At 73.7% G+C, this 111890-nt stretch carries 105 protein-coding genes, 1 tRNA gene, 2 pseudogenes and 1 riboswitch (1 of these 109 running past the window's edge); of the genes and pseudogenes, 71 read left to right on the plus strand and 37 right to left on the minus strand.

From position 1 onward, the window contains the following. The 3 genes from ACGIF2_RS06570 to ACGIF2_RS06580 all read left to right on the plus strand — a co-directional run. A partial coding sequence (locus ACGIF2_RS06570; RefSeq protein ID WP_396044777.1) for a substrate-binding domain-containing protein occupies positions 1–1101 on the plus strand: 1101 nt, incomplete at its 5' end. A gap of 341 nt (positions 1102–1442) precedes the next feature. After that, entirely contained in the window at positions 1443–2207 is a 765-nt protein-coding gene (locus ACGIF2_RS06575; protein ID WP_396045678.1) for a phosphate ABC transporter ATP-binding protein, read from the plus strand. 131 nt (positions 2208–2338) lie between these two features. Continuing rightward, positions 2339–3769, plus strand: a complete 1431-nt coding sequence (locus ACGIF2_RS06580) for an NlpC/P60 family protein (RefSeq protein WP_396044779.1) — start codon at positions 2339–2341, stop codon at positions 3767–3769. A 105-nt stretch (positions 3770–3874) separates the two neighbouring features. Here ACGIF2_RS06580 and ACGIF2_RS06585 read toward each other — a convergent pair whose 3' ends face one another. Next, entirely contained in the window at positions 3875–4369 is a 495-nt protein-coding gene (locus ACGIF2_RS06585; RefSeq protein ID WP_396044781.1) for an inorganic diphosphatase, read from the minus strand. A gap of 231 nt (positions 4370–4600) precedes the next feature. Between ACGIF2_RS06585 and dacB the strand changes: the two genes are divergently transcribed. From dacB to ACGIF2_RS06660, 15 genes are all read left to right on the plus strand, one after another. After that, positions 4601–6010 (plus strand): D-alanyl-D-alanine carboxypeptidase/D-alanyl-D-alanine-endopeptidase, encoded by a 1410-nt coding sequence (gene dacB / locus ACGIF2_RS06590; RefSeq protein WP_396044783.1) that lies wholly within the window; start codon positions 4601–4603, stop codon positions 6008–6010. 43 nt (positions 6011–6053) lie between these two features. After that, positions 6054–7181, plus strand: coding sequence for a zinc-dependent metalloprotease (locus ACGIF2_RS06595; RefSeq protein WP_396044785.1), 1128 nt, complete (start codon positions 6054–6056; stop codon positions 7179–7181). Continuing rightward, positions 7178–8335, plus strand: coding sequence for a tRNA lysidine(34) synthetase TilS (gene tilS / locus ACGIF2_RS06600; RefSeq protein WP_396044787.1), 1158 nt, complete (start codon positions 7178–7180; stop codon positions 8333–8335). The genes ACGIF2_RS06595 and tilS overlap by 4 nt, the downstream gene beginning before the upstream one ends. Beyond that, on the plus strand, positions 8332–8886 hold the full coding sequence (hpt, locus tag ACGIF2_RS06605) for a hypoxanthine phosphoribosyltransferase (RefSeq protein WP_396044789.1): 555 nt from the start codon (positions 8332–8334) through the stop codon (positions 8884–8886). Before tilS ends, hpt begins: the two co-directional genes overlap by 4 nt. Positions 8887–9002: 116 nt before the next feature. Further along, positions 9003–11045 (plus strand): ATP-dependent zinc metalloprotease FtsH, encoded by a 2043-nt coding sequence (gene ftsH, locus ACGIF2_RS06610; RefSeq protein ID WP_396044791.1) that lies wholly within the window; start codon positions 9003–9005, stop codon positions 11043–11045. A gap of 3 nt (positions 11046–11048) precedes the next feature. After that, positions 11049–11621, plus strand: coding sequence for a GTP cyclohydrolase I FolE (folE, locus tag ACGIF2_RS06615; protein ID WP_396044793.1), 573 nt, complete (start codon positions 11049–11051; stop codon positions 11619–11621). A gap of 89 nt (positions 11622–11710) precedes the next feature. Beyond that, on the plus strand, positions 11711–12559 hold the full coding sequence (gene folP / locus ACGIF2_RS06620) for a dihydropteroate synthase (protein ID WP_396045680.1): 849 nt from the start codon (positions 11711–11713) through the stop codon (positions 12557–12559). Further along, a complete protein-coding gene (gene folK, locus ACGIF2_RS06625) occupies positions 12556–13788 on the plus strand; it encodes a 2-amino-4-hydroxy-6-hydroxymethyldihydropteridine diphosphokinase (protein WP_396044795.1) in 1233 nt (410 codons plus the stop codon). The genes folP and folK overlap by 4 nt, the downstream gene beginning before the upstream one ends. Continuing rightward, positions 13788–14279, plus strand: coding sequence for a DUF3180 domain-containing protein (locus tag ACGIF2_RS06630; protein WP_396044797.1), 492 nt, complete (start codon positions 13788–13790; stop codon positions 14277–14279). The genes folK and ACGIF2_RS06630 overlap by 1 nt, the downstream gene beginning before the upstream one ends. Before the next feature lie 59 nt (positions 14280–14338). Next, the gene (locus ACGIF2_RS06635; protein ID WP_396044799.1) at positions 14339–14884 is read left to right on the plus strand and encodes a PH domain-containing protein; all 546 of its coding nucleotides are present in this window, start codon (positions 14339–14341) and stop codon (positions 14882–14884) included. After that, positions 14881–16308, plus strand: a complete 1428-nt coding sequence (locus ACGIF2_RS06640) for a PH domain-containing protein (RefSeq protein WP_396044801.1) — start codon at positions 14881–14883, stop codon at positions 16306–16308. Before ACGIF2_RS06635 ends, ACGIF2_RS06640 begins: the two co-directional genes overlap by 4 nt. Then, complete coding sequence (locus ACGIF2_RS06645; RefSeq protein WP_396044803.1) at positions 16305–17468, plus strand: Rossmann-like and DUF2520 domain-containing protein; 1164 nt, start codon at positions 16305–16307, stop codon at positions 17466–17468. The genes ACGIF2_RS06640 and ACGIF2_RS06645 overlap by 4 nt, the downstream gene beginning before the upstream one ends. After that, complete coding sequence (gene panC, locus ACGIF2_RS06650; protein WP_396044805.1) at positions 17465–18439, plus strand: pantoate--beta-alanine ligase; 975 nt, start codon at positions 17465–17467, stop codon at positions 18437–18439. The genes ACGIF2_RS06645 and panC overlap by 4 nt, the downstream gene beginning before the upstream one ends. Further along, positions 18436–18906: an aspartate 1-decarboxylase gene (panD, locus tag ACGIF2_RS06655; RefSeq protein ID WP_396044807.1), complete on the plus strand. Its 471-nt coding sequence runs from the start codon at positions 18436–18438 to the stop codon at positions 18904–18906. The genes panC and panD overlap by 4 nt, the downstream gene beginning before the upstream one ends. Next, positions 18903–20645, plus strand: a complete 1743-nt coding sequence (locus tag ACGIF2_RS06660; protein ID WP_396044809.1) for an L-aspartate oxidase — start codon at positions 18903–18905, stop codon at positions 20643–20645. The genes panD and ACGIF2_RS06660 overlap by 4 nt, the downstream gene beginning before the upstream one ends. A 27-nt stretch (positions 20646–20672) precedes the next feature. On the opposite strand, the gene ACGIF2_RS06665 is transcribed toward ACGIF2_RS06660, so the two are convergent. The 3 genes and pseudogenes from ACGIF2_RS06665 to ACGIF2_RS06675 form a co-directional block, all read right to left on the minus strand. Then, complete coding sequence (locus ACGIF2_RS06665; RefSeq protein ID WP_396045682.1) at positions 20673–21032, minus strand: rhodanese-like domain-containing protein; 360 nt, start codon at positions 21030–21032, stop codon at positions 20673–20675. Next, a pseudogene (locus ACGIF2_RS06670) lies at positions 21033–22682 on the minus strand (FAD-dependent oxidoreductase); the annotation flags it as partial. A gap of 32 nt (positions 22683–22714) precedes the next feature. Continuing rightward, positions 22715–22978 (minus strand): metal-sensitive transcriptional regulator, encoded by a 264-nt coding sequence (locus ACGIF2_RS06675; RefSeq protein WP_396044811.1) that lies wholly within the window; start codon positions 22976–22978, stop codon positions 22715–22717. A gap of 133 nt (positions 22979–23111) precedes the next feature. Here ACGIF2_RS06675 and nadC point away from each other — a divergent pair, with 133 nt between their 5' ends. The 4 genes from nadC to ACGIF2_RS06695 all read left to right on the plus strand — a co-directional run bounded on the left by nadC (position 23112) and on the right by ACGIF2_RS06695 (position 26300). After that, the gene (gene nadC, locus ACGIF2_RS06680) at positions 23112–24059 is read left to right on the plus strand and encodes a carboxylating nicotinate-nucleotide diphosphorylase (RefSeq protein WP_396044813.1); all 948 of its coding nucleotides are present in this window, start codon (positions 23112–23114) and stop codon (positions 24057–24059) included. A 79-nt stretch (positions 24060–24138) separates the two neighbouring features. After that, positions 24139–25602, plus strand: coding sequence for a lysine--tRNA ligase (gene lysS / locus ACGIF2_RS06685; protein WP_396045684.1), 1464 nt, complete (start codon positions 24139–24141; stop codon positions 25600–25602). Positions 25603–25658: 56 nt separating this feature from the next. Further along, the gene (locus ACGIF2_RS06690; RefSeq protein ID WP_396044815.1) at positions 25659–25847 is read left to right on the plus strand and encodes a hypothetical protein; all 189 of its coding nucleotides are present in this window, start codon (positions 25659–25661) and stop codon (positions 25845–25847) included. A 120-nt stretch (positions 25848–25967) separates the two neighbouring features. Next, entirely contained in the window at positions 25968–26300 is a 333-nt protein-coding gene (locus ACGIF2_RS06695) for an Lsr2 family protein (RefSeq protein WP_396044817.1), read from the plus strand. Between the two features lie 80 nt (positions 26301–26380). Here the strand turns inward: ACGIF2_RS06695 and xylB are convergent, their stop codons facing one another. Then, entirely contained in the window at positions 26381–27793 is a 1413-nt protein-coding gene (gene xylB / locus ACGIF2_RS06700) for a xylulokinase (RefSeq protein WP_396044819.1), read from the minus strand. Between the two features lie 86 nt (positions 27794–27879). After that, a complete protein-coding gene (gene xylA, locus ACGIF2_RS06705; protein WP_396044821.1) occupies positions 27880–29067 on the minus strand; it encodes a xylose isomerase in 1188 nt (395 codons plus the stop codon). Positions 29068–29133: 66 nt separating this feature from the next. On the opposite strand from xylA, the gene ACGIF2_RS06710 reads away from it, so the two are divergent. The 7 genes from ACGIF2_RS06710 to ACGIF2_RS06740 all read left to right on the plus strand — a co-directional run bounded on the left by ACGIF2_RS06710 (position 29134) and on the right by ACGIF2_RS06740 (position 38503). Further along, a complete protein-coding gene (locus ACGIF2_RS06710; RefSeq protein ID WP_396044823.1) occupies positions 29134–30546 on the plus strand; it encodes an ROK family protein in 1413 nt (470 codons plus the stop codon). A gap of 276 nt (positions 30547–30822) precedes the next feature. Next, positions 30823–31950, plus strand: a complete 1128-nt coding sequence (chvE, locus tag ACGIF2_RS06715) for a multiple monosaccharide ABC transporter substrate-binding protein (protein ID WP_396044825.1) — start codon at positions 30823–30825, stop codon at positions 31948–31950. A gap of 132 nt (positions 31951–32082) precedes the next feature. Continuing rightward, positions 32083–33633, plus strand: coding sequence for a multiple monosaccharide ABC transporter ATP-binding protein (gene mmsA / locus ACGIF2_RS06720; RefSeq protein WP_396044827.1), 1551 nt, complete (start codon positions 32083–32085; stop codon positions 33631–33633). Next, positions 33630–34874: a multiple monosaccharide ABC transporter permease gene (gene mmsB, locus ACGIF2_RS06725; protein ID WP_396044829.1), complete on the plus strand. Its 1245-nt coding sequence runs from the start codon at positions 33630–33632 to the stop codon at positions 34872–34874. Before mmsA ends, mmsB begins: the two co-directional genes overlap by 4 nt. A gap of 72 nt (positions 34875–34946) precedes the next feature. Continuing rightward, positions 34947–36083: a lactonase family protein gene (locus ACGIF2_RS06730; protein ID WP_396044831.1), complete on the plus strand. Its 1137-nt coding sequence runs from the start codon at positions 34947–34949 to the stop codon at positions 36081–36083. A gap of 256 nt (positions 36084–36339) precedes the next feature. Continuing rightward, the gene (locus ACGIF2_RS06735; protein WP_396045686.1) at positions 36340–37671 is read left to right on the plus strand and encodes a glycosyltransferase; all 1332 of its coding nucleotides are present in this window, start codon (positions 36340–36342) and stop codon (positions 37669–37671) included. A 91-nt stretch (positions 37672–37762) separates the two neighbouring features. Next, the gene (locus ACGIF2_RS06740; protein WP_396044833.1) at positions 37763–38503 is read left to right on the plus strand and encodes a phosphoglyceromutase; all 741 of its coding nucleotides are present in this window, start codon (positions 37763–37765) and stop codon (positions 38501–38503) included. 102 nt (positions 38504–38605) lie between these two features. Here the strand turns inward: ACGIF2_RS06740 and phoU are convergent, their stop codons facing one another. Continuing rightward, positions 38606–39268 carry a phosphate signaling complex protein PhoU gene (gene phoU, locus ACGIF2_RS06745; RefSeq protein WP_396044835.1) on the minus strand — a complete coding sequence of 221 codons (663 nt, stop codon included), beginning with the start codon at positions 39266–39268 and terminating at the stop codon, positions 38606–38608. A 159-nt stretch (positions 39269–39427) separates the two neighbouring features. Here phoU and ACGIF2_RS06750 point away from each other — a divergent pair, with 159 nt between their 5' ends. The 6 genes from ACGIF2_RS06750 (at position 39428) to pstB (ending at position 45633) form a co-directional block, all read left to right on the plus strand. Continuing rightward, the gene (locus tag ACGIF2_RS06750; protein WP_396044837.1) at positions 39428–40669 is read left to right on the plus strand and encodes a sensor histidine kinase; all 1242 of its coding nucleotides are present in this window, start codon (positions 39428–39430) and stop codon (positions 40667–40669) included. Further along, on the plus strand, positions 40666–41427 hold the full coding sequence (locus ACGIF2_RS06755) for a response regulator (protein WP_396044839.1): 762 nt from the start codon (positions 40666–40668) through the stop codon (positions 41425–41427). Before ACGIF2_RS06750 ends, ACGIF2_RS06755 begins: the two co-directional genes overlap by 4 nt. 160 nt (positions 41428–41587) lie before the next feature. Beyond that, the gene (pstS, locus tag ACGIF2_RS06760) at positions 41588–42706 is read left to right on the plus strand and encodes a phosphate ABC transporter substrate-binding protein PstS (protein WP_396044841.1); all 1119 of its coding nucleotides are present in this window, start codon (positions 41588–41590) and stop codon (positions 42704–42706) included. Positions 42707–42786: 80 nt separating this feature from the next. Next, complete coding sequence (pstC, locus tag ACGIF2_RS06765; RefSeq protein WP_396044843.1) at positions 42787–43833, plus strand: phosphate ABC transporter permease subunit PstC; 1047 nt, start codon at positions 42787–42789, stop codon at positions 43831–43833. 1 nt (position 43834) lies between these two features. Continuing rightward, positions 43835–44794, plus strand: a complete 960-nt coding sequence (pstA, locus tag ACGIF2_RS06770) for a phosphate ABC transporter permease PstA (protein ID WP_396044845.1) — start codon at positions 43835–43837, stop codon at positions 44792–44794. A gap of 59 nt (positions 44795–44853) precedes the next feature. Continuing rightward, a complete protein-coding gene (gene pstB / locus ACGIF2_RS06775; protein ID WP_396044847.1) occupies positions 44854–45633 on the plus strand; it encodes a phosphate ABC transporter ATP-binding protein PstB in 780 nt (259 codons plus the stop codon). 30 nt (positions 45634–45663) lie between these two features. Here pstB and ACGIF2_RS06780 read toward each other — a convergent pair whose 3' ends face one another. After that, complete coding sequence (locus ACGIF2_RS06780) at positions 45664–46173, minus strand: hypothetical protein (protein WP_396044849.1); 510 nt, start codon at positions 46171–46173, stop codon at positions 45664–45666. Positions 46174–46398: 225 nt separating this feature from the next. Here ACGIF2_RS06780 and ACGIF2_RS06785 point away from each other — a divergent pair, with 225 nt between their 5' ends. The 4 genes from ACGIF2_RS06785 to ACGIF2_RS06800 all read left to right on the plus strand — a co-directional run bounded on the left by ACGIF2_RS06785 (position 46399) and on the right by ACGIF2_RS06800 (position 48676). After that, the gene (locus tag ACGIF2_RS06785) at positions 46399–46881 is read left to right on the plus strand and encodes a CarD family transcriptional regulator (RefSeq protein ID WP_013769765.1); all 483 of its coding nucleotides are present in this window, start codon (positions 46399–46401) and stop codon (positions 46879–46881) included. Positions 46882–46983: 102 nt separating this feature from the next. Continuing rightward, positions 46984–47781 carry a 2-C-methyl-D-erythritol 4-phosphate cytidylyltransferase gene (ispD, locus tag ACGIF2_RS06790; RefSeq protein ID WP_396044851.1) on the plus strand — a complete coding sequence of 266 codons (798 nt, stop codon included), beginning with the start codon at positions 46984–46986 and terminating at the stop codon, positions 47779–47781. After that, entirely contained in the window at positions 47778–48323 is a 546-nt protein-coding gene (gene ispF / locus ACGIF2_RS06795; protein ID WP_396044853.1) for a 2-C-methyl-D-erythritol 2,4-cyclodiphosphate synthase, read from the plus strand. The genes ispD and ispF overlap by 4 nt, the downstream gene beginning before the upstream one ends. Positions 48324–48412: 89 nt before the next feature. Then, on the plus strand, positions 48413–48676 hold the full coding sequence (locus tag ACGIF2_RS06800; RefSeq protein ID WP_396044855.1) for a hypothetical protein: 264 nt from the start codon (positions 48413–48415) through the stop codon (positions 48674–48676). Here ACGIF2_RS06800 and ACGIF2_RS06805 read toward each other — a convergent pair. Together ACGIF2_RS06805 and ACGIF2_RS06810 are read right to left on the minus strand one after the other, a co-directional pair. Then, complete coding sequence (locus tag ACGIF2_RS06805) at positions 48666–49607, minus strand: zinc-binding alcohol dehydrogenase family protein (RefSeq protein ID WP_396044857.1); 942 nt, start codon at positions 49605–49607, stop codon at positions 48666–48668. The two genes, ACGIF2_RS06800 and ACGIF2_RS06805, sit on opposite strands and share 11 nt — an antisense overlap. 73 nt (positions 49608–49680) lie before the next feature. After that, positions 49681–51015 (minus strand): D-arabinono-1,4-lactone oxidase, encoded by a 1335-nt coding sequence (locus tag ACGIF2_RS06810; protein WP_396044859.1) that lies wholly within the window; start codon positions 51013–51015, stop codon positions 49681–49683. A gap of 151 nt (positions 51016–51166) precedes the next feature. On the opposite strand from ACGIF2_RS06810, the gene ACGIF2_RS06815 reads away from it, so the two are divergent. The 5 genes from ACGIF2_RS06815 to rlmB are packed head-to-tail and all read left to right on the plus strand — an operon-like array spanning position 51167 to position 56944. Beyond that, a complete protein-coding gene (locus ACGIF2_RS06815) occupies positions 51167–51880 on the plus strand; it encodes a TetR/AcrR family transcriptional regulator (protein ID WP_396044861.1) in 714 nt (237 codons plus the stop codon). After that, positions 51877–53241, plus strand: a complete 1365-nt coding sequence (locus tag ACGIF2_RS06820; protein ID WP_396044863.1) for an MFS transporter — start codon at positions 51877–51879, stop codon at positions 53239–53241. Before ACGIF2_RS06815 ends, ACGIF2_RS06820 begins: the two co-directional genes overlap by 4 nt. Positions 53242–53243: 2 nt before the next feature. Next, on the plus strand, positions 53244–54419 hold the full coding sequence (locus tag ACGIF2_RS06825; RefSeq protein WP_396045688.1) for an amino acid deaminase/aldolase: 1176 nt from the start codon (positions 53244–53246) through the stop codon (positions 54417–54419). A 54-nt stretch (positions 54420–54473) separates the two neighbouring features. Next, entirely contained in the window at positions 54474–55919 is a 1446-nt protein-coding gene (gene cysS, locus ACGIF2_RS06830; protein WP_396044865.1) for a cysteine--tRNA ligase, read from the plus strand. Continuing rightward, positions 55919–56944, plus strand: a complete 1026-nt coding sequence (gene rlmB, locus ACGIF2_RS06835) for a 23S rRNA (guanosine(2251)-2'-O)-methyltransferase RlmB (RefSeq protein WP_396044867.1) — start codon at positions 55919–55921, stop codon at positions 56942–56944. Before cysS ends, rlmB begins: the two co-directional genes overlap by 1 nt. A 101-nt stretch (positions 56945–57045) precedes the next feature. Here rlmB and ACGIF2_RS06840 read toward each other — a convergent pair whose 3' ends face one another. Continuing rightward, positions 57046–57576, minus strand: coding sequence for a flavin reductase family protein (locus tag ACGIF2_RS06840; protein WP_396044869.1), 531 nt, complete (start codon positions 57574–57576; stop codon positions 57046–57048). After that, positions 57573–58160 (minus strand): NADPH-dependent FMN reductase, encoded by a 588-nt coding sequence (locus ACGIF2_RS06845; protein ID WP_396044871.1) that lies wholly within the window; start codon positions 58158–58160, stop codon positions 57573–57575. The genes ACGIF2_RS06840 and ACGIF2_RS06845 overlap by 4 nt, the downstream gene beginning before the upstream one ends. A 42-nt stretch (positions 58161–58202) precedes the next feature. Further along, positions 58203–58341, minus strand: a riboswitch (SAM riboswitch). Between the two features lie 578 nt (positions 58342–58919). On the opposite strand from ACGIF2_RS06845, the gene ACGIF2_RS06850 reads away from it, so the two are divergent. From ACGIF2_RS06850 to ACGIF2_RS06870, 5 genes and pseudogenes are all read left to right on the plus strand, one after another. Next, on the plus strand, positions 58920–60158 hold the full coding sequence (locus tag ACGIF2_RS06850; protein WP_396044873.1) for an LLM class flavin-dependent oxidoreductase: 1239 nt from the start codon (positions 58920–58922) through the stop codon (positions 60156–60158). After that, a pseudogene (locus tag ACGIF2_RS06855) lies at positions 60155–60583 on the plus strand (GNAT family N-acetyltransferase); the annotation flags it as partial. The gene ACGIF2_RS06850 and the pseudogene ACGIF2_RS06855, both read left to right, overlap by 4 nt. A 93-nt stretch (positions 60584–60676) precedes the next feature. Beyond that, a complete protein-coding gene (locus tag ACGIF2_RS06860; RefSeq protein ID WP_396045690.1) occupies positions 60677–61732 on the plus strand; it encodes an amino acid ABC transporter permease in 1056 nt (351 codons plus the stop codon). Further along, a complete protein-coding gene (locus tag ACGIF2_RS06865; RefSeq protein ID WP_396044875.1) occupies positions 61732–62502 on the plus strand; it encodes an amino acid ABC transporter ATP-binding protein in 771 nt (256 codons plus the stop codon). The genes ACGIF2_RS06860 and ACGIF2_RS06865 overlap by 1 nt, the downstream gene beginning before the upstream one ends. Before the next feature lie 130 nt (positions 62503–62632). Beyond that, on the plus strand, positions 62633–63619 hold the full coding sequence (locus tag ACGIF2_RS06870) for an ABC transporter substrate-binding protein (protein WP_396044877.1): 987 nt from the start codon (positions 62633–62635) through the stop codon (positions 63617–63619). A gap of 79 nt (positions 63620–63698) precedes the next feature. Here the strand turns inward: ACGIF2_RS06870 and ACGIF2_RS06875 are convergent, their stop codons facing one another. The 4 genes from ACGIF2_RS06875 to ACGIF2_RS06890 form a co-directional block, all read right to left on the minus strand. Next, complete coding sequence (locus ACGIF2_RS06875) at positions 63699–64982, minus strand: DUF4032 domain-containing protein (protein WP_396044879.1); 1284 nt, start codon at positions 64980–64982, stop codon at positions 63699–63701. A 64-nt stretch (positions 64983–65046) separates the two neighbouring features. Next, on the minus strand, positions 65047–66174 hold the full coding sequence (locus ACGIF2_RS06880; protein ID WP_396044881.1) for an ABC transporter ATP-binding protein: 1128 nt from the start codon (positions 66172–66174) through the stop codon (positions 65047–65049). A gap of 203 nt (positions 66175–66377) precedes the next feature. Continuing rightward, entirely contained in the window at positions 66378–67910 is a 1533-nt protein-coding gene (locus tag ACGIF2_RS06885; RefSeq protein WP_396044883.1) for a PQQ-binding-like beta-propeller repeat protein, read from the minus strand. Positions 67911–67914: 4 nt separating this feature from the next. After that, positions 67915–69399 (minus strand): PQQ-binding-like beta-propeller repeat protein, encoded by a 1485-nt coding sequence (locus tag ACGIF2_RS06890; RefSeq protein WP_396044885.1) that lies wholly within the window; start codon positions 69397–69399, stop codon positions 67915–67917. Between the two features lie 319 nt (positions 69400–69718). On the opposite strand from ACGIF2_RS06890, the gene ACGIF2_RS06895 reads away from it, so the two are divergent. Continuing rightward, on the plus strand, positions 69719–70009 hold the full coding sequence (locus ACGIF2_RS06895; RefSeq protein WP_396044887.1) for a hypothetical protein: 291 nt from the start codon (positions 69719–69721) through the stop codon (positions 70007–70009). A gap of 61 nt (positions 70010–70070) precedes the next feature. Continuing rightward, on the plus strand, positions 70071–70730 hold the full coding sequence (locus ACGIF2_RS06900) for a hypothetical protein (RefSeq protein WP_396044889.1): 660 nt from the start codon (positions 70071–70073) through the stop codon (positions 70728–70730). A 46-nt stretch (positions 70731–70776) separates the two neighbouring features. Here ACGIF2_RS06900 and otsB read toward each other — a convergent pair whose 3' ends face one another. Together otsB and ACGIF2_RS06910 are read right to left on the minus strand one after the other, a co-directional pair. Beyond that, positions 70777–71559 carry a trehalose-phosphatase gene (gene otsB / locus ACGIF2_RS06905; RefSeq protein ID WP_396044891.1) on the minus strand — a complete coding sequence of 261 codons (783 nt, stop codon included), beginning with the start codon at positions 71557–71559 and terminating at the stop codon, positions 70777–70779. Beyond that, positions 71552–73000, minus strand: coding sequence for a trehalose-6-phosphate synthase (locus ACGIF2_RS06910; RefSeq protein WP_396044893.1), 1449 nt, complete (start codon positions 72998–73000; stop codon positions 71552–71554). Before ACGIF2_RS06910 ends, otsB begins: the two co-directional genes overlap by 8 nt. 119 nt (positions 73001–73119) lie before the next feature. Between ACGIF2_RS06910 and ACGIF2_RS06915 the strand changes: the two genes are divergently transcribed. The 4 genes from ACGIF2_RS06915 to ACGIF2_RS06930 all read left to right on the plus strand — a co-directional run bounded on the left by ACGIF2_RS06915 (position 73120) and on the right by ACGIF2_RS06930 (position 76660). Further along, positions 73120–74952: a protein kinase gene (locus ACGIF2_RS06915; RefSeq protein WP_396044895.1), complete on the plus strand. Its 1833-nt coding sequence runs from the start codon at positions 73120–73122 to the stop codon at positions 74950–74952. An 88-nt stretch (positions 74953–75040) separates the two neighbouring features. Continuing rightward, positions 75041–75583, plus strand: coding sequence for a hypothetical protein (locus ACGIF2_RS06920; RefSeq protein WP_396044897.1), 543 nt, complete (start codon positions 75041–75043; stop codon positions 75581–75583). A 40-nt stretch (positions 75584–75623) separates the two neighbouring features. Then, positions 75624–76484 carry a DsbA family protein gene (locus ACGIF2_RS06925; protein WP_396044899.1) on the plus strand — a complete coding sequence of 287 codons (861 nt, stop codon included), beginning with the start codon at positions 75624–75626 and terminating at the stop codon, positions 76482–76484. 99 nt (positions 76485–76583) lie between these two features. Then, a tRNA-Thr gene (locus ACGIF2_RS06930) sits at positions 76584–76660 on the plus strand. A gap of 146 nt (positions 76661–76806) precedes the next feature. On the opposite strand, the gene ACGIF2_RS06935 is transcribed toward ACGIF2_RS06930, so the two are convergent. From ACGIF2_RS06935 to ACGIF2_RS06945, 3 genes are all read right to left on the minus strand, one after another. Continuing rightward, positions 76807–77322 carry an SMI1/KNR4 family protein gene (locus tag ACGIF2_RS06935; RefSeq protein WP_396044901.1) on the minus strand — a complete coding sequence of 172 codons (516 nt, stop codon included), beginning with the start codon at positions 77320–77322 and terminating at the stop codon, positions 76807–76809. Position 77323: 1 nt separating this feature from the next. Further along, on the minus strand, positions 77324–77800 hold the full coding sequence (locus ACGIF2_RS06940) for a hypothetical protein (RefSeq protein ID WP_396044903.1): 477 nt from the start codon (positions 77798–77800) through the stop codon (positions 77324–77326). Between the two features lie 115 nt (positions 77801–77915). Then, complete coding sequence (locus ACGIF2_RS06945; protein WP_396044905.1) at positions 77916–78641, minus strand: hypothetical protein; 726 nt, start codon at positions 78639–78641, stop codon at positions 77916–77918. Positions 78642–78833: 192 nt separating this feature from the next. Here ACGIF2_RS06945 and ACGIF2_RS06950 point away from each other — a divergent pair, with 192 nt between their 5' ends. Beyond that, entirely contained in the window at positions 78834–79799 is a 966-nt protein-coding gene (locus ACGIF2_RS06950) for a zinc-binding alcohol dehydrogenase family protein (RefSeq protein ID WP_396044907.1), read from the plus strand. 42 nt (positions 79800–79841) lie between these two features. Here ACGIF2_RS06950 and ACGIF2_RS06955 read toward each other — a convergent pair whose 3' ends face one another. Both ACGIF2_RS06955 and ACGIF2_RS06960 read right to left on the minus strand, forming a co-directional pair. Next, positions 79842–80363, minus strand: coding sequence for a hypothetical protein (locus ACGIF2_RS06955; RefSeq protein ID WP_396044909.1), 522 nt, complete (start codon positions 80361–80363; stop codon positions 79842–79844). Between the two features lie 56 nt (positions 80364–80419). Then, positions 80420–81088: a response regulator gene (locus ACGIF2_RS06960; protein ID WP_396044911.1), complete on the minus strand. Its 669-nt coding sequence runs from the start codon at positions 81086–81088 to the stop codon at positions 80420–80422. 75 nt (positions 81089–81163) lie between these two features. On the opposite strand from ACGIF2_RS06960, the gene ACGIF2_RS06965 reads away from it, so the two are divergent. From ACGIF2_RS06965 to ACGIF2_RS06985, 5 genes are all read left to right on the plus strand, one after another. Beyond that, entirely contained in the window at positions 81164–82318 is a 1155-nt protein-coding gene (locus ACGIF2_RS06965; protein WP_396044913.1) for a sensor histidine kinase, read from the plus strand. A gap of 270 nt (positions 82319–82588) precedes the next feature. Then, entirely contained in the window at positions 82589–83008 is a 420-nt protein-coding gene (locus ACGIF2_RS06970) for a hypothetical protein (protein WP_396044915.1), read from the plus strand. Between the two features lie 140 nt (positions 83009–83148). After that, entirely contained in the window at positions 83149–83712 is a 564-nt protein-coding gene (locus ACGIF2_RS06975; RefSeq protein ID WP_396044917.1) for a signal peptidase I, read from the plus strand. Then, complete coding sequence (locus tag ACGIF2_RS06980; RefSeq protein WP_396044919.1) at positions 83709–84521, plus strand: hypothetical protein; 813 nt, start codon at positions 83709–83711, stop codon at positions 84519–84521. Before ACGIF2_RS06975 ends, ACGIF2_RS06980 begins: the two co-directional genes overlap by 4 nt. A gap of 81 nt (positions 84522–84602) precedes the next feature. After that, positions 84603–85016: a hypothetical protein gene (locus ACGIF2_RS06985; RefSeq protein WP_396044921.1), complete on the plus strand. Its 414-nt coding sequence runs from the start codon at positions 84603–84605 to the stop codon at positions 85014–85016. Between the two features lie 22 nt (positions 85017–85038). Here the strand turns inward: ACGIF2_RS06985 and ACGIF2_RS06990 are convergent, their stop codons facing one another. Continuing rightward, positions 85039–85878 (minus strand): SGNH/GDSL hydrolase family protein, encoded by an 840-nt coding sequence (locus ACGIF2_RS06990; RefSeq protein ID WP_396044923.1) that lies wholly within the window; start codon positions 85876–85878, stop codon positions 85039–85041. A gap of 59 nt (positions 85879–85937) precedes the next feature. Then, complete coding sequence (locus tag ACGIF2_RS06995) at positions 85938–86627, minus strand: uracil-DNA glycosylase (RefSeq protein ID WP_396044925.1); 690 nt, start codon at positions 86625–86627, stop codon at positions 85938–85940. 103 nt (positions 86628–86730) lie between these two features. Here ACGIF2_RS06995 and ACGIF2_RS07000 point away from each other — a divergent pair, with 103 nt between their 5' ends. The 4 genes from ACGIF2_RS07000 to ACGIF2_RS07015 all read left to right on the plus strand — a co-directional run bounded on the left by ACGIF2_RS07000 (position 86731) and on the right by ACGIF2_RS07015 (position 89673). Then, the gene (locus ACGIF2_RS07000) at positions 86731–87024 is read left to right on the plus strand and encodes a DUF3263 domain-containing protein (RefSeq protein WP_396044927.1); all 294 of its coding nucleotides are present in this window, start codon (positions 86731–86733) and stop codon (positions 87022–87024) included. Positions 87025–87099: 75 nt separating this feature from the next. Beyond that, positions 87100–87756: a LytR C-terminal domain-containing protein gene (locus ACGIF2_RS07005; RefSeq protein WP_396044929.1), complete on the plus strand. Its 657-nt coding sequence runs from the start codon at positions 87100–87102 to the stop codon at positions 87754–87756. Positions 87757–87866: 110 nt separating this feature from the next. Then, on the plus strand, positions 87867–88070 hold the full coding sequence (locus ACGIF2_RS07010) for a cold-shock protein (RefSeq protein WP_396044931.1): 204 nt from the start codon (positions 87867–87869) through the stop codon (positions 88068–88070). Between the two features lie 112 nt (positions 88071–88182). Then, the gene (locus tag ACGIF2_RS07015) at positions 88183–89673 is read left to right on the plus strand and encodes a phytoene desaturase family protein (RefSeq protein ID WP_396044933.1); all 1491 of its coding nucleotides are present in this window, start codon (positions 88183–88185) and stop codon (positions 89671–89673) included. On the opposite strand, the gene ACGIF2_RS07020 is transcribed toward ACGIF2_RS07015, so the two are convergent. Next, positions 89627–90571, minus strand: coding sequence for a hypothetical protein (locus ACGIF2_RS07020; protein ID WP_396044935.1), 945 nt, complete (start codon positions 90569–90571; stop codon positions 89627–89629). The two genes, ACGIF2_RS07015 and ACGIF2_RS07020, sit on opposite strands and share 47 nt — an antisense overlap. Next, positions 90568–91035, minus strand: a complete 468-nt coding sequence (locus ACGIF2_RS07025; protein WP_396044937.1) for a hypothetical protein — start codon at positions 91033–91035, stop codon at positions 90568–90570. Before ACGIF2_RS07025 ends, ACGIF2_RS07020 begins: the two co-directional genes overlap by 4 nt. Positions 91036–91370: 335 nt before the next feature. Here ACGIF2_RS07025 and groL point away from each other — a divergent pair, with 335 nt between their 5' ends. After that, positions 91371–92996, plus strand: coding sequence for a chaperonin GroEL (gene groL, locus ACGIF2_RS07030; protein ID WP_396044939.1), 1626 nt, complete (start codon positions 91371–91373; stop codon positions 92994–92996). Positions 92997–93121: 125 nt separating this feature from the next. Here groL and ACGIF2_RS07035 read toward each other — a convergent pair whose 3' ends face one another. The 4 genes from ACGIF2_RS07035 to ACGIF2_RS07050 form a co-directional block, all read right to left on the minus strand. Next, entirely contained in the window at positions 93122–93412 is a 291-nt protein-coding gene (locus ACGIF2_RS07035; protein ID WP_396044941.1) for a WXG100 family type VII secretion target, read from the minus strand. Between the two features lie 115 nt (positions 93413–93527). Further along, positions 93528–94223 (minus strand): hypothetical protein, encoded by a 696-nt coding sequence (locus ACGIF2_RS07040; RefSeq protein ID WP_396044943.1) that lies wholly within the window; start codon positions 94221–94223, stop codon positions 93528–93530. A gap of 52 nt (positions 94224–94275) precedes the next feature. Next, on the minus strand, positions 94276–95811 hold the full coding sequence (locus ACGIF2_RS07045) for a sensor histidine kinase (protein ID WP_396044945.1): 1536 nt from the start codon (positions 95809–95811) through the stop codon (positions 94276–94278). Next, positions 95808–96542: a response regulator transcription factor gene (locus ACGIF2_RS07050; RefSeq protein WP_396044947.1), complete on the minus strand. Its 735-nt coding sequence runs from the start codon at positions 96540–96542 to the stop codon at positions 95808–95810. The genes ACGIF2_RS07045 and ACGIF2_RS07050 overlap by 4 nt, the downstream gene beginning before the upstream one ends. 147 nt (positions 96543–96689) lie before the next feature. Here ACGIF2_RS07050 and ACGIF2_RS07055 point away from each other — a divergent pair, with 147 nt between their 5' ends. Continuing rightward, on the plus strand, positions 96690–97445 hold the full coding sequence (locus ACGIF2_RS07055) for a type 1 glutamine amidotransferase (RefSeq protein WP_396044949.1): 756 nt from the start codon (positions 96690–96692) through the stop codon (positions 97443–97445). Positions 97446–97500: 55 nt separating this feature from the next. Here the strand turns inward: ACGIF2_RS07055 and ACGIF2_RS07060 are convergent, their stop codons facing one another. The 5 genes from ACGIF2_RS07060 to ACGIF2_RS07080 form a co-directional block, all read right to left on the minus strand. Next, on the minus strand, positions 97501–98265 hold the full coding sequence (locus tag ACGIF2_RS07060) for a PspA/IM30 family protein (RefSeq protein WP_396044951.1): 765 nt from the start codon (positions 98263–98265) through the stop codon (positions 97501–97503). An 86-nt stretch (positions 98266–98351) separates the two neighbouring features. Continuing rightward, positions 98352–100406, minus strand: coding sequence for a TPM domain-containing protein (locus ACGIF2_RS07065; protein WP_396044953.1), 2055 nt, complete (start codon positions 100404–100406; stop codon positions 98352–98354). 106 nt (positions 100407–100512) lie between these two features. Beyond that, the gene (locus ACGIF2_RS07070; protein WP_396044955.1) at positions 100513–101388 is read right to left on the minus strand and encodes a hypothetical protein; all 876 of its coding nucleotides are present in this window, start codon (positions 101386–101388) and stop codon (positions 100513–100515) included. Positions 101389–101577: 189 nt separating this feature from the next. After that, entirely contained in the window at positions 101578–103311 is a 1734-nt protein-coding gene (locus tag ACGIF2_RS07075; protein WP_396044957.1) for a DNA repair helicase XPB, read from the minus strand. A 109-nt stretch (positions 103312–103420) separates the two neighbouring features. Next, positions 103421–105718: a helicase-associated domain-containing protein gene (locus tag ACGIF2_RS07080; protein WP_396044959.1), complete on the minus strand. Its 2298-nt coding sequence runs from the start codon at positions 105716–105718 to the stop codon at positions 103421–103423. A gap of 211 nt (positions 105719–105929) precedes the next feature. On the opposite strand from ACGIF2_RS07080, the gene ACGIF2_RS07085 reads away from it, so the two are divergent. After that, entirely contained in the window at positions 105930–107228 is a 1299-nt protein-coding gene (locus tag ACGIF2_RS07085; protein WP_396044961.1) for a M20 family metallopeptidase, read from the plus strand. Positions 107229–107301: 73 nt separating this feature from the next. Here the strand turns inward: ACGIF2_RS07085 and ACGIF2_RS07090 are convergent, their stop codons facing one another. Further along, positions 107302–107697, minus strand: coding sequence for a TraR/DksA family transcriptional regulator (locus ACGIF2_RS07090; RefSeq protein WP_396044963.1), 396 nt, complete (start codon positions 107695–107697; stop codon positions 107302–107304). Between the two features lie 217 nt (positions 107698–107914). On the opposite strand from ACGIF2_RS07090, the gene ACGIF2_RS07095 reads away from it, so the two are divergent. The 3 genes in view from ACGIF2_RS07095 to ACGIF2_RS07105 are tightly spaced (at most 2 nt apart) and all read left to right on the plus strand, a layout consistent with a single transcriptional unit that may run on beyond the window. Continuing rightward, complete coding sequence (locus tag ACGIF2_RS07095; RefSeq protein ID WP_396044965.1) at positions 107915–108298, plus strand: cold-shock protein; 384 nt, start codon at positions 107915–107917, stop codon at positions 108296–108298. Positions 108299–108300: 2 nt separating this feature from the next. Beyond that, positions 108301–109314 carry a DUF3027 domain-containing protein gene (locus tag ACGIF2_RS07100; RefSeq protein ID WP_396044967.1) on the plus strand — a complete coding sequence of 338 codons (1014 nt, stop codon included), beginning with the start codon at positions 108301–108303 and terminating at the stop codon, positions 109312–109314. Then, positions 109311–111890, plus strand: partial view of a sacsin N-terminal ATP-binding-like domain-containing protein gene (locus ACGIF2_RS07105; RefSeq protein ID WP_396044969.1) — the 5' portion only. It continues 642 nt past the right edge of the window; only the first 2580 of its 3222 coding nucleotides appear in the window; it begins with the start codon at positions 109311–109313; the stop codon falls past the right edge of the window. The genes ACGIF2_RS07100 and ACGIF2_RS07105 overlap by 4 nt, the downstream gene beginning before the upstream one ends.

The following is a 111890-nucleotide window of genomic DNA, read 5'->3' on the forward strand; positions in this document are numbered from 1 at the left end:
ATGAACACGATCTCGGCGGGGTCGGGCAACGGGACGATCGGGTACGTCGAGTACTCCTACGCGTTGAACAAGGACTACCCGGTCGTCAAGGTCCTCAACGCCGCGGGCTACTACGTCGAGCCGACCGCAGGGAATGTCGCGGTCGCGCTCACCGCGGCGCAGATCGACCAGGACACGAGCTCGAAGAACTACCTCACACAGATCCTCGACGGCGTCTACACGAACCCCGACCCGCGCGCGTACCCGCTGTCGTCCTACGCCTACATGATCATCCCCACCGGAGCCGGCGACGCCCGGCTGACGACCGCCAAGCGCCAGTCGCTCGTGGGCCTCGCGGCCCACGGCCTGTGCGCGGGCCAGCAGCACGCCGCGACCTACGGGTACGCGCCGCTGCCGCTGAACCTGGTCCAGGCCGGGTTCGACCGGCTCGCGGAGCTCAAGACCGCAGATCCCGCTGTCGACCTCGCGGCGCTCGATCTCGCGACGTGCGACAACCCGACCTTCGACCCGACCGACCTCACCCGGAACGTGCTGGTCGAGTCGACGCCCGCCCCGGCGGCCTGCGACGCGGTGGGTGCGGGTCCCTGCGGTCCCGGCATCCGGCTCGACCTGGGTGTCCCGCGGGACGCGAACCTGCCCGGGGCCCTGACGCTCGTCGTCCCGGCCGGGGGGATCGATCTCGCCGGCTCGCGCGATGCCGGCGGCACGAGGCTGTCGGCGACGGCGGCCTTGCCCGCCTTCCAGGTCGTCGACTCACGGCGCGACGACCTGCTGACCTCCTGGCAGGTCAACGCGCAGATGTCGGACTTCACCGGCACGGCGGGGACGGTCAGCGCCGCCTACCTGGGCTGGAAGCCGAGCGCCCCCGTGAGCCTGCGGGAGGAGGGGAGCGACCTCGCTGCGGCCGCCGGTGCGACGGTGTCTTCGCAGCTCGACAGCGCATCGAGCCGCGGACTCCGCGAGAGCCGCATGCTGGCCCAGGCGTCGACCCCCGGCCGGGGCAGCACCGTCCTGGGCGGGGTGATCGCGCTGGCCGCGCCGAGCAGCACCCACGAGGGCTCCTACATCGGCACGCTCACGGTCACGCTCGTCATGTCCTAGCGCCCGCAGCCCCGACCAGGGGAGTCAGTCGCCCTGGTGGCACCCCGTCCCTCATCCCCGATCCACGCACCGCACGGTGCACGAGGAGCATCGCCATGAACGCCAGCAGCAGCGGGCGCCCGGAGGGTCAGCACTCCGCTGACCGGGTGCAGGAGACCACCGTCCTGGTACCTCCCGTCGGCCCGTGGCCGGAGCTGGGGAGCCGCGTGGCGGTGCGAGGTGGCATGCACGAGCGGCCCGTCCTCGGTGACGAAGCCACGACCGGTGGCGGCACGGCGCTGCTCCTGAAGCAGCGGGTCGCCGCTGAACCGCCATCGTTCCCGCCGTCTCCGCTCGCGGAGCTGCGCGCGCAGTCGATCTCGGCCTGGTTCGGCACCCACCAGGTGCTCGACCGGGTGTCGCTGACGATGCCCGCGGGTCAGGTCACCGCGCTCATCGGTCCGTCCGGCTGCGGCAAGTCGACGTTCCTCCGGATCCTCAACCGGATGCACGAGCTCGTGCCGTCGGCCTCGCTCGCCGGAGAGGTGCTGCTCGACGGGGTCGACGTCTACGACCCGGTGCGCCGCCTCACGCAGGCGCGTCGCGACATCGGCATGGTCTTCCAGAAGCCCAACCCGTTCCCGGCGATGAGCATCCGCGACAACGTGCTCGCCGGGCTCAAGCTCACGGGCGTGCGGGCGAGCGGGCCGACCAAGGATCAGCTCGTCGAGGAGTCGCTGACGAAGGCCGGGCTCTGGCGCGAGGTGCGCGACCGGCTGTCGGCGCCGGGCGGCGGGCTGTCCGGTGGTCAGCAGCAACGTCTCTGCATCGCCCGGTCGCTCGCCGTGCGCCCGCGCGTGCTGCTCATGGACGAGCCGTGCTCCGCGCTGGACCCGACCTCGACCCGCGTCATCGAGGAGACCATGACGGAGCTCGCGCAGGAGGTGACGATCGTCATCGTGACGCACAACATGCAGCAGGCCGCTCGCGTCTCGCAGCAGTGCGCGTTCTTCCTCGCGGCCGAAGGGACGCCGGGAGTCATCGTGGAGCACGGCGACACCGCGGCGATGTTCAGCACCCCGCTCGACGACCGCACCGCGGCGTACGTCGGGGGTCGTTTCGGATAGTCCGTCCCGACGCGTGTGACTCGTGTGACGGGAGTGACGCGTGTTCACTTCCGTCCCCGCGGCGGGTAACGTCCCCCGAAGGGCCACCGTGAGCACTCAAGTACGCGGTGCCGGTGGACGAAAGAAGAGACGTGGGCATACAGCACGGCGCATCCTGGCGCCTCAGGTCTCTCGTCGCCGCGCTCGCGGTGACGGCCCTCGTCGGGGTGCCCTCGTCGGTCGCGGTGGCGGCCCCGCCGAGCGACAAGGACGTGCAGGACGCCCGAACCGCGGTCAAGGGCGCCGAGCGCTCGGTCGCGGCCCTCGAGGTGCGGCTGGCCCAGCAGTCCGTCGAGCGTGACGCCGCCGAGAACGCCGTCGAGGCAGCCGGTGAGCAGTACACCCGCGCCGAGGTCGACCGGGTCGCCGCCGCCGAGAACGCCGTCGCGGCCGCCGCGCGCTCCGAGGCCGCCGACGCAGCTGCGGAGGACGCCCGCCGCACCCTCGTCGCGGTCGCGCGCCAGGCCGCCCGTTCGGGCGGCTCGATGGACACCGTGCAGGCGTTCCTCTCGGCCGACGGCTTCGAAGAGCTCGTCGAGCGGAGCAACGCGCTCGCCCGGGTCAGCACGCGCGCCGACCAGGCCGTGCAGACCTTCACCGCGACGCGGCTCGTCGCCACGACCCTCAAGGCACGCTCGGACCAGGCTGCCGAGGAGCAGGAGGCCGCCACCCGGGCCGCGAAGGACGCGCTCGCGGCCGCCGAGCAGACCTGGGAGGACGCCGAGGCGTCGCTCGCCGCGGCCGACGCCGAGCGCACCCAGCTCATCGTCGAGCTCGCGAGCGCCCGCAGCACGAGCGCGGCGGTCGAGACCGCACGCCAGGACCAGCTCGACCGTGAGCGCGTCGCGCGGGCCGACGCCGAGGCCGAGGCGCTGCGGCGGGCCCAGAGCAGCACCGGCCCGGCGGCCGGTGGCACGGCCGGTGGCACGAACGGTGGCACGACCGGGAGCACGGGTGGGGGCGCGCCGACCGGCACACCCGCCACGGGCGGCGGATCGGCCGACAGCGGCTCGGCCGGCGGTGGCTCGACGGGTGGTGGCTCGACCGGCGGCAGCACGGCGCCGACGACCGCGCCGACCACTGCTCCCACCACCGCGCCCCCGGCCGCGCCCTCCGGCAAGTACGGGCTCGGAACCGGGAAGTCGCGCGGCAGCGCGGGGCAGGGGCAGGCCGCCGTCGACTGGGCGGTCGCGCGCAGCGGGCTCCCGTACAGCTGGGGTGGCACCGGGCCCGACGCCTACGACTGCTCGGGGCTGACCATGGGCGGCTGGAAGGCCGCGGGGGTCAACCTCAACCGCACCTCGCGCGACCAGTACAAGCAGGTGCTCAAGATCAGCTACAACGACATGCGCCCCGGCGACCTCGTGTTCTGGGGCACCGACGTCAACGACCCCGACAGCATCACGCACGTGGCGCTGTGGATGGGGAACAACACGATCGTCGAGGCGCCCCGCCCCGGTGTCCCGGTCCGGGTCACCACGATGCGCTGGTCGGGCACCATGACCTACGCCGGGCGCGCCTGACCGCAGGTCACGCAGCACGGACGAGGCCGCGCACCCTCCGTCGGGTGCGCGGCCTCGTCCGTGCTGCGGCAGGTCGACCTGCCGCGGTGCGTCAGCAGCGGCGCGTCAGTGGTGGTAGCCGGCGTCGATGGCCCGCTGGCGCGAGCGCTCGATCTCGGCCTCGGCCTCGGTGCGACCCGTCCAGTGGGCGCCCTCGACCGACTTCCCGGGCTCGAGGTCCTTGTAGACCTCGAAGAAGTGCTGGATCTCGAGACGGTGGAAGTCGGACACGTCGTCGATGTCCTGACGCCACGCGGCGCGCTGGTCGCCCGTGGGGACGCACAGCACCTTGTCGTCGCCGCCCGCCTCGTCGCGCATGCGGAACATGCCCAGTGCCCGGCAGCGGATCAGGCAGCCGGGGAACGTGGGCTCCTCGAGCAGCACGAGCGCGTCGAGCGGGTCGCCGTCCTCGCCCAGGGTGCCCTCGATGAAGCCGTAGTCGTCGGGGTAGCGCGTCGAGGTGAACAGCATGCGGTCGAGCCGGATGCGTCCCGTCGCGTGGTCCACCTCGTACTTGTTGCGCTGCCCCTTGGGGATCTCGATCGTGACGTCGAACTCCACAGCTCTCCTCCGCCGGTGCGGGCCGCCATGCCGGGTGGGCGCTGCCGGGACACGCACGATGTCTCCGCGGCGAGCCGTCGTGCGACCCGCCGCCCGTTCGTGACCTAGTGTGACGCACCGATGCTCCTCGCCGGGCACGACTCGACGGTGTCGGGTCCCGGGCGTCGGGGCGACGATGTCCGGGGGACCGGGTTCGACCGGTCGCCGCACGTGACGGAAGAGGGGGGCCTGATGCCCGCTGCGGTGCGTGTGGCAGCGACGAGCGCGCTGGTGCTCGTCCTCGCCACCGGCGGGTATGCCACCGCCGACGCCCTCGATGTCGTCCCGGGCGTCCTGACGCTCGCCCCCGTGCCCGCGCCGGCCGCACCGTTCCCCGAGGCCCCCGGCGCTGTGGTCGGGCCCGAGGTGGGCGGCGTCCTCGGTGTGCTCGACGCCACGGCGCCCGTGCCCGACGCGGCTGTGCTGCAGGCGAAGGTCGACGCGCTCGTGGCCGACGCGCGGCTCGGCGCGAGCGTGGGCGTCGTGCTCGTCGACCAGCTCACGGGTGAGGTGCTCGCCGAGCACTCGGCCACGACGGGGCACACGCCTGCGTCGACAGCGAAGGTCGTCACGGCCGCCGCGGCCCTGAGCCGGCTCGGCGCGGGCGCGACCCTCGAGACCCGTGCGGTGCGGGGGACCGGCGACCAGGTGGTGCTCGTCGGCGGTGGTGACGTGATGCTCGCGGCCGGTGCGGGCGACCCCGCCGCGACGAACGGTCGGGCGGGCCTCGCCGACCTCGCCGACCAGACCGCGGCCCAGCTCACGCTCGCGGGGCTCACCACCGTGACCCTCGCGGTCGACGACTCGCTCTTCTCGGGTCCCGCGGTGAGCCCCGCGTGGAGCCCGTCCGACCTGACGAACGGGTTCGTGGCACCGGTCACCGCGATCGAGGTCGACATCGCGAGCCTCACCGACGCCGAGTACCCGCCCCGCGCGGCGGACCCGTCGGTGGCGGCGGCGAAGCAGCTCGCCACGCTGCTCGCCGAGCGGGGGATCACAGTGACGGGGACCCCGACGCGGGCCACCGCGAGCGCGGGCGCCGCGGTGCTCGGCACGGTCTCGTCGGCGCCGATGGGTGACATCGTCGACTACTTCCTGCACTCGTCGGACAACACGGTGACCGAGGCGGTCGCGCGGCTCGTCGCGGTCGAGGCCGGGCTGCCCGGCAGCTTCGAGGGGGCGAGCGTCGCCGTGCTCCGCGCTGCCGCCGCCCTCGGGGTCGACACGACGGGCGCGGTGCTCGTCGACGCGTCCGGCCTCGGCGACGGCTCCGCGCTGCCGCCACGGATGCTCGCGGGCCTGCTCCAGGTCGCGTCCGACCCGGCGCACCCCGAGCTGCGCAGGGTCATGGCGGGGCTCCCCGTCGCGGGTCTCTCGGGCACGTTGTCCGACCGGTACACGACGTCGTCGGCGCGCGGCATGGTCCGCGCCAAGACCGGCAGCCTCACCGGGGTCACGGCGCTCGCCGGGACCGTCGTGGACGCGGACGGCCGCCAGCTCGTGTTCGTGGTCGTCGCCGACCAGACGCCCCCGGGACAGTGGGGCCCGCGCGCGGCGATCGACGCGTTCGTCACCGACCTCGCGGCGTGCGGGTGCTCGTGACTCCCGGCCGTCGCGCAGCGCGCTCGCCGGTTACCGTGGGTTGATGGAGGCGACCGAGATGCGCAGGCGCCCGGGGCCGTCGCGGGGCCCCGTCGACTGGCCCGTCGCCGCGCGCCTCGCGGGCCGGGTCGCGTCCCCCGGTCCGGTCGCGTCCCGCACCGAGCTGGTCGACCTCGTCGCCGCGCTGCGGGTCGCCGCGACGGACGCCACCGCGCACGCCTCCCGCATCACTGGCCTGACGCCCGCGGACGGCACCGACGCCGCTCGGTCCTCGGTCTCGTTGGTGCAGGTCGTCGACCGCGCCGGCTGGGCGAGCGCGAACGTCCGCGTGCTGGAGTCGTTCTCGGCGTCGCTCACCGACGGGCTCACCGACGGTGAGCCGCCGTCGCAGGCGGTGCGGCTCGTCGGTGCGGCACAGGTCGGCGGGGTGCTCGGGCTGCTCGCGGGCAAGGTGCTCGGGCAGTTCGACCCGTTCACCGCCGACGCGAGCGCCCCCCGCGGGCGGCTGCTGCTCGTCGCACCGAACATCCTGCAGGTCGAGCGTGCGCTCGAGGTCGAGCCCGCCGACTTCCGGCTGTGGGTCGCGCTCCACGAGCAGACGCACGCGCTGCAGTTCGCCGCGGCGCCCTGGCTCGCCGACCACCTGCGCGAGCGCGCCGCGGTGCTGCTCGAGGACCTCGGCGGCCACGTCGGCCTCGGCGAGCGCGACGGCCACCGGACCGGCCCGGACCTGGGCGACCTGGCCCAGCTCGCGGTCGAGGCCCTCACGGGCCGCGACGCGGGGTACGGGGTGCTCGACCTGCTCTCGGCAGAGCAGCGCAGCCTGCTCGAGGAGGTCAGCGCCGTGATGGCGCTGCTCGAGGGGCACGCGGACGTCGCGATGGACGCCGTCGGACGCTCGGTCGTGCCGTCGGTGCGACAGATCAGGGCACGGTTCGAGGCCCGCCGCGACCAGGGTGCGCAGGCCCGCGGCGTCCAGCGCGTGGTGCGGCGGCTGCTGGGCCTCGACGCCAAGCTCGCGCAGTACCGCGACGGTGCAGCGTTCGTGCGTGAGGTCCGCCGCACGGTCGGCAACGACCAGTTCAACGTGGTCTTCTCGGGCCCCGAGCAGCTGCCGACACCCCACGAGATCGGCGACCCGCTGTCCTGGGTGCGCCGCGTGCACGGATGACCGGCCCCTCGCCCGCGGTCGCCACGATCCGCTCGGCGGTCGCCGCGGCCACCGCGGGGCTGCCCGACGGGTCGCTCGTCCTGGTCGCGTGCTCGGGCGGGCCCGACTCGCTCGCGCTCGCGGCGTGCACGGCCTTCGTGGCCGAGCGCAGCGTCCGGCTCGCGGGGCGTCCGCACAGCGGCCCCCTGCTGCGCGCGGGGGCCGTGGTGGTCGACCACGGGATGCAGGAGGGCAGCGCCGAGGTCGCCGCCACCGCGGGGGCCAGGTGCCGTCGGCTCGGGCTCGACCCGGTGGCCGTGGTCCGCGTCGAGGTCGGGCGTCACGGCGGCCCGGAGGCGGCGGCCCGCGACGCGCGCTACGCGGCCCTGCAACGTGTGGCCGAGCAGACCGGCGCCGCGATGGTGCTGCTCGGGCACACGCTCGACGACCAGGCCGAGACCGTGCTCATGGGGCTCTCGCGCGGGTCGGGCGCCCGTTCGCTCGCGGGGATGCGCGCGCGCCGCGGGCTCGTGGTCCGCCCCCTGCTCCACGTGCGGCGCTCCGAGACGCTCGCGGCGTGCGAGGCCCTGGGGCTCGACGCGTGGCACGACCCGACGAACGACCCCGACACGTCGGGGCCGGCGGCCGCCGCGCCACGCCGCTCACGCGTGCGCGGTCGCGTCATGCCCGCGCTCGAGGAGGCTCTCGGCCCCGGGGTCGCGCTGTCGCTGGCCCGCACCGCCGACCAGCTCCGTGAGGACGCCGACGCGCTCGACTCGCTCGGCAGCTCGCTCCAGGTCGCGGCGACGCTGGGCCAGGGCGAGCCCGGGCGCGACATCCGCGGCGTGCGCCGCGAGCCCCGCGTCGAAGGGCCCGGTCTGCTCCGCGACCCGTCCGACGACGCGGCTCTCGCGCTCGACGTCGAGGTGCTGGCGCGCTCGCTCGGTGCGATACGTCGGCGGGCACTGCGCGGGGCCGCGCTCTCGGCCGGTGTCCCCTCCGGATCGCTCACCCACGCGCACGTCGACGCGCTCGACGCCCTGGTCACCGCGTGGCACGGCCAGGGAGCCGTCGCGCTCCCCGGGCGTGTCCGGGCGCGGCGCACGTATGGCAGGCTGGAGTTTCATCCGGAGCGGCAAGAAGTCCCGGAGCGAGCGGAGAACGGTGAACGGTGAACCCTGCGGACATGGGTGACGACCTCGAGCGGGTGCTGCTGAGCGAGGAGCAGATCAACACGCGGCTCGACGAGCTCGCCGAGCAGATCGACGCTGACTACGCCGGCAAGGACGTGCTGGTGGTGGGCGTGCTCAAGGGCGCGGTCATGGTCATGGCCGACCTGGTGCGGCGCCTGCACACCTCGGTCGAGATGGACTGGATGGCCGTCTCGTCCTACGGCTCGGGCACGAAGTCCTCGGGCGTGGTGCGGATCCTCAAGGACCTGGACACCGACCTCATCGGCCGCCACGTGCTCATCGTCGAGGACATCATCGACTCGGGCCTGACGCTGTCGTGGCTGCTCGCCAACCTGCGCAGCCGCGGGCCGGAGAGCGTGGAGATCGCGACGATGCTGCGCAAGCCCGACGCCGCCAAGGTCGAGGTCGACGTGCGCTACGTCGGTTTCGACATCCCCAACGAGTTCGTCGTCGGGTACGGGCTCGACTACGCCGAGAAGTACCGCAACCTCCCGTTCGTCGGCACCCTCGCCCCGCACGTCTACGGCGCCTGAGCGGTTCCTCCTGCCCTGGGCGAACACGGGCCGTGTTCCTCAGGACCAGCGTGTAGTTTTCAAGCCGACTCAGACTTGCGACCGGAGGGATGAGGGGCTTCGGCCCCGCTGCCCATATGAATGTCAAGCGCCTCACCCGTGGCCCCGCACTGTGGATCGTGCTCGCCGTCCTCCTGCTGTGGATCGGCGCGAGCGCGCTGACCGGTTCCGGCGTGCACCGGATCGACACGTCGACGGGGCTCGAGCTGATCCGCGACGACAAGGTCGAGCAGGCCCAGATCACCGAGGGCACGCAGAAGGTCGACCTGACGCTCAAGGACGACTACACAGCGCCGGACGGCACCGACCTCGGCAAGAACGTCGAGTTCTTCTACGTGACGCCGCAGGGCGACAGCGTGGTCCAGGCCATCGCCGACGCGAACCCGTCGGGCGGCTACAACTCCGAGGTGCCGCAGACGTCCTGGTGGACGAGCCTGCTGGGTCTGGTGCTGCCGTTCGTCATCATCCTGGGCATCTTCTGGTTCCTCATGTCGAACGCCCAGGGCGGCGGCTCGCGCGTCATGAGCTTCGGCAAGTCCCGCGCCAAGCTCGTGAACAAGGAGTCCCCGCAGGTCACGTTCGCGGACGTGGCCGGCGTCGACGAGGCGGTCGAGGAGCTCGGCGAGATCAAGGAGTTCCTCTCCGAGCCCGCCAAGTTCCAGGCCGTGGGCGCCAAGATCCCCAAGGGCGTGCTGCTGTACGGCCCGCCCGGCACCGGCAAGACGCTGCTCGCCCGGGCCGTCGCCGGTGAGGCAGGCGTGCCGTTCTACTCGATCTCGGGCTCGGACTTCGTCGAGATGTTCGTGGGTGTCGGCGCGAGCCGCGTGCGCGACCTGTTCGACCAGGCGAAGCAGAACGCCCCGGCGATCATCTTCATCGACGAGATCGACGCCGTCGGACGGCACCGTGGCGCCGGCATGGGCGGCGGCCACGACGAGCGCGAGCAGACGCTCAACCAGATGCTCGTCGAGATGGACGGCTTCGACGTCAACGCGAACGTCATCCTCATCGCGGCGACCAACCGCCCCGACATCCTCGACCCCGCGCTGCTGCGCCCGGGCCGCTTCGACCGCCAGGTCGCGGTGGACCCGCCCGACATGAAGGGCCGTCAGCGCATCCTCACGGTCCACGCGCAGGGGAAGCCGATGGCCCCGGGCGTCGACCTCGAGGCCGTCGCGCGCCGCACGCCCGGCTTCACGGGCGCCGACCTGGCCAACGTGCTCAACGAGGCCGCGCTGCTCACCGCCCGCACCAACGGCCAGATCATCGACGACCACATGCTCGACGAGGCGATCGACCGCGTGATCGCAGGACCGCAGAAGCGGACCCGCATCATGAAGCTCAAGGAGCAGAAGATCACCGCGTACCACGAGGGTGGCCACGCGCTCGTCGCGGCCGCCCTGCGGTACACCGACCCCGTCACCAAGGTCACGATCCTGCCCCGCGGTCGCGCGCTGGGTTACACGATGGTCATGCCCACCGAGGACAAGTACTCCACGACGCGCAACGAGCTGCTCGACCAGCTCGCGTACTCGATGGGCGGCCGCGTCGCCGAGGAGCTCGTGTTCCACGACCCGACCACCGGCGCCAGCAACGACATCGAGAAGGCCACCGCCGTGGCCCGCAAGATGGTCACGCAGTACGGCATGAGCGAGAAGCTCGGCGCCATCCAGCTCGGCCAGCAGTCCGGCGAGGTCTTCATGGGCCGTGACATGGGGCACGGGCGCGACTACTCGGAGACCGTGGCCGCGACCGTCGACGTCGAGGTCCGCCGCCTGATCGAGGCGGCGCACGACGAGGCGTGGTCGGTCCTGGTCCAGTACCGCGACGTGCTCGACCGCCTCGTGCTCGAGCTCCTCGAGAAGGAGACGCTCAACCAGGAGCAGCTCGCCGAGATCTTCGCGCCCGTCGTGAAGCGTCCCCCGCGCGAGGTGTGGCTCTCGAGCGAGGAGCGCGCCGTCTCCGACCGACCGCCCGTCCAGACGCCCGGTGAGATCGCCGAGCAGAACGGCACCGTCGTCCCCTCGGACGAGGCCGCCGCCGCGAAGGACGAGCACCCCGCCGAGATCTCGATCGAGGTGCCGCCGGGCGAGACGCCCCGGCCGTACGGACAGGACTGAGCGGTGGTGCCCGAGTACGACGCCGCGCGGGTCGAGGCGGCAGTCCGTGAGCTCCTGATCGCCGTCGGCGAGGACCCGGACCGCGAGGGCCTGCGCGAGACGCCGGCCCGGGTGGCCCGGTCGTACGCCGAGACGTTCGCCGGGCTCCGTCAGGACCCCGCCGACGTCCTGTCGACCACGTTCGACCTCGGCCACGAGGAGATGGTGCTCGTCAAGGACATCGAGGTGTACTCGACGTGCGAGCACCACCTCGTGCCGTTCCACGGCGTCGCGCACATCGGCTACATCCCCGGGGTCGGGGGGCGCATCACGGGCCTGTCGAAGCTCGCGCGGCTCGTCGAGGTCTTCGCGCGGCGCCCCCAGGTGCAGGAGCGGCTCACCTCGCAGATCGCCGATTCGCTCGTCGAGCACCTCAAACCTGCCGGCGTGATCGTGGTCATCGAGTGCGAGCACCTGTGCATGTCGATGCGCGGCGTGCGCAAGCCCGGCTCGCGGACCGTGACGTCGGCCGTCCGTGGGCAGATGCGCGACGTCGCGACCCGTGCCGAGGCCATGAGTCTCGTTCTCGGGCGCTGACCCGAAGCCCTAGGCTCGCTCTCGTGAGCACCGGCGAGCATCCCCTCCCGCTTCCCGACCATCTCGCGCGGCTCGACCGCACGCTCGTGATGGGCGTCGTGAACGTCACCCCCGACTCGTTCTCCGACGGGGGCCGATGGTTCACCCCCGACGCGGCGGTGGCCCACGGTCTCGCGCTGCTGGCCGAGGGTGCCGACGTGCTCGACGTGGGCGGCGAGTCCACCCGTCCCGGCTCGCGGCGCGTGCCGGTCGAGGAGGAGCTCGTGCGCGTGCTCCCCGTGGTCGAGGCGCTGGTGCGGCGCGGGGCGACCGTGAGCGTCGACACGACGCGTGCTGTCGTGGCCCGCGAGGCCGTGGCCGCGGGTGCGCACATCATCAACGACGTCTCGGGCGGTCTCGCCGACGACGCGATGTACGCGGCTGTCGCCCGCACGGGCGCCGTGTACGTGGCGATGCACTGGCGCGGCCACGCCGACGTCATGGACGAGCTCGACCGCTACGACGACGTCGTGGCCGACGTCCGGCGCGAGCTCGGGGACCGGGTGGCCGCGCTGCGCGCCGCGGGGGTGCACGACGAGCAGATCGTGCTCGACCCGGGCCTGGGGTTCGCGAAGTCCGGGGCCAGCAACTGGCCGCTGCTGGCCCACCTGCCCGACCTCGTCGCCGACGGGTTCCCGGTGCTCGTCGGCGCGTCGCGCAAGCGCTTCCTCGGGCACCTGCTCGCGGGGCCCGACGGCGTCCCCGCCCCGCCGCTCGCGCGCGACCGGGCGACGGCGGCGGTCTCGGCACTCGCGGCCGCCGCGGGAGCATGGTGCGTGCGGGTCCACGAGGTGGCAGGCTCGGCGGACGCGGTCCGCGTCGCGGCGGCCTGGTCTGCCGGTGCCCGCCCGGACAGCAGCGACGGAACCAGTACGACGACCCAGGGGAGCAGGCCGTGAGCACGCAGGGCAGCAACGGCGGGTCGGTGGGCAGCTCGGCCTGGGCGGGTGGCGTGACGCTCGACGAGTCGGGGCGCCCGCTCGACCAGGTGCGGCTCGTGGGCATCGAGGCCACGGGCTACCACGGGGTGTTCGAGCACGAGCGGCGCGAGGGGCAGCGGTTCGTGGCCGACGTGATCGTGCACCTCGACACCCGGCGTGCGGCAGCGCGTGACGACCTCACGCACACCCTGCACTACGGCGTGCTCGCCGAGCAGGTCGCGGCTGTGCTCTCGGGCGAGCCGGCCGACCTCATCGAGACCGTCGCCGAGCGGATCGCGGCGACGGTGCTGGCCTTCGGGCAGGCCGTCGCGGTGGACGTCGCCGTGCACAAGCCGCAGGCACCGATCACGGTGCCGTTCGCGGACGTCGTCGTCGCGATCCACCGGGACCGGACCAAGCTGCCCGCCGCCGAGCCGTGGCGGCCGGCCGTCGAGAGCGCCCCGGCCGCCCCGCAGCAGGTCCCGGTGCCGACGTCGACCGCGGCGTTCCCGCTCGTCGGGCAGACCTCCGCCTCGGTGCCCGTCCGTGCGCCCGAGCCGGCCGCCGGGCCGGCCCCCGTGCGCGCGCCCGAGGGCGACCAGCTCGACGTGCGTCCGAGCGGGCCCGTCGACGTGGTGCTCGCGCTGGGCGCCAACCTCGGTGCGGCGCAGGAGACGCTGCGCACGGCCGTGACGGAGCTCGCGCACGTGCGCGGCCTCGAGGTCGTCGACGTGTCGCCGCTCGCCCGGACGGCCGCGGTGGGCGGTCCGGAGCAGCCCGACTACCTCAACGCGGTCGTGCTGGCCCGCACCACCCTGGCCCCGCGCGAGCTCCTGCACGTCACGCAGGCGATCGAGCACGGTCATGGGCGCGAGCGGCGCGAGCACTGGGGCCCGCGCACCCTGGACATCGACATCGTGGTCTACGGCTCGACGCTCGCGGTGACCGACGACCTCGAGCTGCCGCACCCGCGCGCCCACTCGCGCGCGTTCGTGCTGCAGCCGTGGGCCCAGCTCGACCCGGACGCTGTGCTGCCGGGGCTCGGGGGCGGACCGGTCGCCGCGCTCGCCGCGACGGCCCCGGACCGCGACGGCATCCGCTGGCTGGCCCTCGACTGGCTGACGACGGCGGTGCCCGCTCCCGCGCCGGACCCGGGCCCGGCCCCGGACGCGGGCGCGGGCGCAGTGCCCGAGGACTGGCGCGCCTGATGCAGCGCACCCGCTGGCAGACGCTCGTGCTCGTGATGCTCGCCACGGCCGGTGCAGGCTGGCTGCTGCTGCTCGCGCTCGAGAACCGGCGGATCACCCCGCCCCAGGTGCCGTGGCTCGTGATGGTCGTCGAGATCGTCATCGCCGGGGTGGTGTTCGCGATGGGCTGGGCCGTGCGCCAGTTCCTGCACGGCAAGCGCCCCACGCTCGACCCCATCCGGGCGGCCCGCACCGCTGTGCTCGCCAAGGCGTCCTGCTACACGGGTGCGCTGCTCACGGGCTGGTACCTCGCGCAGGTGCTCCTGGTCTCGGGCGACCTCGACGTGGCCTCGCAGCGCGGTCGGGCCGGCGCGGCGGCCCTCGCGGCCCTGGGAGGTCTGGTGCTCGCGGTCGTCGGCCTGGTGGTCGAGTGGTTCTGCCGCGTGCCGCCGCAGGACGGCGAGGACGTCGCGCGCCGCAGCGACCCGAGCCCGGGCCCCGCCGCGACCTGACCGCATCCTGGGCCGGTCGTCCCGCACGGCGGGTGCACCCGCGATGGAAGGATGGGGGCATGACCGCACCCGAGCACGGTGTCGCCCCGCTGCCCTCGTCCGCCCCTCGGAACACCGAAGGGGTCGGACCGTTCGACCCCCTCGACGTGACGTGGACGCCCGTGTCCCCGCGCCTGGCGCGGGCACGGCTCACCTCGGTGGGGATCGTGGTGATCGTGGCGCTGGTCGTGACCGTCGCGCCGGCCGTGCTGTCGGGGGTGGCGTGGGTGTGGGCGTTCCCGGCGGTCGTCGTCGTGTGCGGGGTGTGGGCAGGGCTGGTCATCCCCCGCCAGGTGCGCGCGCTGTCGTACGCCGAGCGTGCCGATGACCTGCTGATCCGCCGCGGCATCATGGTGCGTTCGCTCGTGGTCGTGCCGTACGGGCGCATGCAGTACGTCGACGTGACCGCCGGCCCGCTCGCCCGCCGGTTCCGGATCGCGTCGGTGCAGCTCCACACGGCGTCGCCGGGCACGAACGCCACGATCGACGGGTTGCCGCCCGAGGAGGCCGCGCGCCTGCGCGACCGGCTCGCGTCGCGCGGCGAGGCCCGGCTGGCGGGGCTGTGACCGTCGGTCCCACGGCGGCCGTCCCACCCGCCGACTCGGTGGTGTGGCGGCGGATGCATCCGGTGACCCCGGCGATCAAGGGCTGGAAGGTGCTCGCCGCGGTCTTGGTGTTCGTGACGTACCAGGTGGGCGACGACGTGCGCCGCGCGGCCGAGCTCGTGGACGGCGGCGGCTGGCGGATCCTGCTCGGGGTGCTCGCGGCCGTCGTGCTGGTCGGCTTCGGCTACGCGGCGCTCGCGTGGCGCATGACCCGGTTCGCGGTGACGGACGACGCCGTGCACCTGCACCACGGCGTGGTGTTCCGCCAGCAGCGCCAGGCGCGGCTGGACCGCCTGCAGGCCGTCGACGTGGTGCAGCCGCTCCTGGCCCGGTTCATGGGCCTCGCCGAGCTGCGGCTCGAGGTCGCGGGCGGTGCCGGCTCGGCGGTGTCGCTCGCGTTCCTCAAGGAGGACGAGGCGGCCGAGCTGCGTGCCGAGCTCCTCGCGCGCGCCGCGGGCGTGCACACCGAGGAGGGTGAGGCGAAGGCGCCCGAGGCGCCCGAACAGCCGGTCTTCGAGGTGCCGATGGGCCGGCTGGCCGGCGCGACCCTGCGGTCGTGGGCGACCGTGGGGCTCGTGGTCGTGATCGTGGCGATCGTCGCGATGTCGGTGCACAGCGGGGACATCGCCGCGGCGTTCTTCCTGCTCCCGGGCCTGCTCGGGCTGGGTGGCTACTTCTGGGCGCAGCTCAACCAGGGGGCGAACTTCCGTGCGGCGATCTCCCCGGACGGCATCCGCCTGCGGCACGGGCTGACCGAGTCGCGCGCGCAGACCGTGCCCCCGGGCCGGGTCCAGGCGCTCGCGATCACCCAGGGCCTGCTGTGGCGCGGGGTCGACTGGTGGCGGGTCGAGATGAACGTCGCGGGGTACGGCGGCGGGCAGGACGACCAGGCGACCGCGAACGTGCTGCTCCCGGTCGGCACCCGGGACGAGGCGGCGCTCGCGCTGTGGCTCGTGCTCCCGGACCTGGGGACCGCCGACCCGCGCGCCGTGGTCGACGCGGGCCTGTCGGGCACGGGCGACGCGCTCGGCTTCACCACGGTGCCGCGCCGCGCACGGCTCTTCGACCCCTTCGCGTGGCGGCGTCGCGGCGTGCTCGTCACCGACCGGGCGCTGCTCGTGCGCTCGGGATGGATCTTCCGGCGCCTGGTCGTGGTGCCGCACGAGCGCACGCAGTCGCTCGCGCTCGAGCAGGGGGTCGTGCAGCGCCGGCTCCGGGTGGCCTCGTTGGTGGTGCACTCGACCCCCGGTCCGGTGCACCCGCAGGTCCAGCACCTGGACCAGGACGTCGCGGCGGCGCTGCTCGGTGAGCAGGCCGACCGTGCCCGCACGGCTCGGGCGGTCGCCCGGCCCGAGCAGTGGATGCGTACGGGCGAGGGTCGATGAGCGGGTCGGGGACGTCCGATCCTGGCCGTCGGCCCGGTCGCCTCGGCATCGGGATCATCGGGGCGGGTCGCGTGGGTGCGGTGCTGGGCAGCGCGCTGCGCGCCGCAGGGCACCCGGTGGTCGGCGTGAGCGCGATCTCGGCGGAGTCGCGCGAGCGCGCCGAGATGCTGCTGCCCGGGGTCCCGGTGCTCGACGTGCCCGAGGTGGTGCGCCGTGCCGAGCTGGTGCTGCTGGCGGTGCCGGACGACGCCCTGGCGGGGCTCGTGCAGGGGCTCGCGGACCTGGGCGTGTGGCAGCCCGGGCAGATCGTGGCGCACACGTCGGGCAGGTACGGCGTGGGGGTGCTCGCCCCGGCCCGTGCCGCGGGCGTCATCCCGCTCGCGCTGCACCCGGCGATGACGTTCACGGGCACCTCGCTCGACCTCTCGCGTCTCGAGGGCACCACGTTCGCTGTCACCGCGCCGGGCCCGGTGCTGCCCATCGGGCAGGCCCTCGTGGTCGAGATGGGCGGTGAGCCCGTGGTCGTCGCGGAGGAGGCCCGTGGGCTCTACCACGCGGCGCTCGCGCACGGCGCGAACCACCTGGTGGTGCTCGTCGCGCAGGCCGCGCAGGCGCTCGCCGCGGCGGGCGTCGACGACCCGGGCCGGGTGCTCGCGCCGCTGCTGAACGCCGCTCTCGACGGTGCGCTGCGGGCCGAGTCGGCCGCGTCCGCGGGTACGGCCGAGGGGTTCGGGGGCGAGGCCGAGGGGCCGTGGGCCACCGACGAGCGGCGCGGCGCGGGGGCCATCACGGCCCTGACCGGACCCGTGCGGCGCGGTGACGCCGGGACCGTGCGCGATCATGGTGCTGTGCTCGCCGAGCTCGGCGCGCGCACCGGGGCCGTGGACGTGGTGGCCGGCTACCGCGCGCTCGCCCGGGCGGCCGCCCAGCGCGCGCTCGCCGCGGGGCTCGTGCGCGAGGACGTGGTGCAGGACGTGCTCGACGCGCTCGCGGAGCCGGGCATGCCGGGCTCCGCGGGTACGTTGAACCAGGAAGACCGCCCGGCGCCGGACGCTCCCGACGACCGCGCTCCGCGGCCGGACGGGGGTGCCCGCGGCCCCGGCACGGGTCCGGCGGACGACTCCGACGGACCGGACGAACCGCAGGAGGACGACGCATGACCCCGCTCGACGGAGGTGGCACGCCCACGTTGGCGCGCACCCGACCGGAGCTGGCTGCCGCGCTCGCGGCGCAGCCCGCACCCGCCACGACCGGGACGCCGGGGGCGCCACGGCGCGCGACCCGTGCGGTGGTCATGACGATGGGTGCGCTGCACGCGGGCCACGTCGCGCTCGTGCGCGAGGCCAGGGCGAGCGCCGACCAGGTGGTCGTGACGATCTTCGTCAACCCCCTCCAGTTCGGTCCCGGTGAGGACCTGGACCGCTACCCGCGCGACCTCGAGGGCGACCTCGAGCGGCTCACGGGCGAGGGTCTGCTGGGCGCGGGCGACGTGGTCTTCGCGCCGACGCCCGACGTGATGTACCCCGACGGCGACCCGGTCGTGCGGGTCACCGCGGGCCCGATCGGCGAGGTGCTCGAGGGACGGTCCCGGCCCGGGCACCTCGACGGGGTGCTCACGGTCGTGCTCAAGCTGCTGCACCTGACCCGCCCGGACGTGGCGCTGTTCGGCGAGAAGGACGCGCAGCAGCTCGCGGCTGTGCGCCGCATGGTGCACGACCTCGACGTGCCCGTGCAGGTGCGCGGGGTCCCGACCCAGCGCGACGTCGAGGGCCTCGCGCTCTCGTCACGCAACGCGTACCTGACGCCCGACGAGCGCGAGCGTGCGCTCTCGCTGTCCCGTGCGCTGCGCGACGCCGCAGCGCAGGCGGACGCCGGCCGACGGCCCGCGCAGATCCGTGCCGCCACCGAGGCGGCCCTGACCGGGGCGGACCTCGACGTGGACTACGTCGCACTCGTCGACCCGGGCACGTTCGCCGAGGTCGGGGACGCGCACCGCGGCCCCGCGGTGCTCGCGCTCGCCGCGCGGGTCGGCAGCACCCGTCTCATCGACAACGCGACGCTCGAGATCGCCGGTCCCGCCGCGGACCGCGTCGCTGCGGCCGCGACGAACGACTTCCAGGGAGAGGCATGACCACGCTGCACCGGCCGATGATGATCGGCAAGATCCACCGTGCGACAGTGACGCAGGCCGACCTGCACTACGTGGGCTCGATCACCGTCGACGCGGACCTGCTCGCCGCCGCGGACCTGCTCCCCGGTCAGCAGGTCGACGTGGTCGACGTGACGAACGGCGCGCGCCTGACCACGTACGCGATCGCGGGCGAGCCCGGGTCGGGGCAGGTGTGCATCAACGGCGCCGCGGCGCACCTCGTGCACCCGGGCGACGTCGTGATCCTCATCGCCTACGGCATGCTCTCCGACGCCGAGGCGCGCACGTACGAGCCGCACGTGGTGCTCGTCGACCCGCAGAACCGCATCGTCGACACGGGCGGCGACCCGGGCCAGGTCCCCGCGGAGTGGACCGAGCGCGCGGGCCTCGAGCCCAGCGGCGTGCCGTTCGACGAGGGGCGCGGGCTGGTCCAGGACTCCCGCTGGTGACCGCGGGACCTCTCGGCGAACCCGCTGTGCACGTCCCGCTCGCGACGCGTCTGGCCGCTCCCGAGCCGGGCTGGACCGTGCGCGCCGACGCGATCGTGGTCGGTTCGGGCATCGCGGGTCTGACGGCTGCCCTCGAGCTGCGGACCCGCGTGCCGCACGTGCTGCTCGTGACCAAGGGTCAGCTCGTCTCGGGCTCGACGGTCTGGGCGCAGGGCGGCATCGCTGCTGTGCTCGACCCGGCCGACTCGACGTCCGCGCACCTGCAGGACACGCTCGTCGCGGGCGGCGGCCTGTGCGACCCACGCGCGGTCGAGGTGCTCGTGACCGAGGGGCCCGCGCGGGTCCGCGAGCTGGTGGGGCGCGGTGCGCTGTTCGACCTGGCTCCTGACGGTGAGATCGCGCTGACCCGCGAGGGCGGGCACCACGCGGACCGCATCGTGCACGCGGGCGGCGACGCGACCGGCGCGGAGGTCTCGCGTGCGCTCGTGGCCCAGCTCGAGGCGGTGCGGGACGACCCGGGCATCGAGGTGATCGAGCACGCGCTGGTGCTCGACGTGCTCACGGGGCCGGCCGGGCCCGACGGCGCTCCGGGTGCGGCGTGCGGCGTGACGCTGCACGTGATCGGCGAGGGGACGCGTGACGGCGTCGGGGCGGCCCTCGCCCCGGCGGTCGTGCTGGCCACGGGCGGGATCGGGCAGGTGTTCCGCTCCTCGACCAACCCGGCGCAGGCGACGGGCGACGGCATCGCGGCCGCGCTGCGCGCCGGTGCCGTGCTCGGCGACGTGGAGTTCGTGCAGTTCCACCCGACGGTGCTGTGGCTCGGCGCGGGGGTCAAGGGGCAGCTCACGCTCGTCTCGGAGGCGGTGCGGGGCGAGGGGGCGCTGCTGCTCGACACCGACGGCAACCGGTTCATGCCCGCGGTGCACCCGATGGCCGAGCTCGCGCCGCGCGACGTCGTGGCGCACGCGATCGTGCGGCAGACGGCGGCGACGTCGTCCGACCACGTGCTGCTCGACGCGCGGCACCTGGGCGCGGGGTTCCTGCGCCGCCGGTTCCCGACGATCCACGAGCGGCTGCTCGAGCACGGCATCGACCTGACGACCGACCTGGTGCCCGTGGCACCCGCGCAGCACTACCACTCGGGCGGCGTGGTCACGGACCTCGACGGTCGCACGTCGGTGCCCGGGCTGTACGCCGCGGGCGAGGCCGCGTGCACGGGCGTGCACGGGGCGAACAGGCTCGCGTCGAACTCGCTGCTCGAGGGCCTGGTGTTCGCGCACCGCGCGGCGCGCGACATCGCCGCGCGCGTGAGCGGGGGAGACCTGGTCCAGGTCGAGCCCGTGGCACGCCCCGGTGCGGCGGCGCTCGTGGCCGCCGCGACGCGCTCGCGCATCCAGCGCCTCGCGTCGGACGGCCCGGGGGTGCTGCGTTCGGCCGAGGGCCTCGCGGCCGCCACGGCTGGTCTCGCCCGGGTGCGGACCGACGCGCACGTGCCGGCCGCCGGAGCGGTCGTGGCCGACCCGCAGGTGGCCGAGTGGGAGACCACGAACGTGCATCAGGTCGCCGTGGTCCTCGCCGCGACCGCGTCGGCTCGTGCCGAGAGCCGCGGCGGGCACTTCCGCACGGACTTCCCGGTGCCCGACGACGCGTGGCGGGTGCGCCTCGAGGTGCGGCTCGCGGCCGACGGGACGCTCGGGGTCACCCGGGGGTCGACGCACGAGGTGCCGGTCCCGGCGTAGCGGCGGGCGCCACGCCGGGACCCGCGCTCACTCGACGGGCAGCCCCGCGGCGCGCCAGGCGCTCGTGCCGCCCGCGACGTTGACCACGTCGTAGCCCTGGCCCTCGAGCCAGGCCGCGGCCTGCGCCGAGCGTCCGCCGACCTCGCAGATCAGGTGCACCGGGCCGGGCAGCGCGCCGATCTCGGCATGCCGGGCGACGAGCTCGGAGAGCGGCACGGGCACGGCGCCGGGCACGTGCCCGCTCGCGTACTCGCCGGGCTCGCGCACGTCGACCACCGTCGTGGCGGGGTCCTGCTCGAGCAGGGCGTGCAGCTGGGCGATGTCGATCTCGTGCATGGTGGGCTCCTTGCGGGGGTGGGGGACGAGGGGCTGGTCGGTGACCAGCATGATGTCGGGGCGGGCGGCGCGCAGGGTCAGCATGCCGCCGGACAGGTGGGCCGAGTCGAGGCCGGTATGCGTGAGCACGCGGTGCGCGAGGTACGAGCGCACACCGCTCTGGCAGTGCGCGCGCACGGGCCGGCCGGCGGCCGCGGCGACCACCTCGTCGACCCGGTCCCGCAGCTCGGTGTGCGGGACGTGGAGCGCGCCGGGCAGGTGGCCCGCGGCGTGCTCGGCGTGCGAGCGCACGTCGAGCACCAGGGCCTCGCGCTGCACCTCCTCGAGCTCGTCGGCGTACCAGGTGCGGACCGTGCCGTCGAGCACGTTCTGGGCCATGAACCCGGCCATGTTGACCGGGTCCTTGGCTGATCCGTAGGGCGGTGCGTACGCGAGCTCGAGCTCGGCGACGTCGTCCATGTGCAGGCCGGCGGCGAGCGCGGTCGCGAGCACGTCGATGCGCTTGTCGACGCCTGCGGGGCCCACGCCCTGGGCACCGAGCAGCCGGCCGTCGGGGGCGAACGTCACGAGCAGGTGCATCTGCTCGGCGCCCGGGAAGTACCCCGCGTGGTCGGCGGGGTGCAGGTGCACCACGTGGTGCGCGATGCCCGCGGCCCGCAGGGCGTGCCGGCTCGCGCCCGTCATGGCGGCCGTGAGGCCGAAGACCCGCACGACGGCGGTGCCCAGCACGGGGCGCCCCGGGGTGCGGGCGCGACCGAGGATCGCGTCGGCGGCGCGTCGGCCCTGGCGGTTGGCCGGGCCGGCGAGCGGCACGGGGGCCACCGCGCCCGTGCTCGAGCGCACGGCGGTCGCGTCGCCCACGGCCCACACGTGCGGGTCGGACGTGCGCTGGTCGGCGTCCACGAGGATCGCTCCGCGGTCGGTCAGGGAGAGTCCCGCGGCGGCCGCGAGGTTCGAGTCGGGGCGCACACCGACCGACAGCACGACGAGGTCGGCGGGCAGCTCACGGCCGTCCGAGAGGGTGATGCGCACGGCGTTGTCGGCGCCTGGGGTCGCGGTCACGGCCTGCGCGGCGACGCCGACGTGGGTGCGCACACCGTGCGCCACGAGCTCGTCGTCGACCAGCCGGGCCAGCTCGGTGTCGAGCGGCGGCAGCACGTGCGGGGCGAGGTCCACGAGGTCCACGTCGAGGCCGCGCGTGCGCAGCGCCTCCGCGGCCTCGATCCCGATGAAGCCCGCGCCGAGCACCACGGCCCGGCGTGCACCCCCGGCGACGAGATCCCGCAGCGCGTCGGCGTCGGGCACCGCGCGCAGCGTGCGGACCTGCGGCAGGTCGAGGCCGTCGATCGGGGGGCGTACGGCGACCGCGCCGGGGGCCAGCACGAGCGCGTCGTAGTCGATCGTGGTGGTGCCGTCGGGGGTGCGGACGGTCACGGTGCGGGCCGCGGTGTCGACAGCGGTGGCCTCGTGGCCGGGGCGCACGTCGAGCGCGAGAGAGGCCCTCAGCGAGGCGGGGGTCTGCACGAGCAGGGCGTCGCGGTCGATGATCTCGTCGCTCAGGTGGTACGGCAGGCCGCAGCTCGCGAACGACACGTGCTCACCGCGCTCGAGGACGACGATCTCGGCGTCCTCGGACAGGCGTCGGGCGCGGGCGGCACAGCTCATGCCACCGGCGACACCGCCGACGATGACGATCTTCATGGGGGAGGTCCTGACTGCTGGGGTGGGGGTGCTCAGGCGAGGGACAGGAAGAGCTTGTGGAGCTTCTCCTTGTCGATGCCGGCCGCCTCGTCGCCGATCGTGAGGCACTGCTCGAGCCCCGCGGCGATGATGAGGAACCCGGCGCGGTCGATGGCCTTGGAGGTCGCGGCGAGCTGCGTGACGACGTCCGCGCAGTCCTCGCCCTGCTCGAGCATGCGCAGCACGCCGCCGAGCTGGCCGTGGGCGCGGCGCAGGCGGTTGAGCACGGGGGCGAGGTCGTCGGGGTCGAGCTGCACGAGGGCTCCTCGGGGGTGGGGTGTGCGGTCCGGATGGCTTCATTTATACCCCTGGGGGTATCCGTCGTCCAAGTCCGCAGGCAGGATGGACGGGCCACCCGACGGACGCGGGTCGGCGACTACCGTGGCCCCCGTGACCACCCCGTCCCCCACCACCTCCCGCAGCCCGTCCGGGGCGGCCCCGTCGCCCGGCGGCCCCCCGCTCGACCCCGCGTGGACCCGCCGCACGGTCGCGGTCGCGCTCGACGAGGACCTCGGCGAGGCGCCCGGGCGCGACGTCACGAGCCAGTCCACGATCCCGCCCGACGCGACCGGCACCGCCCACCTCGTGGCCCGCGCGCCCGGCGTCGTCGCGGGGCTCGTCGCGGTCCAGGAGGTGCTCGACCAGGTCGCCGCGCGACTGGGGCTGCCCCCCGCGACGTGCGACCTGCGGGTGCCCGACGGCAGCCGGGTCGCCGCGGGCGACGTGCTCGCGGTCCTCACCGGTCCGCTCCAGGTGCTGCTCGTCGCCGAGCGGACCCTGCTCAACCTCGCCTCGCGCGCGTCGGGCGTCGCGAGCCACACGCGCCGCTGGGCCGACGTGCTCGAGGGCACGGGCGCGCAGGTGCTCGACACCCGCAAGACGACCCCGGGCCTGCGTGAGCTCGAGAAGTACGCGGTGCGCTGCGGCGGCGGCACCAACAAGCGCATGGGGCTCTACGACGTCGCGATGGTCAAGGACAACCACGTGGTCGCGACCGGCTCGGTGGCGGGCGCGGTCGAGGCCGTGCGCCGCATGTTCCCCGACGTCCCGATCCAGGTCGAGGCCGACACCCAGGCCCAGGCCCTCGAGGCCGTCGACGCGGGGGCCCGGTTCCTGCTGCTCGACAACATGCCCGTCCCGGTGCTGACCGAGGTCGTCGCCGCGGTGCGCGCCCGGGAGGACGTCACGGGGCGCGTCGAGCTCGAGGCCACGGGCAACCTCACGCTCGAGCGCGCCCGCGAGGTCGCGGGCACCGGCGTCGACCACCTCTCGGTGGGCGGCCTCACGCACTCCTCGCCGATCCTGGACCTCGCGCTCGACCTGGTCGAGCGCGGCTGAGCGGCTCAGCCCCCGCCGGTACGATCACCCTGTGAGCGAGACGCCCCTTCCCCAGCCCGACGAGGACCTCCCCGAGCAGATGCGGGTCCGCCGCGAGAAGCGCGAGCGGCTGCTGGCCGAGGGGGTCGAGGCGTACCCCGTCGCCGTGCCCCGCACGCACACGATCGCGGAGGTCCGTGCGGCCTACCCCGATCTCGAGGCAGGTCAGGAGACCGAGGACGAGGTCGGCGTCGCGGGCCGCGTCGTGTTCCTGCGCAACACGGGCAAGCTGTGCTTCGCGACGCTCCAGGACGGCGAGGGCAATCGTCTCCAGGTCATGCTGAGCCTCGCGGCCGTGGGCGAGGAGCGGCTCGCCGCGTTCAAGTCCGACATCGACCTGGGCGACCACCTGTTCGTGCACGGCACGGTCATCTCGTCGCGGCGCGGCGAGCTCTCGGTGTTCGCGGACTCGTGGCAGCTGGCCGCCAAGGCCCTGCGCCCGCTGCCCGTGCTGCACAAGGACCTCTCCGAGGAGGCCCGCGTGCGCCAGCGCTACGTCGACCTCATCGCCCGCCCGGCCGCCCGTGACGCGGCCCGCCTGCGGGCCGGTGTCGTGCGCTCGCTGCGCGAGAACTTCCACCGCCGGGGCTACCTCGAGATCGAGACGCCCATGCTCCAGACGCAGCCCGGTGGCGCGACGGCCCGTCCGTTCGTGACCCACATGAACGCGTTCGACATCGACCTGTACATGCGCATCGCCCCCGAGCTGTTCCTCAAGCGGGCAGCGGTGGGTGGCCTCGAGCGCGTGTTCGAGATCAACCGGAACTTCCGCAACGAGGGCGCCGACTCGACGCACTCGCCCGAGTTCGCGATGCTCGAGGCGTACGAGGCCTACGGCGACTACAACACCATGGCCGCGCTGACGCAGGACCTGGTGCAGACCGCGGCGCTCGACGCGCTGGGCACCACGACCGTGACGCTGACCGACGGCACCGAGTACGACCTCGGCGGCACGTGGACGCAGCTCACCATGTACGGCTCGCTGTCGGAGGCGCTCGGCGAGGAGATCACCGCGCAGACCTCGGTCGCGGACCTGCAGAAGATCGCGGACCGGCTCGACGTGGTCGTCGACCCGCAGCGGGTGAGCCACGGCAAGCTCGTCGAGGCGGTCTGGGAGCACCTCGTGGGCGACCACCTCGTGGCGCCGACGTTCGTGCGTGACTTCCCGGTCGAGACCTCGCCGCTCACGCGCGACCACCGCAGCGTTCCCGGGCTCGTCGAGAAGTGGGACCTGTACGTGCGCGGATTCGAGCTCGCGACCGCCTATTCCGAGCTCGTCGACCCGGTGATCCAGCGCAAGCGCTTCGAGGCGCAGGCATTGCTCGCGTCGGCGGGCGACGACGAGGCGATGCTGCTCGATGAGGACTTCCTCACAGCTGTCGAGTACGCGCTCCCGCCCACGGGCGGCATGGGTATGGGTATCGACCGGCTGCTCATGGCACTGACCGGGATGAACATTCGCGAGACCATCCTGTTCCCGCTGGTGAAGCCGCACCACGCATAAGTCGGGCGCTGCACCGCCCCACGGGGCGGTGCAGGGTGCCGACGTACACTGGCGCGGTGAACGCCTTCACCGCCGTCCTGGCCGCCGTCGTCCCCTCTGCCGGGGTGGGCGTGCTGTTCTGGTTCGCCATGCGTGCGCTCGTGAATGCCGATCGCAACGAGCGGAACGCCCTCGCGCGCATGGACGCGCAGGAGGCAGCGGCGACTCGTGCGGCCATTCCCCCGGCGCAGGAATCCGATTCCTGAGCGACGGGTCGGGCCGCTCGTGGGCGGCCGCATATCGTTGAACCTTTGACGTGCCATTGAATCGGTGCGATGCTCTGGTGCACGCATTCTTCATCACGTCGTCCTTCAGGAGACAACACAATGGCTCAAAGGGTTCAGGTCCTGCTCGTCGACGACATTGACGGCGGCACCGCAGACGAGACCGTCTCTTTCTCTCTCGATGGTGTCTCGTACGAGATCGACCTCACGTCCGCGCACGCCACCGAGCTCCGGGACGCCCTCGCGACCTGGGTCGGTCACGCCCGCAAGATCGGTGGGCGTTCGGCCTCCACGCGTGGCACCCGGCCGCGTCGCACGACCGGTGGTGCCGACGCAGGCGCCATCCGTGACTGGGCCAAGGCCAACGGGCACTCGGTCTCCGAGCGTGGCCGCATCTCCGCCGAGGTGCGCGCCGCCTACGAGGCAGCGCACTGACCTCGATCTTCGTCTCGACGACGCGAGCCCGGCACCCCCAGAGGGTGCCGGGCTCGCGTCGTCGACGGGGTCGGTGGACCTCAGGCGGGCCGGTCGGTCGTGAGCTCGCGCACGGCCGCGTACTGCTCGCGCACGCGGGGGGCGGGCTCCGCGGTGAAGACCTCGACCTCCGCGGCGGACGCCCACGCCGGGGCGTGCGTGGATCCAGCGAGCGCCCACGCGGCCTGACGGGCGGCACCGTCGGCCACGTACTCGCCCGGGGCGGGCACGTGCACCTCGGTGGCCAGCACGCTCGGCGCGATGCGGCGGACGGCCTCGGACTGGGCGCCGCCACCGATGAGCACCACACGCCGGACGGGCACACCCAGGGCCCGCAGAGCCTCGAGCCCGTCCGCGAGGGCGCACAGCATGCCCTCGACGGCCGCCCGGGCCAGGTGCGCGGGCGTCGTGTTCGCGAGCCGCATGCCGTGCAGCGCGCCGGTCGCGTCGGGCTTGTTCGGGGTGCGCTCGCCCTCGAGGTACGGCACGAGGACCAGACCGTCGGCGCCCGAGGGCGCCTGCAGCGCGAGGCGCGAGAGCCCGGCGTGGTCGACCCCGAGCATCCGGGCCGCGGCATCGAGCACGCGCGAGGCGTTGAGCGTGCACGCGAGCGGCAGGTAGGCGCCCGTCGCGTCCGCGAAGCCCGCGACGAGGCCTGACCCGTCGACGACGGGCGTCGCGGACACGGCCGAGACGACGCCCGACGTGCCGATCGACAGCGCGACGTCCCCGGGCTCGAGGCCCAGCCCGAGCGCGGCCGCGGCGTTGTCGCCCGCGCCGGCGCCCAGCAGCGGGCTGCGTGCCCCGAGGGTCGAGGTGCCGACCCGTTCGCCCGGTCCCGCGACGCGCGGCAGCACGGCGTCGTGGCCGAGCGCGAGCTCGAGCAGGTCACGGCGGTAGTCCTCGGTGAACGGCGACCAGTAGGCGGTGCCGGACGCGTCGGACCGGTCGGTCACGAGCGCGTCGAGCCCCGGCGCGCCGGCGAGCTGCCACGTCAGCCAGTCGTGGGGGAGTGCGACGGCCGCGGTGCGGGCCGCGTTCGCGGGCTCGGCGTCGCGCATCCAGCGCAGCTTGGTGCCCGTGAACGACGCGACGGGTACGACCCCGACGGCCTGCGCCCACGCGCCCGCGCCGCCGAGCTCGTCGATCAGGTCGAGCGCGGCCTGCGCCGAGCGCGTGTCGTTCCACAGCAGCGCGTCGCGCACGACCTGGCCGTCGGCGTCGAGCGCGACCATGCCGTGCTGCTGACCGCCCACCGAGATGGCGTCGACGTCGTCCACCCCACCCGCGTCGGCGATCGCTGTGTGCAGCGCGTCCCACCAGTGGGCAGGGTCGATCTCGGTGCCGTCAGGGTGCGACGCGCGTCCCGAGCGCACGAGCGCGCCGGTCGCGGCGTCGCGGACGACGACCTTGCAGGACTGGGTGGACGAGTCCACCCCGGCGACGAGCGTCATGGTGTGCATCTTTCACGAGGGGGGCGGGTACGGACGGACCCGGCGCCCGCGCGAGGCGGGCACCGGGTCCAGGGGTCCAGCGAGGGTCAGCGGGCGCCGAGCGCGTGCTCGAGCGCGAGCTGGTTGAGGTGCACGAAGTCGAAGCCGCGCTTGGCGACGGCGTCGACGTCGAGCTCCTCGTACGCCGACGGGTCGGCGAGCAGGTCGGCCAGCGTCTCACCCTCGGCGAGGGTCGGGATCGCGAGGTCGAACACGCCCGACGCCTCGAGCGCGGCCTGCACCTCGGGGTCGGCGCGGAACGCGAGCGCCCGCTCCTTGAGGATGAGGTACGTGCTCATGTTGGCGGCGGCCGAGGCCCACACGCCGTCGAAGCTCTCGGTGCGCGAGGGCTTGTAGTCGAAGTGGCGCGGGCCGTCGTAGCGCGGGCCACCGGACGGGAAGCCGTTCTCGATGAGGTCGACCGTGGCGAACGCGGAGAACAGGTCGCCGTGACCGAAGACCAGGTCCTGGTCGTACTTGATCGAGCGCTGGCCGTTGAGGTCGATGTGGAACAGCTTCTCGGCCCACAGCGCCTGGGCGATGCCGCCCGTGTAGTTCAGGCCGGCCATCTGCTCGTGGCCCGTCTCGGGGTTGAGCCCGACGATGTCGCCGTGCTCGAGCTGGGCGATGAAGCCGAGCGCGTGGCCGACGGTGGGGAGCAGGATGTCGCCGCGGGGCTCGTTCGGCTTGGGCTCGATCGCGATGCGCAGGCCGTAGCCCTTGTCCTTGATGTACGCGGCGACGGTGTCGATGCCCTCGGCGTAACGGTCGTGCGCGGCCTTGAGGTCCTTGGCGGAGTCGTACTCGGCGCCCTCGCGGCCGCCCCACATGACGAACGTGTCCGCGCCGAGCTCGGCGGCCAGGTCGACGTTGCGGATGATCTTGCGCAGGCCGTAGCGGCGCACGCGGCGGTCGTTCGAGGTGAACGCGCCGTCCTTGAAGATCGGGTGGCTGAACGTGTTGGTCGTGACCATCTCGACCTTGATGCCCGTCTCGGCGAGGGCGCCCTTGAAGCGGTCGAGGATCTTGTCGCGCGTGCCGGCGTCGGAACCGAAGGGCACCACGTCGTCGTCGTGGAACGTCACGAAGGACGCACCGAGCTCGGCGAGCTTGTGGACGGATTCGACCGGGTCGAGCCAGGGGCGGGTCGCGTCGCCGAACTGGTCGCGCGCCTCCCAGCCGACGGTCCACAGGCCGAACGAGAACTTGTCTTCGGGGGTGGGCTTCAGAGCCATGAGGGTCTCCTCGTCGAGATTTGTTGTGTTGCTGAACTTATGCACCCGAGCCGCTAGGGTCAAGTCATGCCCGAGAAGAGCGCGAGGGCGCGCCGGCCCGGTCCGGAGGTCGAGGCCGCCCTGGCGGATGCCGCCCCGACGACATCGTCCACCCCCGTCACGACCCCGTCCACGGCTGGCGAGCCCGGCCCCGGGACCAGGGCCGGGGTGCGCTCGGTCGGCCGCGCGGTGCGTCAGGCGAGCCTGCGCGACCAGAACCTGAGCCTTGCGCTGCGGCACGTGCTCGAGTCGGACCGACCGCTCTCGCGGGCCGACATCGCGGCCGCGACGGGTCTCGCGCGCGCCACGGTCTCGGGCCTGGTCGACCAGCTCATCGCGGCCGACCTGCTCGTCGAGCTCGAGCCGCAGGCCGCGCAGCGGGCCGGGCGCCCCGCGGTGCCCCTCGCGGTCGCCCGCGGCACCGTGGCCGGCATCGGCATGGAGGTCAACGTCGACTACCTGGGCGTGCGGGCCCTCGACCTCGCGGGCCGTGTGCTCACCGAGCGCATCGAGCTCGGGGACTTCCGCGACTCCGACCCCGTGGTGGTGCTCGACCGGCTCGCGCACATCGCCGGCCGGGTGATCGCCAACCTGAGCGCCGACGGCGTGCGGGTCGCGGGGACCGCCCTCGCGCTGCCGGGCCTCGTGGACCGGGTCACGGGACCGCTGCGCGTCGCGCCGAACCTGGGCTGGCGCGACGTCGACGTCGTGGCCCTGCTCTCGGCCCATCCCGTGCTCGCTGGCTTCCCGCCGCGGCTCGCGAACGAGGCGAACCTCGCGGCCCGCGCCGAGGCCGACGTGCGACGTCAGGCGGGGGTCCGCCCCAGCTTCATGTACATCTCGGGCGAGGTCGGGATCGGCGGCGCGATCGTCCTGGACGGCGAGATCTTCCCGGGCCGGCACGGCTGGAGCGGCGAGATCGGCCACACCGTGGTCGACGCGTTCCGGGCCCCCGACGGCGAGCCGGGCCGGCTGCCCGGGGTCTCGACGCTCGAGGACTTCGCGGGCCAGGACGCGCTCATGCGGGGCGCCGGCCTGCCGCTCGCGGCCCCGCTCAGCGCCCTCGTCGAGCGCGCACGGGAGGGCGACGCCGCGGCGCTCGCGTCGCTGCACCGCGGCGGCACCGCGCTCGGGGTCGCGGTCGCGAACGTGGTGAGCGTGGTGGACGTGGGGCTGGTGGTGCTGGGCGGCACGTTCGGCGAGGTGTACCCGTTCGTGCGTGAGGCCGTGGAGGCCCAGCTCGAGCGGTGCGTGATCTTCGCGCCGTGGTCGCCGGTCGAGGTCAGCGTCGCGCGGTCGGGGGAGTTCCCGGCGATGACGGGTGGCGCGCTCGCTGTGCTGCGGCTCGTCGTGGCGGACCCGCTGGCCTGGGGCGGCGCGGGCGGCGCGGGCGGCGGCGGCGAGTCCGTGCCGTCGTCGAGCGCGTTCCCGAGCGCCTGACCGGCTCCACCGTCGCCCCGAGCGGATCTGTCGCCGGGTTGTGACCTGGGCGTTGCACGATCGTGACGTTCAGAAGTTGTACTGATCTTGCGCTGGTTGGGTTCACGTCCTAAATTCATCGCAACAACAAATCGAGCCTCCGGGCTCGACGAGCACGTGGGGAGAGCGGCGGTCCATCGGAGGACCGGCGCGGTCGTCTCCCCGGCACAACCGGGCGCGAGGAAGCGCCCGCACCGACCGGGTGGTCCGGGCGGTGGGACGAAAGGTCGGACAACGATGTCTCTCAAGATCACGAAGGTCGTCGCTGCGGCGGCCGGGTTCGCACTCCTTCTCGGGACAGCGGCCTGCAGCTCCGAGCGCACCGACGACGCGGGCGGCGACGCCACGGGCGCCAGCGCGAAGGGCGGCCTCGTCGGCATCGCGATGCCGACCAAGAGCCTCGAGCGCTGGAACAAGGACGGTGCGCACCTCGAGGAGCTCCTCAAGGACGCCGGCTTCGAGACGACGCTGCAGTACGCCGACAACAAGGTCGACCAGCAGATCACCCAGATCCAGAACATGATCAACCAGGACCCCGAGGTCCTCGTGATCGCGTCGATCGACGGCACGGCCCTCGCCCCGGTGCTCGCACAGGCCAAGGAGAAGGACATCACCGTCATCGCCTACGACCGCCTGATCAACGGCACCGCGGACGTCGACTACTACGCCACCTTCGACAACTACAAGGTCGGCCAGATGCAGGGCGAGTACATCGTCGACACGCTCGGCCTGAAGACCGGGGCCGGCCCGTTCAACCTCGAGCCCTTCGCCGGTTCGCCCGACGACAACAACGCCAAGTTCTTCTTCTCCGGCGCGTGGGACGTCCTGAGCGAGTACGTCGCGAGCGGCAAGCTCGTCGTCCCGTCGGGCAAGGCCCCCAAGACGAACGACGACTGGGCCAGCATCGGCATCCAGGGCTGGTCCTCGGACACGGCGCAGTCCGAGATGCAGAACCGCCTGAACTCGTTCTACGGCACGTCCAAGGTCGACGTCGTGCTCTCCCCGAACGACTCGCTCGCGCTGGGCATCGAGCAGGCTCTCACGGGCGCCGGCTACACGGAGGGCGTCGACTGGCCGCTCGTCACCGGCCAGGACGCCGACCAGGCGAACGTCGAGAACATGCTCGCCGGCAAGCAGGCCATGACGGTCTGGAAGGACACCCGCGCGCTCGGTGACCAGGTCGCCTCGATGGTCGTCCAGGTCCTCAAGGGCGAGACGGTCACGGTCAACGACGAGAAGACGTACAACAACGAGGTCAAGGTCGTCCCGACCTTCCTGCTGCCCCCGGTCGTCGTCACCAAGGACACCGTGAAGTCCTCGCTGGTCGACTCCGGCTTCTACAAGGCTGCCGACCTCGGCCTCTGACGGTCCCTGACCGGCGGACGCCGCACCCCGCGGACGGGCGGGTCGGTCACCACCGACCCGCCCGGACGCGGGCCCCGGCCCCGGACGGTCCCCGGCCCAGAACCGACGACGAGCACACGACTGCGAGCAGACATGGCCAACGAGCACACGATCCTCGAGATGCGAGGGATCACCAAGACGTTCCCAGGCGTCAAGGCGCTGCAGGACGTCACCCTGGAGGTCACGCGGGGCGAGGTCCACGCGATCTGCGGGGAGAACGGGGCCGGCAAGTCGACCCTGATGAAGGTCCTCTCGGGCGTCTACCCCCACGGGAGCTATGACGGCGAGATCCTCTTCGAGGGCGAGCCGTGCGAGTTCCGCACGATCCGCGACTCGGAGGAGCGCGGGATCGTCATCATCCATCAGGAGCTGGCACTGAGCCCCTACCTCTCGATCGCCGAGAACATCTTCCTCGGGAACGAGCAGGCCACGCGAGGCGTGATCGACTGGAACGCGACCAACTCCGAGGCGGCCAAGCTGCTCGCCCGGGTCGGGCTGTCGGAGAGCCCCGACACCAAGATCACCGACATCGGCGTCGGCAAGCAGCAGCTCGTCGAGATCGCCAAGGCCCTGTCCAAGCGCGTCAAGCTGCTGATCCTCGACGAGCCCACCGCGGCGCTCAACGACGAGGACAGCGCGCACCTGCTCGACCTGCTGCGCAGCCTCCAGGGTCAGGGCATCACGTCGATCATCATCAGCCACAAGCTCAACGAGATCGCGGCCATCGCCGACTGCACCACTGTCATCCGTGACGGCCGCACGATCGAGACGCTGGCGATGCACGGCGAGGAGCCCGTGACCGAGGAGCGGATCATCCGCGCCATGGTCGGCCGCTCGCTCGACGCCCGGTTCCCCGAGCGGACGCCGCGCATCGGAGAGGAGGTGCTGCGGATCGAGGACTGGACCGTGCACCACCCCGTCGACCAGTCGCGCGTGGTGGTCGACTCCGCCAACCTGCACGTCCGGCGCGGCGAGGTTGTCGGCATCGCCGGCCTCATGGGCGCGGGGCGCACCGAGCTCGCGATGAGCGTGTTCGGGCGTACCTACGGCAGCCACATCTCGGGCCGGATCGTCAAGGACGGCGAGCAGATCCACATCGGCTCGGTGCGCGACGCGATCCGCCACGGCATCGCCTACGCGACCGAGGACCGCAAGAAGTACGGCCTCAACCTGATCGACACGATCAAGCGCAACGTCTCGGCGTCCGCGCTCGGCAAGGTCGCGCAGTGGGGCGTGGTCGACCGCCAGGACGAGTCCAAGGTCGCCGAGCAGTACCGCACCGAGCTCAACATCAAGACCCCCACGGTCGAGGCGCTCGTCGGCAAGCTCTCGGGCGGCAACCAGCAGAAGGTCGTCCTCAGCAAGTGGATCTTCGCCGATCCGGACGTGCTGATCCTGGACGAGCCCACGCGCGGCATCGACGTCGGCGCCAAGTACGAGATCTACACGATCATCAACCGCCTCGCGGACGAGGGGAAGGCGGTCCTCGTCATCTCCTCCGAGCTGCCCGAGCTCCTCGGCATCTGCGACCGCATCTACGCGCTCAGCCAGGGGCGCATCACGGGTGAGGTGTCCCGCGAGGACGCGACCCAGGAGACCCTCATGCACTTCATGACGATGGACAAGGACGGGGCAGCCCGATGAGCACCACCACGACGCCGACACCTCCCGCGTCGCCCACCACGGGCGGGGCCGCGACGGTTCCGCTCTCGCTGAGCGCCCGCATCCAGGGCCTCGGCGGCAACATGCGCCAGTACGGCATCCTCTGCGCGCTCGTCGTGATCGTCCTGCTGTTCCAGGTGCTGACCGACGGCAAGCTCCTGCTGCCGAACAACGTCGCGAGCCTGATCCAGCAGAACGCGTACGTCATGGTCCTCGCCATCGGCATGGTCATGGTGATCGTCGCCGGCCACATCGACCTGTCGGTCGGTTCGGTCGTCGCGTTCATCGGCGGCCTGGTGGCCCTGTCCATGAAGAACATGGACCTGCCGTGGCTCCTCGCCGTGCTCCTGGGCCTCGCGGTCGGCGCGGTGGTCGGCGCCTGGCAGGGGTACTGGATCGCCTACGTGGGGATCCCGGCGTTCATCGTGACGCTGGCCGGGATGCTCATCTTCCGCGGGCTCGCGATCGTGCTCGTGGGAGTGACCATCTCGGGCTTCCCGCAGGGGTTCATCGACATCTCCAACGGGTCGTTGCCGAACTTCCTCGGGTACGTGGCGAACGGTGACCTGGTCACGCTCGCGATCGGCGCCCTGACCATCGCCGCGATCGTCTTCAGCCAGTTCCGGGCGCGCGCCGTGCTGCGCAAGCACTCGCTCGCGACCGAGCCGGTCGGCCTGTTCGCGACCAAGCTGGTGCTCATCGCGGGCCTCATCGGTGCGCTCACCTGGGTCCTGTCGCAGAGCGCGAAGGGCACCCCGATCGTGCTGGTCATCGTCGGCGTGCTGATCCTGGCCTACACGTTCCTCATGGGGCGCACAGTGTTCGGCCGGCACATCTACGCGATCGGTGGCAACCAGCACGCGGCGATCCTGTCGGGCGTGAACACCCGCCAGGTCAACTTCTGGATCTTCGTCAACATGGGCCTGCTGGCCGGTGTCGCCGCCGTCGTCACGACCTCGCGGGCCGGTGCCGCGGTCGCCGCGGCCGGGCAGAACTTCGAGCTCGACGCCATCGCGGCGTGCTTCATCGGTGGCGCGGCCGTCACGGGCGGCATCGGCCGCATCTCGGGGGCGATCATCGGTGCGCTGATCATGGGCGTGCTCAACATGGGCCTGTCGATCATGTCGGTCGACCCGGCCTGGCAGCAGGCCATCAAGGGCTTCGTGCTGCTGCTCGCGGTGGCGTTCGACCTGATCAACAAGCGGCGCGCCGGCACCCGCTGACGTCCGCCGTCCAGGGCGCCGGTCACCTCCTCCGAGGTGGCCGGCGCCTTCGTGCGTCTAGGCTCCGGGGCTGTGGACGAGCGCAGCGGTGGACGGCCCGGGACCGGGACAGACGTGGGTGACGGGCCGGACCGAGCGCGTGGTGCGTGGCGTCCGCTGTGGGTGGGCACGTACCCGGTAGCGGGGGCCGACGCGCCCGCCGGGGCGGGGGAGGGCATCTGGCACGTGCGGCTCGACCCGCGCACGGGTGCGCTCGAGGGGGAGCAGGTCGTCACGTCGCCGGCGCCGTCGTTCCTCGCTGTGCACCCGACGGGCACGGTGCTGTACGCCGCGGGCGAGCAGTCCGACGGCACCGTGAGCGCGTTCGCGATCCGGGGTGATCGGCTCGAGCACCGGGCGACCGTGTCCTCGGGCGGCGCCTCGCCGTGCCACCTGCTGCTGGCCGACGACGCGCGGACCCTGTACGTCGCGAACTACACGAGCGGCACGCTCGGCGTGCTCCCGCTCGACACCGACGGCCTGCCGACCGCGGCCGCGTCGGGCGAGGGCGGCCCGGCCCAGGTCTTCGACCACACGGGCTCGGGGCCGCGCACCGACCGGCAGGAGTCGCCGCACGCCCACTTCGTGGCCCTCGCTCCCGGTGGCACCCACCTGCTCGTCGTGGACCTCGGCACCGACGAGCTGCGGCGCTACCGCGTGGGGGCCGACGGCCTGCTGACGGCCGACGGTGTCGCGGCGCACCTGCCGCCCGGCACCGGTCCACGACACCTCGCGTTCTCCCGCGACGGTCGCCACGTGTACGTCGTGGGTGAGCTCGACGTCGCGCTGCACGTGCTGGCCTGGGACGCCGCACGGGCCGAGGGCGCCGGGGTGCAGGTGGTCCCGCTGGCCCCCGGGCACACGGGTGCGCGGGCCGCGCTGCCCTCGCACGTCGTGCTCGACGGCGACCGGCTGCTCGTCGGCGTCCGCGAGGCCGACGTGCTGGTCGAGCTCGCCGTGCGGCCCGACGGGCTCGTCGAGACCGTGCCCGACGGCACGACCCCGCTGCCGGGCCGCTGGCCGCGCCACCTCGAGGTCGTCGACGGCTGGACGGTCGTCGCCGAGCAGGTGTCGGGCGACCTGGCGACCCTCCCGGCGGGTCGCGGCGGCGCGGCGCACGTCATGGCGCTCCCCTCGCCGGCCTGCGTGGTCGCGCAGCCCGGGGGCTGACCGCGCCCCGCGCCCCACACCCGCAACCGGCACCCGCACCCCGGCGCATACCCCGGCGCGGACCCCGGCATCCGGGGCGATCCGGACCCGTCCGGGGCCCAGACCCGGACACCCCGGTCGGTCGGGGCGTGGTGGGCCGCGGCGCTGGCTCACAATGGTGCTCGGAGCAGTCCTCACCGACCCGCCGTGCCCCGCGCGCGTGGTCGGCAGATCGTCGACAGGAGTCCCGGTGCCGCTCGAGCAACCCCGTGTGGCCATGCTCTCGGTGCACACCTCACCCCTCGACCAGCCCGGCACCGGCGACGCCGGCGGCATGAACGTGTACGTGGCTGAGCTCGCGCAGGCTCTCGCCCGGCGCGGCGCCCGGGTCGAGATCTTCACGCGCGCGACGTCGTCCGCGCTGCCCGAGACGGTGTTGCTCGACGGCACGGCCGCCGACGGCTCGCCCCTCACCGGTGCGGCGGCGCGTGAGGTGCTGCTCGCCGACGAGGTCCCCGACGGCGTCGTCCCGCCCGTGCTGGTGCACCACGTCCCGGCCGGACCGTTCGAGGGGCTCGACAAGAACGACCTGCCCGGCCAGCTCTGCGCGATGACTGCGGGGGTGCTGCGCTCCGAGGCCGCCCGCCGGCCGGGCTGGTACGACGTGGTGCACACGCACTACTGGCTCTCGGGCCAGGTCGGGTGGCTCGCGGCCGACCGGTGGGAGGTCCCGCTGGTCCACACGATGCACACCATGGCGAAGGTCAAGAACGCCTCGCTCGCGCCGGGGGACACCCCCGAGCCGGCGGGCCGCGTGATCGGCGAGGAGCAGGTCGTCGCGGCGTCCGACGCGCTGGTCGCGAGCACGGCCGAGGAGGCCGACGAGCTGGTCCAGCTGTACGACGCCGACCCCGCCCAGGTCCACGTCGTCGCCCCGGGCGTCGACCTGGACCTGTTCACGCCGCAGCCCGGACAGCCCCGCCCCCGCTTCGACCCCGCCGTCCGGCGCGCCGAGCGCGAGGCCCTCGGGCTGCCGCTCGACCGCGACGTGGTGCTGTTCGCCGGCCGGGTCCAGCCGCTCAAGGCCCCCGACGTGCTGGTCCGCGCGCTCGGGGAGATCGCCGCGGCGGGCGGCGAGGTCCCGCTGCTCGTCGTGATCGGTGGGCCGAGCGGCCGCCCGACGGCGGTGCGCGAGCTGCAGGCGCTCGCCGCGGCGAGCGGGCTCGCGGACGACGTGCTGTTCCTGCCGCCCGTGCCGCGCGACGAGCTCGCCCGCTGGTACCGGGCGGCCGACCTGGTCGCGATGCCGTCGCGCTCGGAGTCCTTCGGGCTGGTCGCGGTCGAGGCGCAGGCGTGCGCGACCCCGGTGCTGGCCTCAGCCGTGGGTGGGCTGCGCTCGGTCGTGGTCGACGGCGTCTCGGGCCGGCTCGTCGTCGGGCACGAGCCCGCGACGTGGGCCCGTGCGATCACGGACGCGCTCGCCTCAGACGAGCTGCGCACGACCTGGCCCGACGGTGCGCGCCGCGTCGCCGAGCGGTACGGGTGGGACGCGACGGCCGCGCAGGTGCTCAAGGTCTACGCGCTCGCGGACGCCCACCGCCGGGGCTGAGCGCCGAGCGCGAAAGCCGTCGCCGGTCACGGGACGCCCACGGGTCGAACGTCCCCCGTCTGTCGCGACGCCCGTGAGGCAGGATGGTCCTATGACCTACACCCTCGTGCTGCTCCGCCACGGCGAGAGCGAGTGGAATGCCAAGAACCTGTTCACGGGATGGGTGGACGTCGCCCTGTCCGAGAAGGGCGTCGAGGAGGCCAAGCGCGGCGGCAAGATGCTCGCCGACGAGGGCGTGCTGCCCGACGTCGTGCACACCTCGCTCCTGCGCCGCGCCATCACCACGGCGAACCTCGCGCTGGACGCTGCCGACCGCCACTGGATCCCCGTCCGCCGCAGCTGGCGCCTGAACGAGCGCCACTACGGCGCGCTGCAGGGCAAGGACAAGAAGCAGACGCTCGAGACGTACGGCGAGGAGCAGTTCATGCTCTGGCGCCGCTCGTACGACGTCCCGCCGCCCCCCATCGAGGCCGGCTCGGCCTTCTCGCAGGACGGCGACCCGCGCTACGCCGGTGAGCCCACCCCGTCCGCCGAGGCCCTCAAGCAGGTCCTCGACCGCGTGGTGCCCTACTGGGAGTCGGACCTCGTCCCCGACCTCAAGGCCGGCAAGAAGGTCCTCGTGGCCGCGCACGGCAACTCGATCCGCGCGATCGTGAAGTTCCTCGACGACGTCGACGACGCGACCATCGCCGGGATCAACATCCCGACCGGCATCCCGCTCGTCTACGAGCTGGACGAGGAGACGCTCAAGCCGACCAACCCGGGCGGCACGTACCTCGACCCGGCCGCGGCGGCCGACGCGATCAAGGCCGTGGCGAACCAGGGTCGCTGACCCTCACCGCCTGCACGACGAAGGGCACCTGCGCCTCCCGGACCTCCGGGACGGTGCAGGTGCCCTTCGTCGTCGCCGCGGGCGCGGCCTGCGGGCAGGAGGTCAGCGGATGGCGCCGAGCTCCTCGCTGAAGTCGCCCGTGACGAGGTAGACCATCCGGCGGGCGATCGAGACGCCGTGGTCGCCGAACCGCTCGTAGTAGCGGCCCACGAGGGTCACGTCGACGGTCTCCTGCGGGGTGCCGTCCCAGCCGCCGGCGAGCAGCGCGGTGAAGACGTCCTGGTGCAGCGCGTCGAGCCGGTCGTCGTCGCGCTCGATCTTCTCGGCCACCGCGAGGTCGTGCGTCGTGAGCAGCGTCGTGGTGCGGCGTCCGACGCGGGTCGCGGCGTCGTGCATCTCGGCGAAGGTGCCCGAGAGGCCGTGCGGGATCGCCTCGCGCGGGTAGCGTCCCCGGGCGACCTGCGCGACGTGCCGGGCGAGGTCGCCCATGCGCTCGAGGGTCGCGCTCATGCGCAACGACGAGACGACGACCCGCAGGTCGGTGGCGACGGGCTGCTGCTGGGCCAGGAGCAGCACGCAGCGCTCGTCGATGTCACGCTCGATCGCGTCGATCGCCAGGTCGTCCGCGATGACGGACTCGGCGAGCTGGAGGTCGGCCGTGAGCAGCGCGATGCCGGCGTTCGTCACGGCTTGCTCGACCCGGCTGCTCATCGCGGCGAGGTCCTGGCCGAGCTGTGCCAGCTCGGCGTCGAAGATGTGGCGCACTGCGTTGCCTCTCTCTGGGCGGTCAAGATGTTCCGCTCCGGCAAGGCTCGCACCCGCAGGTGAACTGTCGCCCGCCCCGAGGTGAACATCAGGCGAGGAACGCGGTGCTCGGCTGCTGCTGCGCTGACCTGCACAGGCGTCGACCGTACTCTGGTCCGCGTGGAGGGACTCGAAGGTGGCGTGGTGGTGCTGGCAGGGCTGCTCGGTCTGCTGACCGGTGTGCTCGCCACGCTCAGCTTCCGCTGGAGCGAGCGATCGCTGCACGCGATGCCGCCCCAGCCCGCCCCCGAGCTCGACGACGGGCTCGTGCGGGTGCTCTCCGTGCTGCGCTCGGCGGCGGTCGTCCTCGACGACGACGAAGAGGTGCTGCGTGCGAGCCCGCCCGCGTACGCGCTGGGCCTGGTCCGCGACCGTCGCGTCGCCCACGCCGCGATCCGCGACATGGTCTCCGAGGTCCGGCGGGACGGGGTGATCCGCGACGAGGAGCTCGAGCTGCCGCGCGGACCCGTGGGCGCGGGCACCGTGCGCGTCCAGGTGCGGGTCGCGCAGGTCGGCCCGCGCCACCTGCTCGTGCTGGCCGAGGACCGCACCCAGGCGCACCGCGTCGAGGCGATCCGCCGGGACTTCGCTGTCAACGTCTCGCACGAGCTCAAGACCCCCGTGGGGGCGCTCGCGCTCCTCGCGGAGACGGTCGAGGCTGCGGCCGACGACCCCGCGGCCGTGCGCCGGTTCGCCGTGCGCATGCAGAACGAGGCTGTGCGCCTGTCGACGCTGGTCCAGGAGATCATCGAGCTCTCGCGCCTGCAGGCCGCGGGGGCCATCCAGGAGCTCGTGCCGGTCGAGGTCGACGACGTGGTCGCGGAGTCGGTCGACCGTGCGCGCACGGCTGCGCACGCGAAGGACATCGAGTTCGAGGTCGGGAGCCCGTCCAAGATCAGAGTCTTCGGCGACCACGCGCTGCTGGTCACGGCGGTGCGCAACCTGCTCGACAACGCTGTCGCGTACTCGCCCCCCCAGACCCGTATCGGCGTGGGTGTGCGCGTGGTCGGCGGGCTGGTCGAGATCGCGGTCGTCGACCAGGGCATCGGGATCGCCCCCGAGGACCAGGAACGGCTCTTCGAACGCTTCTACCGGGTGGACCCGGCGCGCTCGCGCGACACGGGCGGCACGGGGCTGGGGCTCAGCATCGTCAAGCACGTCGCGGCGGACCACGGCGGCGACGTGACGGTCTGGTCCCAGCCCGGCCGCGGCTCGACGTTCACGCTGCGCCTGCCGGAGGCGGGGGACACGTACACCGGGTCACGTCCGGGCGCGGCGTCCCGACCGGCCGCGTGGCCCGACGCACGACCCCTGCACCAGCCCCACGACGCCCCCGACGACCAGACTGGAGACACCCTGTGACGCGCATCCTTCTCGTCGAGGACGAGGAGTCCTACCGCGACCCGCTGACGTACCAGCTCGAGCGCGAGGGGTTCGACGTGGTGACCGCCGCGACGGGCCCGCAGGCCCTCGAGGAGTACGACCGGCTGGGCGCCGACCTGGTGCTGCTCGACCTCATGCTGCCCGGGCTCTCGGGCACCGAGGTGTGCCGGCGGCTGCGCGCGCGCGGCGACGTGCCGATCATCATGCTCACGGCCAAGGACGCCGAGATCGACAAGGTCGTGGGTCTCGAGCTCGGTGCCGACGACTACGTGACCAAGCCGTACTCGTTCCGCGAGCTGCTGGCGCGCGTCCGGGCCGTGCTGCGACGGCGCGAGTCCGCGGCGGCGGTCCCCGCCGCGGCAGGCGCGGTCGGGGCCGGGGGAGCTGTCCTCGCGGGCGACACCGGGGCGCTGACCGACGACGAGGACACGCTGGTGCTCGGCCCGGTGCGGATGGACGTCGAGCGGCACGTGGTGCACGTCGACGGCCAGGTCGTGGCCTTCCCGCTCAAGGAGTTCGAGCTGCTCGAGCTGCTGCTGCGGCACGCCGGACGGGTCCTGACCCGGGGCCAGCTCATCGACCGGGTCTGGGGGTCGGACTACGTGGGCGACACCAAGACCCTCGACGTCCACGTCAAGCGCGTGCGCGCCAAGATCGAGTCCGACCCCGCCAACCCGCGGCTGCTGCTGACCGTCCGCGGTCTGGGCTACAAGCTGACGGACGACGTACCGGCCTGAGCCGCGTCGCGCGAGGCGACCGCGGGGTCGGTGAGCGAGTCGTCGACCGCCGTTCACTCGGGGTTCACCCGGGGACTGGGATCCGGTCACCTGGCCTGCCTACGTTCAAGGTGGTCGCGCACAGACGGTGCGCGCACTGCGGACGACAGGACGGAACCCAGTGAAGCTCTCCTACGGCCGTGTCGGGGCCCTTGCCCTCACCGGCGCACTCGCACTGACACTGACGGCTTGCGGATCGGACGACCCGGTCGGGGCCGCGTCGGGCACCGCGACCGACGCAGGCTCCTCGACCAGCACCCTGAGCGGTGAGCTCAACGGCGCCGGCGCCAGCTCGCAGGAGTCGGCCATGGAGGCCTGGCGCGCCGGCTTCCAGAGCGCGAACCCCGATGTCACGGTCAACTACGACCCGGTCGGCTCGGGCGGTGGCCGCACGCAGTTCCTCGACGGCGGCGTGCTCTTCGCGGGCTCCGACTCGGCGCTCACCGCGGACGAGCTCGCCCAGTCGACCGCGCGCTGCTTCGGCGAGTCGGCGGTCGACGTGCCGGTGTACGTGAGCCCGATCGCCGTCGTCTTCAACCTCGAGGGCGTCGACACCCTCAACCTGTCGCCCGCGGTGATCGCCGGCATCTTCGACGGCAAGATCACGTCGTGGGACGCCCCCGAGATCGCCGCCGAGAACCCGGGCGTCACGCTGCCCGCGCTGGCGATCACGACCGTGCACCGCTCGGACGAGTCGGGCACCACGAAGAACTTCACGGACTACCTCGCGAAGGCGTCGGGCGGCGCCTGGGCCTACGACGCGAGCGGCGACTGGCCGATCGCGGGCGGCCAGTCCGCCCAGGGCACGTCGGGCGTGATCCAGACGGTGCAGAGCGCCCAGGGCACGATCGGCTACGCGGACGCCTCGAAGGCCGGCTCGCTCGGCACGGCCAGCATCAAGGTCGGTGACGCCTGGGTCGCCCCGAGCGAGGAGAGCGCCGCAGCGGCCCTCGACGCCTCGCCGCGCGACGACTCGCGGGCCGAGAACGACGTGGTCATCAAGCTCGACCGCACCACGACCGAGGCCGGCGCCTACCCGCTCGTCCTCGTCTCGTACGGCGTCGCGTGCCTGGCGTACGACACCCAGGAGGACGCCGACCTGGTCAAGGCGTTCCTGACCTACGTCGTGAGCGAGGACGGTCAGAAGGCCTCGGAGAGCGCTGCCGGCTCGGCCCCGATCTCGGACGCTCTGCGTACCGACGTCCAGGCCGCGATCGACGCGATCACCGTCGCTTCCTGATGACAGCCGGCGGTCGTCCCGATCCGGGGGGAGACAGGACGACCGCCGGCGCCACCCCCGGCCACCGCGCAGGAGAACGCATGACGAGCAGCCAGACCCACCCGCCCCGCCAGGGAGGCAACGGCACGCCTGCCGCCAGCACCCCTGCCGCGGGGCCCGCGGCCACCACCACCGGCCGTCCCGCCCGGCGTCGCACCCCCCGGTCCACCGACCGCGGCGCGAGCCGGGTCTTCCGCTGGACGGCGACCGCCGCGGCCGTGCTGATCCTCGTGGTGCTGTTCGCGGTCGCTGTGTTCCTCCTGCTGCGGGCGTGGCCCGCGCTGCAGGCCGACCCCTCCGAGCTCGCGGCGCACGCCGCCTGGTTCCCCGCCGACACGAGCCTGCTGGGCTTCGTCGGCCCGCTCGTCTTCGGCACGCTGCTCGTCTCGGCGCTCGCGCTGGCCATGGCCGCGCCGGTCGCGATCGGCATCGCGCTGTTCATCTCGCACTACGCGCCCCGGCGGCTCGCGAACGCGCTCGGCTACGCGGTCGACCTGCTCGCCGCGATCCCGTCGGTGGTCTACGGCCTGTGGGGCGTCGTGGTGCTCGCGCCGTGGCTCGCCCCCGCGTGGACCTGGCTGAGCGACACGTTCAGCTGGATCCCGTTCTTCGCCGGCCCCGCGTCGCAGCCGCCCCGCGTGGTCCTCACGGTCGCGGTCGTGCTGGCCGTGATGATCCTGCCGATCATCACCGCTGTGACGCGCGAGGTGTTCCTGCAGACCCCGCGCCTGCACGAGGAGGCCGCGCTCGCGCTCGGCGCCACGCGGTGGGAGATGGTCCGTACCGCTGTGCTCCCGTTCGCCCGCTCGGGCATCGCCTCGGCGTCGATGCTCGGCCTCGGCCGCGCGCTCGGCGAGACCATGGCGGTGCTGATGATCCTCTCGCCCGGGATGCTCTACTCGTTCAAGCTCCTGGTCGCGGGCCAGCAGCAGACCATCGCCGCGAACATCGCGGCGCAGTTCCCCGAGGCCAACCCGCTGGGCGTCTCGACGCTCATCGCCACGGGCCTCGCGCTGTTCGTCATCACCCTCGCGGTGAACATGACCGCCCGCGCCATCGTCGCGCGTGGCACCACGAGGGGACGCTGACATGGCGACGACCCACGCACCCGCACCGACCGGCCCCGGCCCCTCGATGCGTGAGCTGCTGCACCAGACCGACCGCCGCCGCCGCCTGACCGACCGGACGATGCGCGTCCTTGTCGTCGCGGCCTTCGTGCTCGCGATGGCCCCGCTCGTCTCGCTCGTGTGGACCGTGGTCGCCCGGGGCATCGAGAAGCTGACCCCGTACTTCCTCACGCACTCGATGCGCGGGGTCTTCGGCGGCATGGACGCGGGCGGCGTCTACCACGCGATCGTCGGCACGGTCAGCATCACGCTGTTCGCGACGCTCATCTCGGTCCCCATCGGCATCCTCGCGGCCGTGTACCTGGTCGAGTACGGGCGCGGGGCGCTCGCCCGCGCCGTCACGTTCTTCGTGGACGTCATGACGGGCATCCCGTCGATCGTCGCGGGCCTGTTCGCGTACGCGCTGTTCGCTGCGATCCTCGGCCCCGGGGTCAAGATGGGCGTCGTCGGCTCGGTGGCCCTGTCGGTGCTCATGATCCCGGTGGTGGTGCGCTCGTGCGAGGAGATGCTGCGCCTCGTGCCCGACGAGCTGCGCGAGGCCGCCCTCGCCCTCGGCGTGCCCACCTGGCTCATGGTGATCAAGGTCGTGCTGCGCACGGCTGTGGCGGGCATCGGCACGGGCGTCATGATCGCGATCGCGCGCGTGATCGGTGAGACCGCGCCGCTGCTCATCACCGTCGGGGTGGTCGACTCGATCAACACCAACCTGTTCGACGGCCGCATGATGACGCTCCCGGTGTACGTCTACCGGCAGTTCAGCCAGGGCTCCGTGCCGTGCAACGACCCGAACCTGGTGTGCGTGCCCGACATCGCCTACCTCCGGGCCTGGGCCGCGGCGCTCGTCCTCATCCTCATCGTGATGCTGCTCAACCTCGTGGCACGCCTCATCACCCGCATGTTCGCCCCGAAGCTGCACCACTGAGCGGCATGAACCTCTCCGCCCCCACCCGGACAGACCCCCGGACACGACAGGACGTACCGATGGCACAGCGCATCGAGGTCAAGGACCTCAACATCTACTACGGGGCCTTCCGGGCCGTCGCCGACGTCGAGATGTCGATCGAGCCGCGGTCCGTGACCGCGTTCATCGGCCCGTCGGGCTGCGGCAAGTCGACGTTCCTGCGCACCCTGAACCGCATGCACGAGGTCGTCCCGGGCGCGCGCGTCGAGGGCAAGGTCGAGGTCGACGGCGTCGACCTGTACGGGCGCGAGGTCGACCCGGTGGCGGTGCGCCGGCAGGTCGGGATGGTGTTCCAGCGACCCAACCCGTTCCCCACGATGTCGATCGCGGGCAACGTCCTCGCGGGCGTCAAGCTCAACAACCGCCGCATCTCGAAGGGCGACGCCCAGGACCTCGTCGAGTCCTCGTTGCGCCGTGCGAACCTGTGGAACGAGGTCAAGGACCGGCTCGACCGACCCGGTGCGGGCCTCTCGGGCGGTCAGCAGCAGCGGCTGTGCATCGCGCGCGCGATCGCGGTCAGCCCGCAGGTGCTGCTCATGGACGAGCCCTGCTCGGCGCTCGACCCGATCTCGACGCTCGCGATCGAGGACCTCGTCTCGGAGCTCAAGGCCGAGTACACGATCGTCATCGTGACCCACAACATGCAGCAGGCGGCGCGTGTCTCGGACCGCACCGCGTTCTTCACGATCGCCGGCAGCGGCGAGCCCGGTCGGCTCATCGAGCTCGACGACACGGCGACGATGTTCTCCTCGCCGCGCCAGCAGGCGACCGAGGACTACATCTCGGGTCGCTTCGGCTGATCGGGCGCGGGCGTCAGCCCGCGGTGCGTGTCAGCCCGCGGTGGGCGTGGCGCTCGGCGTCGGCGTCGCGGTCGGGACGAGGCTCGAGTACTCGCTCAGCGTGCCGTCGAGCACGGGTACCGACACCGTGTCGGTGCCGTCGGCAGTCTCGATCGTGAGCGCCTCGACGGCGCCCGGCGGGGCGGTCGTGGTGAGTGTCACGGTCTCCCCCTGGGAGCCGCCCAGCAGCACCGTGCTGCCCGTCGGGACCATGACCGTGACGGTCTCGCCGTCCTCGGGGCCCACCTCGACGTCCAGGTCGTTCGAGCCGTTGTTCGTCAGCGCGCCCTGGAGCGCACCGGGCGCTCCCTCGGCGCTGCTGATGATCAGCAGGTTCTCCGCGGTGAGGTCGCCCAGCTCGGTGCGCACGCCGTCCGAGGCCGAGTAGTCGATCGTCGTGGTGAGCTGGTTGGTCGCCGAGCACCCGGCGAGGCCTGCGCCGGCCAGCGCGACGACGCCTGCTCCGGCGAGGAGACGGACGGACGGACGGACGCGGACCACGGGGACTCCTCGGGGCAGGACGGGCGGTGACCAGGACGAAGGTCACGTGGGCACAGCCTAGTGGTGTGCAGGGCCTCGTCGAGGAGTGGCGGGGACCACGACCGCAGGGGGTCGCAGCAGGTGCTCGCAGGGCCGCCCGATGACCAGGGCAAACGACCCAGGTGGCCAGACCTGGCCCATTTTCTCCGTGATAAGATGGATCTCCGCGAAAGGGGACACCTTCAGATGACTTTCACTGTTGGGGAGACGGTTGTCTACCCGCACCACGGTGCAGCGCTGATCGAAGAGATCAAGACGAGGACCATCCGCGGCGAGGACAAGATCTACCTCAAGCTCAAGGTCGCTCAGGGTGACCTCACCATCGAGGTGCCGGCGGAGAACGTCGACCTCGTGGGCGTTCGTGACGTGGTCGGCCAGGAAGGCCTCGACCGCGTGTTCGAGGTGCTGCGCGCTCCGTACACCGAGGAGCCGACCAACTGGTCGCGTCGCTACAAGGCCAACCTCGAGAAGCTCGCCTCGGGCGACGTCATCAAGGTCGCCGAGGTCGTGCGCGACCTGTCGCGTCGTGACGCGGACCGCGGCCTGTCGGCCGGGGAGAAGCGCATGCTCGCCAAGGCCCGCCAGATCCTGGTCTCGGAGCTCGCACTCGCCGAGCACACCGAGGAGGAGAAGGCCGAGGCCATCCTCGACGAGGTCCTCGCCTCGTAGTCCCGTCACCGTCACCCGTCGCGTGCCACGCCAGCGCCCCGTCGTCGGGGTCTGCGTCACCGCGCGCTGCGTGGTCGAGCGCTGCGTCGTCAGGCGCTGCGCATGAGTGTCGGTGCGATCGTGACGGCTGCCGGCAGCGGCAGCCGTCTCGGGCACGTGCTGCCCAAGGCGCTCGTCCCGCTCGGTGACCTGCCGCTCGTGGTGCACGCCGTCCGCGCGATCCTCGGTGACGCGGACGGCGCGGCACCGCGCCCGACGTCCCAGGTCACGCACCTGGTCGTCACCGCCCCCGGGGCCCTGGTCGACGAGTTCACGCGTGCGCTCGCGCCGGTCGCCGCCGTCGCGGGCCACGACGTGCCCCCGGACGGCCCGGACGCGGTGAGCGTCCGGGTCGTCGCCGGTGGGGCCACGCGGCAGGCCTCGGTCGCCGCGGGGCTCGCCGCGCTGCCGGCCGAGGTCGACGTGGTGCTCGTGCACGACGCCGCGCGGGCGCTCGTCCCGGCCGAGGTCGTGGACCGGGTCGTCGCCGCGGTCCACGCCGGTCACCGGGCCGTCGTGCCGGCCCTGGACGTGACCGACACCATCAAACGCGTCGACCTCGCCCGCGCGGACCAGGGGTGGCCGGTGGTCGGCACGGTCCCGCGTGAGGAGCTGCGCGCTGTGCAGACCCCGCAGGGCTTCGACCGTGACCTGCTCGCGCGCGCCCACGAGGCCGGTGGGCACCGGGCGGGCGACGAGTCGCTCGCGGCCTCCGACGACGCCGGGCTGGTCGAGGCGCTCGGCGAAGAGGTCTGGGTCGTGCCCGGGCATCCCGACGCCGCCAAGATCACCACGCCCTGGGACCTCGCCGTCGCCGCGCTGGTCCTCGCGGGACGCGACGAGAGACGAGGACGGCCATGACCGCCGATCGCCCTGCCCCTGACGAGCACCAGCCGCCGAGCGCGCGCCGGGGTCGCCAGCTGCCCCGCACCGGGGTCGGCGTGGACGTGCACGCCTGGTCGCGCGACCCCGCCCCCGGGGCGGTGCTGCACCTCGCGGGGCTCGCGTGGCCCGGCGAGGTCCCGCTCGAGGGGCACTCCGACGCCGACGTCGCGGCCCACGCCGCGGCGGACGCGCTGCTGTCGGCCGCGGGCATCGGGGACCTCGGGTCGCACTTCGGCACGTCCGAGCCCGAATGGAAGGGTGCAGCCGGCACCGTGCTGCTCGCCGAGGCGGCCCGCCGGGTGCGTGACGCGGGGTTCGACATCGGCAACGTCGCGGTGCAGGTGATCGGCAACCGCCCGCGGCTGGGTCCGCGTCGCGCCGAGGCGGTCGAGGCGCTGTCGGCGGCCGTGGGTGCCCCGGTGAGCGTCACGGCGACGACGACGGACGGTCTGGGGCTCACGGGGCGCGGCGAGGGTGTCGCCGCGATCGCGACCGCGCTGGTCGTCGACCGGGGCTGACGGGCGTTCCGCAGCCCGAAGTGTCCCACCCTGACCGGTCTCGATCCAGACCTCGCATGCGCGGTCAATTGTCTGTACCGTCCCCCTTCGTGACGATGACGCACCCCCCCACGCCTCGCGCGGAGAACCGCGTGGGCGCGCTCGGGTCCACGGCTCCCACGCGCACCGGCCAGACGCGTCTGGCGTCCGACCCGCTGCCCCGCCGTGAGGGCCCACCGCGCGTCCGGCTGCGGGTGCGCGTCCCGGTCGAGGTCCTCGAGGCGGCGATGTCCGGGCTGGCCGCGCTCGACGAGCACACGGCGTCGGTGCTGAGCGAGCGGGACGTCGCGCTCGCCCCGCCGCCTACGGGATGAGCACGAGCTTGCCGTGCGGGTGCCCCTGCATGCTCTCGAGGTGCGCGCGGGCGGCGTCCTCGAGCGGGTAGGTGTGCGCGACGACGACGTCGAGCACCCCCTCGTCGGCCAGCGCGGCGAGCTGGTCGCGTGCGGCCTCGCGGATGTCCGTGCCGGGGTCGGCCCCCTTCCCGCCGCCCAGGAGCTGCACCCCGAGCTCCCCGCCGCGCACGAACCCCGCGATCGTCGCGACCCGGCTGCGGTCCGCGACGAGCTCGACCGAGGCGTCGAGGGCTTCGTCGGTCCCTGCGGTGTCGATCGCGGCCGTCACGGCCCCCTCGACGGGCTCGAGCGCCCGGACGCGCTCGACGAGCCCGGGCCCGTAGGCCACCGGCGTCGCACCGAGGCGGCGCAGGTCGTCGTGCGAGCCGGGGCTCGCGGTGGCGATCACCCGGGCGCCGCGCAGCCGGGCGAGCTGCACCGCGAGGCGTCCCACGCCCCCGGACCCGCCGTGCACGAGCACGGTGTCCCCGGCCCCCACGCGCGTCGCCACGAGCAGGTGGACGGCCGTCGACCCGGTGAGGAGCAGGCCCGCGGACTGCGCCCAGCCCAGTCCTGCCGGCCGCGGGGCGGTGACCCGGGCCGGGACCCGCACCCGGTCCGCATAGCCGCCCACGACGGGCCACGCGACGACCTCGTCGCCCTCGGAGCGTGTCTCCACGTCGGGTCCCACCGCGACCACGACCCCGGCGACCTCGCGGCCCAGGCGCAGCGGCAGCCGGGCGCGGTCGCGGCCCCACTGCCCGGAGTAGCCCTTCCAGTCGGACGGGTTGACCCCCGCGGCGCGCACCTCGACGACCACCTCGCCCGGACCGGGTGCGCCCGGGTCGGAGTCGACGACGGTCAGGACCTCGGGGCCGCCATAGGCGGACGCGACGACGGCACGGCTCATGTCTCAGGCAAGCACGCGCGTCCCCCGCGTGTCTCGGGTCGTCCGTCAGCTGGTCGGTCGCCCCCGGCAGGCGTCAGGCGACCGGGCCCAGCACCCGGTCGACGTACTCGTTCGCGAACACCCCGTCCGGGTCGTGCTCGGCGCGGACGGCGCGCGCGTCGGCGAACCGCGGGTAGAGGTCGGCGAGCCGTTCGGCGTCGAGCCAGTGCAGCTTGCCCCAGTGCGGGCGGCCGTCGACCTGACCCATGATCCGCTCGACGGCCTGGAAGTAGCGCCGGAACGGCAGCCGCAGGTACTGGTGCACGGCAACGTACGCGGTCTCGCGGCCGTGCGCCGTCGAGAGCCACACGTCGTCGGCGGCCGCGAAACGCACCTCGAGCGGGAACGGGATGTTCTCGCGAGAGGCCCGGATCCACGTGTCGATCTCGGCGAGCACGTCCCGCACCGACTCGCGCGGCACGGCGTACTCCATCTCGCGGAACCGGACGCGGCGCGGGGAGATGAAGACCTCGTGCGACGGCGCGGTGTACGTGCGGGCGCTCAGCGCGAGCGAGGCCAGCGCGTTGATGCGCGGGGTGAGGCCCGGCACGGCCGTCGCGAGCCGGTTCGTGGTCGCGAAGACACCGTTCGAGAGCAGCTCGTCGTCCACCCAGCCGCGCACGCGGGGCAGCGGGGCGCCGACGTGCGCGGGCACCCGGTTGTTGCGCTTGGTCAGCGCTCGGCGCGTGTGCGGGAACCAGTAGAACTCGAAGTGGTCGTTCCCGTCGGCGAGCCCGTCGGGGCCGTCGAGCCGCCCGAGCACCTCGTCGAGCGGCAGCGGCTCCTCGACGGCCTGCAGCCGGAACGCGGGCACCGCGGCGACGGTCACGGCCACGAGCACCCCGACGATGCCCAGCCCGAGCCGCGCGACCTCGAACAGCGCCGGCCGCTCGGTCGGCGAGGCCTCGAGCACCTCGCCGCGGGCGGTCACGAGCCGTACGCCCACCACCTGCGTGGCGAGACCGCCGAGCCGGCTGCCCGTGCCGTGGGTGCCGGTCGAGATCGCGCCCGCGAGCGTCTGGTGGTCGATGTCGCCGAGGTTGCGCATCGCCAGGCCGCACGTGGCGAGCACCCGGTTGAGGTCGTGCAGCCGGATGCCTGCGCCGACGGTGACGTGGGTCGTGCCGTCGGGCTGGGGCTCGACGCGCTCGACGTGCGTGAGCCGGTCGAGGTGCACCTGGATGCCGTCCGTCACGGCCGCGCCGGTGAACGAGTGCCCGGCGCCGACCGCGCGGATGCGCAGGCCGTCGGCCGCGGAGACGATCGACGCGAGGTCGGCGGTGTCGCGCGGGTGCACGACCCGCGACGGTCGGGCGGACTCGGTCCGGGCCCAGTTGCGCCAGGTGTGCTGATCGGTGACCGCGCTCATGCACAGACCTTCTTTCTGGGCGACCGTCCAAGTCAAGTGCCTGATTCCCTTGACTATTGTCATGACCGCCGTTGAAATGAGGGCAAGGGGGCGCGCGGGGTTGACCGCACCAGCCTGGGCGGTCACAGACCGGGCGCGATACGGGGGGATCATGAATCGCTTGCCAGTCGCCGAGAGGCGCGAACAGCTCATCGAGGCCGCGCTGACCGTCGCCAGTCGCGACGGCATCGACGCCGCGACCGTCCGGGCCGTCGCCGCCGAGGCGGGTGTCTCGCTCGGCGTCGTCCACTACTGCTTCCAGGACAAGGACGAGCTGCTGAGGGCTGTCGCGGACGCCATCACGGCCCAGAACCTCGCCATGACCGAGACCGCCGTCCCGCCCGACGCGGACCTGCCGACGGTGCTGGAGCTCGCCGTCGAGGGCCTGTGGCGGGGGATCCGCGACAACCGGGGCGCACAGCTCCTCAGCTACGAGCTCACGACGACGTCGTTGCGGCACTCCGAGCTCAACCAGGTGGCCATGGACCAGTACCGGGGCACGTGGGCCTCGGTCGCGCTGTTCCTCGAGCGCATCGAGCACGGCGCGCAGGTGAGCTGGTCGGTGCCGCGCGAGGTCCTCGCCCGCACGGTCGTGGCGATGATCGACGGCTACGCGCTCGCGTGGCTGGTCGACGGTGACGACCAGCTCGCGATCGAGGGCCTGCACCGCTTCGCCCGCTACCTCGCGACCCAGACCGTCGAGTTCCAGGACCCGGTCGCCGCGCTCCCCGTGGGCGTCGGTACGGGTCCCGGGTCGGCCACCGTGCAGCCCGTCGACGGGTCTGTCCTGCCCGCTGTCGTGGAGACCGCGAGCTCGCGGTCGTGAGCCCGGACCCCGGCGGCTCGCGCGTGGCCGCGGTGGCACCCTCGTCCGCCGCACGACGTGCCCGGGTCGGGGTCGCGTTCGGGTTCGGCGCCCAGGGGCTCGCCTACGCGGCGCTCGTCGCGAGCCTGCCGGGGTTCAAGGAGCGGTTCGGCATCGACGACGGCGTCGTCACGCTCGTGACCCTCGGGATCTGCGTCATGGCGGGGGCCGGGACCGTCGTCGCCGACCGCGTGGCGCGGGGACCCGGCAGCCGCACGGTCCTGACCCTGGGTCTGGGCACCGTCGCGACCGCCGTGCTGCTGGTCGCGCTGGCCCCCGCGCTGCCGGTGTTCTTCGTCGGGTTCGCCGTCTACGGGCTCGGGCTCGGGCTGGTCGACGCGGGCACCAACATGCAGGCCGTGGCCCTGCAGCGGGTGTACGGGCGCAGCATCCTCACGGGGTTCTACGCCGCGTGGTCGGCCGCGGCGATCCTCGGGACGCTCCTCGTCGTGGCCTACGAGGCGCTCGGGATCGCGCAGCAGGTCGCGCTGCCCGCCGTGACGGTGGTGGTCGCGCTCATCGCCGTGCAGGTGGTGCGGACGGGGTGGCGCGCGCACGACGAAGCCGTCGGCCCCACCCCGGAGCAGCAGCAGGCGGCCCGGGCGGTGCCCTGGTCCGGGATCGTGGTGCTGGGGATCGCGGTCGTGGCGTACTTCGTCGTGGACTCCGCGGCCCAGATCTGGAGCTCGATCTACCTGCGCGACGCCCTGGGCGCCGCGAACGACCTGGCACCCGTGGGCCTCTCGGTGTACCTCGCCACGACCCTCGTCTCGCGGCTCAGCGGCGACCTGGCCGTGCGCCGGTGGGGTCGCGTCGTCGTGGTGCGAGCCGCCGGGGTGATCGGGGCGGCCGGGCTGCTCGCCGTCGTCCTGGCACCCGTGCCCGCTGTCGCGGTCGCGGGCTTCGCGCTCACCGGGCTCGGTCTGGGGGCCGTCGCGCCGCTGTGCTTCGCGGCCGCGGGGTCGCTCGCCCCCGAGCACGCCGACGCCGTGGTCGCCCGGCTCAACGGCTTCAACTACGTCGGGGCCGTGCTCGGCGGGGTGCTGGTCGGTGCGATCGGCACGGGGGCGACCCTGCGCGTCGGGTTCGCGGTGCCGCTGCTGCTCGCGGTCGTGATCATCGTGCTGGCGCCCCGGTTCGGCGTCCACGACCGACCTGTGCCGGAGGACGCGTCGTCCGACCCCCGGACCGCCGCGAACGGGAGCATGATGGCGGGCACGTCCGGCACCGCGCAGGCCACGGAGCCGGGCACCGGTGACGGCGCCGCCGCCGGTCTCCACGGGTCGCGCGCGACCCCCGACCCCCGGGACGGTGCCCCGTGAGCATGCTCGGTACCCGGCTGGACGCCGCGACGAAAGGGCTGCCGGCGCCCCTCGCGGTCGTGGACCTCGACGCCCTCGAGGCCAACGCCGATGACCTGGTGCGACGTGCCGCCGGGGTGCCGGTGCGCGTCGCGAGCAAGTCGGTGCGCGTGCGGCACGTGCTCGAGAGCGTGCTCGCCCTGCCAGGGTTCGCGGGCGTCATGGCGTACTCGGCGCGCGAGGCGCTGTGGCTCGTGCACGAGGGCGTCCAGGACGTGCTCGTCGGGTACCCCACGGTCGACGAGGAGGCCCTGCTGGCCCTCGCCTCCGACCCGGTCGCCGCACGCGCGGTCACGCTCATGGTCGACGACCTGGCCCAGGTCGACCTCGCGCAGCGGGCCGCGGCGAGCGGCGGGCACCGGCTGCGGCTGTGCCTCGACGTCGACGCGTCCCTCGAGGTGCGGCTCGGACCCTTCACCGCGCACCTGGGGGTGCGGCGCTCACCCGTGCACACCCCGCAGGACGCGGGGGCGGTCGCCGCCGAGATCGTCCGGCGCGATCACGTCGAGCTCCGGGGCGTCATGTTCTACGAGGCGCAGGTCGCCGGCATGCCGGACTCGAGCCCCGTGGTGCGGGCCGTCAAGCGGGCGTCGGTCGCCGACCTGGACCGGCGCCGGGCGCGGGTGCTCGACGCTGTGCGCGACGCGGTGGGCCACGAGCTCGACCTGGTCAACTCGGGCGGCTCGGGGTCGCTCGAGACCAGCGCGGGCGACCCCGTGGTCACCGAGGTCACGGCCGGCTCGGGCCTGTTCGTGCCCACCCTGTTCGACGCCTACCGGGCGTTCGTGCCGCGCCCCGCGGCCTACTTCGGTCTCGACGTGGTGCGCGTGCCGGCCCGCGGCTACGCGACAGCGTTCGGTGGCGGGTACGTGGCCTCGGGCCCCGCGACCCGTTCCCGGCTGCCCCGTCCGGTGGCACCCGCAGGCTTGCGCCTCACGGGCCGGGAGGGTGCGGGGGAGGTGCAGACGCCCCTGCGCGGCGGCTCGTCGGCGGATCTGCGGGTCGGTGACCGGGTGTGGTTCCGGCACGCCAAGGCGGGCGAGGTCATGGAGCGTTTCGACGCCGTGCACCTCGTGCGTGGCGACCAGGTGGAGCGCACGGTGCCCACCTACCGGGGTGAAGGACGCACGTTCGGCTGATCCGCGGCGGCTCGCAGTCGGGTCAGGGTCGCACGCGCCGGTAACCTTGCCCGTGTGAGCCTTCGCCTGTACGACACCGCCACCCGCGAGGTGCGCGACTTCGTCCCCGTGGTCCCGGGCGAGGTCGGCATCTACCTGTGCGGTGCGACCGTGCAGGGCACCCCCCACATCGGCCACATGCGCTCGAGCGTCGCGTTCGACGTGCTCGTGCGCTGGCTGCGCCGTGAGGGCTACCGCGTGACGCTCGTCCGCAACGTCACTGACGTCGACGACAAGATCCTCGCGAAGGCCGCCGACGCGGGCGAGCCGTGGTGGGCCTGGGCCATGGCGAACGAACGCGCGTTCACCGCCGCGTATGACGCGCTCGGTGTGCTGCCGCCCACCTACGAGCCGCGCGCGACGGGTCACGTGCCCGCGATGGTCGAGCTCATGCAGCAGCTCGTCGACTCGGGCCACGCGTACGTCGCGGGCGAGGGTGACGTGTACTTCGACGTGCGCTCCTACCCCGAGTACGGCTCGCTCACGAACCAGCGCCTCGACGACATGGTGCCCGCGCCCGACGGCTCGGCCGAGGACGAGGGCACCAAGAAGGACCCCCGCGACTTCGCGCTGTGGAAGGCCCCGAAGCCCGGCGAGCCCGAGACGGCCTCGTGGCCCACCCCGTTCGGTCGCGGCCGGCCCGGCTGGCACCTCGAGTGCTCGGCGATGGCCCGGCGCTACCTCGGCCCCGATTTCGACATCCACGGCGGCGGGCTCGACCTGCGCTTCCCGCACCACGAGAACGAGCAGGCGCAGTCCCGCGCCGCGGGTGACGGCTTCGCGCGGTACTGGCTGCACAACGGCTGGGTCACGCAGGGCGGCGCCAAGATGAGCAAGTCGCTCGGCAACGGGCTGCTCGTCAGCGCGCTGCTCGAGACCACGCACCCCGCTGTGCTGCGCTACGCGCTCACCGCCGTGCAGTACCGCTCGATGCTCGAGTGGACGCCTGACACCGTCGGCGAGGCCGAGGCCACCTGGGAGCGGTTCACCGGCTTCGTCGAGCGCGCCACCGAGCAGGTGGGCACCGTGGACGACACCGAGGTGGCCAAGGCCGAGCTGCCCGCGGGCTTCGTGACCGCGATGGACGACGACCTGAACGTGCCCGCCGCGCTCGCTGTGGTGCACGAGCACCTGCGCGCCGGCAACAGCGCGCTCGCCGCGCACGACCTGACCGCCGTCCGGACCGAGCTCGTCGCCGTGCGCGCGATGCTCGATGTCCTGGGGCTCGACCCGGCGGGGCCGCAGTGGCGCCGCCAGGGCGACGACCGCGGAATCTCGGCAGCGCTCGACGCGCTCGTCACCGCAGAGATCGCCGCCCGCTCCGAAGCACGCGCAGCGCGTGACTTCGCCACCTCCGACGCGATCCGGGACCGGCTCGCCGCCGCCGGCATCCTCGTCGAGGACTCCGCGACCGGCACCCGCTGGTCGCTCGCGCACCGCAGTGATGAGGACGAGATCTGATGTCAGGAAACTCGCAGCGCCGGGGCGCCACGCGCAAGCCCGGGTCGAAGAAGGGCGCCCAGGTCGGCTCGGGCGGTCAGAACCGCCAGGGCCTCGAGGGTCGCGGACCCACGCCCAAGGCCGTGGAGCGCCCGCACCACCCGGCCGCGAAGCGCAAGGCTGCCGCCGAGCGCCGCACCGTGACGGGCACCGCCCGTGACGGGGCGCCCGCCCGCATCGGTCGGACGTCGCGCAGCGCCCCCGGCAAGCGCGGCACCAAGGGTGTCAGCGCGACCCACGAGATGGTCAACGGCCGCAACTCCGTGCTCGAGGCGCTGCGCGCCGAGATCCCCGTCTCGACCGTGTACATCGCCTCGCGCCTCGAGGCCGACGACCGCACCCGCGAGATCCTGCAGATCGCGACGGGGCGCGGCTACCCGCTGCTCGAGGTCACCAAGCCCGAGCTCGACCGGCTGACCGACGGCTCGGTGCACCAGGGCGTGGCGATCCAGGTGCCGCCGTACGAGTACGGCGACGCCGACGACGTGCTCGACGCCGCGGCGCGGGCGGACCAGGCGCCGCTGATCGTGGCGCTGGACGGCGTCACCGACCCGCGCAACCTCGGTGCGGTGCTGCGATCGGCCGGCGCGTTCGGCGCGCACGGTGTCGTCGTGCCCGAGCGCCGCTCGGCCGGGGTCACGGCCTCCGCCTGGAAGGTGTCCGCCGGTGCGGCCGCCCGCGTCCCGGTCTCGCGTGTCACGAACCTCACCCGCACGCTCGAGGCCTACCGCAAGGCCGGGTGCTTCATCGTGGGTCTCGACGGCGGCGGCGACACCCCCGTCGGCGACCTGCCGTTCGCGGCCGACCCGCTCGTGATCGTGATCGGCTCCGAGGGCAAGGGGATCTCCCGTCTGGTGCGCGAGCACTGCGACGCGATCGTCTCGATCCCGATCATGTCCTCGGTCGAGTCGCTCAACGCCGGCGTGGCCGCCGGGATCGCGCTGTACGAGGTCGCCCGCCAGCGCGCGGAGGCCGCCGGGGCCTGACGACCCCGACCTGCACGTCCGACGCGGAGCGCGGCGCCCCTGAGGTGCCGCGCTCCGCGTGCGTCCGGGCGACGTCGGCGTGGCGACCGGGTCGTGGCCGGTCAGATCTCGTAGTGGTCACCCAGCTGCGTGTACGCGCGGTCGTGGTAGACGAGCGGGGTGCCCTGCGTGCTCGTGTCGGACGCGAGCGCGTGCACGGTGACGAGGTAGCTGTCGCCCACGGCGATGCGCTCGAGCACCCGGCCGTGCACCCACGTGAGCGTGCCGAGCAGCACCGGCTCGCCGCCCGCGAGCAGCACGTGCGCGGTGCCCGCGAACCGGTCGACGCCGTGCGTCGCGAAGCGCACCGAGAGGTCCGCCTGGCCGTGGCCGAGGAAGTTCACCACGACCGTCTCGGCAGACGCGAGCGCGGGCCAGCTCGACGAGGTCGACGCGACCGAGAACGCGAGCACCGGGGGAGCGGCCGAGACCGAGATGACCGACGTCGCGGTGAACCCGACGGGTCGTCCCGTGGCGGGGTCGGCGAGCGTGATCACAGCGACCCCCGCCGGGTGGCGGCGGAAGACCCGCTTGTACTCGTCGGGCGTCAGCTGGGTCACCGGGCCGACCCGGGCCGGTGCGTCGGCGGTCACGCGTCCACCCCCACCGCTCGGGCGAGCTGGTCGCCGTGGGTGTCGACCCACGCGGTGACGACGGCGTCGAGCCCCCTGAGCTGGGACTCGGTGAGCGCCAGGGTGCGCGTCGGGACGATCGCGCCGAGCTCGACGAGCAGCGGGCGCAGGTGCACCTCGCCCGCGAGGGCGTGCGACGGGTTGCCCGAGACCACGAGCGGGACCACGACGAGCCCGCGCAGGCCGTCCGCCCCGTACAGGTCGAGGAACGCCTTGAGCAGGCCCGTGTAGCTGGCCTTGTAGACGGGCGTCGCGACGACGGCGACCCGGGCCGTGGCGAGCCGGTCGAGCGCGGCGTCGGCCGTGGGGTGCGCGGCGGCGAAGAGCTCGGGGGCCAGATCGGCCAGGTCGAGCGTCGGCGCGACGTCGAGACCCAGCCGGGTGGCGATCGCCCGGGCCGCGGACTCCGCGGCGGTCCGGGTGCGGGAGCCGGCACGGGGGTTCCCGACGACGGTCGCCACCCGGGTCGACCGGGCGGTCCGGCCGGGCGGTCCGTCGGGGGTCGGGGTGGTGGCAGCGGGCGTCGAGACGCTGGGAGCGGTCATGGTGGGTCCTCGGAGGTGGGCGACCGTGACGGCCGCCGATGTCGATCACGCTTGCCGTGCCCCTCAGCACGACCAGGTCGTCACCCGGAGCACCCCGCCGTGACACGTGGGGGTTGCTGACCAGCGAGCCGGGGCTGTGCTCGGACGGGTTCGACCCGGACGAGCGCTGGTGCTCAAGACCTGTCGAAGTTGTAGCACGGGCCGCCGAGACCCCGCGACCGGTGTCTCACGGCGTGACCGATATCGCCACATCTGTTGACGCGCTCGAGACCTTCGGCCTAGGTTCCGAGGCGTGAGCACCGACACGAACCACCGCCACGGGCCGAGCGACCTGCTCCTCGCCGCCGTCGCGCCCTGTCGCTGTTGTTGATGCTCGTCTGCTGATCTTCGGACCGGCAGGCGGGGTCCCGGTCCCGCACGCGCCTGGATCCCCGCCCGACGACGGCTCACACCCTCCCCGTCCCAGCGCCTGAGCGCGTCCGTGGACGGGCGAGCCGACGGCACGCCCCTCCGAGACGGCTCCCTCGGCCCCCGCGCCCGCCGCACGCACGGCCGGCGCCACCGAGCACCCCGCGCCCCGACCACGACCGGTCGGCAGGCAGCGGGCTCCGCATCCCCGCACCCGAGCCGCCGCACCCGTGTGCCCTGCCCGGGCCGCGACCACCCGCGCGCCGGCGTCGGGCCGGTCGGTGCCGTCCTGGCCGATCCCCGACACCCGCGCCCCGCGCACCGCCCCGTCGGCGGTGGAGGAGACCACCCATGTCGTACCCACCTGTCCCGTTGTCCGTGCTGGACCTGAGCCCGGTGTCGTCGGGCAGCTCGTCGCCCGAGGCGCTGCGGCACACCCTCGACCTGGCGCGGGCGACCGAGCGTGCCGGCTACCGCCGGTACTGGCTCGCCGAGCACCACCTCAACCCGGGGGTCGCGGGCGCCAGCCCCGCCGTGCTCGCCGCCTTCGTGGCCGCGGCCACCACCACGATCCGGGTCGGGTCCGCCGCCGTGATCCTGGGCAACTACTCGCCGCTGCAGGTGGCCGAGCAGTGGGGCACGATCGCCGCCCTGCACCCCGGCCGGGTCGACCTCGGCATCGGGCGCTCGGGGGTGCCGAGGCGCGACCCGTCGGCGGAGCGCGGGGTCGCCCCCGCGGAGCAGACGCCTCCCGCACCGGTCGCCGCGGGGGACGGTGCCCCGACCGGCACGAGGGTGGTCGACGGCGTCGTGATCCCGCCCGTCGGGCCGCAGCGCTACGACCCGGCGCGGCTCGCGCTCCAGGCGCGGCTGCTGGGGCGTGCCCCCGGCGACGGCGAGGGCTTCGGTGCCGACGTGCGCGACATCCTCGACTTCTTCGCGGGCACCTACCGGTCGCCCGACGGGCAGGCCGTGGCTGTGACACCCGCCCAGGGGGCTGACGTGCAGCTGTGGGTGCACGGGTCGAGCGCCGGACCGAGCGCGAGCCTCGCGGGCGAGCTCGGGCTGCCCTACGGCGCGAACTACCACGTCGCCCCGGCTACGCTGCAGGAGTCGGTCGCCGCCTACCGGGACGCGTTCGTCCCGTCGCAGGCCTACGCCGCGCCGTACGTCATCGTCTCGGTCGACGTGGTCGTGGGCGAGGACGACGCGCAGGCCCGCCGTCTCGCCGCAGGCTACGGGCCCTGGGTCCGCTCGATCCGCGGCGGCCACGGTGCGATCCCGTTCCCGGACGGCGCCGAGGCGGCGCGTCTGCGTGACGGCTGGACGGCCGAGGACCACGCGTCGGTGCAGGACCGGGTCGAGACCCAGCTCGTCGGGTCGCCCGCGACGGTCGTCGAGCGGCTCGCGGCGCTGCAGCGGCTCACGGCCGCCGACGAGCTGCTGGTCACCACCGTCACGCACCGCCACGAGGACCGGGTGCGCAGCTACGAGCTGCTCGCGGACGCGTGGCGGCGGTCGGGATCCTCGACCGGCTCCCACGGTGCCGCCGCCGACGTGGGGCTGTCGGTCGCCGGGGTGGGGTCATGACCGTCCAGGTGCGCCCGCGCGCCGATCTGTCCGACGTCGAGGTGCGCCTCGTCCTGCCGAGCGACCCGCTCGCCCGGCCGCTGCTCGACGACCTGGTCGTCGAGTACGCGCGGCGGTACGAGCGGACGGAGCAGGAGGTCGCCGAGCACGTGCACGGCTACCCCGCCGAGGAGCTGTCCGGCCCGGGCGGAGGGCTGCTGCTCCTGCTCGTCGACGGGGAGGCCGTCGCCGGCGGTGCGTTCCGGCGCTACGACGGGACGACCGCCGAGCTCAAGCGGATCTGGACGCGTGCTGACCAGCGACGCCGGGGGCTCGCGCGCCGCGTGCTGACCGAGCTCGAGCGCATCGTCGCCGAGCGGGGCTACTCGCGCGTCTACCTGACCACGGGTCCGCGTCAGCCCGAGGCCCGCGGGCTGTACCTCGCGACCGGGTACTCGCCGCTGTTCGACGTCGACGCCGACCCGGCGAGCATCGGGCCGCTGCCGTTCGAGAAGACCCTGCTGCCCGTCGAGGAGACACTGCCCGTCGAGGAGACGCTGCTCGTCGAGGAGACGCTGCTGCCGGTCGTCGAGCCGCGCGTCGTGCCGGCCCGGCACCCGGGGCGGTGGGTCGCGACGGCGGCGACGCTCGTGCTGCTGGCCATGGTGGTCAGCTCGCTCACCACCAACACGCGCTGGGAGTGGTCCGTCGTCTGGCAGTACCTCACCTGGCCCTCGGTGCTGCAGGGGCTGTGGGGCACCGTGCGCCTCACAGCTGTCGCGGCCGTCATCGGCTTCGGTCTCGGCACGGTGCTGGCCCTCATGCGGCTCTCCCCGTCACCGCTGCTCCGCGCGGTGTCGTGGACCTACACGTGGGTCTTCCGCTCGGTGCCGCTCATCCTGCAGCTGCTGCTCTGGTACAACCTGGCCTACCTGTACCCGACCCTGTCGCTGGGCGTCCCGTTCGGGCCCGAGCTGCTGCACTTCGGCACGCTCGACGTGGTCGACAAGTTCGGGGCCGCGGTGCTGGGTCTCGGGCTCTCGCAGGCGGCGTACTCGGCCGAGATCGTCCGCGCCGGCATCCTCTCGGTCGACCAGGGCCAGCACGAGGCGGCTGCCGCGCTCGGGCTGCCCCGGCGCCGTCAGCAGCGGCGCATCATCCTGCCGCAGGCCATGCGGACGATCGTGCCGACCGCCGTCAACGAGATCATCGGGCTGGTCAAGGGCACCTCGGTGGTCTACGTGCTGGCCTACGGCGAGCTGTTCTACATCGTCGGGGTCATCTACGGCCGCAACCAGCGGGTCGTGCCGCTGCTGCTCGTCGCGGGCATCTGGTACCTCGTGCTGACCACCGTCATCACGGTGGTCCAGTACTACGTCGAGCGGCACTACGCCCAGGGGGCGCTGCGCACGCTGCCACCGACCCCGCTCCAGCAGGCGCGCTGGGCGTGGGGGCTGGCGTGGTCCCGGCTGACCGGACGCCCCCTGCCGACCGACCTGCCACCCGCGTACCAGGCCCGCGCCTCGCTGGCCGGCAACGTGCTCACCCGCTCCCGGTTCGCCCGGATGCGCGCCGAGAACGGCAGGGACGTCTGATGGGCGCCGCAGGTCTGGTCGAGGTCCGCGGCGTGCACAAGTCCTACGGCACCCTCGAGGTGCTCCGGGGCGTCGACCTCGTGGTGCGCCCGGGCGAGGTCACCGTGATCCTGGGGCCGTCGGGCTCGGGCAAGTCGACGCTGCTGCGCGTGATCAACCACCTCGAGAAGGTCGACCGGGGGCTCGTGCAGGTCGACGGCGAGCTCATCGGGTACCGCCGCGTGGGGCACGGGGTGGTGCAGGAGCTCAAGGAGAAGGACATCCTGCGCCAGCGCACCCAGATCGGGTTCGTGTTCCAGGGGTTCCACCTGTTCCCGCACCTGACGGCCCTCGAGAACGTCGTCGAGGCCCCCGTGCACGCCCAGGGTCGCCGCCGGGCCGAGGTCGAGGTCGAGGCGCGGGCGCTGCTCGCGCGGGTCGGGCTGGCCGACAAGGCCGACGTGCACCCGCGCCGCCTCTCGGGCGGCCAGCAGCAGCGCGTCGCGATCGCCCGGGCCCTCGCGCTGCGGCCCAAGGTCGTGCTGTTCGACGAGCCGACCTCGGCCCTGGACCCCGAGCTCGTGGGCGAGGTGCTCGACGTCATCAAGGACCTCGCCCGATCGGGCACGACCCTCGTGGTCGTCACCCACGAGATCGGCTTCGCCCGCGAGGTCGCGACCTCCGTCGTGTTCATGGACGAGGGGCTCGTGGTCGAGCAGGGCAACCCCAGCGAGGTGCTCGACCACCCACGGCACGCGCGCACCCGGGCCTTCCTCGACAAGGTCCTCTGACCGCGCCCACCACAGACCCGGGGCACCCGCCCCGAGCGGACGGTGCGCACCCGCGCCCGCCCGTCCCGCACCACCACCACCGACCGAGAGCGAGCACCCCGTGACCGCAACGACCCGACGAGCAAGGCTCGTGACCGCACTGGCCCTCGTGCCCCTGCTGGCGCTCGCCGCGTGCGCCGGCGCCCAGGCCGGCACGGAGGACGTCGACGCAGGCGCCGGCGACGTCGGTGCGAAGGCCGAGGCCGTGGGCCTGACCATCAGCACCAGCCCCGAGCAGGACCGCATCCGCAGCACCGAGGACCCGGCGGCCGTCGCGCTGCTGCCCGCCGCGGTCGCCGAGCGCGGCACCCTGAAGGTCGCGACGAGTGCCAGCGGCAGCCCGCCGCTGACGTTCCTCGCGGACGACGAGAAGACCCCGATCGGCAACGAGACCGACATCGCGCAGCTCGTCGCCGACGCGCTCGGCCTCGACCTCGAGCTCGAGGTGCGCGCCTGGGCCGACTGGCCGCTCGCGCTCCAGTCGCAGGACGTCGACGCGGTGATCTCCAACGTGACGGTCACCGAGGAGCGCAAGGAGCTGTACGACTTCTCGTCCTACCGCAACGACCAGCTCGGCTGGCTCGTCTCGACCGGGTCGAAGAACGTGGAGCAGATCGCCGAACCCGCGGACATCGCCGGCCTGCGGGTCGCGGTCGCATCGGGCACCAACCAGGAGAAGATCCTGCTCGCGTGGGACGCGGAGAACGTCGCCGCCGGGCTCGAACCGATCGCGGACGGTCAGCCCGAGTACTACGAGAACCTGAGCGACGCGCTGCTCGCGCTCCAGTCGGGCCGCATCGACGCCTACGTCGGGCCCAACGCCTCGCTCGCGTTCACGGCAGGGTCCTCGCCGAAAGACTTCCGCGTCGCGGGCACGCTCAACGGCGGCTGGCCGCTCACGGCGCAGATCGCCGTGGCCACCCTCAAGGGCACCGACCTGGCGCCGGCCGTGACCGCCGCGCTCCAGCACGTGTTCGACGACGGCTCCTACACCGAGGTGCTCGAGCGATGGGGTCTGCAGGACGAGGCCATCGCCAAGCCCGAGACCAACCCGCCGGGGCTGCCCAAGACGAGTTGACCGGCACCCTCACCGAGACGCCACGGCCCCGCACCGATCGACGGTGCGGGGCCGTGGCGTCTCGGTCGGACGCAGGTGATCAGCGCCGCTGTGCTCCGGGGTCGTCGGTGGGCAAAGGCTCCTCGCGGAGGTCCGCGGCGCTCACGCCCAGGATCGCCTGCTCGTCGGGACGCAACGGCAGGATGTTCTCGAGGTACGAGCGGGTCGCCTCGGCCATCGGCACGTCGCGGCGCTGCTGCTGCGAGAGGAACCATCGGTGGTCGAGCAGCTCGTGGAAGACCTGTGCGGGCTCGAGCTTGGGCCGCAGCTCGCGCGGGACGGCCCGCACCGCGGGCTCGAAGACCTCGGTGAGCCAGTCGTGCGCCACGAACGACTCGTCGTCGTTCTGCCGGTCGGTCGCCGCCCGGAACGAGTCGAGGTCGTTGAGGAGCCGACGGGCCTGGTTCTCCTGCACGTCCAGCCCGGTCAGCCGCATGAGCCGGCGCGAGTGGTGGCCCGCGTCGACGACCTTGGGCTGGATGCTCACGCTCGTGCCGTCGACGTCGGTGGTGATGTCGAGCTCGCCGACGTCGAAGCCCAGGTCGTTGAGGCGTTCGATGCGGGCCTGCACGCGCCAGCGGTCACCCAGGCCGAAGGACTCGGCGTCGGTCAGCGCGGTCCACAGCTCGGAGTACCTGTCGACGAGCATCTGGCCGATGGCGATCGCGTCGACGTCGTCCTCGAGGAACTCGCCGGCCTGCAGGTCCATCAGCTCGCCGATGATGTTCACGCGGGCGACCTCGAGGTCGTAGGCCCGCTGCCCCTCGGTGAGCGTGTCGTGCAGGTCGCCCGTCTCGGCGTCGACCAGGTACGCCGCGAACGTCTCGGCGTCCCGGCGGAACAGGGTGTTCGACAGCGACACGTCGCCCCAGTAGAAGCCGATGAGGTGCAGCCGCACGAGCAGCACAGCGAGGGCGTCGATCAGCCGCGTCGCGGTGTCGGGGCGCAGCGTCTGGCTGAACAGCGCGCGGTACGGCAGCGAGAACTGCAGGTGCTTGGTGATGAGCACGGCCTCGAGCGGCTCGCCGTCGGGGGACGTGCGGCCCGTGATGACACCCACGGGCTCGACGCCGGGGACGTCGAGACGGTGGAGCTGGCGCAGCAGCTCGTACTCGCGGTACGCGACGCTCTCGCCGATCTCCTTGATCGCGATGACGCGACCCGAGAGCCGGGCGAAGCGGACGATGTGCCGGGAGATGCCGCGGGGGAGCGCAGCGAGGTTCTCGGCCGGCCAGTCCTCGAGCGGGATGTGCCACGGGAGGTCGAGCAGGGCGGGATCGGGTGACGCGGCGGTGATCTGCAACCGCTGCGGGCGGGGACTCATGGCCTCGATCCTCTCAGAGTCGTATGGGGGACACGCTGAACGCCCTCGGGGACGTGCTGGACGGTCAGACGGCGATGCGCTCGCCCGACGCGGCGTGGAACAGGTGCTGCTCGCCCGTGCGGATACGGACCCAGATGGTCTCGCCCTTGCCGGGCACCTGGCGCGGGTCGACGCGCACGATGACCTGCGCGTCGCCGGCACCGGACGTCACGGCCTCGGCCGCACCGAACTCGTTGGTGAGCGAGCCGTAGACGAACGCGTCCGAGCCGAGCTCCTCGACGAGGTTGACGACGACCGGGATCGCGTCCGGGGTGCCCTCGGGCACGACGTCGAGCGACTCGGGGCGGAACCCGATGGTGATCTGGTTCTTGTCCTCGGGCGTCAGGTCCGTGATGACCTGACGCGGCACCGCGATGCGGGCGCGACCGATCTGGGCGTAGCCGTCGAGCACCGAGAACGTGCCGAGGTTCATGGCCGGCGAGCCGATGAAGCCGGCGACGAAGACGTTCTTCGGGGTGTCGTACATGTCGCGCGGCGTGCCGACCTGCTGGAGCAGACCGTCCTTGAGGACCGCGATGCGGTCACCCATGGTCAGGGCCTCGGTCTGGTCGTGCGTGACGTAGACCGTCGTGACGCCGAGGCGGCGCTGCAGCGACGCGATCTGCGTACGGGTCTGGACGCGGAGCTTGGCGTCGAGGTTCGACAGCGGCTCGTCCATGAGGAAGACCTGCGGCTGGCGCACGATCGCGCGGCCCATCGCGACGCGCTGACGCTGGCCACCCGAGAGGGCCTTCGGCTTGCGGTCGAGGTACTCGGTGAGGTCGAGGATCTTGGCGGCCTCCTCGACACGGGTGCGGATCTCCGCCTTCGGCGTGCCGGCGATCTTGAGCGCGAAGCCCATGTTGTCGGCGACCGTCATGTGCGGGTACAGCGCGTAGTTCTGGAAGACCATCGCGATGTCGCGGTCCTTGGGCTGGACGTCGGTGACGTCGCGGTCCCCGATGAGGATGCGTCCGCCGTTGACGTCCTCGAGGCCCGCGAGCATGCGCAGCGAGGTCGACTTGCCGCAGCCGGAGGGGCCGACGAGGACGAGGAACTCGCCGTCCTCGACGTGCAGGTTGAGGGCGTCCACCGCGGGACGCTCCGTGCCGGGGTAGACCCGGGTGGCGTTGTCGAACGTGACCGTAGCCATGTCAGTTCCCTTCACCGGCAGGTACGTGCCGGACGATCCGTTGTGAAAGGTGTCAGAAGTGTCGCCGCTGACACAGTCCGAGGGCTGGCACCGTCCTGTTCGACGTTGAGACCCGCGGTCCGGGACCCATCCTGCCACATCAGCCGGGGCGTTCCGGACGGAGCGGGCCCCCGGATGTGCCCGTGCGCGCGACCCCGCCGAGGTCAGCCGGTGACGCCGTACACCGTCGTCTGCTGCCGGCTCACCACCGCGCCGCCGACGGTCTCCTCGGTGAAGGTCGTCCCGCACAGGTGGCCGGCGACCACGTTGAGGTAGTCGTCCGTCGGGACCGAGATCTGCCACTGGCGGGTGCCGTCGGCCAGGGACAGCGCGACGAGCGACTGCCGCTCGTAGGTCGACTCGACGACGAGCACGACGCGGCCGTCGGTCACGATCCCGCCGTCCGTCGCCGTGCCCTCGAGCTCGTGGCTCCAGCGGACCTCGCCCGTGGCCGCGTCGATCGCGGTGGCGGTGCGCAGCGACGTGACGTGCAGCGCGCCGTCGACCAGCACCCCGCCGGAGCCCGCACCGACCATCGGTGCCTCCCAGCGGATCGACCCGTCGGAGATCTCGCGAGCGCGCACGACCATCCCCCCATCGGCGTAACCGGCCGTGAAGAACAGGTCGGGGGCGGAGCCGTCGTCGACCGTCAGGTTGATCGTGGTGTCGTCGAACGCCTCGCCCGGGGTGCCGTCGGCGCGGAGCACGACGGTGCGGTTGACGTCGGACAGGTAGTACAGCTCGCCCGAGTCGCCGCGGGCGTGCCCGGCCCGGGAGTACGCGCCGGACCCCGCGAGGGTGCCCTGCGTGTCGAGCAGGGTGCCGTCGGACGAGAGCACCCACGTGGAGCGCGGTCCGGTGACCAGGAGCCGGGACAGCCCGTCGACCTCGACCCAGGCGCGGTTGTCGTAGCGGTCGTCCAGCGGCTCGTCGGGCGCGTCGAAGCGCCACTGCTCGGTGCCCGAGACGAGGTCGTGAGACGTGACGGTGACGGTCCCGTCGGCGTACTCCGCGGCCAGGTACCCGTTGTCGGTGACCGTCGTGAACGCCTCGAGAGCGAGGGTGTGCTGCGCGCGGACGACGTGCGCGTGCGCGTCGACCACCACCAGGTGGCGTTCGGTCGGGACGGCCGACTGCCCGGAGGGGTCATCCGGGTCCGCGGCGAACGTGCCGTACGCGGTGCAGGCGAGCAGCCCAGGGGTCGACGTCTCCTCGCAGTACGGGCTCCAGCCCATCGCCAGTGCCGCCGCTTCGGGCTGTGCGACGGGGACCTCCCACAGGACGGCACCCGTGCGGAGCTCGACCCCCCGCACCACCTGCGCGCCCGAGTCGTCGAGCGCGCCCACCGCGACGGACCCGCCCCCCAGGTCCACGGCTCCCGTGAGCGACCCCGTCGCGTCGTCCGTCCACAGCGCATGCATCGACTGGTCGACGGGGAGCAGCACGCCGGGGAGCGAGCGGATCTCTGCGAGGTGGGCCCGCTCGCGGGCGTCGAGCACGGCCTGCGTCGCGACGAGCCCGAGCACCAGGGCGACCGCGACCAGAAGAGGCCACCACCGCCGACGTGGGTGGGGCGCGACGTCCCCCGGCTCACCGGTGAGAGGCGTGGGCAGGGCCGGTTCGCCCCTGCCCTCGAGGTCCCGGTCGTCGGCCTCGACGAGCACCACCTGCCGTGACGGACCTGATCGGCGTCGCATCGGCTCAGCCCAGCGCCACGACGGACGAGCCCGCGCGGGCGAGCAGCAGGCCGCCCGCCACCGCGAAGTCCGAGGTCCCGGACGGCATGGGGGTCGACCAGCGTGGCGTGCCGTCGTCGAAGTCATACGCGACGAACGTGCGCAGGCCCTCGGGCAGCTCCTGCCGGACGAGCACCGAGCCGTCGGTGACGATCGCTCCCGCGTCGGAGCCGGACGAGCCGTAGGTCGCGGGTGGCTCGGGGAGCGAGAACTGCTCGACGCCCGTCCGCGCGTCGTAAGACGTCACCTGCTGGCTCCCGGTCCCGTCGGACGTGCCCTCTCTGAGCACGAGGCGGTCCCGGACCAGCAGGATCTGCAGGTCCAGCGAGGTCGAGGAGATCGGCTGCGTCCACAGCGTCGTGCCCTGCACCGGGTCCTGCACCTGGAGCGAGACGGAGTTCAGGTCGACCACGACCCGCACGCCCGTGCTGCCGTCGTCGACCGCGACAGGCCAGGCGAACAAGTTGTCGAGACTCTGGAGAGGTGACATCTCCTTGCCGGTCGTGGGGTCGAGGGTGATCGGGGCGCCCTGACCGGTGGACACCTGCAGGATCCCCGCCGACGGCAGGAGGTACACGGAGACCGGGGCGCTCTGCTCGACCGCGACGGTGGCCGTCCAGCGTTCCTCTCCTGCCGGGTCGAGCCGGGTGACCTGGATGTCGGACCCCGGCTCGTGGGTCGCGAGCACCAGGTCGCCGTCGAGCTCGACCAGCGCCGCCGCGTCGCCCACCTCCCGCGTCTCCAGGACCTCGCCGGTGCGGAGATCGACCCGGACGAGGCGGTAGCGGTACTGGGCCTCGGTGGTCGTCGCTCCGTCGGACCCGACGCTTGTCTCGGTGACCGACACGTCGGCGACCAGGCAGGTGAGCACGGTGACGCCGGCCGGGTCGCGGGGGAGGACGCAGTCGACTGGGCGGTAGGCAACCCTCTCGGTGGCCTCGGCGAGGGACGCCGTCCACACGGCCGAGCCGTCGGTCCGGTCGAGGGCGGCAGCGACGGCCTCGCCGTCGTCGCGCAGGCCCACGGCGACGAGCACGTCGTCCGTGGCGAACCAGCCGGTGCCGCCCAGGACGGAGATCGCGGGCTCGGGCAGGTCCTCGGCGCGCCACAGCTCGGTCGGGGCGCCGTCGAGCGGTGCCAGCACCCCGGGCACCTCGGCGAGCCGCGCCGCGCGCTCGCGGCTTCGGGCGTCCACCACCAGCGAGGCTGCGAGCAGCACGACGACGGCGACCGCGGCGACGGGGCCCCAGCGGCGCACCCGGTGCGGCAACGCGGACGGTTCGTCCACTCGTGCGGCGGGCCACGGGTTGTCCGTGGCGGTCAGGTCGGCCCCGCGCGGCGGTGCGTCCGGGTGGTCGGCGCCGCTCCCGCCCCGCGCGTCGACCTCGACGAGCTCGACGCGGTCGAGCCTGCCCGCGGCGCGGCGCGGTGCACGTCTGCGTACCCCCATCCCGGCAAGGTACCGGGCCGACCGGCTGGGCGGGCCCGGTCGGCGGACCGATGTGGGAGCCTGCCCCCCGCGCACCGCCCGTTCGGGCCCGACGACGTCACGATCAAGGTCGGGCTCCCCATACCGACTTCACGGTGTCGACACAATCCGCCTTGACTGCAGTCACTCGATCGGGCCACGGCAGCGCACAAGCGAGGGGGACACTGTGGGTCATATCGCCAGGCGGCTTCTGCTGCCGCTCGTACTACTCTTCGGCTTCACCGGGGTCGGGCCCTCCGCCGCGACCGCTGCCGGTCTCAGTACCGCACCAGTTCAGAATGTGGCAGCCGCGCAACTGCTCAAGGGCCCGTGGGAGGGTCACGAGTTCAACTTCACCAGCAAGGCGACCTGCGAGAGCCGGCGGTCCGTGTTCAACGCGCAGTACATGGGCTACTGGATCGGTGGGGTGGCAGAGTCACGGTGCTCGTCGTACTCGGTCCCGGCGTGCCCGACGTCGATCACGAAGTGGAAGATCGACGCACGCGCGTGGTTCTCTGAGAACGGGCCACTCTCCGTCCCGGCGCGACTCGCGAGTGCGAGAACGCCCCACGTCGAGATCCTCGCGTGCTGAACTTGACGGCGTGATCGTCACTCCTGTGTACCGCGGTGCCCCCGTTGAGGCGGTGGGGACCGTGGTGCACGCCCATGTCGGCGCTCTGCTCATCGCCGACGCCCACTGGGACGCGAGCCTTCTCGCGATGCCGACGCTCGAACCGGACAGCCCGTTCGTGATCGCGCTGCACGGCCCGCTCGATGTCGCTCATGGTGAGGGTGTGGCAGTGACCGGCGTGTGGACCGGCCGCGGCATCGACGTGCGCACCGCCGCCCGCAGGAACGTCGCACCGCCACCGCCCCAGCCTCTCAGGGGTGGCCTGCGTCCTCGACCCCCAGGAATCCCCGGACCGCCCACCGAGATCGAAGTGCGCCTGCTCGCCGACGGAACGATGACCGACCGGCTCCCGTACGGTGACGGGACTCTGCACGTCGTCGCCGACGACGTCGACACCGTGGCCGACGCGCTGACCCCCGTGTACGGAGACCGGCTGCGTGTGCACCGCGCGATGTTCTCCCAGCAGCAGCGCCGGGTGGCGACCGCAGCACTGCACGTCGCGGACGCCCTCGAAGTCGCGTGCGCCGTCGGGACGACTCCGCTGGACGACGCACGACCCGCCGAGATGGTGAACACCCTCGAGGTGGGATGGGTGCCCGACGTCCTGGCTGAGGCCCTGGTCGCCGTGCCCGATGGCCTCGTCGAGGTCACCGCTCACGTCCGCGTCATGCAGCCACGATGAGCGGCCCCGCGAACCGGTCCCGTGGAAGTCGTCGCAGGCCGAGCGGTCAGGCCGCGGGTCGGAGCGCGTCGCGGAAGCGGGCCAGTACGGCCACGACGTCCTCGGGGTCCGCGACCCGGAACCGGGCGACGGTCTCGCCGGGGCCGACCTTGATCGTGACGTCGTCGGGCCCGAGCACGGCGAACGCCTTCTCATCCGTCACGTCGTCGCCGGCGTAGATCACGACGGGTGCATCCAGCTCGTCGCGCAGCGCCTCCAGGGCCTCGCCCTTGCTCGCGTGCAGCACGGTGATCTCGACGACGTCCTTGCCGTGCAGCACCCCGGTGCCGAGCCGATGCCCGACCTCGAGGGCCTGCTGCTCGGCGGAGTGCGCCACGTCGTCGTCCGCGAGCCGGGAGTGCACCACGACGCCCGTCGGCTTGGTCTCGACCCAGACGCCCTCGCGTCCGCGCGCCACCGCGGCGACCTCGGCGCCGAGGGTCGCGAGCCGGTCGGCCTCCTCGTCGCTGAGCTGAACCACGTCGCGGTCCAGGCCGAACGGGGCCACCCGGGCCCGCTCTGCGCCGTGGCTGCCGACCAGGAGCGTGCCCACGGGCACCTCGGCGAGCGCGTGCAGGTCGGACATCGCCCGACCCGAGACGAGCGCGAGCACGATGCCCGGGGTCGCCGCGAGGTCGGCGAGGACCTCGACCCCCGCGGGCAGGATGCGGGACTCGTTCGGGTCGTCCTGCAGCGGGGCGAGGACGCCGTCGAAGTCGAGGGCGAGCAGCACAGGTCGCCGAGAGCCGTCCGCGGCGAGGGCGGCGAGGGCGTGGTCCAGGTCAGTCATGGTTCTCCTGCTCGTCGTTGCGACCGGGGCCCGGGACCGCGGCGAGGGCCGCGAGGAACTCCTCCGACCACTTCGCGACGTCGTTGTCCAGCACCTTGCGGCGCAGGCGGCGCATCCGCTTGCGGGCCTCGCGGGAGTCGATCCTGGCCGCGTAGACGATCGCGTTCTTCAGTCCCGCGATGTCGTGCGGGTTGACCAGGACGGCGCTCGTGAGCTCGTCGGCCGCACCCGCGAACTCGCTCAGGACGAGGGTGCCCTGGTCGTCCGAGCGGGCCGCGACGTACTCCTTCGCGACGAGGTTCATGCCGTCGCGCAGGGCCGTGACGAGCATGACGTCCGCTGCGAGGTACAGGGCCGCCATCTCCTCCATCGGGTAGGAGTGGTGCAGGTAGTGCACAGCGGGGTGGCCGAGCTCGCCCAGGTCGCCGTTGATGCGACCGACGAGCAGCTCGACGTCGTCGCGCAGCTGCTGGTAGGCGCCCACGTTCTCGCGGCTCGGGCTCGCAACCTGCACCAGGGTGGTGTGGGGCACCGACAGGCGACCGTCCTCGAGCAGCTCGCCGAAAGCCTTGATGCGGTGCCGGATCCCCTTGGTGTAGTCGAGGCGGTCGACGCCCAGCAGCACGACCTCGGGGTCGCCCAGCTCGTGGCGGATCTCCTTCGCGCGGGCCTGGACCTCGGGGGTGCGGGCCAGCTCGTCGAACTTCTTCGAGTCGATCGCGATGGGGAACGCCGCGGCGCGCACGTGCCGGGCGGGGCGACCGTGCGCGTCCGTGATGGTGATCATCTGGCCGCGGGTGTTGAGGTCCGTCAGCCGGCGCACCACGCGGACGAAGTTCTGCGCATCGGCCTGCCGCTGGAACCCGATGAGGTCGGCGCCGAGCAGCCCTTCGACGACCGCGGTGCGCCAGGGCAGCTGGGCGAACAGCTCGAGCGGGGGGAACGGGATGTGGTTGAAGAACCCGATCCGCACGTCGGGGCGCAGCTCGCGCAGCATGCGGGGCACGAGCTGGAGCTGGTAGTCGTGCACCCACACCGTGCCGCCGGGGGCCACCTGCTGCGCCGCGACCTCGGCGAAGCGCTGGTTGACGCGGCGGTACACCTCCCACCACTGGCGGTGGAAGGTGGGCGGCTCGATCACGTCGTGGTACAGCGGCCACAGGGTGTCGTTCGAGAACCCCTCGTAGTAGTCCTCCAGCTCGCTCTCCGAGAGCGTCACCGGGACGAGGTGCATCTCGTCGACGTCGAACGGCTCGAGCTCGAGCCCCGGGGCACCGCTCCACCCGACCCACGCGCCGTCCTCGGCGGTCATGACCGGCTCGAGGGCGGTGACGAGCCCACCGGGCGACCTGTCCCACGACACGCTCCCGTCGCGGGCGACCGTCACGTCGACGGGCAGCCGGTTGGAGACGACGACCAGGTCATAACTGGCAGGAGCCACCTGTACACACTCCTTCTTGGGGATCTCTCGACCCTAGCGTGACCGACCTCGGCTCGCCTCGGGAGCGGGCCCAGCGCGGCTTCGCGCGCGTGCCAGCCCGCCCGGCTACGGTCGTGGGCATGGAGCGCATCGGCCTGGAACCTGGGTCCGAGGTGGGCGGATACACGATCGTCGCCCCCCTCGGTTCGGGCGGCATGGGCACCGTCTACCGCGCGCTGGACGGCGGGGGCACGCCGGTGGCCCTCAAGCTGCTGCACCCGCACGTCGGCGCCGACCCCGTGGCCCGCGACCGGCTGCGCCGCGAGGTCGTCGCCCTCCAGCGGCTGCACCACCCGGGCGTCGCGGCCGTGCTCGACGCCGAGGCCGACTCGACCGAGGCGTTCATCGTGACCGAGCTCGTCGCGGGTCGGAACCTCGAGGAGCACGTGCGACGGCACGGCCCCCTCGACCCTGACGCGCTCGCGGACTTCGCCGACGGGCTGCACGACGCGCTCGCGGCCGTGCACGCCGCCGGCGTGGTGCACCGTGACCTCAAGCCGAGCAACGTGCTCGTGACCGACGCGGGGCCGGTGCTCATCGACTTCGGCATCGCGCAGGCCGCCGACGACCCGCGCCTGACGTCGACCGGGCTGGTGATCGGCAGCCCCGGCTACCTGGCACCCGAGCTGCTCGAGGACGCCGAGCCGACCGCCGGCACGGACTGGTGGGGCTGGGCCGCGCTGCTCGCGTTCGCCGCGACCGGGCGCCCACCGTTCGGGCTGCGGCCGCTCGCCGTGGTCATCACCCGGGCCCGTGAGGGCGACGTCGACGTCGAAGGGCTCGGACCGCTCACCGCCCAGGCGCTGCGGGGCGCCCTCGCCCCCGAGCCCGCCGCCCGGCTCGCCCCCGAGGAGCTCGTGGACCGGCTCCACGACGCCGCCGAGCGTGGTGACGAGCCGGTCGCGGGGGAGACGGTCGTGCTGCCCGGCGCTGCGGCGTCCGCGACGCAGCGGTTCGCGCCCTCGCCGGTGACCGAGCGGCTGCCCGCGTCGTCGGGCACCGAGCGGTTCCCGGCCGACCAGGGCGACCCGACAGCCGTGCTCGGCGCGGTGGAGGGCACCCGGGCGTTCCCGGCCCCGCCGCCACCCGCCCACGTGCCCCGGCAGTCCGCGTTCGGGCGGCCCGACGCGGTGGGCGACACCGCGGTCTTCGGCGCCGCGACCGACGACACCCGGGTGGACGACGGCGCGCAGGGCCACGACGACTGGTTCCCCGACCACGGCACCGACGACCACGCCGACCACGCGGACCACGGGCAGGGCGACCACGAGGGCACCGACGAGGACGACACGGACGGCTACGTCCGCCCGCCCGCGGAGCGCCGGTGGGGCACGCTGCTCGCGCTCGGGCTGCTCGCGGTCGTCGCCGCGGCCGTGTACCCCGGGGTGACGCTCGTGGTGCTCGGGCTCGCGCTCGTGCTCACCCGGACCGTCGGATCGGCCGTCGAGGCCATGCACACCCGGCGCGAGCGTCACGGGGTGCGGCGCACCGACCCGTGGCGCTCGGCCGCAGCCACGCCGTGGCACCTCGTGCGCGGGGTGGTGGGCCTGGTGCCGTCGGTCGTGGTGGGCGCGAGCGTCGCCATCATCGTGGGTGGCGGGCTGTGGTGGGCGATCAGCAGCGGTCAGCTGACCGTGGGGGACGCCGTGCCCGGCACCAGCCCCGACGGCCTCGTCGCAGCGGGGGTGATCGGCGTCGCGTTCGGGCTCGGCCTCGTGTGCACCTGGTGGGGGCCGCTCTCCCGGCTCACGCGTACCGGCGCGCGACGGCTCCTCGCGGGCGTCGCCCCCGGACCCACCGGGGCCACCGTCGTCGTGCTGCTCGCGCTCATCGGCACGGTGGTGCTCGCGTTCCAGGTGCGGGGCGGCCACCCCGTGGTGTGGGCGCCGCTGCCCGAGCCCGCGCTGCCCTGATGCGCCCCCGGGACCGGTCCGCTCGCTCGCCGCGAACAGGCCGCTCGGGGTCTGTGACGCGACGCCCTCAGCCCGTACCCTGGGTCGCATGACCGCTGCCCGAGCGCGCCTGCAGGCACTCCTGCGCGTGCCCACGGCCGCGCTCGCCCCGGCACGCGACGTGACGGCGACCACGCTGCTGCTCGTCACCGCGCTCACGTTCGTGCAGGTCGCCGCGCGCGGGCGAGTCATGCTGCACGCCTGCACCAGCGCCGAGGGCCCGCTGTCGATGCTGGGGTTGCGGTTCGCCCTGCTGCGCAGCACAGCCGACTGCCCGGACGGCACGTTCGCGCTCGTGCCCGGCGCACCGCAGGGTGCGATCGTCGTCCTCAGCCTCGCGCTGCCCGTCGTCGCGGCGCACGTCGCGCTCGGCACCTGCGGCATGGGCGCCACGGCGCTGCTCGTGCGGGTCGCCGCCTCGGTCGCGCGCCTGTTGCGCACCGTGCTCCGGCACCTGCCGCACGCCGACAGCCCCGTCGTCCTCCCTGACCTGGTCCGCGCCCCGGCGCCGGTGGCCTCCGTCGGACACCGCCTGCGCGGGGCCCTGCTCGCAGCCCACCCCCGACGAGGTCCGCCGCTGCGGTTCGCCTGAGCAGCCGACCGCACGTCCCTTCGTACCCGAGAGCAGGACCATGCCCACCAACGACCCCCGCCCCACCAAGGCCCAGCGGCGCGACGACGCTCGCGTCCAGGCCCTCAAGCTCCGCGAGGAGCAGAAGAAGCGCGAGAAGCGCAACCGCTTCATCGCGATCGGCGGCCTCGGTGCCGCGCTCGCGGTGCTCATCTTCGTCGTCGTGACGATCCTGTCCCATGCGTCCCCGACCACCAGTGCGTCCGACGCGGCCTACACCGGCGACGAGCAGACCCTTGCCGACGTCAAGACGCCCTCGACCGCCCAGGAGAACGGCGGGATCCCCGTCGCCGCGTCCGGTGATGCCGGCTCGACCGCCGAGAACGGCACCGTCGTCGACGTGTACCTCGACTACATGTGCCCCGTCTGCGGTCAGTTCGAGGACGGCAACGGCGCCCAGCTCGCCGCGCTGCGCGACGAGGGTGACGTGACCGTCGTCTACCACCCGATCTCGATCCTCGACCGGCTGTCGAACGGCACCGAGTACTCGACCCGCGCCGCGAACGCCGCCGCCGCGGTCGCCGACCTGGCGCCCGAGAAGTTCGTCGCGTTCAGCGACGCGCTGTTCGCCAACCAGCCCGAGGAGAACACCGACGGCCTCTCTGACGAGCAGATCGCCGACATCGCCAAGGAGGTCGGCGTGCCCGACGACGTGGTCGCGGTCTTCACCGAGACCGACGGCGACAACCCCTGGCGCGTGTACGCCCCGTACGTCTCGGCACTGACCCTGCAGGCAGACGAAGACCTCGACAAGGTCCAGACGCCGACCATCCTGATCAACGGCACGCCGCTCGACACGAAGACCTACAACTGGACGATCGACGGCAAGCTCACCGAGGCCGTGCGCGCCGCGCAGGGCTGACGCAGCACCTGATCGCACACGGGACGGCGCCGGCTCGGTACGCTGGGCCGGCGCCGTCCCGCCGCGGTGCCTCGAGCACCCGGCGCAGCACGACGCCACGCCTCCTTAGCTCAGCTGGCCAGAGCACCTGTCTTGTAAACAGGGGGTCACCGGTTCGAATCCGGTAGGGGGCTCCACACGGACAAGGGTCTCTGCGCACGTCAGAGGCCCTTTTCCGTTGCCCGCCGGCGAGCACCCGCAATGCAGGCCGGCTCATCTGTGCTCTCTTTCCGGCGCCCAGACGCGCCCGCACCCGTGGCAGCGCCACCGACGCCCATTGCTGTTAAGGGGCGGTGGTCTGTCCGCCAAGCTTTGTGACGTGCTCCAGCGTCTTCTCCTGGAGGACCAGCATCGCCAGCCACCACTCGCAGACGTTGGGCCACAGGTCGATCGGCTCGCCGGAGAAATAGACAACCGGGTGACCGTTCTCGGTGACGGGACCCCCCATCCACAGCGCCATGACGTCCGTGTCGTACGGCGACACGTGGATGGGGACGAGTTCGTCGCGCGCCGGCCACCCGGCCGAGTCGCCTTCGTCGTAGAACGCGTCGAGGCTCTGCTCCGCCTCAGCCCACAAGAGTCCTTGGCCGAGCTCCTCAGCGCTCAGCAGGTTGCCGCTGAGGAACGCCGACTCCCACCCGTTCGCGAACCGGAGCAACGTCTCGTGCTGGCGGTCGAGCGGCTTTCCAAGACGCGCTGCGGCTGCCGTGATGCTCTCATCGCCGGCGCCGATGTGCGGAACGGACAGCGGGTACGCGGCGGGCGCGGCCTGGGTCAGGCGCATGCTCGCCTTGACCATCTCACCGAGAATCGCCTCCCACCACGGGGATCCGTCTGGGTGCCTCATGGCAGTCCTCCTTCGACGATCTCCGGGTACCCGCGGCCATCCAGCCTATGGAACTGGAAGATCGTGCGGCGGCGGCGCTCAGGTCCGCGATCGTCATTCCCGGCTCGAGGACAACGTCCGCGGTCAGGCCCGAGTCGAAGGCAACGATCCGTGGTCCGTCAGCAGGCATGAGCGACCGCAGCCACACAGCGGCGTCGATGTTCTGCTCAGGGGTGCCATCGATGTTGATCGACAGGAACCGCTTCATCACGCTGATGTAGAAGCCAAAGCCGGCGATGACGTCACGGCGAAACTCGACGCGCTCATGACGCGAAGGGACGATCACCACGTCGTCACCCCACCGTTCCTGCGCGGCGGCGTGAAGGTCGTCGGCGGTCAGCAGCAATGGGGCGTCGCACTGCTCGCACGAGATGATCATGTCTTCGAACATTGCCTCAACCTCTACGGGGTGCGGGGCGATCGTGGACCTCGACATCGCTTGCTGGACCAGTCAGTCGGCTCGGGACCAGCTTGCAGAGCCGTGGGCCCGCGACTCGGACGCCGCGTCAGGAAGTTACGCGTCCGGCGCCCGGTGGGTGAATATCGGGGTTCCGAACCGCTGACGACGACGTCGTCGGAGGAGGGACGGGCGTGCCGGCGCGAACCACCGCACCGACGAGCACGACGAGTGCAGCGATGACGAGTGCCTCGACGTGGTGCGGCGGGTTCGCCGTCATGCCGTAGGGATCCGGGAGCCGCTCCAGCACCGAGGTGCTCGCCCTCCACGGCAGCAGTGGTCCCACATACGCACCGGCGACGACGCAGACCGCGACGACCTGCACGCGACGCCCGTGCCCTGGTCGGAACGGGGAGCCTGCGGCGATCGAACGGAGCACCGGGAGCAGTGCCACCGCGGCGACGAGCAGGGCGATCCCACGGACCAGGACGTCTGCCCGCGAGAAGAGCTGCTCGGCGAGCGAGGCATCCGGTGCGTGCACCATGACGATCCCGAGCGGTTCGGAGTAGTGGTCGAAGTCGGGCAGCCCACCGGTCCGCACGCCGCTGACCCGCACCTCGGGATACGGCACGAGCCCGACCTCGAGCCGAAGGTCGGCGCCCAAGCCGTCCGAGGAATGGAGCCGCATCGGCACCGCCACCTCGCCCATCACGTCTCTCGTCGGCGCGAGCCACTGGTACAGACCGACCGCTGTGCCGACCAACCCGACGACGAGCAGAGCAGGTCCCAGGACGGCAGCCAGACGACGCGCTCCCCGACTGACGTGTGGACGCATGTGACCTCCGCTGGAGTGCGCCGTGGTCGGCGAGCCTGGCAGGCGACAGCCTGGACGACAAGGGCTCTGCGCGACGATCACTGGCCCAGGCCGCGCTCCTCGCGCCGCACGCGGTTACCGTCGAGAGACGTCGGGTCGGTCTTCACGGAGCGACCCGGCGCGGACGTCGCGGACCGAGGCCTCGGAGGATCCATGCGCGCGGCAGTGGTGACGGCGTTCGACCAGGCGCCCCGAGCCCAGGAGGTCCCCGAGCCGGTGCCGGGCGACCAGGAGGAGGTCGTGGACGTCCTGGCGGTCGGGCTCCATCCGCGGGTGCGCTCGCAGGCGAGCGGGTCGCACTACACCTCCACGGGTGTGCTCCCGCTGGTCCCAGGGGTCGACGGTGTGGGACGCCGGGCGGACGGGTCGCTCGTGTACTTCGTGCTGCCGGTCACGACCACGCACGGCTCGATGGTCGAGCGCGTCGCGATCGACCCGCGGGGCAGCGTGGTCCTGCCGGACGACGCTGCCCCGGTGCGCGTGGCCGCAGCCATGAACCCGGCGCTGTCGTCGTGGGTCGCGCTGCGCCGACGGGCCGTGCTCGGCCCCGGTCGGGGGGTGATGATCCTGGGTGCCACGGGGACCGCGGGCCGGCTCGCGATCCAGGTCGCCAGGGCGCTGGGGGCAGGCACCGTCACGGCGGTCGGTCGGGACCCCCGTACGTTGGCGCTGCTGCCGGATCTGGGGGCCGATGTCGTCGTGCCGCTCGGCGGGGACCCGGAGGCGGTCGCGCTCGCCGTGGGGCAGGCCGCGGCCGACGTCGACGTGGTCCTCGACTACCTCTGGGGCGCGCCGACGCAAGGCCTGATCGGACCCGTCGTCGCGCACCGGACCGACCCCGCCCGGCGGCTCGACTGGGTCGAGATCGGCTCGGTGGCGGGACCGGACCTCACCCTGCCCTCGGCGGCTCTGCGCGCCGTGGACCTGCGTCTGCTGGGCAGCGGCCAGGGTTCGGTGCCGCCCGACGTCATGGTGGCCGAGTCCGGCGAGCTCGCACGCACGATCGACGCGCGCACGTTCGCCCTCGACGTGCAGACGGTCCCTCTCGACGAGGTCGAGCAGGTGTGGACGGCCCCCGCTGCGGCCGGTACCCGCGTCGTGGTCACCCCGCAGCGGTGAGACCCGCCGCGCCGGCGGCCGGGTGTGGGTTCTCCCGGAGGGTCAGCCCAGGTCGCAGAACACGTCGCCGTCGACGATCCCGAGCTCCGGGCCTGTCCACAGGCGCGAGAACGTCTCGGCGTCCGCGTGCACGGCGAAGATGACCCCGACGCCGAACTCGCCCTCGACGGTGCGGGTCACACCGAGCTGGTCGTACGCGGCGTCCTGGCAGCTCAGGGGCCACGCCGAGCCGTCGTAGCCGGCGGCGTCGACCTGCGCGGTGACCGGGTCCAGCGTCGCGTCGACGTCGTCGGTGGCGAGCGAGGCGGTGGCGAGCCAGACCACCGACAGCGGGTTCTGCTGGCCCGAGATCGCGGTCCCGAAGTCCATCGCGGCGGGCCACGCGGGATCGGACGGGGTGGGCGATGCGGTGGGCGACGGGGTGGGGGGCACCGCCGCGGCGGTGGGCAGAGGGGTGGCGGTCACGGGAGCCGGGGGCTCCGGAACGGGGTCGTCGGTGGTGCAGCCTGCGAGCGCGCCCACCACGAGCAGCGCCCCGGTCAGGGTCGGAACGAGCAGATTCATCCGAAGACCCTGCCACCGCCGGGCCGACGACGCACCCCGGGTGCGCGATCGGTCGGTCATGACGGCCCGGTCTCCTCGAGCAGGCGCAGCGCGGCACTGACCCGGGGGTTGCGGGCCGGATCTGCGTCGATGCCCAGCGCGGCGTAGGTCGCGTTGATGTGGTTCTGCACGGACTTCTCGGTGATCCCGAGCTCCTCGCCGATGCCCGCGTTGGACAGCCCGCGCGCGAGCAGGCGCAGCACCGCGTACTGCCGGTCGGTGAGCCGCGCGACCGACGAGCCCGCCCGGGGTGCCATCCGGTCGAGCAGCACCGGGTCGAGCGTGGTGCGTCCGGCCGCGGTCGAACGCACCGCCTGGACGAGCGCGTCGGTGCTGGTCGAGGACGTCTTCGACAGGTAGCTCCAGCCCGAGGCCACGTCGTCAGGCAGGTCGAGCAGCAGGTCCATGGCGTCGTGCGCGGAGAGCAGCAGGATGCCGAGGTCAGGCTGGCTGCGGCGCAGCGTGACGCCCAGCGCGATGCCGTTGCCGTCGGGCAGGTCGATGTCGAGCAGCGCCACGTCGACCGCGCCGGGGCGCAGCGCGCGCGTCGCGGCGGCGACGGTGCCGACGGCGGCGACCACCCGCAGTCCGGGGACGCCCATGAGCGTGAGCTCGAGCATCGACCGGAACAGCGGCTGGTCTTCGACGATCCCGACGCGGATCGGGTCCTGTGCGGTGCTGGTCATCGGCCCCAGTATCGTCGGCGCCACACCGTGTCGCGCGGAGCAGCGCCGCGACACACCCACGACGACAGGCGCCCCATGACGTCCACCACGACCTACCTCCCGCCCGAGGCCGAGGACCGGCGTGCGCTGCTGGTCGCGAGCGCGACGATCCTCACGGCGTTCGGCGTGGGGGCCGCGGTGCAGACGTCCTACGTGCTGTCGGTCGGGGCCTCGGGCCCGAGCACGGCCGGCCCGCGCCTGGTCGCGAACCTGGTGGGGGTCGCGGCGATGCTCGGGGCCCTTGCTGCGCTCCGGGTGCACGCCGACCGGCCGCGCTGGTTCATGTTGGGGCGGGCCGCGCTCGCGGCGCTGCTCGGTGCGGGGGCGCGGTCGCTCGCGCAGCGTGGCCTCGGGCTCTACGGCGCAGACACACCGGTGCAGACCATGGTGGTCGAGCTGGCGAGCGGGTTCGGCGTGGCGCTCGTGGCCGGGGGCATCGGGGTCGCGTTCATGATCTCGCGGCACGAGCTGCGCGCGCAGGTCCATGCGGCCGCCCAGGCCCGGGTGCAGATCGAGCTCGCGCTCGCGGCGCTGCAGAACGAGGAGGTCCGCGTGCGGCGCGAGGTCGCGGAGGGCCTGCACGGGAGCCTCCAGCAGCGGCTCGTGCTGCTCGTCGCGCGCATCGACAGCATCCTGGGGCACGTCCGGGAGGGCACCACGACGGAGGCCGACTTCGAGGCGCTGCGGGGGATCCGCGCCCAGCTCGAGGAGGTCCGCGAGGGTGACGTGCGCGAGACGAGCCGGATGCTGTACCCCGACGGCCTCGAGGTGGGCATGGTCCCCGCGATGCGTTCGCTGCTGGGGCGGATCCCGGCGGCGATCGGCACCCGGCTGGAGATCGCTCCCGAGGTGCGCCGCCTCGACGACCCCGTCTCGCCGCTGCTGACCCAGAGCGAACGGCTGCTCGCTGTGCGCGTCGTCGAGGAGGCGCTGACGAACGCGCTGCGCCACGGTGCTGCCGGGTCGCTGCACGTCCAGGTCGGGCTCGAGGGGCGCGTCCTCGTGGTGCGGGTCCACGACGACGGGTCGGGGTTCGACCCCGCGAACGCCGGACCACCCTCGGGGACGGCGCGTCTGCGCGACCGGCTCGTGCTGGTCGGCGGCGACCTGCGCGTGACCTCGGTCCCCGGGCAGGGCACGCAGGTCGAGGCGCGGGTGCCCGTGCAGGGCGACCCGGTGCCCGCGCGCTGACACCCCGAGGGCGTCCGGACGGGCGTCGAGAGGGTGTCGGGAGGGCGAGGAAGCGGGGCCGACCCGGGGTGGGTCCGGGGGTGAACCGGTCGTCACGGCAGAGATCGGATCTCCGGAACCTGCCGGTTCACGTGCAATGTCCGGGGTGAAAGAAACGGGCCTATCGGACCGGGCGGGTGCCAGCACCCAGGGCAGCGCGGAGGCGGTTCGCGGCCGCCGCATAGCGTCCCTCACGTCGCACGTCCCCCCTCTTTGCCCCTGGAGATCCCCATGGCCACCACGTCCTCGAAGCGCCGCAAGGTCGCCGCCATCTCGCTCGCCGTGCTCGGCGTCGCAGGCCTGTCGCTGGCGTCCGCCGCGACCCTCAACCTCAACGGCGGCACGCTGGCCGCCAACACCGTCGTGGTGGCGTCCTGCCAGCCCACGACCACCGCGATCAAGGTCGGCTTCGGCAACACGTTCAAGTCGAGCGCGGCGACCCCCGGGTACGACGTCTCGGGCGTGAGCCTGTCGGCCGTCGACGCCGCGTGCGCGGGCAAGTCCGTCAAGGCCGACCTCATCGACGCCGCCGGCGCCTCGCTCGGCCAGGTCACCGGCACCGCTGCCGCGGGCACGACCACGCTGAGCGCGCCTGCAGCAGGCATCTCCGCGACGGCCGTCGCCAAGATCTCGGTCGTCATCTCCGACTGACGCATCCGCGTCGTGCACCCGGGCGACCGGGTGCACGCCGACCACCGGGAGTCACCGTCTCCACGCACCTCGCGCCGCCCGCGGCGCCACCGACAGCCGACGAGCCACGCGCCCGTCGGCTGTCGGGCGTCGTGCGCACGGTGCGCGGGACTGTCGCCAACGTCGCGCTCGTCGCGTTCCTGCTCGGGGCCGTGTGGGCCCTGTGGCCCTCGAACCTCGGCGGCTGCACGACGCTCACGATCGTCTCGGGCCACTCGATGGAGCCGACGTACTACACGGGTGACCTGGTCGTCTCCCGCTGCGGTGAGGCCGGGGTGGGCGACGTGGTCGTCTACCGGCCCGCCCGCGAGAACGGCGGGCGGGTGATCCACCGGGTCGTGGGTGGCGACGCCGAGACCGGCTGGCGGATGAAGGGCGACAACAACGACTTCACCGACCCGTGGACCCCCACCGCCGACGAGGTGCTGGGGGTGGCCCGCCTGCACGTGCCGCACCTCGGAGCAGTCGCGGCGATCCTGCTCGCGCCGCTCACCTGGATGTCGGTGCTGGTCCTCGCGGCAGCCGTCCTGATGTGGCCCTCGCGGCGCGCCACGGCGGGGGACGACGCGCCCGACGAGACCGCGCCCGACGAGACCTCGACCGACGGGACCTCGCCCGACGACGCCGTGCTCGACGACGCCGTACCCGTCGGGGGCACCCGATGATCCGCCGACCCGTCGTCGTGGTGCTCGCCGCGCTGTGCGTCGTCGCGACGGTGCTGGGCCTGTCGACAGCCAGCGCCTCGACCCTCCCGCTCGCCCGCTCGCGCCTGACCGTCTTCGGTGCGGCCGACCGGTGCACGCCGGCCGTCGTCGCGGCCCCCGTGACGACCTCGGGGAGCACGTCGACCCAGGTGGTCCTCTCGGGTCTGAGGGCCGGGTGCGCGGGCAGAGCGGTGCAGCTGCGCCTGTGGGGCGCCGGGGGCGCGCTCGCCGCGACCGACACCACGGCCACGCTGCCGGCCGGGACGTCCGCGACCCTCACCGTCCCGACGTACACGGTCTCGGCCGTGCGCGGCGTCGCGCTCGCCATCGGCACCTGGGGGATCACGACCACGTGGGCCCCGCCCCTCCCGGCGGTCGGCTGCACGGTCCCGGCAGACCCGGCCAAGACCTGCACGGTCACGCAGGTCGGCAACGGGACCCAGTGGGGTACGCCGCTCACCGAGTACCTGCGCACGTTCCAGGTCACGACGACGTCGACCGACCCCGTCGTCTGGCAGCTCACCTTCAACCTGTCGGACACCTCGGTGTTCCCGTTCCTCGCGGGCCGCGTCTCCGACCAGCAGAACGGCCTGGTGCTGGTCGCCACGTCCTCGTGCAGCGCGAACCCCCGCACGGTCACGGTGCGGGGCACGGAGGGCTGGGGCGAGTACCACACGGTCGCGGCGGGCCAGGCGCGGGGTCTGGAGCTCCACGGGTACGCGTCGTCCGCCGGGAGCCCGAGCGCGCAGACCCTCCTCACCTGCCCCTGACCCTCATTCCCGGGGTCCCACCTGCCGATAGGCAGGACAGGTCGAAGGATCGGCCGTGGCGTCGCAGGAGGCGGGTGCCCCATGAGCTCTGGTCAGGCGCGTGCGCGTCGGACGGCTGCGGCCTGCCTCGCGCTCGGTGGGCTGCTCGGGCTCACGACCTCGACGGTCCAGGCCCTCGACGGCGGGTTCGAGGACACCCTGCTGGGTGCCCCGCTCGAGGAGTGCGGCGCGGCGGCGATCACGATCGGCTACGACGTGGAGTACGCGGCAGATCTCGGGGGCTATGCGGTGACCGGCGTCCGCCTGAGCGACGTGCCGGCCTCGTGCGCCGAGGTCGCGGTGCGGGTGGCGCTGACCGACCCGAGCGGTGCCGTGCTGGCCGACGTCCGCGCCGAGGGCACCGGGTCCGCCAGGTCGGCCCTGCTCGGCGTCCCCGTGGCGGCCACGCAGGTCGACTCGGTCTCGCTCGTGCTGGGGGACCTCCCCACCCGCTGACCCATGCGCCTGCGGGCGTGGCTCAGAGGGGTTCGACCGGCCCCAGGCCGGGGCGCTTCGCGACTCTCAGGTCGCCCGAGGACTGTCGTCGCAGCCGCCGGGTGGCCCACGGGTAGACGTACTCGCGCAGCCACTGCGCGTTGTCCCGTGCCTGCTGCAGACGCGGTGCGAGGGGGATCGGCGTGAGCGGGTCGTCCCAGTCGGCGTCGTCGGCGCCGAGCCCCAGGCTCTCGAGGGCGCCCTGCGCGACCCGCGTGTGCCCGTCGGTGGTCAGGTGGATGCGGTCCGGCGCCCACATCCGGAAGTCCCGCAGGACCCGCATGCCCCACAGGTCGAGCACGCTCGCGTCGTGCCGCCGGGCGATCGTCCAGATGTGCGCGTTGAACACCCCGGTGCGGCTGCGGGTGTGCCGCACGAGCGGGCTGTCGACCGTGTCCATGCCGGTGGCCAGCAGCACGTGCGCCCCGGTGCTGCGCACCTGCACGACCGCGTCCTCCAGGTCGCTGGCCATCCGGTCGACGTCGGCGGTCGGGCGCAGCATGTCGTTGCCACCGCCGATCAGGCTCACGAGGTCGGGGCGCTGCTCGAGCGCGAGCGGCAGCTGCTCGGTGAGGATCGGGCGCAGCAGGCGTCCGCGGATCGCGAGGTTCGCGTACTCGAGGGGTTCGTACCCGGCGGCGGTGCGTCGGGCGGACAGGTGCGCGGCCAGCATGTCGGCCCATCCGCGGCACGGGGCGTCCGCGTCGGGCTGGTCCCACAGGCCCTCGGTGAACGAGTCGCCGAGGGCCACGAAGCGGGTCCAGCGGGGGACCGTGGCTGTCGCGGCGGCGGTCTGGGCGTGCGCTGGGGTGACGTGGCTCACCCCCACAGTCTGCCGCCGCCCCGGGGGATCGCGCACGGTATCGGCCGTCGTCGGCAGGCCTACGGGAGGGTCCAGTCCACGGGCTCGGCGCCCTGCGCCACGAGCAGGTCGTTGACCGTCGAGAACGGCCGGGACCCGAAGAACCCCCGCCGGGCGGACAGCGGGCTCGGGTGCGCGCTCGCCACGACGGGCACGTCACCCAGCGCGGGGCGCAGCGTCTGCGCCTCTCGGCCCCACAGCACCGCGACGAGCGGCCCGCCGCGTTCGACGAGTGCCTCGATCGCCCGGTCCGTCACGGCCTCCCAGCCGTAGCCGCGGTGCGACGCCGGGGCACCGGCCCGCACCGTGAGCACCCGGTTGAGGAGCATGACGCCCTGCCGTGACCAGGGTGTCAGGTCTCCCGTGGTGGGCACCGGCACGCCGACGTCCGCGACGAGCTCGGTGTAGATGTTCGCGAGCGAGCGGGGCAACGGGCGCACGTGGGGCTGCACCGAGAACGACAGCCCCATCGGGTGACCCGGCGTCGGGTACGGGTCCTGGCCCACCACGAGCACCCGCACACCCGCGAGGGGCGCCTCGAACGCGCGCAGCACCACGTCGGCGTCGGGCAGGCAGACGTGGCCGGACGCGACGTCCGAGCGCACCCGGTCCGCGGCGGCGTGCAGCTGCGGCGCCACCGGTTCGAGGGCGCGCGCCCAGTCCGGGGCGACGCGCGCGGGGGGCCACGGGGCCGACGGCACAGGTTCCACGCCGCGAGGGTATCCGGCGGGCCACGCCTGAATGACACCCCTGTCATTCGCGCCTACGATGACCGGGTCGACCTCATGTCGACGAGTCTCGCGAGGAGGACGCATGGAGGCCACCGCCACCGTGGACCGGGTCGGCAGCACGGATGCCGAGCTGTCCGAGCGTGACCAGCAGGTGCTCGCGTTCGAGCGCCAGTGGTGGAAGTACGCGGGCGCCAAGGAGCAGGCGATCCGCGAGCTCTTCGACATGTCCGCCACGCGGTACTACCAGGTCCTCAACGCGCTGATCGACTCGCCCGCGGCCCTGGCCCACGATCCCATGCTCGTGAAGCGCCTGCGCCGCATGCGCTCGACCCGCCAGCGGGCCCGCACCGCACGCCGCCTCGGCTCAGACGGGTGACGATCGCCCCCGTCTCGGTGTCCGCCAGGGCCCGTCGGGCCCCGGTTGCCAGCGGCACCCGTTAGCCTGTCCGCCGTGACCAAGGGCAGATACCCGTACCCGGACGACGAGTTCGACGCCGTTGACGGGTCTGTCGGCCCGCGCGGGGTGCACCGCGCGCCGATCTCGCGATGGAGCCGCCTCTGGCCGTTCCTGCTGGTCATCGTGCTGTTCCCGGCCCTCGCCTTCGGCGTCGTGACGTACGTCTTCAACTGGGACGGCCTGGGTGCCGACAGCGGTGCCGGCAGCTCGCAGGACGCGTCGCAGGGCGTGGACGGCTCGGTCGACGACGAGAGCGGCGACGCGGCCGTTGACGAGGGCACCGACGCCGGCGCCACCGAGGGCACCGACGAGGGTGCGGCCGACGCGCCCGCCGCCGACGCGCCCGCCGCCGACGTCCCTGCGGCCGCGGTCGACAAGGCCCTGCCGGTCGACGTCCTCAACGCCGCGAAGGTGTCGGGACTCGCGGCGAAGGCCGGGGCCAAGCTCACCGCAGCGGGCTTCACGAACGTCACGCCGGACAACTACACGGGCGCCAAGACGACCACCTCGGGCGTCTACTACGCGACCGAGGACCAGCAGCCCACCGCCGCCGCGGCTGCCGCGGCCCTCGGCATCACCACCGTCGAGCTCTCCACCACGAAGGCCGCGGACGGCATCACGGTCGTGCTGGCCTCCGACTTCACCCTCTGAGCAGCCGCACCGACCCTGGACAAACCCTGGCAAGGGGCGCCATCCCGGGTCTAGGCTCGCCAACACCGCAGCGCCGGCGGGGTGCATGCGCGGAAGGCAAGGAGCGCGGAATGGCTCAGGGGACCGTCAAGTGGTTCAACGCGGAGAAGGGGTACGGGTTCATCACGCCGGTCAGCGGCGGACAGGACCTCTTCGTGCACTACAGCTCGATCCAGGCGGACGGCTACCGCTCGCTCGAGGAGGGGCAGCAGGTCGACTTCGAGGTCGGACAGGGGACGAAGGGGCCGCAGGCCGAGCAGGTCAAGCCCCTCTGAGGACGAACAGGTCGCCGCGAGGCGATGCGACCGAGGACCGTGCACCGGACGGTGCACGGTCCTCGGTCGTTCTGGGCGCCGTCGACGCGCCCGGTACGCCAGGATGTGTGCCGTGAGCTCCCATCGGTCGACCGAGGTCGACGCCGTGGTCATCGGCTCGGGACCGAACGGTCTCGCCGCCGCGGTGACCCTTGCCCGGGCGGGGCTCTCGGTGCAGGTGTTCGAGGCCGAGACGACGATCGGCGGTGGGGCGCGGACCCTCGACCTGGGTCTCGCCGAGGGCGTGGTGCACGACGTGTGCTCGGCCGTGCACCCCATGGCGGTGGCGTCACCGTTCCTGCGCCAGCTCGACCTGGCCGCGCGCGGCGTCGAGCTGCTCGAGCCCGAGGTCGAGTACGCCCAGCCGCTCGACGGCGGTCGCGCGGGGATCGCCTACCGGTCGGTCGAGCGCACAGCCGACGGGCTGGGGCGCGACGGCGCGGCCTGGCGCCGGCTGCTCGGTCCGCTCGCGGCCGACCGTGAAGGCCTCGTCGACGTCGCGCTGGGGGACCGGCGCAGCATCCCGCGCCACCTGCTCACGACGGCCCGCTACGGGCTCGGGGTGCTCGAGCAGGGCAGCCCCGCGTGGGGTCTGCGCTTCCGGGGCGTCGAGGCGCCCGCGCTGCTCACCGGCGTCGCGGCGCACACGATCACCCGCCTGCCGTCCCTTCCCGCGTCCGGTGCGGCGCTCATGCTCGCCGGGCTCGCGCACGGCGTGGGCTGGCCCATCCCGCGGGGCGGCAGCCAGTCGATCACCGACGCGCTCGTCGCCGATCTGCTCGCCCACGGCGGCACGGTCGCGACCGGGGCCGAGGTCACCGACCTCGGCGAGCTGCCCCGCGCCCGCGCCTACCTGTTCGACACGACCCCGCGCACGCTGGTGCGGGTGCTCGGTCGCCGGCTGCCCGAGCGCACGGCGCGGGCCTTCGCCCGCTACCGCTACGGCAACGCGGCCGCGAAGGTCGACTTCGTGCTCTCGGGGCCGGTGCCGTGGGTGCACCCGGAGGTGGGGCTCGCGGGCACCGTCCACGTGGGCGGCACACGCGAGGAGATGGCCCTGGCCGAGGCCGCCGTCGCGGCGGGGCGCCCGGCCGAGCGGCCCATGGTGCTGCTCAGCGACCCGGCCGTCGTGGACCCCGGTCGCGTGGGGCCCGGCGGGCTGCGCCCGGTGTGGACGTACGCCCACGTGCCCGCGGGCTCCACGCAGGACGTGACCGAGGCCGTCACGGCCCAGGTCGAGCGGTTCGCGCCGGGCTTCCGTGACCTCGTCGTCGCCTCGCGCGTGGTGCCCGCCGCGCAGATGGACGCGCACAACGCGAACTACCCGGGCGGTGACATCGCGGCGGGCGCTGTCACGCTCGGCCGGGTCCTCGTGGGCCCCCGTGCCGCGTGGGACCCGTTCGGCGGAGGGCTCCCGGGCGTGTACCTGTGCTCGGCCTCGGCCCCGCCCGGTCCGGGCGTGCACGGGCTCGGTGGCTGGTACGCGGCCCGCCGTGCGCTGCGCGCGCGGTTCGGGATCAGCCGGCTGCCGTCACTGGCCCCGGAGCGGCCCCGCGGCGCGTGACCCGGCGCCAGGCTCGCTGCACGGGCGGCACGATCCGTTCGAGGGGCATGAACGAGGCCCAGCAGACGACCGTGGGCAGGAAGTGGATGCCCAGGCTCAGGTAGGTCGCGAGGTGGAACAGCAGGAAGAAGCTGATCGCGACAGCGAGCCACCGCCCGCGCAGCCAGAACACCACGGGCGAGAGGATCTCGATCGTCAGCAGCCCCCACTGCGAGAGCCGCAGCACCCAGGGGTACTCGAGCGTCCAGGTGATGAGGTGCGAGCCGCGCCGCATGATCGCCCAGGTGAACACGGCCCCGTTGGCCCACGCCCAGGGGGAGCCGGTGCGGGAGATCTTGCTCGCGGCCGATCCGACGTACGTCGCGACCGTCGCCACCTGCACCGCCCGCACCGCCCAGCCCGCGGCCTCCGACGGGCGCAGGTCCGTGAAGCGCGCGCGGCCGACGGTCGGGAGCACGAGCGTGGCGACGATCAGCGCGAGGTGGTCGTGGGACACGTACGAGAAGCCCTGCGAGTTGACCATCCACGCCAGGAACGCGACGGCCACCACCCCGCCCGCGATCCTCGGCAGCAGGCCCGTGGCAGCCACGAGCGCGCCGACGACGATCGTCACGAGCAGGAACCAGCCGACCCCGGGGCTGGGCGTGGGGAAGGGCAGCACCCGGCCGATGAGCGTGGGCTGGTACAGGTCCGGGGCGTAGCCGTGCGGGATCACGTCGTTGGTCAGCGCGAGCACGTCGTACACGACGAACAGGTAGATCACGGCGCGCAGCACCGCGACGCGCGCGAGCGGCACCGGCGACGTCCACCAGCGCGCCACCGCGCCCCACGAGCGGCTGAGGTGGCCCGCAGGCCGGGCGGCCTCGGCCTCGGTCGCGCGCGAGGCCGTGCCGCTCACGGTTCCACCGTCCACGTCACGAGCTCCTTGCGGGTCGGGTCGCCGACGGGGCGTCCGTCGGCCAGGTCGCGGGTCGTGTGCACGACCGTCAGCTCGCGGTAGGCGGGCTCGTCGGGGTGCATCGCGGCGTGCGCGTCGGCGACCGACTGCAGCAGCGCCGGGTCGTCCAGGATCCGCCCCAGCTGGCCCTCGATCTCGGCCCGGCCGATCCCCACGCCGGTCTGGTTGAGCGGCACGCGCAGCGTCGTCCCCGACGCGTCGACGGCCTCGATCGAGATCGAGCTGACCGAGCCGTTCAGGTCGCGCCCTGTCGCGTACTGCGACAGCGACCCGAACGGGAACCAGTCGTTCGTGTCGACCACCTGGGCCGTCGCGAGGACGCCGAGCGCGGCCAACGCCGCCACGAGGCGCCATGTGCGCGACCGCCGGCCGAGCCGGATCGCGCCGGAGGGTTCGCTCGCCATGCGGGCACCCTACGCGGCGGAAGCACCCGGTACGGCCCGTTTGTCGAATCCCGCACGGCGTCCGGACGTTCTGCCCGGTGGCGGCGCCCGCCCCCGGACCCCGTCGCCTGCGGGGGGTGCGTCTTGCACTCGGGTGGGCCGAGTGCTAACCATTGACTTAGCACTCTCGGGTAGAGAGTGACAGAATGACGCGGTGCTCTCACAGGGAGCGCCGAGAACCACCGGCCGATCGGTGAGGTTCGCCCGACGTGCGGGACATGACCGCGCGGGAGGTGTTCCGTCCGTCGCGGGCGCCGTCCGGTCGAACATCGAGCCAAACGAAGGATCACAGCCCCATGGCCAAGATCATTGCCTTCAACGAGGAGGCCCGGCGCGGCATCGAGCGAGGGCTCAACATCCTCGCCGACACCGTCAAGGTGACCCTCGGCCCGAAGGGCCGCAACGTCGTGCTGGACAAGAAGTGGGGCGCCCCCACGATCACCAACGACGGTGTCTCGATCGCCAAGGAGATCGACCTCGAGGACCCGTTCGAGAAGATCGGTGCCGAGCTCGTCAAGGAGGTCGCCAAGAAGACGGACGACGTCGCCGGTGACGGCACGACGACCGCCACGGTGCTCGCCCAGGCGCTCGTGCGTGAGGGCCTGCGCAACGTCGCGGCCGGCGCGAACCCCATCGCCCTGAAGAAGGGCATCGAGAAGGCCGTCGAGGCCGTCACCGCTGCACTCCTGGCCCAGGCCAAGGAGGTCGAGACGAAGGAAGAGATCGCCGCCACGGCCGCGATCTCCGCCGGTGACGTCGCGATCGGCGAGCTCATCGCCGAGGCGCTCGACAAGGTCGGCAAGGAAGGCGTCATCACGGTCGAGGAGTCCAGCGCGCTGGGCCTCGAGCTCGAGCTGACCGAGGGCATGCGCTTCGACAAGGGCTACCTGTCGGCGTACTTCGTCACCGACGCCGAGCGCCAGGAGGCCGTCCTCGAGGACGCCTACGTGCTGCTCGTCGAGTCGAAGATCTCGAACGTCAAGGATCTGCTGCCGCTGCTGGAGAAGGTCATCCAGTCCGGCAAGCCGCTCTTCATCGTCGCCGAGGACGTCGAGGGCGAGGCCCTGGCCACGCTCGTCGTCAACAAGATCCGTGGCACGTTCAAGTCCGTCGCCGTCAAGGCCCCGGGCTTCGGCGACCGCCGCAAGGCGATGCTGCAGGACATGGCCATCCTCACGGGCGGCCAGGTCGTCTCCGAGACCGTCGGTCTCAAGCTCGACACGGTCGGCCTCGAGGTCCTGGGCCAGGCGCGCAAGATCGTCGTGACCAAGGACGAGACCACGATCGTCGAGGGTGCCGGCGAGGCCGACCAGATCGCCGGTCGCGTCGCGCAGATCCGTGCCGAGATCGAGAACTCGGACTCGGACTACGACCGTGAGAAGCTCCAGGAGCGCCTCGCGAAGCTGGCCGGCGGCGTCGCCGTCATCAAGGCCGGTGCCGCGACCGAGGTCGAGCTCAAGGAGCGCAAGCACCGCATCGAGGACGCCGTCCGCAACGCGAAGGCTGCCGTCGAGGAGGGCATCGTCGCCGGTGGTGGCGTCGCGCTCATCCAGGCCGGCAAGACGGCCTTCGAGACCCTCGTGCTCGAGGGCGACGAGGCGACCGGGGCGAACATCGTCCGCGTCGCGATCGACGCGCCGCTCAAGCAGATCGCGATCAACGCCGGTCTCGAGGGTGGCGTCGTGGCCGAGAAGGTCCGCAACCTCCCGACGGGTCACGGCCTCAACGCCGCGACCGGCGTGTACGAGGACCTCATGGCCGCGGGCGTCAACGACCCGGTCAAGGTGACGCGTTCGGCGCTGCAGAACGCGGCGTCCATCGCGGCCCTGTTCCTCACGACCGAGGCGGTCGTGGCGGACAAGCCCGAGAAGTCGGCACCTCAGGGTGGCGGCGACGGCGGCATGGGCGGCATGGACTTCTGATCGACTGATCCTCGGATCGGTCGACAGGGCGTCCGCGCTCCTGCACCACAGCTCCACAGCACGGCACGACGGGCCGGTCACCTTCGGGTGGCCGGCCCGTCGTCGTGAGGGGCGATCTACGCGGTCTACCGCAGGAACAGCCGGGAGGCCTGCTCCTCGGCGTCCGCGTACGTCCGGGCCGCGGCCTGGAGCGCCTGGGTCACGTGGTCGAGCGACTGCTCGACCCGCACCTGGGTGGCGGACCACTCGGCCATGACGCCCGCGAAGGCCGTCGCCGCTCCGCCGCGCCAGGCGCCCTGCAGCTCGGCGAGCTGGCGCTGCATGGCCGCGACCTCGCTGCGGACCGCCGCGGTGCGTGCCTGGACCGCGGCGGCTGCCTGCGCGACCTGCGCGCTGTCGACCTCGTACCTGCTCATGCGTCCTCCTCGTGTGTGGAGGACGGACGCTACGGATCGGGCGTCGGGGTGCCGGGCCCGTGGATGCGGCGCGGGGGACGCCCCCGACGACCGGGACGTTGTGGGTGCGCGGCGGTCAGTGCACGATCGCTGCGAGCTCCTTGTCGATCCGCTGCAGCTCGGCCGCGAGGTTCTGCCGCGCGGGCTCCTCCCACGCCGCCCCGAGCGGGCTCGCGAAGAGCTGGGGGCGGGTCAGCAGCCGGCCGATGATCACGAGCCGTGCCCGCAGGTAGTCCTCGACGGGCAGGTGCGCGTACTCGGCGCGGATGTCGTGCAGGTAGGCCTTGTAGCGCTGCGGCTCGGCGGCGAGCATCGCCAGGTCCGCGTCGCACAGCACCGCGGCGTCGAAGTCGCCCGGGTCGGCGACGTGCCGGGCCAGGGCGTTCACGAGCTGGTGGACACGACGGGCCGCCCGCTCGGGGACCCCGAGCGCGAGCAGCTCCTCGAGCGCGAGCCGGGCGCTGCCGACCTCGTCCTCACCGCCGCGGTTCGCGTACGCCGCTGCCTTCGCGGCGTCGAACACGGCGCCGTGGTACCAGGCCGCGAGCCGCACCAGGTCTGGCTCGTGGGTCTCCTCGGCGAGCTCGTCGACCCGGGCCAGCACGTCGACCAGGTGACGGAGGTTGTGGTACTGCCGACCAGGCGACGACCACCGGGCGACCAGCGCCTCGGCGACCTCGCGGAGCCTCTCGGGGGGAGCCGTCGCCCCGGCCTGCGTCATGCTGCGGACAAATGCGGTCATCAGCCACTGCGGTGCGTCGTGGACGCCCATGATCCTGCCCTCGCGGTGTCACGTTCGTACCTCGGACGGGCCATCGTAGCCCTCAGCCCTCCGCGGGCTCCCACACGTTCCCGGAAGTCACGCGGTCGTCCGGGACCGACGTCGAGAGCGGCAGCCTGACCTGCACCGTCGTCCCGCCGCCGGGGGTCTGTGAGATCGACACCACACCGCGGTGCGCCCCGACGATGGCGGCGACGATGGCCATGCCGAGGCCGGCGCCGCCGCTCGACGTCGCGCGCGTGCGGCTCGCGTCGACCCGGTAGAAGCGTTCGAACACGCGCGCCGCGTGCTCCGGGTCGATGCCCGGGCCGTGGTCGCGCACCTCGAGCACAGCGTCGTCGCCCTCGGTGCCGAGGACGAGCTCGACCGGGGTGCCGGCCGGGGTGTGCTGCACCACGTTGCCCACGAGGTTCGCGAGCACCTGGCGCAGGCGGGGCTCGTCACCGGTCACGGGGCACGAGTCGACGTCCTGCCCGTCGAGGCCCTCCATGCGCAGCCGGCGGGTCGGGTCGAGGGCGTGCAGGTCGCTCATCGCGTCGGCGACGAGGACCGCGAGGTCGACGTCGTCGGTGCGCAGCGGGCGGCCGTCGTCCATCCGGGCCAGCGTGAGCAGGTCCTCGACGAGCCCGCCCATGCGGCTCGCGGACTGCTCGATGCGGCGCATCGTGTCGTCGACCTGCTCGGGCTGCGTCAGGGCGCCCATGCGGTACAGCTCGCCGTAGCCGCGGATCGCGGCGAGGGGGGTGCGCAGCTCGTGCGAGGCGTCCGCGACGAAGCGGCGCATGCGGTGCTCGGACGCGGTGCGGTCCGCGAAGGCCTGCTCGATCTGGGTCAGCATGCTGTTGAGCGAGGCGCCGAGCCGGCCGACCTCGGTGCTCTCCGGGGCGGCGGGCACCCGCTGGGACAGGTCGCCCGCGGCGATGGCCGCGGCCGTGGACTCGATGTGGCGCAGCGGCCGCAGGGAGCGGCGCACGGCCCAGCCACCCACGAGCGCCCCGAGCGCGACGATGCCGATGCCGCTCAGCACGAGCACGAGCACGATGCGTCGCACCGTGCTCTCGATGTCGGCCAGCGGCAGGCTCACCGCCGCCGTCAGCGAGTAGCCCGTGACGTTCTGGAACGGGATCACGACGGTGCGCCACGACGAGCCGGCGCGCGAGCTGCCGACCGTGAACGGTTCGCCGTCGGCCGCGACGGCCTCGTCGACCGTCATCGACGGGAGCTGCGGCGTGCCGTACTCGGCGTACGTGGCCTCGCGGCCGGCGTCGACGCTCGTGCCGTCCCGGAGCGTGACCACGACCGAGTAGTCGCTCGGGAGCACCGACTGCTCGGACCGGTCGGTCCGCATGCGACCGAACAGCTGGTCGAGCCTGTCCTGCGCGAGCTCCTCTGCCTGCCGGGCCAGCTGCCGGTCGACCTGGTCCACGAGGTGGCGCTGGGTGAGCACCGCCGTGGTGGTCCCCGCGACCGCCAGCCCCGCCGCGAGCAGCACGGTGATGAGCCCGACCAGGCGGGCCCGCAGCGGCACGGTGGCCCACCACGCGCGCGGCCGTCGCCACGAGGGTCGGGTCGCGCTCATGTCCCGGTGGGCTGGCGCAGCAGGTAGCCGACCCCGCGCTTGGTGTGGATCAGCGGGGCGACCGGCTGGCCGTCGGGCGTGGTCACGTGGTCGATCTTGCGGCGCAGGTAGGAGATGTAGGACTCGACGATGTTGGCCTCGCCGCCCCAGTCGTACTGCCACACGTGGTCGAGGATCTGCGACTTCGACAGCACCCGGCCCGGGTTGAGCATGAGGTAGCGCAGCAGCTTGAACTCGGTGGGGGACAGCTCGATCACGTGGCCAGCGCGGCGCACCTCGTGGCTGTCCTCGTCGAGCTCGAGGTCCGCGTAGCGCAGCACCGAGCCCTCGAGCAGGTCGGACGGGCTCGTGCGACGCAGGATCGCGCGGATGCGCGCGACGACCTCCTCGAGGCTGAACGGCTTGGTGACGTAGTCGTCGCCGCCCACCGTGAGCCCCTGCACCTTGTCGGCCGTGTCGTCGCGCGCGGTGAGGAACAGCACGGGGACGTGCTGGCCCTTCTCGCGCAGCCGCCGGGTCACGGTGAAGCCGTCCATGTCGGGCAGCATCACGTCGAGCACCACGAGGTCGGGGTCGACGAGGCGTGCGAGGCGCAGCGCGCTCGCACCGTCGGCTGCGGCGTGCACCTCGAAGCCTGCGAAGCGCAACGACGTCGCGAGGAGCTCACGGATGTTCGGCTCGTCATCGACGACCAGGAGCCGGGCTTCCGGCTCGACGGACGCACCTGTCATGCCTCCAGTGTGCGCGCGGATCCTGGAAGTCCGCTGAGGGCGCGCTCGATGCCAGGTCAGAGCGGTGCGCGAGCCGGGCCGGTCGCCCGCCCGGGAGGGTGCGAGGCCGGTACGCGACGGGCTCGCGGTGGGGGTAGTTTTCTGGGCGTGAATCCTCAGGACCGTCCGTCCGCCGGCGCGCCCATCGTGACCGTCGTCCAGAGCTCGCCCGAGGTGGGGCTCGACCGTCTCGCCGGGTGGCTCCCGGGGCTCGACGTCCGCCTGGTGCGGGCCGACCTGGGCGAGGCGGTGCCCGCCGACGTGGCTGATGCCGGCGCGGGCCTGATCGTGCTGGGCGGGCCGATGTCCGCCTACGACGACGTGGTGGCCCCGTGGCTGCCCGCGACACGGGCGCTGCTCTCGGCCTCGGTGGATGCCGGTCTGCCCACGCTCGCGATCTGCTTGGGCGCCCAGCTGCTCGCGGTCGCGCGCGGCGGGCGCGTGCAGGTCGGTGCGCCCCCCGGGCACGAGGGCGGCGTGATCGACGTGCGGTGGCGGCCCGAGGCGACCGGGGACCGGCTGGTCGGCGCCCTCGCGGCCGACGCCGCGGCGCACGAGCGGCGCAGCACGCCGATGCCGAGCATGCACGCCGACGCGGTGGTCGAGCTGCCGGTGGGGGCTGTGTGGCTCGCGGCCTCGGCCACCTATCCGTACCAGGCGTACCGGGTCGGGTCGGCGTGGGGCGTGCAGTTCCACCCCGAGGCGGGCGCGCAGACGCTGCGGACATGGGCCGACCAGGTCGAGGGCCTCGACACCGAGGCCGCGCTCGAGGAGTTCGCGGACCGTGAGGCCGACATCACGCGAGCTGCGCGCGCGCTCGGCGAGAGCTTCGCGGCCGTGGTGCGCGAGCACTCGCACGGCTGACGTGCCGGTGGGGTGAGCGCGGTGCGCCCACCCCACCGTGAGGTCGGGGTGGGTGTCAGCCCTCGACCTGCGGGGTCACGGCCGTCGCCTCGATCTGGACCGACGGCGTCCCGGCCTTGAGCGCGGCGAGCCGCGCCTCGACCTCGAGCTCCTCGCCCGAGGCCTCGAGCTCGGCGAACTGGGCGTCGAGCGACGACGCCGCGAGCTCGGCCTGGCCCATCGCCATGGCCTCCTCGCGGCGCACCTTCTCCTCGAAGCGTGCGAGCTCGCTCGTCGGGTCGAGCACGTTGATCGAGCCGATGGCGGACTGCACCTGCTGCTGCGCCTGGGCCGACTTCTGCCGGGCCACGAGCGTGTCGCGGCGCTGCTTGAGCTGACCCAGCTTGTCCTTCATCTGGGCGAGGCCGGACTTGAGCTTCTCGACCGTCTCGCGCTGCGAGGCGATCATCGGCTCGGCCTGCTTGACCTCGCTCTCGGCGGTGATCTGCTTCTGGATCGCGACCTTCGCGAGGTTGTCGAACTTGTCGGCGTTGGCGCTGTCGCCCGCCGTGCGGTACTGGTCGGCGCGGGCGGACGCGGCGACGGCCTTGCTGCCCCACTCGCGCGCGGCCGAGACGTCGGCGTTGTAGTCCTGCTCGGCGAGGCGCAGGTTCCCGATGGTCTGCGCGATGGCCTTCTCGGCGTCCGCGATGCTGTTGGTGTAGTCGCGCACCAGCTGGTCCAGCATCTTCTGCGGGTCCTCGGCGCTGTCGATCAGCGAGTTGATGTTGGCCTTCGCGAGCTGGGTGATCCGGCCGATGATGCTCTGCTTCTCGGTCATGGGTGCTGGTGCCTCTCCGTGTCAGGGCGTGAAGGTGGTGAAGTCCGTCGGGTGATCGATGGCGGGGTGCGTGTCAGGAACCTGCGTCAGAAACCACCCCCGCGTCCGCCGCCACCGCCGCCACCGCCGAAGCCGCCACCGCGTCCGCCGCCGCCGAAGCCTCCGCCGCCGAAACCACCGCCGTGGCCCCCGCCCCCGAACCCGCCACCGCCGCGCAGGATCGAGTCGAGGATGATCCCGCCGAGCACCATGCCGCCGATGTCGGCGCCGCCACCCCGGCCGCCGCCACGAGGGCGGTTGCGGTCCTCGGCGGCCTGCACGTCCAACCGGGCCCGGTACTGGGCGTCCGCGGCGAAGCGTTCGGCCTGCTGGGCCGCGGCGAGCGCGGACGTCGGGTCGCTCGTGCGCTGGTCGTACGCCTGGCGGTAGAGCCGCTGAGCCTCGGCGAGCGACGTGCGGGCCTCGGGACCCACGGCCCCGCGCCGGGTCTCGACGAAGTCGGTCGTCGCACGGATCTGGGAGTCGAGCCGCCCCATCACGTCGTTCAGCATCGCGGCCGAGCGCCGGGCCGCCTCTTCGGCCTCACGCATCGGGGCCAGGGCCGCATCGAGCGCCGCCTCGGCCGCCGTGATGTCGCGCAGCGCCGCGAGCGGGTCGCCGCCGTGCTGGGCCGCACGGGCCTGCGCGATCGCCTGCTGGGCATCGGTCACCCGCGCGGCGACATCGGCTGCGCCGGGGGCCAGCCGCGCCGCGTCGGACACGTCCGACGAGATCGAGGCGATGGCGTGGTCGAGCCGGGAGCTCGCCGAGGCGAGGTCGGAGCCGGCCCGGTCCACGGCGTCGAGCAGCGTGGTGACCTGCCCGAGCGCGTTCTGCGCCGCGCGGCCGAACGCCACGGCCTGGGCCCGGTCGTCCGTCGTGAGCGCGGCGCGACCCTGGTCGATCGTGCGCCGCACGTCCGCGAGCAGCGCGTTCGCCTGGTCGGGGTTGGGCGAGACCGACGCGAGCGCCTCGGGCGGGTAGGTCTGCGCGAGCGACGCGAGCGTGGCGCGGGCAGGCTCGATGCGGCCCGTGAGCGCGTCGGCCGCGGCCGACTGCTCCTCGAGCATCTGCGGCGCGCGGGCCTGCAGGTCGCGCAGCTCGTCGAACTGGGCCTCCTGCGCGTCGAGCGCGGCCGCGGCCTGCTGGCACACGGTGAGGATGTGCAGGGCTGCCGCGCGCACCTGCGGCTCGGCGTCCCGACCCTCCGCGTCGAGCTGCGTCCGCGCGTGGAAGGCGTCGTTGACCTGCGCCTTCGCGGTGGCGAGCACCTGCGTGAACTCGCGGGTGGCCTCGGGGCCGAACTGGGCCTCGGCGAACCCGAGCTCCTGCTCGGAGGTGCGCAGCGCGTCGTCGAGCTCGACGAGCGCCGAGCTGGCCCGGCGGCGCAGCTCCTCGGTCGGCAGCGCCTCGAGCCCGCTCGCCCCCGGCGCGCCCACCGGCTTCGCGGTGCCCCGGCGGCGCACCGACGTCCACACCAGGATCCCGACGATGACGAGCAGGCCGATGAGCAGCACCGTGAGGAAGCCGCCGCCCGACGAGCTCCCCGGGCTCGTCATGCCGCCGTCCCCACCGGGCATCTGATCGCTGCTCCCGGCACCGGCCGCCGCCTGGATCTCCTGCGCGGCCGTGATCGCTGCCCCCGCCCAGTCGTCCGACCGGAGCCTGTCCTCGACCGACGCGGTGATCGAGTCGAGCTGGGACGAGCTCAGGCCAGGTACGACCTCGGGCGAGAGGACGTAGGAGCGGTCGTCGACCGCGACGGCGAGCATGAGGTCGTCGTCGCCGAGCCCTGACTGGGCGCGGGTCTCGTCCGACCACGCCACGCGGTCCTGCCCGCTGAACGTGGACACGTACACGACGTAGAGCTGGTACTGCGTCGACGAGGCCAGGTCGTCGAGCGCGGCCTGCACCTGGTCGACCTGGCCGCCGAGCGCCCCGACCTGGTCGGTCACCTCCCGCGTGACCTTCAGCGGCTCGGTGGCCGTCGCGGTCGAGGCCGGGACGAGCACAGCGAGCAGCCCGAGGACGAGCGCGGCGAGCGCCGCCCACCCCGTGCGTGCTCGAGGTGCGGTGGTCGGTGCCGTGCTGCGTCGGTGCACCCGACGATCCTCTCCCTGCGTCATGCCGGGTGCAACGACGGGCGCTGCCTGCGGGTTCCCGACGGGCGTGGCGCCGGTCACCCCGGCGCGGTCATGACGCCGCACCTCACCACGGTCCGAACGCCCACCCGGTGTCGTCGGCGACGATTCCTGGCCCGTTGAAGTGACCGGCGGGCTGCCCACGGGTGTTCAGCAGGTCGACCTCGAGGTGACCCTCCGCACCGGGCCGCACCGTGACGGTGAAGGTGTAGCGGTCATCTTCGGTGGCGGGAAGGGTCTCGGGCTCGACCGTGATCTCCGGCGTGGTCCCGACCATCCGGACCGAGCCGCTGTTGACGCGCATGCACAGGGTGAGGGCGGCGGCCGTGGCGAAGTCGTTGGGCGACTCGTCGTAGTCGGCGCCGACGCCGAGGCCTGGGTCGGCCCCGTCGCCTCTGTCGTCCCCGCCTGTGTCGGGACCGTGGTTGCACGCCGATGACGGACCGGCCGTCAGCGTCTGGCTCGAGGTGCCGTCCGGGTGGAGCGCGGCCTCGCCCCACGGCCCGAACACCCACCCGGTGTCGTCGGTGATGGTCTGCGGCCCGTTGAAGTAGACGGCCGGTTCCCCGCGATCGTTCAGCACCTCGACCTTGAGGTGCCCCTCCGCGCCGGGCTGCACCGTGACGGTGAAGGTGTGGCGGAGCTCCTCGGTGGCAGGAAGGGGCTCAGGGTCGACAACGATCTCCGGGACGCTCCCGAAGACGTGGACCGGGCTGCCGTGGGTGTACATGCACAGGGTGATGGGCACGGCCGTGGCGAAGTCGTTGTGCGACTCGTCGTAGTCGAAGCTGGCGCCGAGGCCCCCGTCGCCCGGGGTGTAGGCGTGGCTGCACCCGGAGGAGGAGCTCGTCGTCTGGTCCGGCGGCGCGGTCGCCGCCTGGCACCCGGCGACCAGCACGAGGGCGGCCGCGACGGCGGCGAGCAGGGGGCTCCGACCGGGCACGAGGTCACGATGGCAGACGTCTCCGACGCCTGTCCCGGTCACGGGCGCGCATCTCCCGGCAATCGGGTGACTTGTCGCGGATCTCCGGGTGCCGGCGCGGTTGCCGAGGTCGTCGCACGCGAGTTCGCCACGGTCGCCACGACCAACAACTGCTGGCGGCACCGACCGCCCGCCGCCCTCCGGGAACCGTCACTCGGTGCCCGGGTCGACCTCCGCGGTCTCGGGGGTGCCGTGCAGCGGTTCAATGGGCGATCCCGGCTCGGGGTCGAGGGGCACGCCGGTCGACAGGCCCAGGTCCTCGGCGTCCACGATCGTGTACGCGTAGCCCTGCTCGGCCAGGAAACGCTGGCGGTGCGCCGCGAAGTCCTGGTCGACCGTGTCCCGGGCCACGACCGTGTAGAAGTGCGCGGTGCGGCCGTCGCCCTTGGGGCGCAGCAGCCGACCGAGCCGCTGGGCCTCCTCCTGGCGCGAGCCGAACGACCCGGAGACCTGGATCGCGACGGACGCCTCGGGCAGGTCGATCGAGAAGTTCGCGACCTTCGAGACGACGAGCTTGGTGATCTCGCCCGCGCGGAACGCGTCGAACAGGCGCTGCCGCTCGGGGACGGTGGTCGCCCCCGTGATGACGTCTGCGTGGATGTGCTCGCCGAGCTCCTCGAGCTGGTCCAGGTACTGCCCGATCACGAGCGTGGGCTCGCCCTCGTGCTTGGCGACGAGCTGCTCGACGACCCGGTTCTTGCCCGGGGCGCTCGCCGCGAGGCGGTACTTGTCCTCGGGCTCGGCCGTCGCGTAGAGCATCCGGTCGCGCTCGGGGAGCGTCAGGCGCACCTCGACGCAGTCGGCGGGCGCGATGTAGCCCTGCTGCTCGATGTCCTTCCACGGCGCGTCGTAGCGCTTGGGGCCGATCAGGCTGAACACCTCGTCCTCGCGGCCGTCCTCCCGCACGAGCGTGGCGGTCAGGCCCAGACGGCGGCGGGCCTGCAGGTCGGCCGTCATGCGGAAGATCGGCGCGGGCAGCAGGTGCACCTCGTCGTAGAGCACCAGGCCCCAGTCGCGGGCGTCGAGCAGCTCGAGGTGGGTGTAGACGCCCTTCCGCTTGGTCGTGAGCACCTGGTACGTCGCGATCGTGACCGGGCGCACCTCCTTGCGCGACCCCGAGTACTCGCCGATCTCGTCTTCGGTGAGCGTGGTCCGCTTGATGAGCTCGTCACGCCACTGCCGTGCGCTCACCGTGTTCGTCACGAGGATCAGCGTGGTCGTCTGCGAGCGGGCCATCGCGGCCGCCCCGACGAGCGTCTTGCCCGCACCGCACGGCAGCACCACGACCCCCGATCCGCCGTGCCAGAACCCGTCGACCGCCTGCTCCTGGTAGGGGCGCAGCGACCAGCCGTCCTGCGTCAGGCTCATGGCGTGCGCCTCGCCGTCGACGTAGCCTGCGAGGTCCTCGGCGGGCCAGCCCAGCTTGAGGAGCACCTGCTTGAGGTGTCCGCGCTCGCTCGGGTGGACCACCACGTCGGTGTCGTCGAGCCGCTGCCCCACGAGGCCCGCGGTGCGCTTGGACCGCAGCACCTCGGCCATCACGGCGCGGTCGAGCGAGTGCAGGACGAGGCCGTGGACGGGGTCCTGGACGAGCTGCAGCCGCCCGTAGCGCGCCATCGTCTCGGCGATGTCGATGAGCAGCGCGTGCGGCACGGGGTAGCGCGAGTACTCGAGCAGCACGTTCACGACCTGCTCGGCGTCGTGCCCCGCGGCCCGCGCGTTCCACAGCCCGAGCGGCGTCAGCCGGTAGGTGTGCATGTGCTCGGGGGCGCGCTCGAGCTCGGCGAACGGGGCGATCGCGCGACGGCACGCGTCAGCCTGGTCGTGGTCGACCTCGAGCAGGAGGGACTTGTCGCTCTGCACGATCAGGGGGCCGTTCGTCATGCGGTGCCTTCCGGTAGATCACGTGGTCCGGACATGCTGACGAACGCCCGGGCGCTCGCCGATGTTCCGGGCCGGTGCGCGTCGAGCGTCGCACGGGTCACTGGGAGCGTCAGACGGGGGTCACCGAGGCGATGCGGTGCACGGCGACGGTGAGCTCGGCGTCGCGCGCCTCGTCGCGCACCCGCACGCGCCCGCCCTCGACGTGCACGGGGCGCACGCGGCGGCGCTGGTGCGCGCCGTGGGGCCCGACCATCTCGAGCCACACCTCACGCCCTTGCGCGGCGGCCTCGCGGAGCACCCCGAGGGCCGAGACGGGGTTGGTCGCGGCGGGCTCGTGACGGGCCTCGTCGCCGCCCTCGACGCCTGCGCCCGACGCCTCGGCGTCACGCAGCAGCGGCACCAGAGCCGCGACCAGCTCGGCGCGCTGCTCCGGGCTGAGGGTGTCGGGGCGGCGGGGACCCGCACCCACCTGGCGGGGTCCGCGCCGCGAGCGCACGCGGTGCACGAGCGGTTCGGGGCGCAGCACCTGGCCGCCGGGGCCCTCGGCGAGCGGCGCCAGGCCGTGCTCGCGCAGCACGGTGAGCAGCTCGCGGGGCGGGACCACCGAGCCGAGGACGGTCGGCGCGAGACGCACCAGGCCCAGCTCGGCGAGCCGCGGGTCCTCGACGAGCCCCGCGAGCATCGCCGGGTCGTCGGCGCGCACGTAGCTCGCCGCGTAGCCCGCCCGGAGCTGACCGTGCCGGCGTCCGGCGTCCCGCACGAGGTACTCGAGCGGCTGGGGCACGCCGTCGCGCGCGTGCGCGGCCAGCCCCGCCAGGAGGTCGTCGGCGGTGCCGCCCACGTCGAGCGCGGCCCGCACCGACTCGGGCGTGAAGCGGACGGTCAGGGCCGCGCCCCGGGACTCGATCACGGCCGAGCGCTCGAGCAGCGCGGCGAGCTCCGGCGTGGGACGACCCGGCACGATGCCGGTCAGGTCGCCCTGCAGCAGCAGGTCGGAGACGGGGGCGGGCAGCGCGTCGGCGAGGGCCGCCTCGGGGGAGGGGGCGTCGATGGCGGGCCGGTCGGGCGGGTGGGCGTCAGATGTGCGGGCGATCTCGTCGAGCAGCGCGCGCCCGGCGGTGGACAGCGCGCCCGCGCCGAGGACCCCGAGCTCACCCGCCTCGCGCAGGGTCGCCGCGACAGCGGCCTCGGGCGGCACCGAGCGCGGGGTGCGCCACCGGAGCTGCTCGAGCACGGCCTCGGTGCGCAGCACGGTGCCGGGCGGCTGGTCGGCGAGCACGGAGAGCACGGCGCGGCGCACCCGGGGAGCCCACGGGCGGGACAGCTCGGGGTCGAGCGCGGCGCGGACGCCACCGCGCTCGTCGCGACCGCCGACCATCCACGGCGTGCGCACCATCGAGGCCCAGGTCCGCGCGAGCGTGGCCCAGCGGGTCGGCAGGTCGGAGTTGAGCCATTCGTCGACCGCGAGGGTGGGGGCGAACGACGGGCTCTCCTCGCCGTCCTCGGCGACGAAGCCCGCGGCCGCGGCGATCTCGACCACCAGCGCCGCTTCCTGCTCCTCGACCTCGAGGGTCGCGGCGATCCGGCGCAGCTCACGCACCCCCAGCCCGCCCGAGCGCAGGACGGGCGCCGGGTTCTGCTCCCACGTCCGCACCAGCAGCGCGACCAGGCGCACCATGCGCTCGGCAGCAGCCGCCGACTCGGCCGCCACGAGGGCCGGGGCGTGCGGCACGCCCGTGGTCGCCGCGACCGGAGCAGCGGCCGGTGAGCGGTGCGTCCGGCCCTCGCGCAGCGCGAGCGCGACCTCGCGCGGCAGCACCACGTGGCGCGCGTCCCCGGGCGCGAGCAGACGGTGCTCGAGCAGCCAGTCGACGGCCGCGGCGGCAGGCGTGCCGGGCGCGGGCCCGACGCCCACGGGCGGGCCCCACGTGAGCGCGTCGAGCACCGAGCGCGCCGCAGCGGGCGCGTCCGCGAGCTGGGTCAGGTCCGCCACGGCCGCGCCTGTCGCGGGCGCGAGACCTGCGGGGTAGGGCCCGAGCAGCTCGGCGAGCCCGGGGGCGGGGTGCAGCACGTCGCCCTCGGTCCACACGAGCGCGAGCTCCCGGGCCCGGTCGATCGCCTGCAGGACGCGCTCGCCGCGCGCCCCGTCCGCACCGACCGCCGTCGCGACGTCCTGCGCCGTGACCTCGCTGCCGCCGTCGTGGAGCGCCACCAGGGCCTCGAGAGCCTGGACCACGGCGCCGTCGACACCCGCGAGGGCACGCTCGAGGCTGGTGCGGCTCGAGGCCCGCGCCGCGAGCGAGGACAGGGTCGACGGCGAGGGCGCAGCCAGGTCGGGGCGCTGCAGCAGCAGGGCGACGAGCTCGTCGTCGCTGCGGGTGCGCAGGTGCTCGCTGAACGTGACCATCCCTCCCACGATACGTGGCCCACGCACGTCCTACCCTGCGACGACGTCCTGGCAGGCCCGCCGCGGGGTCGCCGGGCACGACCGGCGCCCCGGGCAGCCGACACGGCGGGTGCGGCCCGCAGGTAGCATCCGGAACGGGTGGCGCGACCGCCGCCGCGGGACCACGCGGGTCAGCCTGCACCGGGCCCGTCCCGCCTGCCCGAGGACGCCCGTGCCGAACCTGCCCAGCGCCAGCCCCACCGGGACGGCGGCCGACACCGTCGCGACCGTCCCCGCGGCCCGCACCGAACCCGCCGCCCGCACCGACCTCGCCGCGCTCGCGGCCGACGCGGCCGCGCAGGCCCCCGATCTCGCGGCGCTGCGCCACCGGCTGCACCGCGTGCCCGAGATCGGTCTGCACCTGCCCGTCACGCAGGCCCTCGTGCTCGAGGCCCTCGACGGCCTGGACCTCGAGATCACCACCGGGACGGGGCTCAGCTCGGTGGTCGCGGTGCTGCGCGGCGACGCGCCCGGCCTCGCTGTGCTGCTGCGCGGGGACATGGACGCGCTGCCCGTGACGGAGGACTCGGGCGAGGAGTTCACGAGCGGGCACCCCGGCGTGATGCACGCGTGCGGCCACGACCTGCACGTCGCGGGGCTCGTGGGCGCGGCCCGGCTGCTCGCCGCCCGCCGGTCCGAGATCGCCGGTTCGGTGGTGCTGATGTTCCAGCCGGGCGAGGAGGGCGACGGCGGCGCGGAGATCATGATCGAGGAGGGCGTGCTCGACGCGGCCGGCGAGCGGGTCGTGGCGGCCTACGGCGTGCACGTCACGTCGGCGCTGCTGCCCGCCGGGGTGCTCAGCTCACGGGCCGGGACGCTGCTCGCGGCCGCCGACTCCGTGCACGTGACCCTGCACGGCCGGGGCGGGCACGGCTCGCAGCCGCACCTGGCGCAGGACCCGGTGCCGGTCTCGGCCGAGATCGTGCTCGCGCTGCAGACCGCGGTCACCCGGCAGTTCGACGTGTTCGACCCCGTGGTCGTCACGGTCGGCCGCATCACCGCGGGCACCACGAACAACGTCATCCCGTCGGAGGCGCGCCTCGAGGCGACCGTCCGCTCGTTCTCGCCCGGCGCGCGCGTCCGTGCCCGGGAGGCCGTCGAGCGGGTGTGCGCGGGCGTCGCGGCGGCGCACGGGCTCGGCGTCGAGGTCGACTACCGGCCCGGCTACCCCGTGACGTCCAACGACGCCGCCGAGGTCGACCGGGCCGAGGCGCTCGCCCACGAGCTGTTCGGCGCCGACGGGTTCGTGCGCGCGGACGTGCCCATGTCAGGCGCCGAGGACTTCTCCTACGTGCTCGAGCAGGTGGGCGGCGCCTACCTCATGCTGGGCGCCACCCCCGTCGGGGTGGACCCGCGCACAGCGCCGTTCAACCACTCGGCCCAGGCCCGGTTCGCCGACGAGGCGCTCGTGACAGGCCCCGCGATCCTCGCGGCGCTCGCGCTCGACCGGCTGGCCGACGCCCACGGCTGAGCGGCTGGCACGGGTCGGGCGCGGCGGCGTACCGGGCGGCGCACCGGACGGCGCACCGGGCGCCGCGCGCCGGCTACCGCGACAGGTCGCCCGGGTGCCGGGGGTTCGACGCGCACCGGATGCACGTGCGCGCGGCGGGACGCGCCTCGAGCCGGGCCGCTGCGACCGGCTCGCCGCACACCTCGCACCGGCCGTACGTGCCGGCATCGAGCCGGGCGAGCGCGGCGTCGATCTCCGCGACCTGGGCGACCGCGCTGCGGGCGAGCGCGTCGGCCTGCGCCCGCTCGAACGCGATCGTCGCGCCCTCGGGGTCGTGCTCGTCGTCGGTCGAGGTGTCGCGCGACGCGTCCACGATGTCGGTCACGTCCCCGAGCGAGGCGCGGTGCCGCTCGACGGCCTCGGTCCGCAGCGCCCGGAGCCGGGCGCGGAGGTGCTCCTCGTCGGGCAGGTCCGGCCTCTCGCGCGTCATGCCCACCCGTCCCGTCGTCTCGCCCGCGGCGGCCGTCGGTCGGCCGCCGCGCCTACCCGCACCCACCATGCCCGCAGCTCCGCCGACCCGCCCCTCGACGGCATCTCGACCCGGGCCCACGGGTCCGCCCGGGTGTCGGCCGCAGACCGACGACGTGGGGCAGCACCGCCAGGTAACCTTTGGTCGGTACGCCTTCCATCGAACACCAGGGGTTGCGGTGCCTACCGGCAAGGTCAAGTGGTTCGACACCGAGCGTGGATTCGGCTTCATCGCCAGCGACGAGGGCGATGAGGTCTTCCTGCACGCCTCCGCGCTGCCCGCCGGGGCAGCGGCCCCCAAGCCCGGCGCCAAGGTCGAGTTCGGGGTGGCCGACGGCCGCCGCGGACCCCAGGCGCTGTCCGTGACGCTCCTCGACCCGCCGCCCTCGGTCGCGAAGGCGCAGCGCAAGCCCGCCGACGACATGGCCATCATCGTCGAGGACGTCATCAAGCTGCTCGACGGCGTGGGCAACAACCTGAGGCGCGGCCGGTACCCCGAGAAGGGCGGCGCGACCAAGGTCGCCGCCGTGCTGCGCGCCGTCGCCGACGACCTCGAGGCGTGAGCATGGCTACCGCGACCAAGGACGCCGTGCTGCTCTCTGCTGTCGACCTGGCACGTGCCGCAGCGGTCGAGCTCGCCGAGAGCCCCGACGACGTCGGTGAGTACCTGGGCGCCGTCACCGAGGGTGAGCGGCTCGTCTCGCACCGGTTCGCGAGCGCCGCGCGCGGCTACCGGGGCTGGGCGTGGACCGTCACGGTCGCCCGGGTGCCCCGGGGACGCACCGCGACCGTGTGCGAGGCCGTGCTGCTGCCCGGCGACGACGCGATCCTGGCCCAGGAGTGGGTGCCGTGGTCCGAGCGGCTGCGCCCGGGCGACATCGGCCCCGGCGACGTGCTGCCGTTCCGCGCCGACGACCCGCGTCTCGAGCCCGGCTGGACGCCCTCGGGCGACCCCGAGGTCGACGAGGTCGCGATCGACGAGCTCGCGCTCGCCCGCACCCGGGTGCTGTCCCCCCAGGGCATCGCCGAGGCCGCCGAGCGCTGGTACCGCGGACCCCAGGGCCCCACGGCCGCCGGCGCCGTCTCGGCCGCAGCGGCCTGCACCACGTGCGCGTTCCTGGTGCCGCTGCAGGGCACGCTCGGCACGCTCTTCGGGGTGTGCGCGAACGAGTGGTCGCCCGACGACGGCAAGGTCGTGAGCCTCGACCACGGCTGCGGCGCGCACTCCGAGACCGACGTCGAGCCGCACCCGACCGACTGGCCCGCCTCCGAGCCGGGCCTCGACGAGCTCGAGGTCGAGATCGTGCCCAACACGGAGCCCGTCGAGATCGACCACGCTGTGGTCGACGTCGACGCGTCGGACGACGCGTTCGCCGAGGCAGTCGCGATGGACCAGCCCGCTGCGGCTGAACCTGCAGCGGCTGAGCCCGTGGTGACGGAGCCTGTGGTGACGGAGCCCGCTGTGGCTGAACCCGCTGCGGCTGAGCCCGCGGCGGCGGAGGACGAGGGCCCGGCGGCGACGCTGTTCGACGAGGTCCCGGTCGACGACGCGCCCGACGCGCCGAGCACGGAGCGGTGACCCGGGACGCCTTCGACACGGCGGCGCTGCGCGCGGCCGTGCTGGAGGCGTGGCGGGCGTCGCCGGCGCGGCTGCGCGAGGACGCCAACACCGAGGAGGACCACGCACGCGGGTACTACCGCGACCGGGTGCTCGTCGAGCTGGCGCAGAACGCGTCGGACGCGGCGACCCGCGCGGGGATCCCGGGGCGGCTGCTGCTGCGGCTGGCGAGCACCGAGACGGGCACCGTGCTGATCGCGGCGAACACCGGGGCACCGCTCGACGCCGCGGGTGTGGCGTCGCTCGCCTCGATGCGCGCCTCGGCCAAGCGGGACGGCGGCCCGGTCGAGGGCCCGCACGTGTCGCACGGGGTGGTCGGTCGCTTCGGGGTCGGGTTCGCGGCCGTGCGTTCGGTCGCGGACGAGGTCTCGGTGCTCTCGACCGCGGGAGGTGTGCGGTTCTCGCTGGCCGACACCCAGGAGCTGCTGGCCCGGGCGGGCGACGACGCCCCCGCGCTGGCTGACGAGGTGCGGCGCCGGGACGGCTCGCTGCCCGCGCTGCGCCTGCCGCTGCCCGCCGAGGGCACCCCGCCCACCGGGTACGACACGGCCGTGGTGCTCGAGCTGCGCGACGAGGTCGCCGCGGACGAGGTGCGCGCGCTGCTCACCGGGGTGGGCGACCCGCTGCTGCTCGCGCTGCCCGGTCTCGTCGAGATCGTGGTCGAGGACGAGGCGGCCGCCCAGCCCGTGCGCCGCGTCGCGCACGTCGCGGACCGCTGGCACGTCGTGGCCGAGCAGGGCGAGCTCGACCTGGCGCTGCTGGCCGACCGTCCCGTCGAGGAGCGCGCCGCCCGCACGTGGCGCGTGACGTGGGCCGTGCCCGTCGCGGGGACCGATGCGACATGGGACCGCGTGGTGCACGCCCCGACCCCCACCGACGAACCCTGCACCGTCCCCGCGCTGCTCGTGGCGACGTTCCCGCTCGACCCGGCACGCCGGCACGTGGCACGCGGCGCGCTGACCGACGCCGTGCTCGACCACGCGGCGGACGGCTACGCCCGCCTGGCCACGACGCTCGCCGCGTCGGGGCTCGACCCGCTCACGCTCGTCCCGACCGGGCTCGGGGCGGGCGGCCTCGACGGTGCGCTCCGCGAACGACTCGTCGAACGGCTCGCCCGGACCCCGCTGCTGGCCCCCGCGGCGCTGGCCGCCGAGGCCGGCGCCCCGGTGGTCGACGCCCTGCTCGAACCGCGCCGCGCGGTGGCCCTCGCGGGGGCCGTGGGCCGCGACCAGGGTGCCGTCACGGCGCTCGCCGACCGCGCGTCGGGCCTCGTGCTGCTGGCCCCCGGCACCGAGGCCGCGGCGCGCACGCTCGGGGTCGAGCTGCGGGACCTGTCGGACCTGGTCGAGGAGCTGCCCGCCGCGGGCGGCGCCGAGCCCGAGCGGTGGCGCGCCCTGTACGCGGCCCTGGACCCCGTGGCGGGGGACCCCGACGTGCGTGAGCAGCTCGGTGCCCTGCCCGTGCCGCTCGCGGACGGCCGGGTGGTGCGCGGGGCGCGCGGCCTCGTGCTGCGCGAGGACGGTGCCACGCCCGACGACGTGCCGGGCGAGCTCGGCGGTGCCACGCCCGACGGCGTGCCGGGCGAGCTCGACGGTGCCGTGGCGCAGGCGCCCGCGCTCGACGTGCTCGCACGCTGGGGGCTGCGCGTGGTCCACCCCGCCGCCGCGCACCCGCTGCTGGAACGGCTGGGCGCAACCGGCGCGGGCACCCGCGAGCTCCTTGCGCATCCCGCTGTGCGGCAGGCCGTGCTCGACCAGGCCGACGACGACGACCTCGAGCTCGCGGACGAGGTCACGGACGCGGTGCTGACCCTCGTCCGGGCCGCGGTGCACGAGCACGGCGGCGACCCGCCCCCGTGGACCCCGGACGTCGGCGCGTGGCTCGGGCTGCTGACGCTGCCCGCGGCCGACGGCGAGCCGACGCCCGCGCACGGCCTGGTGCTGCCCGGCTCGATCGCCGCACAGCTGCTCGACCAGCGTGTGCTGGCCCCGGTCGAGATCGCCACGCTCGAGCGGTGGGGTCCCGGCGTGCTCGTGGCGGCCGGCGTGCGCGAGGACCTGACGACGGTGCGGGTGGGGGACGTCGTGGCCGACCCCGACGCGCTCGAGCTCGAGGCCGACGGCACCGACCAGCTCGTCGCGCAGTCGCTCGACGGGTGGGAGGACTACCTCGCGGAGCTCGCCCGGCTGCTGGGTCCCGGCGCCTACGTGCCCGAGATGGTCGCGGTGGCCGACCTCGACGCGGTCGACGAGGACGCGTGGGGCCAGGTGCTGGCACGGATCGCGGCCGTGCCCCGGCTGCGTTCGGCCCTGCTCGACCCGGTGCGCGCCGACCGGGTGCAGCGGGTGGCGCCCTCGTACACGGCGTGGTGGCTGCGGACCCGCTCCGGCCTCGGGCTCGGGAGCCCGTTCGCGCCCACCGACGCGCCCGGTGCCGCCCGTCGGCTGCTGCCCCCGGCCCCCGAGGTGCTCGCGGGCCTCGACCCGGCCGTGCAGCGTGCCCTCGGCGGGGTCGGCGACCTGAGCGACCTCGACCGG

The organism is Cellulomonas sp. P22, from assembly GCF_044392165.1.

What these genes read in the sequence shown, in the direction of transcription:
- dacB (WP_396044783.1), top strand. Translation starts at nt 4,601, where the DNA reads ATGCCCGCTGCGGTGCGTGTGGCAGCGACGAGCGCGCTGGTGCTCGTC.
- ACGIF2_RS06595 (WP_396044785.1), top strand. Translation starts at nt 6,054, where the DNA reads ATGGAGGCGACCGAGATGCGCAGGCGCCCGGGGCCGTCGCGGGGCCCC.
- tilS (WP_396044787.1), top strand. Translation starts at nt 7,178, where the DNA reads ATGACCGGCCCCTCGCCCGCGGTCGCCACGATCCGCTCGGCGGTCGCC.
- ftsH (WP_396044791.1), top strand. Translation starts at nt 9,003, where the DNA reads ATGAATGTCAAGCGCCTCACCCGTGGCCCCGCACTGTGGATCGTGCTC.
- folP (WP_396045680.1), top strand. Translation starts at nt 11,711, where the DNA reads ATGGGCGTCGTGAACGTCACCCCCGACTCGTTCTCCGACGGGGGCCGA.
- ACGIF2_RS06630 (WP_396044797.1), top strand. Translation starts at nt 13,788, where the DNA reads ATGCAGCGCACCCGCTGGCAGACGCTCGTGCTCGTGATGCTCGCCACG.
- ACGIF2_RS06635 (WP_396044799.1), top strand. Translation starts at nt 14,339, where the DNA reads ATGACCGCACCCGAGCACGGTGTCGCCCCGCTGCCCTCGTCCGCCCCT.
- ACGIF2_RS06645 (WP_396044803.1), top strand. Translation starts at nt 16,305, where the DNA reads ATGAGCGGGTCGGGGACGTCCGATCCTGGCCGTCGGCCCGGTCGCCTC.
- panC (WP_396044805.1), top strand. Translation starts at nt 17,465, where the DNA reads ATGACCCCGCTCGACGGAGGTGGCACGCCCACGTTGGCGCGCACCCGA.
- panD (WP_396044807.1), top strand. Translation starts at nt 18,436, where the DNA reads ATGACCACGCTGCACCGGCCGATGATGATCGGCAAGATCCACCGTGCG.
- ACGIF2_RS06665 (WP_396045682.1), bottom strand. Translation starts at nt 21,032, where the DNA reads ATGCTGGTCACCGACCAGCCCCTCGTCCCCCACCCCCGCAAGGAGCCC.
- lysS (WP_396045684.1), top strand. Translation starts at nt 24,139, where the DNA reads ATGCGGGTCCGCCGCGAGAAGCGCGAGCGGCTGCTGGCCGAGGGGGTC.
- ACGIF2_RS06695 (WP_396044817.1), top strand. Translation starts at nt 25,968, where the DNA reads ATGGCTCAAAGGGTTCAGGTCCTGCTCGTCGACGACATTGACGGCGGC.
- xylB (WP_396044819.1), bottom strand. Translation starts at nt 27,793, where the DNA reads ATGACGCTCGTCGCCGGGGTGGACTCGTCCACCCAGTCCTGCAAGGTC.
- xylA (WP_396044821.1), bottom strand. Translation starts at nt 29,067, where the DNA reads ATGGCTCTGAAGCCCACCCCCGAAGACAAGTTCTCGTTCGGCCTGTGG.
- ACGIF2_RS06710 (WP_396044823.1), top strand. Translation starts at nt 29,134, where the DNA reads ATGCCCGAGAAGAGCGCGAGGGCGCGCCGGCCCGGTCCGGAGGTCGAG.
- chvE (WP_396044825.1), top strand. Translation starts at nt 30,823, where the DNA reads ATGTCTCTCAAGATCACGAAGGTCGTCGCTGCGGCGGCCGGGTTCGCA.
- mmsA (WP_396044827.1), top strand. Translation starts at nt 32,083, where the DNA reads ATGGCCAACGAGCACACGATCCTCGAGATGCGAGGGATCACCAAGACG.
- mmsB (WP_396044829.1), top strand. Translation starts at nt 33,630, where the DNA reads ATGAGCACCACCACGACGCCGACACCTCCCGCGTCGCCCACCACGGGC.
- ACGIF2_RS06735 (WP_396045686.1), top strand. Translation starts at nt 36,340, where the DNA reads ATGCTCTCGGTGCACACCTCACCCCTCGACCAGCCCGGCACCGGCGAC.
- ACGIF2_RS06740 (WP_396044833.1), top strand. Translation starts at nt 37,763, where the DNA reads ATGACCTACACCCTCGTGCTGCTCCGCCACGGCGAGAGCGAGTGGAAT.
- pstC (WP_396044843.1), top strand. Translation starts at nt 42,787, where the DNA reads ATGACGAGCAGCCAGACCCACCCGCCCCGCCAGGGAGGCAACGGCACG.
- pstA (WP_396044845.1), top strand. Translation starts at nt 43,835, where the DNA reads ATGGCGACGACCCACGCACCCGCACCGACCGGCCCCGGCCCCTCGATG.
- pstB (WP_396044847.1), top strand. Translation starts at nt 44,854, where the DNA reads ATGGCACAGCGCATCGAGGTCAAGGACCTCAACATCTACTACGGGGCC.
- ACGIF2_RS06785 (WP_013769765.1), top strand. Translation starts at nt 46,399, where the DNA reads ATGACTTTCACTGTTGGGGAGACGGTTGTCTACCCGCACCACGGTGCA.
- ispD (WP_396044851.1), top strand. Translation starts at nt 46,984, where the DNA reads ATGAGTGTCGGTGCGATCGTGACGGCTGCCGGCAGCGGCAGCCGTCTC.
- ispF (WP_396044853.1), top strand. Translation starts at nt 47,778, where the DNA reads ATGACCGCCGATCGCCCTGCCCCTGACGAGCACCAGCCGCCGAGCGCG.
- ACGIF2_RS06805 (WP_396044857.1), bottom strand. Translation starts at nt 49,607, where the DNA reads ATGAGCCGTGCCGTCGTCGCGTCCGCCTATGGCGGCCCCGAGGTCCTG.
- ACGIF2_RS06810 (WP_396044859.1), bottom strand. Translation starts at nt 51,015, where the DNA reads ATGAGCGCGGTCACCGATCAGCACACCTGGCGCAACTGGGCCCGGACC.
- ACGIF2_RS06815 (WP_396044861.1), top strand. Translation starts at nt 51,167, where the DNA reads ATGAATCGCTTGCCAGTCGCCGAGAGGCGCGAACAGCTCATCGAGGCC.
- ACGIF2_RS06825 (WP_396045688.1), top strand. Translation starts at nt 53,244, where the DNA reads ATGCTCGGTACCCGGCTGGACGCCGCGACGAAAGGGCTGCCGGCGCCC.
- rlmB (WP_396044867.1), top strand. Translation starts at nt 55,919, where the DNA reads ATGTCAGGAAACTCGCAGCGCCGGGGCGCCACGCGCAAGCCCGGGTCG.
- ACGIF2_RS06845 (WP_396044871.1), bottom strand. Translation starts at nt 58,160, where the DNA reads ATGACCGCTCCCAGCGTCTCGACGCCCGCTGCCACCACCCCGACCCCC.
- ACGIF2_RS06850 (WP_396044873.1), top strand. Translation starts at nt 58,920, where the DNA reads ATGTCGTACCCACCTGTCCCGTTGTCCGTGCTGGACCTGAGCCCGGTG.
- ACGIF2_RS06865 (WP_396044875.1), top strand. Translation starts at nt 61,732, where the DNA reads ATGGGCGCCGCAGGTCTGGTCGAGGTCCGCGGCGTGCACAAGTCCTAC.
- ACGIF2_RS06875 (WP_396044879.1), bottom strand. Translation starts at nt 64,982, where the DNA reads ATGAGTCCCCGCCCGCAGCGGTTGCAGATCACCGCCGCGTCACCCGAT.
- ACGIF2_RS06880 (WP_396044881.1), bottom strand. Translation starts at nt 66,174, where the DNA reads ATGGCTACGGTCACGTTCGACAACGCCACCCGGGTCTACCCCGGCACG.
- ACGIF2_RS06885 (WP_396044883.1), bottom strand. Translation starts at nt 67,910, where the DNA reads ATGCGACGCCGATCAGGTCCGTCACGGCAGGTGGTGCTCGTCGAGGCC.
- ACGIF2_RS06890 (WP_396044885.1), bottom strand. Translation starts at nt 69,399, where the DNA reads ATGGGGGTACGCAGACGTGCACCGCGCCGCGCCGCGGGCAGGCTCGAC.
- otsB (WP_396044891.1), bottom strand. Translation starts at nt 71,559, where the DNA reads ATGACTGACCTGGACCACGCCCTCGCCGCCCTCGCCGCGGACGGCTCT.
- ACGIF2_RS06915 (WP_396044895.1), top strand. Translation starts at nt 73,120, where the DNA reads ATGGAGCGCATCGGCCTGGAACCTGGGTCCGAGGTGGGCGGATACACG.
- ACGIF2_RS06920 (WP_396044897.1), top strand. Translation starts at nt 75,041, where the DNA reads ATGACCGCTGCCCGAGCGCGCCTGCAGGCACTCCTGCGCGTGCCCACG.
- ACGIF2_RS06925 (WP_396044899.1), top strand. Translation starts at nt 75,624, where the DNA reads ATGCCCACCAACGACCCCCGCCCCACCAAGGCCCAGCGGCGCGACGAC.
- ACGIF2_RS06935 (WP_396044901.1), bottom strand. Translation starts at nt 77,322, where the DNA reads ATGGTCAAGGCGAGCATGCGCCTGACCCAGGCCGCGCCCGCCGCGTAC.
- ACGIF2_RS06940 (WP_396044903.1), bottom strand. Translation starts at nt 77,800, where the DNA reads ATGTTCGAAGACATGATCATCTCGTGCGAGCAGTGCGACGCCCCATTG.
- ACGIF2_RS06945 (WP_396044905.1), bottom strand. Translation starts at nt 78,641, where the DNA reads ATGCGTCCACACGTCAGTCGGGGAGCGCGTCGTCTGGCTGCCGTCCTG.
- ACGIF2_RS06950 (WP_396044907.1), top strand. Translation starts at nt 78,834, where the DNA reads ATGCGCGCGGCAGTGGTGACGGCGTTCGACCAGGCGCCCCGAGCCCAG.
- ACGIF2_RS06955 (WP_396044909.1), bottom strand. Translation starts at nt 80,363, where the DNA reads ATGAATCTGCTCGTTCCGACCCTGACCGGGGCGCTGCTCGTGGTGGGC.
- ACGIF2_RS06960 (WP_396044911.1), bottom strand. Translation starts at nt 81,088, where the DNA reads ATGACCAGCACCGCACAGGACCCGATCCGCGTCGGGATCGTCGAAGAC.
- ACGIF2_RS06965 (WP_396044913.1), top strand. Translation starts at nt 81,164, where the DNA reads ATGACGTCCACCACGACCTACCTCCCGCCCGAGGCCGAGGACCGGCGT.
- ACGIF2_RS06970 (WP_396044915.1), top strand. Translation starts at nt 82,589, where the DNA reads ATGGCCACCACGTCCTCGAAGCGCCGCAAGGTCGCCGCCATCTCGCTC.
- ACGIF2_RS06980 (WP_396044919.1), top strand. Translation starts at nt 83,709, where the DNA reads ATGATCCGCCGACCCGTCGTCGTGGTGCTCGCCGCGCTGTGCGTCGTC.
- ACGIF2_RS06985 (WP_396044921.1), top strand. Translation starts at nt 84,603, where the DNA reads ATGAGCTCTGGTCAGGCGCGTGCGCGTCGGACGGCTGCGGCCTGCCTC.
- ACGIF2_RS07000 (WP_396044927.1), top strand. Translation starts at nt 86,731, where the DNA reads ATGGAGGCCACCGCCACCGTGGACCGGGTCGGCAGCACGGATGCCGAG.
- ACGIF2_RS07010 (WP_396044931.1), top strand. Translation starts at nt 87,867, where the DNA reads ATGGCTCAGGGGACCGTCAAGTGGTTCAACGCGGAGAAGGGGTACGGG.
- ACGIF2_RS07025 (WP_396044937.1), bottom strand. Translation starts at nt 91,035, where the DNA reads ATGGCGAGCGAACCCTCCGGCGCGATCCGGCTCGGCCGGCGGTCGCGC.
- groL (WP_396044939.1), top strand. Translation starts at nt 91,371, where the DNA reads ATGGCCAAGATCATTGCCTTCAACGAGGAGGCCCGGCGCGGCATCGAG.
- ACGIF2_RS07035 (WP_396044941.1), bottom strand. Translation starts at nt 93,412, where the DNA reads ATGAGCAGGTACGAGGTCGACAGCGCGCAGGTCGCGCAGGCAGCCGCC.
- ACGIF2_RS07040 (WP_396044943.1), bottom strand. Translation starts at nt 94,223, where the DNA reads ATGGGCGTCCACGACGCACCGCAGTGGCTGATGACCGCATTTGTCCGC.
- ACGIF2_RS07045 (WP_396044945.1), bottom strand. Translation starts at nt 95,811, where the DNA reads ATGAGCGCGACCCGACCCTCGTGGCGACGGCCGCGCGCGTGGTGGGCC.
- ACGIF2_RS07050 (WP_396044947.1), bottom strand. Translation starts at nt 96,542, where the DNA reads ATGACAGGTGCGTCCGTCGAGCCGGAAGCCCGGCTCCTGGTCGTCGAT.
- ACGIF2_RS07060 (WP_396044951.1), bottom strand. Translation starts at nt 98,265, where the DNA reads ATGACCGAGAAGCAGAGCATCATCGGCCGGATCACCCAGCTCGCGAAG.
- ACGIF2_RS07075 (WP_396044957.1), bottom strand. Translation starts at nt 103,311, where the DNA reads ATGACGAACGGCCCCCTGATCGTGCAGAGCGACAAGTCCCTCCTGCTC.
- ACGIF2_RS07080 (WP_396044959.1), bottom strand. Translation starts at nt 105,718, where the DNA reads ATGGTCACGTTCAGCGAGCACCTGCGCACCCGCAGCGACGACGAGCTC.
- ACGIF2_RS07090 (WP_396044963.1), bottom strand. Translation starts at nt 107,697, where the DNA reads ATGACGCGCGAGAGGCCGGACCTGCCCGACGAGGAGCACCTCCGCGCC.
- ACGIF2_RS07100 (WP_396044967.1), top strand. Translation starts at nt 108,301, where the DNA reads ATGGCTACCGCGACCAAGGACGCCGTGCTGCTCTCTGCTGTCGACCTG.